Raw genomic sequence first — 113,078 nt, forward strand, 5'->3', positions numbered from 1 at the left:
CGCCGCGCAGGCCGAGCAGGCCGGGATCCAGGCGGCCACCGCGGCCGCCGCGCACGAAGCGGCCTTCGCCGCGACCGTGCCGCCGCCGCTGATCGCCGCCAACCGCGCCATGCTGATGACGCTGGTCGCGACCAACTTCCTGGGCATCAACACCCCGGCGATCGCCGCCGCCGAGGCGCAATACGCCGAGATGTGGGCCCAGGACGCCGCGGCGATGTACGCCTACGCCGCGTCGTCGACGACGGCGTCCGCACTGACCCCGATGGCCACGGCACCGGTCACCACCAACCTGGCGGGCTTGGCCGGCGGCGCGATCGGAGCGGCCGTCACCAATCTGGAGGGCGCCGCGCAGGGCCTGGCCGCCCAGGCGGTCATGGGGTTGTCGGCGATCCCATCGGAGCTCAATGCCGCCGGACCGTCGCTGATAAGTGGCTTCCAGTCCGGCATAGGCGAATTCGCGCAACTGATCAGCGCGCCCTTCGGCCAGGGAGCCGGCGCGCCGGGCGCGACGACGAACCCGGGAGTGATGGCGCCGATGGTCGCGCCGGACCCGGCCGTGCGGCCGGCGTTCATGCCGGCGACGCCCACCGTGCCGACGATGCGCGTGATGCCGGAGATGCAGGTGCCCGCCCGCCTGGCGCCGTCGGCGGCGATGGGTCAGGCCACCTCGGTCGGCGGGCTCTCGGTGCCCTCGGGTTGGACGCCGGCGCCGGTTCCCGCCGCTGAGGCGCCGGCCGTCTCACCAATGTCGGCCGCCCCCATACGACGTCGCGTGACCGCCGTAGCTGAATCGCGCGTAGGGATCCACGCGACCTCCGCCGTAGTTGCCGCCGGCGTAACCGCCGCCGTGCGTCGCCGGGCGAGCGGCGCCGTAGCCGCCGCCGTATGGCGCCCGACTTGTGGATGCGGCGGGCGCCATCCGGGCGGGCGCCGCCGGACGGGCGGCCGGCGCCGTCGGGGCCATCCGGGGAGGCGCGACGCGCGACACGTGGGCGCCCCCGGCCTGCGCCGCGTTCGCCGCCTCGGTGGCCGCATACGAGTTGGCGCCGAGCCCCAGGGCCTTCACGAACTCGTCGTGGATCAGGGCCGCCTCGGCGCTGATCGCCTGGTAGGCCTGGCCGTAGCCGGAAAAGGCAGCCGCCGTCGCCGCCGAGACTTCGTCGGCCGCGGCCGGGATGACTCCGGTGGTCGGAAATGCGGCGGTCACGTTGGCCGCGCTGACGGCGGAGCCGATAACGTGCAGCCGGCCGGCCGCCGCTTCAAGCAGCTCCGGCACGGTGACGACAAACGACATGTGGTGTTCCTCCTGATGCGAACCGCGGTGCCGAAGTCCGGCACTGGCTGACGTTGTGAGGAGACTATGTCATAAATTAGGAATCAATGTCTAGTTATCTTCTGCTAATTCTCTGATTTGATCTTCAAATCGCTGTTCAGGACGCTTTGACCGTGTTTTGGCATCCGGTTACTCTGGGAGGCATGCCAAGAACCAATGCGGCCGGCTGGGGGCTGAAGCGCCTGCTCGAGGCCACGCTGAACCGCGATATCACCATTGAGCAGCTGCGTGACGCCTGCGGCGTCACCAAGGGCCGGTGGTACGGCGGCGTTGGGCGGGCGAACGCCGACGACTTCCCGGACGCGGAGGAAGCCCGGCGCGCGGCTCACGCCTTCGGGCTCAGCGCCACGTGGCTGCAGGTCGAGCTCGGCCTCATCACGCTCGACGACGTGCGCGAGGCCTTGGACGAGTCGCGGGCCCTAGACCCCTTCAAGGTCACCACCCGCCAGCGAGTGCTGCAGATCCCGAACCCGCCGGAGCAGCCGCGCGGCTAGGTCGCCGCCGGGCACGGGCAAACCGCGCCGCCAAAGCGGTAGCGTCAGTGTTACTGGCTGGGCTGTCGACGTGCCGCGATGGGAGAGAAACCATGAAGCACTGGATCATCGGCGGACTGGCCGCAGTGCTGATGGCCGGCGGCCTGATCGCGTCTGCGCCCCCGGCCAGCGCCGGTTGCCTGTACGGCGGACCTTTTCTCAGCAAGTGCGACGGACCCGTCCAGCCCGACGGCACCTGGCAACGTTGCGTCGCATTCACCCGCCTGATACCCAGCGGCGCCAGCTCCTTCCTGGTGCCCGAAAAGCGCTGCGACTTGATGGGCCCCGGCCAGAATCCCGGGGATTTCGCCTTCACCGACCCACCGACGCACCTCGACGACTGAGCCGTTCGCCTCATCCCCCCGCTGGCGGCTGGGTCACCACCGTCGGCTTGAATCCGTAACGCGGAGCGGCGAAGTGCGCGACGCCGCGGCCGCCCCCACTACCCATCAGCGGCACGCCACCAAGGGCATTGGTGGCGGGTTCGGCGGCCGCGCCGGTCGCGAGGCCGTTGAGCGTCACGACGGCGGGGCTTGCCGGCGGGGCCACGCCCGCCCACGACGCCGGGACCGACAGCCCCCCAACCGAAGTCGCCCTCCCGATGGTTCCGGCGGCGCCGCTCGCGGCGCCCGAAACGGCGTGCGGCACCGCCTCGACGGCCTTGGCGGCGCCCTCGGCGGCCTTGGCGGCCTGCGGCATCATCGCCTGCGCCAGGCCCTGAATATCCTTGAAGGCGGTGGTGAAAAGACGTGTGGGAGAGATCAATCGGATGAAGGCGTCGAAGCCCGAGCTGGCGTCGACGGTCGCCGACCCGGTCAGTCCCTCAACCAGGTCCCCAAGCGCTCCGGCCACGATGATGCCGTCGCCGTTGGCGTTCCAGGCGTGCCCGGTCAGGCCGAGGGCGGCGGCGGGGTTGACGAGCCAGGGCGGTGAATTCGTCAGACCGGCCAGGCCGAACAGCACGTTGGGAATCCCGTAGAGCCCCTGTCCGCCGGTGGCGGCTCCGGCCGCCTGGGCGACCGCCGCGGCCTGCGCGCCCAGGCCGGCCGGATCCGTGGCGGGTGCCGCGGGGCCGAACGGCGTCAGCGCCGAGGCCGCCGCCGATGAACCCGCATAGCCGTACATTGCGGCCGCATCCTGCGCCCACATTTCCGCGTACTGTGCCTCGGTGGCCGCGATCGCCGCGGTGTTCTGCCCCAGGAAATTCGTCGCCAACAGGGTCATCAACAGCGCCCGGTTGGCCGCGATCACCGGCGGTGGCACCGTCGCGGCAAACGCCGCCTCGTAGGCACCCGCCGCCGCCGCGGCCTGGGTTGCGGCCTCCCCGGCCTGCCCGGCGGTGCCGCTCAGCCACCCGACCTGGGATCCCGCCGCGGCGGCCATGGCCGCCGCCGCCGGACCCTGCCATGGCCCGTCGGTCAGGCCGGCGATCAGCGATCGGTAGGACGACGCCGTGTCCTGCAGCTCGGTCGCCAGCGCGTCCCAGGCGGCCGCGGCAGTCAGCATGGGTACCGACCCGGGACCCGAATACATCAGCGCGGAGTTGATCTCCGGCGGTAACTGCGCGAAATCCAGCATGGCTACTCTCGCCTAACCGACCGCGTTGGTGTTGGCCGCTTCGGTGGCCTCATACGAGCCGGCGCTGACGCCGAGCGTCGTCGCCAACAGGTCCCGCATAGCCGCAGCCTGGGCGCTGACCTCCTGGTAAAGCCTTGCGTGCGAAGCGAAGTGCGCCGCGGTCAGCATCGACACCAGATCCGCGGCCGCCGGGACCACCCCCGTCGTCGGGGCGGCCGCGGCGGCATTTCCCGCCGCCACCAACGCATTCAGGGCCTGCATTTCGGCGGCGGCCCCGGCAAGGATCTCTGGCTGTGTGATCACGATCGACATGTGTCCTCCCAAAAATGTATGCGATCAACGGATTTCGGCGCGACGGCGTCACCGAAGCAGCTCAGAGGTTAGGCCTGCCACCGCCGGGCATCGCAACCCTTCGTCCGCCGTGTTCATTGGCGGGCCGAAAACTGTTCATGTAGCTGCACCAATGTGCTGCACCTTTTGCGTACGGCATGAAAGATGTTGCAAACCAATATGATTAGAGTTCGACATGAATTCCGGAGCGGTTGCCGCGACACGCACTAGGCTTTGCCGACGCTAAAAGCGCGCCCGGGCGGGCTATCGTCCACACATGGTCCGCAAATCGATCGCATTGGCCGCCGCCGGATTGACCGTCGCCGCGTTGTCGGCGTGCGACAAGCACAACGCCGCGCCGGCCCCGGGGGCGAATCCGCGTCAGGTGACCGTCGTCGGCTCGGGGCAGGTCCAGGGCGTCCCGGACACCCTGACCGCCGACGCCGGCATCGAATTCACCGCACCCGACGTCACCGCCGCGATGAACCAGACCAACGATCGCCAGCAGGCGGTGATCAACGCGCTCGTCGGCGCGGGCCTGGACCGCAAGGACATCAGCACCACCACGGTCACCCTGGAGCCCCAGTACGGCAGCGGCACAACGACGATCACCGGCTACCGCGCGACCAACGCGATCCGGGTCAAGATCCACCCAGCCGACGCCGCGTCGCGGATGCTGGCCCTCATCGTGACCACCGGCGGCGACGCCACCCGGATCAGCTCGGTCAGCTACTCCATCGCCGACGACTCGCAGCTGGTCAAGGACGCCCGCGCGCGGGCATTCAACGACGCCAGGGCCCGCGCCGACCAGTACGCCCAGTTGTCCGGCCTGCGGTTGGGCCGGGTGCTTTCCATCTCGGAGGTCTCGGGCGGCCAGCCCGCGCCCGGCGGGCCGCCGGCGCCGCGCAGCACGGCGGCGGTTCCGTTGGAACCCGGCCAGCAGACCGTGAGTTTCTCTGTGACCGCGGTGTGGGAGTTGGACTAGCGGGCTGGCTACTGCTCGTAGACCCGGGGATCCAAGGTGCCGATGTACGACAGGTCGCGGTAGCGCTCGTCGTAATCCAGGCCGTAGCCCACCACGAAATCGTTCGGAATGTCGAAGCCCACGTAGGCGATCTCGACCTTGGAGCGCATCGCGTCGGGCTTGCGCAGCAGCGTGCACACCCGCAACGAACGCGGATGCCGGCTCTTGAGATTGCGCAGCAACCACGACAGGGTCAGCCCGGAGTCGACGACGTCCTCGACGATCAGCACGTCGCGATCGTGGATGTCACGGTCCAGGTCCTTCATGATCCGCACCACGCCCGACGAGGACGTCGAGGACCCGTAGGAGCTCACGGCCATGAATTCGAACTGGGTGGGCACCGGGATCGCGCGAGCCAGGTCAGTGACAAAAATCACCGCGCCCTTGAGCACGGTGATCAGCAACAGATCCTCGCCGGACTGGGCGGCAAGCTCGCGGTAGTGGGTGCCGATCTCCTCGCCGAGTTCGGCGATGCGGGCCTGAATCTGCTCCTCGGTGAGCAGCACCGACTTGATATCCCCCGGATACAGCTCCACGGGCTGCGCGGGGGTGACAGCCGGGGAGATCTGGGCCACGCCCACAGAGTGCCACGCCAGCGGCCGAATAACCAACGACTGCCCCCGTTTACACAGGCTCGCGCCACATCGTCAGCACGCCGTCGCGCCGCCCGGCGAACAATCGCTCGCCGCGCAGCGCGGATCCCACCGCGACGCCACCCTGCCCGCGCCACGCCGTGACGAGCGTGTCCACGCCGCGAATCTGCTTGTCGGTCAACCCCGTCGCGCCCCCGGCCAGCAGCCAGCCGCGGATCACCGTGCGCCGAACCGGGTCCGGCAGCGCGGCCAGCGAGCTGGGCAAGAGCCCCGCCTCCGTCCGCACCCCGGGCAGCGCCTGCGCGGCGAGCGCGTCGATCATCTCGGTGTCCTCGCGCAGCGCGGTCGCCGTGCGCGCCAACGCCTCGGCCACCCCGCCGCCGAGCACGTCCTCCAGCAGGGGCAGCACCTCGAGGCGCAGCCGCGCGCGGGTGAAGCGGCGGTCGGTGTTGTGCGGATCCTGCCAGCCGGTCAGCCCCAGCTCGGCGCACGCGGCGTGCGTCACGGACCGGCGCACCCCCAACAGCGGCCGGCACCATGGGGGATCGTGCGGCCGCATCCCGGCGATCGAGCGTCCCCCGGAGCCGCGGCCCAGCCCCAACAGCACGGTCTCCGCCTGATCGTCGAGCGTGTGCGCCAACAACACCGGGCCGTCGCCGCTGGCGCTCAAAGCCGCATAGCGGGCCGTGCGCGCCGCCGCCTCCGGGCCACCGTCCTCGCCCACCTGGACGCAAAGCACTTGCGCGTCAACACATCCCAGGGCGAGCGCCTGCTTGCGGGCGGTCTCGGCGACGGTCGCCGAGCCGGGCTGCAGGCCGTGGTCGACGATCACGGCGGTGGTGGGACGGAGCGGGGCGGCGACCGCGGTGAGCGCCAGGGAGTCGGGGCCGCCGGATAGCGCCACGCGCCACCGCTTTCCGGTGGCGAGGTAGGTATTGGCGAAAGCCTCGACAGCCGCGCGCAGCTGCCCTACAGCACCCTGTCGATCCATCGCTGGGGGTCTTCGATTTCGGCGGGCAGCGGCAGCGTTTCGGGGCCCGACCAGATGGTGTTGAACCGCTGCATTCCGACCTTGCCCACGACGTGGTCGACGAACGCCTTGCCGCGGGTGTACTGGCTGAGCTTGGCGTCGAGGCCGAGCAGTGCGCGCAGCAGCCGCTGCAGGGGCGGCTGCTTGCGATGGCGGCGCTCGTCGAAGCGGCGGCGGATGGTGGCCACCGACGGCACCACGACCGGCCCGACGGCGTCCATCACGTGATCGGCGTGGCCCTCCAGCAGCGTCCCGAGCACCAGCAGCTGATCCAGCGCCTCGCGTTGCGGCTCGGACTGCACGGCGCGCACCAGGCCGAGAATCCCGGCCGCATTGGCGTCCGTGGACCCGTTCCCGCGGCTGCGGACGAATTCGGCGAGCCGGATCGCCACCTCCCGGATGTCCTCCCCCGCGTCCTGCGTCAGCAGCCCCAGCGCCTGGGACATGTAGCCGGACAGCCACGGGTTGGCGGTGAACTGGACCCGATGGGTCACCTCGTGCAGGCACACCCAGAGCCGAAAGTCGGAGGGGTCGACCCGAAGCTGGCGCTCGACGGCGATGACGTTCGGATACACCAACAGCAGACAGCCTTCTTTCGCGGCGGCGAACGGGTCGTACTGGCCGAGAATGCCCGACGACACGAACGCCAGCACGGCGCCCGTCTGCGCGCCGGTGATGCGGCCGGTGAGAAACCCCCGCGGCTTGTCGCTGCCGTTGGTCATCACCCGCATCGACTCGGCCGCAGCGCCGATCCACTGCAGGCGGTCGACGATGCGGGCGGCCGGAATCACACCATCGGTGGTCAGGCCCGTGACGTCGCGCACCGGCGGCTCGGCCTTGGCGGCCGCGCTCGTCAGCTCCTCGACCACCTGGCGGCGGGTGTAGTCGCTGGCCGCCGGGCCGGGCCGGGCCAGGCGCTGCCCGACGGTCGCCGCGAACCGCCAGTCGACGGCGGTCCCGAGGGTCAGGCTGGACGAGGCGGTCATGCGCACCCGCAGAACCACAGCTTGGTGGCCAGGGCGTCCATCGCGTTGCGGCCGTTCGGGCCCGCGTCGTTGGACAGGAACGCGAACGTGAGCACCCGCCCGCTGCGGTCGGTGAGCACCCCGACCAACGAGTTGACCGCGGTCAACGAGCCGGTCTTGGCCCGCAGCCAGCCGGCGGGGCCGCGATCGGTGGCCGCGTCGAGGAACCGGTCACCCAGCGTTCCGCTGCCGCCGGCGATCGGCAGCAGGTCCAGCAGCGCCCGCAGCGCCGGCTGGTCGGGTCCGGCGGCGGCCTGCACCACGCCGTCCAGCGTCTTGGCCGTCAGCCGATCGTCGACGGAAAGCCCGCTGGAATCCACCAGCCTGGCCCCGGCGGTGTCGACGTGCGCGGTGCTCAACCGGTTGGTCACGGCGTCGACCGCCCCGGCGAAGCTCTGCGGCCGGTTGATCGCGGCGGCGACCTCCCGGGCGATGCACTCGGCCAGCACGTTGTCGGAGTGGTCCATCATCTCGGACAGCCGCTGGACCAGCGGCGCGGACTGCACAACGGCCAATTGCCGGGCGCCGGACGGCGCCGTGGCGATCGTCACCGCGCCCGGGTCCAGGCCGAGCGCCTTGGCCAGCTCCCGGCCGGCGTCCAGCGCCGGCGTCTTGGACCGCCGGGAGTTGACCGTGGTGGGCTGGATGCGGCCGGCGTCGATCATCACCGACTCGATCGGCGCGATGTCGCCGTTGTCGACGTCGGCCGGGTCCCAGCCGGGCGCCATCGTCGGTCCGCTGAACGCCGAGGTGTCCACCTGCACCGCGGTCGGGGTCACCCCGCTGCGGCGCACCTGCTCGGCCAGGTCGCTGATGCGCGCCGCGCCGCGGTACCAGGTGTCCACTCCGGGCGGCGCCGCCGAAAGCACCGGATCCCCGGCGCCCACCAGCACGACGGGCCCCTGGGCGTTCTGGCTGCCCGCGACCACCCGGGTGCTGATCCGGGCCTGACGGTCGAGCGTGAGCAGCGCGGCCGCCGCGGTCAGGACCTTGTTGGTCGACGCCGGCACCAGTGGCAGGTCGTCGGCCACCCGCCACAGTTCCTTGCCGGTGATGGCGTCGGTGATCCGGCCACCCAGCCGGCCCAGGTTGGGATCGGCGGCCGCCGGTGCCAGCGCGGCGGCCACCCCGGCCGGGCTGGGCGTTTCGGCGGTGTCGGCGACCGGGACCACGCCCGGCTTGACCGTCGGCGGGCGCGGCGGCGGCACCGGCACGTGCGAGGCGCCGACGCCGTGGCCTCCCGTGGTGAAAAACGTTGCCGCAGCCACCACCGCGGCGACGAACGCCAGCACGGCCAACCCGATGAACACCTGGGTGGATTTCCGCCAGCGAGTAGGACCCATCACTCTCCTGACTGTTTGGACCCATTCTGCCGAATCGGCCGCGATGCGCTCGACTAGGGTGATGCCCGACCCAACCGACCGACCCCGGTCCACCCCTCGTGAAGGAGCCCGTGCGGTGCAATTCGACGTCACCATCGAAATTCCGAAAGGTCAACGCAACAAGTACGAGGTCGATCACGAGACGGGCCGGGTGCGGCTGGACCGCTACCTCTACACCTCGATGGCTTACCCCACCGACTACGGCTTCATCGAGGACACCCTCGGTGAGGACGGCGACCCACTGGACGCGCTGGTGCTGCTGCCGCAGTCGGTGTTCCCCGGTGTGATCGTGGAGGCGCGCCCGGTGGGCATGTTCCGGATGGTCGACGAGGCGGGCGGCGACGACAAGGTGTTGTGCGTGCCGGCCGGCGACCATCGCTGGGACCACATCCAGGACATCGGCGACGTGCCGGAGTTCGAACTGGATGTCATCAAGCACTTTTTCTCGCAGTACAAGGCGTTGGAGCCGGGCAAGTTCGTCAAGGCGGCGGACTGGGTCGACCGGGCCGAAGCCGAGGCCGAGGTGCAGCGTTCGGTGGAGCGGTTCAAGGCGTCCGGGCACTAACGCTCTGGGCGAAACCGCGTGCCGCGACGCGGTGGCATCCTGGCGATGTGACCCCGTTGTGGCATTTCGCCTCCAATTTCTGGTGGCTGATTTTCCCGCTGGGCGGCTCGATCGGCGCGGGCATTCGGGCCGTCGTCGCCGCCAACGAACGTCGGGCCGACCGGCGGCTGGAACGCTACCGGCTGAAGCAGCAGGCCAAGATCGCCGCTGCGGAGGCGGCGGGGCGCAGCCGCGACAACAGGGAAAGCTCGCGCCGGGAGCTCGCCAAAATCATTGCGTCGCATGACCGTACCGATGCGCGGTGGTTCGACTACGAACTCGACCTCGCCAAGTTGCTGGACTTCCCGATGATGACGGACATGCGCGACCCGCTGACCATCGCCTTTCACAAGGCGAAGCGGCGCGCGGACCTGCTGCGCCCGGACCGGGCCGAGGACGTGGAGGCCCTCGCCGGCGATCGCGGTGCGCAGGTGGGATACCGCGACGCCGTCCACGAGTACATCAGCGCCTTCGAAATCGCCGAGGCCGAGGCGATTCGCCGTCGCCGCAGCGACTTCTCGGAGTACGACCAGCAACGGCTGGCGCGCGCGCAGCACCTGCTGCACCTGGCCCAGGACGAGGCGGCCACGCGCGAGGAACGGCAGAGCGCCTACCTGCGGGCCGCCAAGGAACTCGACGGGCTGATCGTGCTGCCCGCGCCGGCGCGGGCCGCCATCGAGCTGCGGATCGCCGGCCAGATCGAGGCCTAACGCGTCGCCGCGGCGGCCTGGCGCCGATTGCGCAACACGCTCCAGCCCAGGGCCGCCCCGATGAAGACGACGCCCACCGAGGCGGTGAGCGCTTCGGGCACCTGGAACCCCGGCTCGATGGACGCCAGCATGATCACCGACAGCGCGCCGATCGCCCAGTGCGCGCCGTGTTCGAGGTACACGTAGCGATCCAGCGCGTCCTGCTGGACCAGGTAGATGGTGATCGACCGGACGAACATCGAGCCGACCAGCCCCAGGCCCAGCGCGATCACGATCGGGTCGGAGGTGATCGCGAAGGCGCCCGTGACGCCGTCGAAGGAGAAGGCGGCGTCGAGCACCTCGAGGTAGACGAACAGCGTCAGCCCGGCCTTGCCCACCGCGCTGCCGGCCGGCTTGCCGTCCGCCACCGCGTCGAGGTCCTGGGGTCGAAACGCCCGGCTCAAGCCGTTGACGATCAGATAGGAGATCAGACCCAGGACCCCGGCGGTCAGCACCGTCGCACGCTCGTCGCCGGAGTGCGTCAGCTCCGTCGCCGCCAGGACCAGCGCGACCCCGGCCGCCACCACCGACACCTGACCGAGCCGTCCGATGCGGGCAAATGGGACCTCAATCCACTTGAGCCACTTGATGTCTCGGTCGTGAAACACGAAATCCAAAAACAACATCAACAGGAAGATCCCGCCGAACGCCGCGATCTGGGGGTGGGCGGCGGCGATCAGCTTTTCATAGCTGGGCGAGCCGTCCGGGAACTCCATCGCGCCGTGCGGCGGCGGATTCAGCGCCAACTCGAACGCGCGGACCGGTCCGAGGCCCGCGGTGGCCCAGACGATGAGCAACGGGAAGAACAACCGCATGCCGAAGACGGCGATCAGGATCCCCAGCGTCAGGAACATCTGCCGCCAAAACGGGCTCATCTGCTTCAGGATCGCCGCGTTGATGATGGCGTTGTCGAACGACAGCGACACCTCGAGGACGGCCAGCACCAGCAGCAAAAAGAGGGCGTTCAGGCCGCCGTGGAGGTATCCGATCGCGAGGGCCGCGACGGTGACGAACAGCGAGATCCCGAAGATGCGGAACGCGGCCATGGATCCTTCCCCAACAGCCGCCCACGATAGCGACCGCCTCGCCGGCGCGGGCCGCCGACGCCGGCGCACTTACTATTTTCAAATTGTGGCGATGCCCGAAGCCGGCGGTACCCAAGCCTCCACCGGGGCCGGCCCGGTCGCGCGCGGCAGCGTGGCCCGGGTCGCCACCGCCACCGCGCTGACCGCGCTGTGCGGGTATGCGGTGATCTATCTGGCCGCTCGCGACCTGGCGCCGCGCGGCTTTTCGATATTCGGGGTGTTCTGGGGGGCGTTCGGTCTGGTCACCGGGGCCGCCTTCGGCCTGCTGCAGGAAACCACCCGCGAGGTGCGGTCGGAGAGCTACCTCAGCGACATCGGGGCGGCGCCCGTCAGCCGGACCCATCCCCTGCGCGTCGCCGCGATGATCGGCGTGGCCGCGGCGGTCGTGATCGCCGCCAGCTCGCCGCTGTGGAGCGGACGGGTGTTCGTGGCGGACCGCTGGTTGTCGGTCGGGCTGCTTTCCGTCGGGCTGGCCGGCTTCTGCCTGCACGCCACCCTGTTGGGCATGCTGGCCGGCACCAATCACTGGACCGCGTACGGGGCGCTGATGGTGACCGACGCGGTGATCCGGGTGACGGTCGCCGCGGCCACGTTCGTGATCGGATGGGGCCTGACTGGTTTCCTGTGGGCGACGGTGGCGGGCGCGACGGCCTGGCTGATCGTCCTGGCGGCCTCGCCGACGGCCCGCGCGGCGGCCCGGCTGCTGACGCCGGGTAGCACGTCGACCTTCCTGCGCGGCGCCGCGCACTCCATCACCGCGGCCGGCGCCAGCGCGATTCTGGTGATGGGGTTTCCGGTGCTGCTGAAGCTGACCAGTAGCGAGTTGGGCGCACAGGGCGGCGTCATCATCCTGGCCGTGACGTTGACCCGCGCGCCGCTGCTGGTGCCGCTGACCGCCATGCAGGGCAATCTCATCGCGCACTTCGTCGACGAGCGCAGCGACCGGCTTCGGGCGCTGATCGCGCCGGCGGCGATCATCGGCGGCGTCGGCGCGGTCGGGGTGCTGGCGGCGGGCGTCATCGGCCCCTGGCTGCTCCGGGTCGCCTTCGGGCCGCAATACCAGGCCAGCAGCGCGCTGTTGGCGTGGCTGACCGCGGCCGCGGTGGCGATCGCGATCCTGACGCTGACCGGCGCGGCCACGGTCGCGGCGGCGCTGCACCGCGCCTACGCGCTGGGGTGGGTCGGCGCGACGGTGGCGTCGGGGCTGTTGCTGTTGTTGCCGCTGCCGCTGCAGACGCGCACCGTGGTCGGCCTGTTGTGCGGACCGATGGTCGGAATCGGCGTGCATCTGGTGGCGCTCGCGCGCTCCGGACGCTTAACCGGCTGATCCTGGCTAACCTGGTGGGCATAAATGGGCACTGAACCGCGCTACCCGGACGTCTGGATCGTCATTCCCGCCTTCAACGAAGCCGCCGTGATCGGCGAGGTGATAGCCGACGTGCGCTCGGTCTTCGACCACGTCGTCTGCGTCGACGACGGCAGCACCGACGGCACCGGTGAGATCGCGCTGCGGGCCGGGGCGCACCTGGTGCGCCATCCGGTCAACCTGGGCCAGGGCGCGGCCATCCAGACCGGCGTCGAGTACGCCCGCCGCCGGCCCGGGGCGCAGGTCTTCGTCACGTTCGACGCCGACGGCCAGCACCGCGTCAAAGACGTCGCCGCGATGATCGACCGGCTGGGTGTGGGCGACGTCGACATCGTCATCGGGACCCGGTTCGGTTCGCCCGGGGGCAGCCGCCCACCGCTTTTCAAGCGGATCGTGCTGCGGACCGCCGCGCGGTTGAGCCGGCGCGGACGCCGACTCGGCTTGACCGACACCAACAATGGGCTGCGGGTGTTCAACAAGAAGGTCGCCGACGGGCTGGACATCACCATGAGCGGCATGAGCCACGCCAACGAGTTCGTCATGCTGATCGCCGAAAACCGTTGGCGCGTGGCCGAACAACCGGTCGAGGTGCTCTACACCGAATACTCGAAGTCGAAGGGCCAGCCCCTGCTCAACGGCGTCAACATCATCTTCGACGGGTTTCTGCGAGGGAGGATTCCGAGATGAACTGGATCCAGGTGCTGCTGATCGGGGCGATCGTCGCGCTGCTGGTCTATCTGTTGCGGTCCCGCCGGAGCTCGCGGTCCAAGGCGTGGGTCAAGGTCGGCTACGTCCTGTTCGTGTTCGGCGGCATCTACGCCGTGCTGCGGCCCGACGACACGACGGTGGTCGCGCACTGGTTCGGCGTGCGCCGCGGCACGGACCTGATGCTTTACGCGCTGATCATCGCGTTCAGCTTCACCACCCTGAGCACCTACATGCGGTTCAAGGACTTGGAGTTGCGCTACGCGCGACTGGCCCGGGCGGTGGCGCTGGAGGGGGCGCAGGTGCCCGAGGCGCAGGCGCCGAACGTGTGATCAGGGCGAGAAATCGGCCAGAATTCCGCCCTGAGTTCACGCTCGGCGCGAGGTCACACGGCGTGGCCCGCGCGGAAGTACTCCACGGTGCGGCGCACGCCCTCGTCGAGCTGAACCTGCGGGCGCCAGCCCAAAACCCTTTCCGCCAAACCGATGTCGAGGCATGACCGCTTCAGGTCGCCCAGGCGGTCGGGATGGAACTCCGGGTCGTCAGGTCCGCCGACGGCCGCGGCCACCGCCGAATGCAGTTGGCGGTCCGAGGTTTCGATCCCGGTGCCGACGTTGAACCGCTGCCCGCCGCCCGCGTCCCCGGCCGCCTTGACGAACGCGTCGACCACGTCGTCGACGTAGACGTAGTCGCGGGTCTTGCCCCCGTCACCGAAGACCTTGGTGGGCTTGCCCGCCAGCAACGCCTGGGCGAAGATCGCCACCACCCCCGCCTCGCCGTGCGGGTCCTGGCGGGGGCCGTACACGTTGGCGGGCGCGATGTGCGAGCAATCCAGGCCGTACAGGTTGCGGAAGGTGTTCAGGTAGATTTCGCCGGCCACCTTTCCGGCGGCATATGGCGAAGAAGGATCAGTCGGGACGTCCTCACTGGTCGGGTACACCGGCGGGGTCCCGTAGATGGACCCTCCCGACGAGGTGTGCACGATCTTGCGCACGCCGGTCTGGCGCGCCGCCTCGGCCAGGCGGATGGTGCCGATGACGTTGACCGACGCGTCGAACTGGGGGTTGGCCACCGAGTGCCGCACGTCGATCTGCGCGGCCAGGTGAAACACCACCTCCGGCCGGTGCTCGTCGAGGATCGCGTGCAGGTCCGCCGTCACGATGTCCGCCTCGACGAAGACGTGCGCCGGGTTGTCGGCCAGGTGCTCGAGGTTGGTCGCGCGACCCGTGGCGAAATTGTCCAGCCCCACCACCGTGTGACCGTCGGCCAGTAGACGGTCGACTAGCGTCGACCCGATGAATCCGGCTCCCCCGGTGACCAGTGCGCGCACCGGCCCACCATACAAGCGGGGGGTCATCGCGGTAGCCGCCGCACTCGTCGTCGCGCAGCTGGGGGTCCGCGCGGTGCTGGCCTTCGGGGGCTACTTCTACTGGGACGACCTGATCCTCGTCGGCAAGGCCGGAACCCAGGGCCTACTGTCGCCGTCCTATCTGTTCGACGACCACGACGGCCACGTGATGCCGGCCGCGTTCCTGGTCGCCGGCGCGATCATTCGGCTGGCGCCGCTGGACTGGACCGGCCCGGCGATCAGCCTGCTGGTGCTGCAGCTGTTGGCCTCGCTGGCGCTGTTGCGGGCGCTGTACGTCATCCTCGGCTGGCGGTGGGTGCTGCTGCTGCCGTTGACGTTCGCGTTGTTCAGCCCGCTGGGGGTGCCGGGGTTCGCCTGGTGGGCGGCGGCGCTGAACTCGCTGCCCCTGCTGGCCGCGCTGGCGTGGGTGTGCGCCGACGCGATCCTGCTGGTCCGCACCGGCAACCGGCGCTACGCGCTGACCGGCGTGCTGGCCTACCTCGGCGGGCTGCTGTTCTTCGAGAAGGCCGCCGTCATCCCGTTCGTCGCCTTCGCGGTGACCGCGCTGTTGTGGCACGTGCGGGGCGATGGGTCCGCGGTGCGGACGGTGTGGCGCGCCGGACTGCGGCTGTGGGTCGCGTCGCTGGCGCTGACCACCGCGTGGGTGGCGCTGTACCTGGCTGTGGTCAACCAGAAACGGTGGAGCTCCGACCTGGCGATGACGGGGGACCTGCTGTGGCGGTCGATCACCCACGGCATCGCGCCGGGGCTGGCCGGCGGGCCGTGGCACTGGGACCGGTGGGCCCCGGCGTCGCCGTGGGCCACTCCCCCGCCGTCGGCGATGGCGCTGGGCTGGCTGGTGCTGGCCGGGCTGGTCGCGCTGTCGCTGCTGCGCAAGCAGCGCATCGGGGCGGTGTGGCTGACCGCGGCCGGCTATGCCGTCGCGTGCCAAGTGCCGATCTATCTGATGCGGTCGTCGCGGTTCACCGCGCTGGAGCTGGCCCAGACCATGCGGTATTTCCCGGATCTCGTCGTGGTGCTGGCGCTGCTGGCCGCCGTCGCGCTGTGCGCGCCCAACCGCCCGGCCGCGGCGCGGTGGCTGGACGCGTCGCGCAAACGCGTCGTGGTGACAGCCGTTTTGGCGGCGGCGTTCGTGGCCAGCAGCCTGTATTCGACCGCGACGTTCCTGACCAGCTGGCGCGACAACCCCGCCCAGCCCTACCTGCGGAACGCGCGCGCCAGTTTGGCTGCGGCGCACGCTGTTTCGGACGCGCCGCTGCTGGACCAGGAGGTCGATCCGCTGGTGCTGCAGCGAGTGGCCGCGCCGGAGAACCTGGCCAGCCACATGTTCGCCCTGCTGCGCGACCGGCCCGAATTCGCCTCGGCGACAACGCAACTGCGAGTGCTCGACAGTTCCGGCCGGCTGATCAACGCGCGGGTCACCTGGGTCCGCACCATAGTGCCGGGCCCCATGCCGCAGTGCGGGTACTTCGCCCAGCCGGACCGGCCGGCTCGGCTGACGCTCGACGGGCCGCTGCTGCCCGCGGATTGGACCGTCGAACTCAATTACCTTGCCAACAGCGAGGGTTCGATGACGGTGTCGCTGTCCGAGGGACCCGACGTCAAGGCGCCGGTGCATCCGGGGCTCAACCGCGTGTTCGTCCGGCTGCCGGGCGCCGGGAACGCGATCACCGTGCGGGCCAACACCGCCGCGCTGTCGCTGTGCCTCGCGTCGGGGCCGGTGGGCTTCGTCGCGCCGGCCTAGCGGCCCGCCGAGCGTGCGGCCAGCCGCACGCTCGCGCCCGAATGTGCGGCTGGCCGCACGCTCGGCGGAAATTTGGAGCCACCTAGGAGAATCGAACTCCTGACCTGCTCATTACGAGTGAGCCGCTCTGCCGACTGAGCTAAGGTGGCGTGCCCTGCGGGCGGCACGAGTCTACGGCAGCCGGGCTGGCCCGCCCAAGTTCAGTCGCGCAGTTCCTGGCCGAAGCTGGCCACCATGGCGTCCACGGCGAACTTGGGTTTGACGTTGACCGCCAGCGCCTCGCGGCACTCGAGCACCGCCTCGATGCAGCGCAGCAGCTTCTCGGGCGAGGCGTGGGCCGCCAGGGCCGCCACCCGCTCGGCCATGTCCGGATGGTTCGCCTGGACGCCGCCGGCGCGGGCCGACACCACCAGCGCGTCGCGGAAGTACGTCGCGAGGTCGATCAGCGCCCGGTCCAGGGCATCGCGCGACGCCCGCGTCTGCCGGGACTTCTGCCGTCGCTCGAGGTCCTTGATCGCCCCCGTGGCGCCGCGCATCGCGCCCGCGGTGCCCTTGCCCGTGCCACCGGCGCCGAGCGCCGTGCGCAGCTCCTCCGTCTCGGCCTCGGCGCGGTCCGCGGTCAGCACGACGGCCTCGGCCTCGGCGGCGGCCACCAGCTCCTCGGCGGCGGCGTACGCCCGCGACGGGGTCGCGGCGTCGCGCACCAGGCCCAGCGCCCGCTCCCGTCGTTGCCGCGCCTCGGAATCGGTGGCGAGCCGGCGCGCCCGCCCCACGTGGCCGCCGCTGACCGACGCGGCCCAGTTGGCCGTGTCGGCGTCCAGGCCGTCGCTGTCGACCAGCACCCGCGCGATCGCCTCGGTCGGCGGGGTCACCAGCGCGACGTGCCGGCACCGGGACCGCAGCGTGACCGCGATGTCCTCGGGATCCACCGACGGCGCGCACAGCAGGAACACCGTCGACGGCGGCGGTTCCTCGACCACCTTCAGCAGCGCGTTCGCGGCGCCTTCGGTCAACCGGTCGGCGTCCTCGATGACCACGATCTGCCGGTGCCCGGTCGTCGGGCGCCGCGACGCGATCTGCACGATGGCGCGCATCTCGTCCACGCCGATGGACAGACCCTCGGGAATGACCCGGCGCACGTCGGCATGGGTGCCGGCCATGGTCGTCGTGCACGCGCGGCACTGCCCGCAGCCCGGCTGCCCATCCGAAGTGCACTGCAGCGCGGCCGCGAAGCACAGCGCGGCCACCGAGCGGCCGGAGCCCGGCGGGCCGGTGATAAGCCACGCATGTGTCATAGTCCCGTCAGCCGGATCGCTGTGAGCGGTATCACCGCGGGCCGCGCGGGCGGCGGCGAGCAGCGAGGCCACCACGGCCTCTTGGCCTACCAGCCGCGTAAACACCCCGGACATCACCGGCAACAGTAGTGACACCGGCCGACAGATACCGATCGGCCACCGTATCGCGACGAACCCGTTACATTTCCGGGCGTTTCGGCAGGTGCCGGCGACTTGCCGAGATGCTTATTGTTTTCCGCCAAGTCGGCCCTGCCCGATACGGTGGATTGGTGGCAACCGAGGCAGCACTGCCCGGGCGGATCAGCGCGTTCGTCCGGTGGGTGGTGCGCACCCCGTGGCCGCTGTTCACGCTGAGCATGCTGCAGGCCGACATCATCGGCGGCCTGTTCGTGCTGGGCTTCCTGCGCTACGGCCTGCCGCCCCAGGACCGCATCCAGCTGCAGGACCTGCCCCCGATCAACCTGGCGGTCTTCGTCAGCGTCGTGATCTCCCTGTTCCTGGCCACGACCGTGATCAACCTCAGGCTGATGCTGCCGGTGTTCCGGTGGCAGCGCCGCGACAACCTGCTCGCCGAGGCCGATCCAGCCGCCACCGAGGTGGCCCGCAGCCGCGCGTTGCGCATGCCCTACTACCGCACCATCACCAGCATGGCGATGTGGTGCATCGGCGGCGTGGTGTTCATCGTCGCCAGCTGGTCGGTGGCCAAGTACGCCGCGCCCGTCGTCGCGGTCGCCACGGCGCTGGGCGCGGCCGCGACGGCGATCATCGGCTACCTGCAGTCCGAACGGGTGCTGCGGCCGGTGGCCGTCGCCGCCCTGCGCAGCGGCGTGCCCGAGAACGTCAAGGCGCCCGGCGTGATCCTGCGCCAGATGCTGAGCTGGATGCTGTCCACCGCGGTGCCGCTGCTGGCGATCGTGCTGGCCGTGGTGGCCGACAAGACTTCCCTGCTGCACGCCACGCCCGAGAAGCTGTTCAACCCGATCCTGTTGCTGGCGCTGGCGGCGCTGGGCATCGGTCTGGTCAGCACGCTGCTGGTGGCCATGTCGATCGCCGACCCGCTGCGCCAGCTGCGCTGGGCGCTGTCGGAGGTGCAGCGCGGAAACTACAACGCGCACATGCAGATCTACGACGCCAGCGAGCTGGGCCTGCTGCAGGCCGGCTTCAACGACATGGTGCGCGACCTGTCCGAGCGGCAGCGCCTGCGCGACCTGTTCGGCCGCTACGTCGGCGAGGACGTGGCCCGCCGCGCGCTGGAGCGCGGCACCGAACTGGGCGGCCAGGAGCGCGACGTCGCGGTGTTGTTCGTGGACCTGGTCGGCTCCACCCAGCTGGCCGCGACCCGGCCGCCCGCCGAGGTCGTCCACCTGCTCAACGAGTTCTTCCGGGTGGTGGTCGACACCGTCGGCAGGCACGGCGGGTTCGTCAACAAGTTCCAGGGCGACGCGGCGCTGGCCATCTTCGGGGCGCCGATCGAACACCCCGACTCCTCCGGCGGCGCGCTCGCGGCCGCCCGCGAGCTGCACGACGAACTCCTCCCGGTGATCGGCTACGCGGAGTTCGGGATCGGGGTCTCGGCCGGCCGGGCCATCGCCGGCCACATCGGCGCGCAGGCCCGGTTCGAGTACACGGTGATCGGCGACCCGGTCAACGAGGCCGCGCGGCTCACCGAGCTGGCCAAGCTGGAGGCCGGGCACGTGCTCGCGTCGGCGATCGCGGTCAGCGGCGCGCTGGACGCCGAAGCGCTGTGCTGGGACGTCGGCGAGGTCGTCGAGTTGCGCGGGCGCGCGGCGCCGACCCAGCTGGCCCGGCCCGTGAAGCTGGCCACGCCGGAAGACGTTGTGGAAGAGGAGATCCCGAGCGACGTCCGCGGCTAGCGCTTGGTCGCCCGCCGCGCCGGCGCCTTGCGGGTGGATTTCTTCGCGGGCCGCTTGACCGGGCCGCGGGCCCGCCGGTCGGCCAGCAGCTCGGAGGCGCGCTCGTCGGTGATCGACAGCACGTCGTCGCCCTTGCGCAGGCTGGCGTTGGTCTCGCCGTCGGTGACGTACGGCCCGAATCGGCCGTCCTTGATGACCATCGGCTTGCCCGACGTGGGGTCGGTGCCCAACTCGCGCAGCGGCGGCGCCGAAGCGCTCTGCCGGCCACGGCGTTTGGGCTCGGCGTAGATCTTCAGCGCCTCTTCGAGCGTGATGTCGAAAATCTGGTCCTCGGTCGCCAGCGAACGAGAATCGGTGCCCCGCTTGAGGTATGGGCCGTAGCGCCCGTTCTGCGCGGTGATCGGCTCACCGGATTCGGGGTCGGTGCCGACGACCCTCGGCAACGACAGCAGCTTCAGCGCGTCCTCGAGGGTGACCGTCTGCAGGTCCATGCTGCGCAGCAGGGAGCCGGTGCGGGGTTTGGGGCCGGTGGGCTTCTTGCCCTTCTTCGCGGGCGCTCCGCCTTGGGCGTCACCCGGGCCCTCTTCGGGCTGCGGGGGCAGGACCTCGGTCACGTACGGCCCGTACCGGCCGTCCTTGGCGACCACCTCGTGACCGGTTTCCGGATCGATCCCCAGCACGCGGCCCTCTTGCGGCGTGGCGAAAAGCTCCTCGGCCACCTCCAGCGTCAGCTCGTCGGGGGTCAGCGAGTCGTTGAGGTTGGCCCGCTGCGGGGTGGGCTCGCCCTCGTCGCTGGTCACGATGCGTTCGAGGTAGGGCCCGTTCTTGCCCACCCGCACGTAGACGGGCCGGCCCTCGGCATCGTCAAACACCTTGATGGAGTTGACTTCTCGCGCATCGATGCCCTCGAGGTTGACGCCGACGAGCTTCTTCAGGCCGCCGGAGCGGGCCACCGAGTCCGGCACCCCGTGGTCGCCGCCGAAGTAGAAATTGTTCAGCCAGTTGGTACGGTGCTCCTGGCCGGAGGCGATCGCGTCGAGCTCGTCTTCCATCGCCGCGGTGAAGCCGTAGTCGACCAGCCGGCCGAAATGCTGTTCCAGCAGACCGGTGACCGCGAACGCGACCCACGAGGGCACCAGGGCGCTGCCCTTCTTGTACACGTAGCCGCGGTCCTGAATGGTCTTGATGATCGACGAATACGTCGACGGCCGGCCGATGCCCAACTCCTCGAGCGCCTTGACCAGCGAGGCCTCGGTGTAGCGCGCCGGCGGGTTGGTGGCGTGACCGTCGGGGGTGAGCTCGAGGGCCTCCAGCCGCTGTCCCTCTGTCAGATGGGGAAGCCGGCGCTCGGCGTCGTCGGCCTCGCCGCCGGCCAGCTCGTCCACCGTTTCCACGTAGGCCTTGAGGAAGCCGGCGAAGGTGATGGTGCGACCCGTGGCGGAGAACGTCACTTGCCTTTCTCCGGCGGGACCACCCGCCGTGCCGCCGATCCGCAGGCTCAGCGTCGTGCCGCGCGCGTCGGACATCTGCGAGGCCACCGTGCGCTGCCAGATCAGCTCGTAGAGCCGGAACTCGTCGCCGTCGAGCTCGCGCCGCACTGCGTCGGGCGTCGCGAACGTCTCACCGGCGGGCCGGATCGCCTCGTGCGCCTCCTGGGCGTTCTTCACCTTGCGGGTGTACTGGCGCGGCGACGGCGAGACGTACTCCTCGCCATAGAGCTGACGCGCCTGGTTGCGCGCCGCGCTGATCGCCGACTGCGACAGGGTCGTCGAGTCGGTGCGCATATAAGTGATGTAGCCGTTCTCGTAGAGGCGCTGCGCGATGCTCATCGTGCGCTCGGAGGAGAACCGCAGCTTGCGGCCGGCCTCCTGCTGCAGCGTCGACGTCATGAACGGCGCGTACGGGCGGCGGGTGTATGGCTTCTCCTCGACCGACGCCACCGCCAGCTGCGCGCCGCGCAAGCCGGAGGCCAGCTCCGACGCGGCGGCCTCGTCCAGGATGACGACCTCGTCGGCCTTGCGCAGCTGACCCAGCGAGTCGAAATCGCGGCCGGTGGCGACGCGCAGGCCGTCCACGTTGGTCAGCCGCGCGGTGAAGGTGGGCGGCTGGGCCTGCGGGTCGGAGATGCTGGCGTCCAGCTGGGCGACGATGTCCCAGTACGACGCGCTGCGGAACGCCATACGGTCGCGCTCGCGCTGCACGATGATGCGGGTGGCCACCGACTGCACGCGGCCGGCCGACAGTTTGGGCGCGACCTTCTTCCACAGCACCGGGCTGACCTCGTAGCCGTACAACCGGTCCAGGATGCGGCGCGTCTCCTGCGCGTCGACCAGATCGATGTCCAGGTCGCGGGGATTTTCGGCGGCCTCCAGGATCGCCGGCTCGGTGATCTCGTGGAACACCATCCGCTTGACCGGGATGTTCGGCTTGAGGGTTTCCAGCAGGTGCCACGCGATGGCTTCGCCCTCGCGGTCACCATCCGTGGCCAGGTAAAGCTCGTCGACGTCCTTGAGCAGGCCCTTCAGCTCGCTGACGGTGCTCTTCTTCTCCGGGCTGATGATGTAGAGCGGCTCGAAGTCGGCATCGACGTTGACTCCGAGCCTGGCCCACGGCTCGGACTTGAACTTGGCGGGCACGTCGGCCGCCGCGCGGGGCAGGTCGCGGATGTGGCCTCGGGAGGACTCGACGATGTAGCTGGAACCCAGGTATCCGGCCAGTTTGCGCGCCTTGGTCGGCGACTCGACGATGACGAGACGCCTACGAATGCCATTTCCGCCGCTGACGCGGTCCTTTAGCTTCGGGTCAGCCAACTGCGCTTACGCTCCATCCCTTATCTCGGCCCCCTTGCGAGACCGCCCTGCAGGAAGAATGACAGGCGAACGTCCGAAATTCCGGTGAAAACAGGTACGCGAGCGTTCCTTCGCTTCAGGGCACCTGACAATTTCGCACCCTCGGGCGGGCCCGCGCAAACCGGCTTCCCCAAATACGGGTCCGAGATCCCGGCTAGACCCGGGGCCACAGCGACAACGCCTCGGCGCCGTCCGGCGGTTCCCCCACGTTCTCTACCAGGCGCGACAGCCTGCGACGGCCGCTGATACGAAGCGCCGGACGCCCGCCGCGCGTGCCGATCAGGGTGGGCGCGATCCCGACGCGCATCAGCGCCGACGCCAGCGGCGAATGGGTGTCGGGCGCGTGCGGATCCAGGCCCAGCAGATAGTGGTCGCCCTCCGGGTTGCCGGCCGCAAGGGTCCACGCCCGCAGCTCCCGCGGCCCGGGCAGCCACCGCGGTGGCACCGTCTTGACCGCGCCCCGGGTCCATTCGGCGGCGAGCGTGATCAACGCGGGGGTCACGGCCGTCCGCACCAAGGGGGTGTCCTCGTCGGTGCGGCCGATCTCGGACGCCAGACCCGCCTCGCGGATCATGTCGGCCAGCGCGGCCGCCCGCCACGGCTGGTCCACGACCACCGAAAGGCGCGCACCCTGGCTTTCGGACGAGGCGCCGACCACCACGATCTGGCCGGAGGACGCCAGCACCCCCGAGAGATCGGCGACCGCGGGCGGCACCGACTCCGCTGTGAAGAAGGAAAGCTGGCTCACGCCAACGACAGTAGGCCAGGTCGACCGTCCACGCCTTCAGGCGCTCTAAACGGAAAGCGAAAACCCCCCGGCGAGTTCCGCAGAGCGGAGTTGCGCGGGGGGTTTCGTGGAGAAGCTGCTCGTCTCAGACGGAGCGGACTCCGGTGGCCTGGGGGCCCTTAGGGCTGTGGCCGATCTCGAACTCGACCTTCTGGTTTTCTTCGAGGGTGCGGAAGCCCGAACCCTGGATCTCCGTGTAGTGGACAAAAACATCTGCGGAACCGTCCTCGGGCGCAATGAACCCGAAGCCCTTCTCCGCGTTGAACCACTTCACAGTTCCCTGTGGCATCTCTCGATCTTTCCTTTTCTTATGGGTGCGGGGCACCGCCTTTCGATGCCCCGGGCCAGCTGCGACCGCCATACCTCGCGTAGTCGCCGGAACTTCACCCGACCGATAACCTCGCAGGAACCGCGGTCGCAACGTTGTTCCTGCGAAAGTTTTACACGAACACAGAAGCTGCGACCGCAATCAGTCAACCATGTTCATCGCGTCCGCGACAGACTTGTGTGCTGGACGGATTCTCAGCCGGATGCTTGGAGGGTGTCACGTGGCGAGTTTTGGCGCCGACCTGCTGACGGTCGCGCTCGCCGGGACCGCGGCGGGCGAGCGCCCGCTGCGCCACGTCGCCGAGCTGCCCGCGCGCACCGGCCGGCCGCACGGCTGGCCGGAGTGGGCCGAGCCCGACGTGGTTCGCGCGTTCGCCGAGCGCGGCGCCGAGGCGCCGTGGTCACACCAGTTTCAGGCCGCGGAACTGGCCCACGCCGGCCGCCACGTGGTGATCAGCACCGGCACCGCGTCGGGCAAGTCGCTGGCCTATCAGCTTCCCGTCCTCAACGCGCTGGCGACCGATCCGCGGGCCCGGGTGCTTTACCTGTCGCCGACCAAGGCGCTGGGCCACGACCAATTGCGCACCGCGCACGCGCTGACCGCGGCCGTTCCCCGGCTGCGCGAGCCCGGTTTCGGGGTCGCGCCCACCGCCTACGACGGCGACAGTCCGGCCGAGGTGCGACGCTTCGCGCGCGAACGCTCGCGCTGGCTGTTTTCCAACCCCGACATGATCCATCTGTCGATCCTGCGTAACCATGCCCGCTGGGCCGTCCTGCTGCGCGGCCTTCGCTTCGTCATCGTCGACGAATGCCATTACTACCGTGGGGTTTTCGGCTCGAACGTGGCGATGGTCCTGCGCCGGCTGTTGCGGCTGTGCGAGCGCTATTCGTCTTCGCCCACGGTTGTTTTCGCCAGCGCGACGACCGATTCACCCGGCGCGACGGCCGCCGAGCTCATCGGCCGTCCGGTCGCCGAGGTCACCGAGGACGGCTCGCCGCAGGGGGCGCGGACCGTGGCGTTGTGGGAGCCGGCGTTGCGGACCGACCTCACCGGCGAGCACGGCGCGCCGGTGCGCCGATCCGCCGGCGCCGAGGCGGCGCGGGTGATGGCCGACCTGATCGCCCAGGGCGCGCAAACGCTGACCTTCGTCCGGTCGCGCCGCGCCGCCGAATTGACCGCGCTGGGTGCACGCGCGCGGCTCGAGGACGTCGCGCCGGAACTCTCGTCGAAGGTGGCGTCGTACCGCGCCGGCTATCTCGCCGAGGACCGCACCGCGCTGGAGCGCGCCCTGGCCGAGGGGCGACTGCGCGGCCTGGCCACCACCAACGCGCTGGAGCTCGGCGTCGACATCGCCGGACTGGACGCGGTGGTGCTCGCCGGGTTCCCGGGGACGGTCGCCTCGTTCTGGCAGCAGGCCGGCCGTTCGGGGCGACGGGGCCAGGGCGCGCTGGTCGTCCTGATCGCCCGCGACGACCCCCTGGACACGTATCTGGTTCACCACCCGGCCGCGCTGCTGGACAAGCCGGTCGAGCGGGTCGTCATCGATCCCGCCAACCCCTACATTCTCGGGCCCCAACTGCTTTGTGCCGCAACCGAAATGCCGCTGGACGAAACCGAGATCCGGGAGTTCGGCGCCATCGAGGTGGCCCAAGGCCTGGTCGACGACGGGTTGCTGCGGCGGCGCAACGACAAGTACTTCCCCGCGGCCGGCATACAACCGCACGGCGCGGTGGACATCCGCGGCTCGGCGGGCGGCCAGATCGTCATCGTCGAGGCGGACACCGGGCGACTGCTGGGCAGCACCGGGGTCGATCGGGCCCCGGCCACGGTGCACCCCGGCGCGGTGTATCTGCATCAGGGCGAGACCTACGTCGTCGACTCCCTGGACACCGAGGACGGCATCGCGTTCGTGCATGCCGAGGATCCGGGGTATGCGACGTTCGCGCGCGAGCTCACCGACATCGTCGTCACCGGCACCGGCGAACGGTCGACCTTCGGGCCCGTCACCCTGGGCTTGGTGCCCGTCCGGGTCACCCACCGGGTGGTGGGCTACCTGCGTCGCCGGATGTCCGGGGAGGTGATCGACTTCATCGAGCTGGACATGCCCGAGCACGTGCTGCCCACCATGGCCGCCATGTACACCGTCGCTCCGGATACCTTGCTGCGCAACGGCATTGAGGCGCCACGCGTTCCCGGCTCCCTGCACGCCGCCGAGCACGCGGCCATCGGCCTGCTACCGCTGGTTGCCAGCTGCGACCGCGGTGACATCGGCGGCCTGTCCACCGCGATCGGTCCCGACGGCCTGCCCACGGTCTTCGTCTACGACGGCTACCCGGGCGGGGCGGGATTCGCCGAGCGCGGATTCCGCCGGGCCCGCACCTGGTTGGGCGCGACGGCCGCGGCGATCGAGGCCTGCGAATGCCCGAACGGATGCCCGTCGTGCGTGCAGTCCCCCAAATGCGGCAATGGCAACGACCCGCTGGACAAGGCGGGGGCCGTGGCGGTGCTGCGGCTGGTGCTCAAGGAATTGGGCGACGCCCTCGGTTGACGCCAACGATGTATTCATCATCGGCCCGATCGGCACGCCGCGGATCTGCGCGCCCGTGCCATAGTTGGGCGGCGATTTACGCCAAGCAATGCCGGGACGGCGACCGACCCCTCAACGGTCGACCTCCACGAACGTGCGTCGTGACGGGCGCCATTCCTCACTGCTGAAGAAACTTCAACGTACCACCGCGCCGCGCCACCGACGGGCGAAAACACGATCCATTCGCGATCCACAGGGCGCTGGTCCGGCACCGGCATGACCGGCCGCCGCGCCACCGTAAAATGCGCCTATGGCCCACGACTGGTTGCTCGTGGAGACGTTGGGGGGCGAGCCCGCCGTCGTGGCGCAGGGTCGCCAACTCAAGAACCTGATCCCGATCACGACGTTCCTGCGCCGCAGCCCGCACCTCGCGGCCGTGCGGACCGCGATCGCCGAGTCGGTGCAAACCGGCCAGAGCCTGACCAGCATCACCACCAAGCGCGACCGCGTCATCCGCACCGAGCCAGTGGTGATGTCCGACGGTCAGCTCCACGGCGTGCACGTGTGGACCGGACCGGCCGACGCCGACCCGTCCGAGCGGCCGATCCCCGGCCCGCTGAAGTGGGACCTCACCCTCGGCGTGGCCACCGACACCAGGCAGTCGCTGACCAACAGCGGCAAGAATCCCGACGTCGAGGTGACCTTCGGCAGGGCCTTCGCGGAGGACCTGCCCTCGCGAGAGCTCAACCCGAACGAAAGCAAGGTGCTCGCCATGGCGGTTCGGGCCATGCCCGACCAAACCATCTGCAGCACTTGGGATCTCACCGACTGGCAGGGAAATCCCATTCGGATCGGCTTTGTCGCGCGCACCACGCTGGAACCCGGGCCGGACGGCCGCGACCACCTGATCGCCCGGGCGATGAACTGGCGATCGGAAATCAAGGGACCGGTGGTATCCACCGACGATCTCGCCCAGCGAATCCTCAACGGACTGGCCCAGGCCGGGGTCCACCGGGCCCTCGTCGACCTGCGGAACTGGACCCTGCTGAGGTGGCTCGACGAGCCCTGCCCGTTCTACGACTGGCGCGGCGCCAAGACGGACAGGCCGAAGGTCCATCCCGACGACGAGCACCTGAAGTCCTCGATGACGGCGGAATTCGTCGACGGCCCGGCGAGCCGGGTGCTGCGCATGCGGGGCCACGACGACGAGTGGGTGCCCGTGCACGTCACGGTCAACAAGGTGGAAATCGAACCCGACACCTTCGCCGGACTGGTCTCGCTGCGATTGCCGACCGACGACGAAGTCTCCGCCGCGGGGCTGGAATCGCACTAGGCCGGCCCCGCCCGCGCGGCGGCCCGCGCCGTGCCGGCAACGGCGACACGCACCTCGACGGTCACCACGACGTCGAGATCGTCCACCGCGCACCGCGCATCGTCGACCCGCATCTCGCGCGCCACGACCGTCGCGCGGGCGCACGCCGCCGCGGCGCCGGAGGGTAGCCGGGCCGCGGCGGCCAGCGCGGCCAGGTCCGCCGCGGCCTGCGCCCGATGACGTGCCACCACCACCGAACCGAGATAGGCGCCCGCCCCGGTGACCAGCAGCAGCACCGCCACCATCGCGGCGGCCAGCACCGTCGCCGATCCCCGATCATCGGCCGGGCTCGGCCGCCGAGACCGCCTTGGCCGCAATGTCCAACGAAGGAAACAGTTTCGAGTGCGCGACGACGGTGGCGACGAGGAAATCGCCGTCCCGGCGCACCTGAACGCGCGACCCGACGGGCGCGATCCGGCGCGCGACGTCAAGCGCCGCACGTTCGTCGCCGCGCGCCGCCAGCCGGGCCGCCTCGCGGGCGGCGTCGACGCAGCGCACCTGCATCGACACCGCGGTGACGCCCGCCAGGCACAGCGCCAGCACCACGACCAGCGTGGCGATCGCCAGCGCCGCCTCGACGGTGCTCGCGCCGGCACAGGCCGCTAGACCTTGGTGTTGAGCGCGCGACCGATGATGTTGGTCAGCGCCGAGACGATCGAGTCGCCGGTGACCACGGTGTAGAGGATCGCGCCGAAGGCGGCCGCGGCGATCGTCCCGATGGCGTACTCGACCGTCGACATGCCCGACTCGTCGGTCGCCAGCACGGCCACCCGCGCCAGCAGCGAGCGAAACCTGTTGATCATCAATGCCTTCCCTTCCTTTCACAGCAGGCCCGATTGCAAGACGTCACCGGCCAGGCCCGCGACCACCGGGACGATGCCCAGGCACACAAACGCCGGCAGAAAACACAGACCGAGCGGCCCGGCGATCAGCACCCCGGCCCGTTCGGCGGCCGCGGTCGCCGCGTGCGCGGCTTCGTGACGGGACTCGTCGGCCAATTCGGCGACGCCGCGGGCCAGCGCCGCTCCCGAAGACGCCGAACGCCGCGCCAGCCGGAGCAGCGCATCGATTTGCGCATCGACCGACCGGGTTGGCTCCGGCGAAACCGCCCATGCCACGGCGGGATCCGCACCCAACGCCAACAGGTCCGCGGCGCGGCGCAGCACCCCGGCCAGGCTCGGCGGCGCGGACGGGGCGGTCGCGGCCGCGGCCGTCGACACCGCCATGCCGGCTTCCAGGCACACGGCCAGGACGTCGAGGCTGGAGGCCACCGCCAGCGGGTCCGCACCACGCCGCGGCCGCGGCGCCTTCCGCCGGTAGGGGCCGGCCCGGATTCCGACACGCGCCCGGACCACCGATGGGCCGGGGCCGATCCACAGCGCCACGGCCAGCAGCACCGCTGTGGCAGTCATGCGCCGAGCCCATCGGTGATGCGGTCCGCCCACAGCAGCCCGCCGCAGGCCAGTACCGAGCCGACCAGCAGCAGCCAGCCCCCGGCATGCCCACCCAGCAAGAAATTCAGCGGTCGCGCCCCGATCAGCTGGCCCAGCAGCACACCGAACACCGGCAGGCCCGCCAGGATCGTCGCCGCGGCGCGCGCCCCGGCCATGCTGGATGACACTCGAGCCGAAAAGCGTTGCCGCTCGGCGATATCGCGCTGCGCGGCACGCATCAGGGTGGCTATCGCCAGCCCCTGGTCGCTGGCCAGCTGCCAGCACACCGCGAGCCGATCCCACTGCGCGGGCAGCGCCGACGATCGCGCCGCGGCGCGCAGGCCGGCCGTGACGTCGGCGCCCAGTCGGGCCCGCGCCGAAACCGCCCGCAGCGACGCGCCGACCGCCCCCACGGTTTCCTCGGCGGCGACGCGGAACGCGCGCACCGGGTGCGAGCCCACCCGCAACTCGCCGACCAGCACGTCGAGGGCGGTCTCCAGGGTGCGGCCCTCGTCGAGGGCCCGCCGGATCCGGCGGCGGCGACGGTAACGCAGGCTCACCGTCGCGCCCGCCACGCCCATGGCGAGGACCGCCGTCCACGGCAGCAGGACGGCGGCAGCGGCGAGGCCGCAGGCGACGCACGCAACCGCGCCCCGGCCGGCCAGGGGACGGGTGACCCGCGCGGGCGCTCGCAGCCTGCCCCGCGGCGACGACGGAAACACCAGCAGCGCAAGCGATAACAGCAGCGCGGCAAACGCGATGCCGTTCATGCCGACATCCGGCCGCGCACCAGGCGGTGCAGATCGCCCGCGTCGTCGCTCATGCCCCGATCCGCGTGCCACACGGTGACCGCCCGAACCCGCCCGCCGACCTGGCGCAGCACGGCTATCTCGCCGAGCCGGCGACGACCGGCCCGGTCCCGCGCGACGTGCAGCAGCACCTGCACCGCCGCGGCGAGCTGGCTGTGCAGCGCCGCCCGGCCCAGACCGCCGACGGCGCCCAGCGCCTCCAGCCGGGCGGGAACCTCGCCCGGATTGTTGGCGTGCACCGTGCCCGCCCCGCCGTCGTGCCCGGTGTTCAGCGCCGCCAGCAAATCGACCACTTCGGCGCCCCGGACCTCGCCGACCACGATGCGGTCGGGCCGCATCCGCAACGCCTGCCGGACGAGTTCACGCACCGGGACCTCGCCGACGCCTTCGACGTTGGGGCAGCGCGCGACCAGCTTGACCAAATGCGGATGCGGGGGCGCCAACTCGGCGGCATCCTCGACGCACACGATCCGTTCCGTGGCCGGCACGGCGCCCAGCATCGCGGCGAGCAGGGTCGTCTTCCCCGCGCCTGTCCCCCCGCTCACCAGAAAGGCCAACCGGGCGGCGATGATCTCGCCGATCAGCGCGCCGGCCCGGGGATCGATCGCGCCGGCCGCGGTGAGGGCCGCCAAATCCTGAGTGGCCGGGCGCAATACGCGCAGCGACAAGCAGGTACCGCCGGCCGCGACGGGCGGCAGCACGGCATGCAACCGCACCGCGAACCCTCCGGCGCCGATGCCGGTCAGCTGGCCGTCCACCCAGGGCTGCGCGTCGTCCAGGCGCCGTCCGGTGGCCGACGCCAGCCGCTGGGCCAGGCGCCGCACCGCCGCCTCGTCGGCGAAACGAACATCGCTGCGCCGCAGACCGTTTCCGTCGTCGACCCAGACGGCGTCGGGCGCGGTCACCAGGACGTCCGTGGTCCCGTCCGCGCACAGCAGCGGTTCCAAGATGCCGGCCCCGGTCAGCTCGGTTTCCAGCACCCGCAGGTTGGCCAGGACCTCGGTGTCGCCGAGCATCCCGCCGGACTCGGCCCGGATCGCGGCGGCCACCACGCTGGGTCGCAGCGGGACCGATTCGGATGCCAGCCGCTCGCGCACCCGCTCGATCAGCGACCCGCTCACGCCGCCCGGCCCTTCCGCCCCGCGGGCAGCGCCGCGAGCACCCGGCGCGCGGCCGCCGTGAGCGGACCGCGCCGTCCCAACCGCAGGCCGCCGCGCTCGAGCTGCCGGACCAGTTGCGGCTCGGCCCTGATCGACGCGAGCAGCGGCAGGCCGGTGACCTCGGCCACCTCGGCCGCCCGCAATCCACCCGGCGACGGACCCCGCACGACCAACCCGAGATTGGGATTGATCGCGGCGAGCACCGGGCCCAAGGCCGCGGTCGCCGCGCACGCCCGCACGTCGCAGCGGGCGACCACGACGACGAGGTCGGCGGCGTCCAGCGCGGCGTGCGTCGCGTCGGTCAGGCGGCGGGGCAGATCGCAGACGACGGTGACGCCGCCGCGGCGCCCGGCATCGACGACGGCGTCCACCGCCGCGCCGCCCAGCTCGTACCCGCGGCGAGTGCCGGACAGCACGCTGATTCCGCCGTGTCGCGGCAGCGCCTCGCGCACGGCCGGCCAGTTGAGCCGCCCGCCCTGCAGCGCCAGATCGGGCCAGCGCACACCGGGCGTGCCCTCGCCGCCCACGAGCAAGTCGATGCCGCCGCCCCACGGGTCGAGGTCCACCAGCAGGGCGTCGCCGGCGGCTTGCGCCACGGCGACCGCGAGCACCGACGCGCCGGCCCCGCCGCAACCGCCGATGACGGCGACGACCTCACCGCCCGGGCCGTCATCGCGCGCGGCTTCGCCGGCCTCGGCGAGCTCGCGGATCAATTCACGCTCGTTGTCGGGCAGCTTCAGCACGTGATCGGCGCCGATCGCGACGGCCGCCGACCACGTCGACGTCGCGGGTTCGGCGATCGTCACGACGCTCACGTGGGCGCGCCGCGGCAGCGCCGCCCGGCCGCACCGATCCGCCGCGGCCTCGTCGAGCACCACCGCCGCGGCCGCCGACCATGCCTTGCGGCCCACCGCGGAGCCGCCGGCGTGGACCACCCGAACCCCGACCGCGGCGGCCACCCGATCGAGTTCGTCGCGCAATTCCGGACCCGCCAACACCGCCAGCACGCCCGAGGAGCCGGCCGCTTTCGGGACGGTGGTGCTAGTCATCAACCCACCCTGCGGGGCCGTGACCTTGGCACACCAGTGCCAAAGCCGGATTTGTGGATAGAGACGCGAGTGTGTACAAACGCGTCGCCCTGGAACTCAGCCGGGGCGCGAGGGACACCTTCCCGCAACGCCCGGCGGCCGGTCCATCGATGCCCGACGGCGGCGGGAAAACTTACCCCAGAAAAGGGACGACCCCCGCCAGGGGGGGAGGAGGCGAGGGTCGTCGTGTATCAGCCCCGGGGGGTCGGGCTGATGCACCCTCGGCTCAGGCCGAGTAATGCTTACTATACACATGACAGTCCGCACTAACGCAAGTAGTTGTTCTTACGAAACGTGCGTTGAGCCGCAAAAATACCGACGGTATGTTCTTGGGCCCGCCATGAGCGGCCGTTTTGGGCCTAACTCCCCGGCGCCGCCGGATCGCCGACCTATGCTGGATCGGTGACCGTCTCCGACTCGGCCGCGCGGCAGCAAACCTCACCGGAAACACCTGCAACCGCCGCTCCTCGCGCCCGCACTGCCGCCTTTTTCGACCTGGACAAAACCATCATCGCCAAGTCCAGCACGCTGGCTTTCAGCAAACCCTTCTTCAACCAGGGGCTGCTCAACCGCCGCGCCGTGCTCAAGTCCAGCTACGCCCAGTTCATCTATCTGCTCTCCGGTGCTGATCATGACCAGATGGACCGGATGCGCATCCACATGACGAACATGGTCGCCGGTTGGGACGTGGAACAGGTCAAGTCGATCGTCAACGAGACGCTGCACGACATCGTGACCCCGCTGGTCTTCGCGGAAGCGGCCGACCTCATCGCGGCCCACAAACTGTGCGGCCGCGACGTCGTCGTGGTGTCGGCGTCCGGCGAAGAGATCGTGGCGCCCATCGCCCGGGCGCTCGGTGCCACGCACGCGATGGCGACGCGGATGGTCGTCGCCGACGGCAAGTACACCGGCGAGATCGCGTTCTACTGCTACGGCGAAGGCAAGGTGCAGGCGATCCGCGAGCTGGCCGCGCGCGAGGGCTACCCGCTGGAACACTGCTACGCCTACTCCGACTCGATCACCGACCTGCCAATGCTCGAGGCCGTCGGCCACCCCAGCGTGGTCAACCCCGACCGCGGCTTGCGCAAAGAAGCGACCGAGCGCGGTTGGCCGGTGCTGATGTTTTCCCGGCCGGTGTCGCTGCGCGACCGGATCCCGGCCCCGTCGGGCGCCGCCATCGCGACCACCGCCGCGGTGGGCGTCACGGCGCTCGCCGCCGGCGCGGTCACCTACTCTTTGCTGCGCCGCTTTGCCTTTTAGCGGGACAGCAAACATGCAATTCGTGCAATAGATTTTTGCTTCGCAATTAGGCCTTGCTGTGCCTGGGGTCTAGTAGTACAAAGGAACCACGGAAGCTCGGTGAGGCCTAGGTCGATCCGGAAGAGAAGGATCGTTCTCCCGAACCGGGCGCCCAGCGCGGAACCCGGCACCCACGCGGAGTCATAGCCGCGATAATGGCAGAAGTGTTGCGGGCCTGCGTAATTGCGAAAAGTGGAAAGCCCCGACGGCCCTTTGGGTGGGGTCGCAGCCGGAAACATCGCAAGATCGCCGAGGCCAACCCACGCAGCCCAGAAATGCACGCTTGGTAACCGAGTTCCGTGCTAGCGGGCGGCGGACCGAATAATTCGGGACGTCGCCCGCTTTACATTTGTGAAACAAATTCGGCGACGCCGATTTTGGCGCCGTCGGCTACCGATTCGGGAGCGATTCGGCGATCGACAAGGCCTCCTGCGCGCCGGCCTGCAGCGCCCGGCAACACAGCACCAGCCAGGCGCCGACGCCGTCCGGCGTGCCGGCCGCGAATCCGCGTGCGGCGTCGCGATAATCGGCCGGCTGCCGCATCCAACTCACCTCGGGCACGCCCAACCCGTGCGGGTCCAGCCCGCTGGCGATCGTCACCAGCCGCGACACCGCCCGGGCCACCACGCCGTCGGCGCTGCCAAACGGCCTGAGCGTCAGCAGCTCTCCGTGCGCGACCGCGGCCACCACCGGCGCCGGCGCGGCCGTGCGGCCGGTCACCAACTCCCCCAGCAACTCCAGCCGCGGCCCAACGTCGGCGTCGGCCCGCGGGCGCCCGAGCCGATCCTCGTCGACCTGGTCGGCCGCCGCGAGCACGTGCAGACGGGCCAGCGCCTGCAACGGCGCCCGTTGCCATATCCCGACCAGCGGCCCTCCCCCGCCCTCCAGCGCCTGGGCCACCCGCAGCGCTCCGCCGAAGACCGGCTCGCTCACCTGCGCCGCGTCCGCCAGATCGTCCAGCCGCACGGGACCGCCGTCGAGGACCGAAGAGGCGCGCGCCGCCCGCAACGCCGCTTCGGCGGCGGTCACCGGCCAGCGCCGCAGATTGGCCGGGTGGCGGTGGGCGCGGCCCAGCGCGTCGCGGGCCCGATCGCTGGCCTCGGCGACGCCGGGGAGTTCCAGCAGCGGGGACAGGGGGTCGGCCGTCACAGCTTGTCAACCTATCGGGGCGGCGCGGTTGGACGGGGGATGGCCTCCAGCAACCGGCGGGTGTACTCGTGGCCGGGCCGCGTGAACAGCTCCTCGGTGGGCGCCTGCTCCACCACCCGGCCGGCTTGCATCACCAGCACGTCATCGGCGATCTGCCGGATCACCGCCAGGTCATGGCTGATGAACAGGTAGGTCAGGCCCATTTCGGCCTGCAGCTGGGCCAGCAGGTCGAGTATCTGCGCCTGCACGAGCACGTCGAGCGCCGAGACGGCCTCGTCGCACACCAGCACCTCGGGCCGCAGCGCAAGCGCCCGGGCGATCGCCACCCGCTGCCGTTGGCCGCCGGATAGTTCGCGGGGCAGCCGCCGCAACACCGACGACGGCAGCGCGACGTGGTCGACGAGCTCACGCACCGCCCGCTCGCGCTGCCTGCGGTCACCGACCCGGTGGATCCGCAGCGGCTCCTCGATGGCGCGAAACACCGAATACATGGGATCCAAACTGCTGTAAGGATTTTGGAACACCGGTTGCACGCGCCGGCGAAACGCCAGCGTCTTGTCCCGGTCCAACGCGTCGTCGATCCGGGTGCCGTCGAAAACCACGGTGCCCGACGTGGGTCGCAGCAGACCCAACACCATCCGCGCCAGCGTCGACTTTCCCGACCCGGACTCGCCCGCGATCGCCAGGGTGCTCGCGCGGCGCAACCGAAACGACACGGCGTCGACGGCGCGAAACTCCGCGTGCCGCTTTCCCAGCCACCGAGGCGCCCCCCGCGACTCTCGGTAGACCTTGGTCAGTTCCGAGACGACGAGGATGTCCCCGGCGGGCTCTGGGGCGCGCACGCGGGTTCGGGAGGGCCCCAGTGCCGGGGCGGCGGCCACCAGCCGTCGGGTGTATTCGTGTCGCGGATCCGACAGGATGGCTTGCGCTGCACCGGATTCCACCACCGCGCCGCGGTGCACGACGATCACCGACTCGGCCCGTTCGGCGGCGAGGGCCAGGTCGTGGGTGATCAGCAGCAGCGCGGTGCCGAGCTGCTCGGTGAGCCCCTGCAAATGGTCGAGCACCTGCCGTTGGACGGTGACGTCGAGCGCGGACGTCGGTTCGTCCGCGATGAGCAGCTTCGGGCGTCCCGCCAACCCGATCGCGATCAGCGCGCGCTGGCACATGCCGCCGGATAGCTGATGGGGATACCGGCCGGCCTGTTTGGCCGGCTCCGGCATGCCCGCCTCGGCCAGCAGCTCGACGGCGCGGCGTCGGGACTCGCGGGTATCGGTGTTCGCGCGCAACGCTTCCCGGATCTGGAACCCCACCTTCCAGACCGGGTTGAGGTTGGTCATCGGGTCTTGGGGCACGTAGCCGATGGCGCGGCCCCTGATCGACCGCAGCGCGCGGCGGTCGGCGCCGGTGACGTCGCGGCCGTCGAACACGATGCGGCCGGCCGAGATTCGGCCGCCGGGCGGAAGCAGCCCGAGGATCGCGGCGGCCGTGGTTGATTTCCCGGATCCCGATTCGCCGACCACCGCGACGGTCTGGCCGCGCAGCACGGTCAGGTCCACGCCGCACACCGCGGGGGCATTCGCGCCGAACCTGACCTCCAGGCCCTCGACCGACAGCAGCGGCACGGCTTGCGTGTTCACGCGCGGAACGCCCGCGACGCCGGGTCCAGGGCGTCGCGCAGGGCGTCGCCCATCATCATGAACGCGAGCACCGTGATCGCCAGCGCGCCGGCCGGATAGAACAAAATGGGCGAGCCGGCACGCAGCCGGGTCTGCGCGACGTTGATGTCGCCACCCCAGGACACCACCGTCGTCGGCAGCCCGACCCCCAGGTAGGACAGCGTCGCCTCCGTGACGATGAAGATGCCCAGGGCGATGGTCGCCACCGCGATCACCGGGCCCAGCGCGTTGGGCACCGCGTGGCGCAGCAGGATCTGAAACCTGCTCAAGCCCAACGCCTTCGCGGCCAACACGTAATCGCTGGCGCGAACCTCGAGCACCGCACCGCGGGCGATCCTGGCCACCTGAGGCCAGCCGAACAGGGCCAGGATGGCGATCACCGTCCACACCGTGCGGTGGTGCAGGACCTGCATCAGCACGATGGCGGCCAACAACAGCGGCAGCCCGAAAAACACGTCGGTGACACGGGAAACCGCCGCGTCGACCCAGCCACCGTAGAAGCCGGCCAGCGCGCCCAGCGCCCCGCCGACGACGAATACCACCAGGGTGGCGCCCAGCCCGACGCTGACCGATGCGCGCGCGCCGTACACCGTTCGCGCGTAAATGTCGTGGCCCTGCAGATCGGTGCCGAACCAGTGCGCCGCCGACGGCGCCAGCATGCTCTGGCCGGGATCGGCATAGCTGGGATCGGCCGCGGTGAACAGCCCCGGAAACGCGGCCACCACGACGATGAACACGATAAGCGCGCCGGCGGCGAAGAACTTCGGCCGCCGGCGCAGCTTGCGCCATGCCTCGCCCCAGAACCCGGAGTGCTCAGCCATAGCGGATCCGGGGGTCCAGGGCCGCGTAGAGCAGGTCCACCAACAGATTGGTGATCAGATAGATCAGGATCAGCACCGTCACGATCGACACCACCGTCGGCGCCTCCTGCCGGGTGACCGCCTGATACAGCACCCCGCCGACGCCGTGGATGTTGAAGATGCCTTCGGTCACAATGGCTCCGCCCATCAACGCGCCCAGATCCGCGCCCAGGAAGGTCACCACCGGGATGAGCGAGTTCCGCAGGATGTGCACCGTCACCACCCGGGGCCGCGACAACCCCTTGGCGGTGGCGGTGCGGACGTAGTCCGCGTGCGCATTTGCCGCCACCGAGGAGCGGGTCAACCGCACCACGTAGGCGAATGACACCGCGCCCAACACGATCCCGGGCAACAGCAGCCGCCCGAAGGTCGCCCGCTCGCCCACCGTGACGGGAGCGATCCCCAGCCGCACCCCGAAAACGAATTGCGCCAGGAAGCCCAGCACGAAAATCGGGATCGCGATGATGATCAGCCCCGTGATGAGCACCGTGGCGTCGAAGAGGCCGCCTTGACGCAGGCCGGCGATCACACCGAACCCGATGCCCAGCACCGCCTCCACCACCAGGGCGATCAGCGCCAGCCGGACGGTCACCGGAAAGGCGTGTGCGAGAACGGAACTGACCGGTAGGCCCGAATAGGCGCGCCCGAGGTCGCCGCGGAAGATGCCGCCCAGGTAGCGCAGGTACTGGATCAGGAAGGGATCGTCGAGGTGGTAACGGGTGCGCAGCGCGGCGGCCACCGCCGGGGTCAGCGGCCGATCCCCGGCGATCGCGGCCACCGGGTCACCGGGTAGCAGGAAGACCATGCCGTAGATCAGCAGGGTGGCGCCGAGGAAAACGGGCACCATGACGGCGATCCGGCGCGCTATGTACCAACCCATTTCAGGCCTTGACGATGTTCTCGTAGTCGGGCAGCCCGTTCCATGTCACCGTGACGCCCCGCACCGCCGACGACCATCCCACCACGGCGATGTAGTACCACAGCGGCACGGCGGGCATGTCGTGCAGCAGGATTCGCTGTGCGGCGTTGGCCAGCACGTCCGCCTCCTGCAGGCTGGGCGCGGCCTCGGCGCGGGCCAGCGCGGCATCGAACTCGCGGCTGGAGTATCCGACGTCGTTGGATCCCGCGCCGGTGGCGTACAGCGGGGCGAGGAACTCGATCATCGACGGATAGTCCCCGATCCAGCCCGCACGGAACGCGGTGTCGATCTTGCGGCTGGTGATCAGGGTGCGGTATCCCGCGAAGGTGGGGTGCGGCGCGCCCGCGGCGTCGATGCCCAGCACGTTCTTGATGCTGTTGGCCACCGCGTCCACCCACTCCTGATGGCCGCTGTCGGCGTTGTAGGCGATCAGGTAGCGGCCGCTCCACGGTGAGATCGCGTCGGCCCGCGCCCAGAGCTGCCGGGCCCGTTCGGGGTTGAAATCCAACGCGTCGTTGCCGGGGATGTTCGGGTCGAACCCCGGCAGGGATCGGGCGGTGAAATCGCGCGCCGGGCTGCGGGTCCCGTTGAATATCTGCTGACAGATCTGCGGACGGTTGACGGCCGCCGACAACGCTAGCCGGCGCAGCCGGCCCTCCTCACCGCCGAAGTGCGGCAGCCGCAGCGGCGTGTCGAGCGACTGGCTGACGGCGACGGGCCCGCTGGCGGCGTTGCCGCCCAGGTCGCGCTTGTAGATCGTCAGCGCGCTCGTCGGAATCGTGTCCAGGACATCGAGATTTCCTGACAGCAGGTCGGCGTAGGCGGTGTCCAGGTTGCCGTAGAACTCGAACCTCAGGCCTTTGTTGTGCGGCATCCGGTTGCCGCGATATCCGGGGTTGGGCTTCAGGTCGATCTTGACGTTGTGTTCCCAGGCCGGCCCGTCGGGGCTGTCGGCCAGCTGGTAGGGGCCGTCGCCCACCGGGCTGCGACCGAACGCCGCCATGTCACGAAATGCCATGTCCGGCAACGGATAGAACGCGCTATGGCCCAGCCGCAACATGAAGTCGACGGTGGGCGCCTTGAGCCGCACGGTGAATTCCAGATCGTTGACCACCCGCAGGCCGGACATGGTGGTGCGTTTCGGATCGCCGCCGGCAACCTCATCGAACCCGTCGATCGGGCTGAAAAAGTCCTGCTGTAGTTGGGCATTGGTGCTCAGGGCCCCATAATTCCACGCGTCGACGAACGAGTGGGCCGTGACCGGTGAGCCGTCGGTGAACTTCCAGCCGGGTTTGAGAATGATCCGGTAGTTGACGTTGTCGGTGGTCTCGATCGACTGCGCCACCTCCGGCGACGGTTTGCCGGCGGCATCGTAGGAAACCAGGCCGGCGAACAACCGATCCAGGATCCGCCCGCCCAGGCTGTCGTTGGTGCCGGTTGGAATCAGCGGGTTCGGCGGCTCACCGCCGTTGACCACCACGACATCGGGGCTGAGCATGCCGCCACCACAGCCGACGGCCAGCATTCCGGCGGCAAGGACGGCCAGCGCGGCAAGCATCCGACGCATGCCAGCGACCTTAAGGCCTGCGGCGTCGCTGGCCGAACGGGACGCGCGCCGCGACTAGGATGGCGCCGTGACCGCGCGCGAAGTCGGCCTTCAGGTTGGATATCTGGCGGCGCTGGTCGGGGTTCCGGCGATCGGGCTGATCTGCCTGATACTCGGATTGCGATCGCGCAACCGCGCGCGCCCGGTCACCCTCGGGTCTCCGCATCCGCCGCCGCAGCCCCGCGCCGGAAAGTCGGGCACCGCGCTCATCGTCGTCGGCTCCGTGTTGCTGACCTTAGGCGCGCTGGGGATCGCCGGAAACCTCGTGCGACTGAACAAGAGGAGCCTGTTCGACACCGACAAGTCCATGTCGGTGGGCCAGTGCATCGACCAAAACGCTTTTCTCGCACGGTCTTTCAGTTCAAGCCCGGCCAACGACTGTGCCAACCCGGCGAATACCTATCAACTAGCCTTCAAGGGCGTCCCCTCGGCGAACTGCCCGGACGGCAAGCGCGATTCCTCCGTCTACAGCCGCTACACCGACGACGCCGCCATCCTGTGCTTCGCGCTGAACCTGCAGCAGGGCCGCTGCTACCAGCTGACCAACGGATCCGAAAACCTGACGCTGCGGCCGGACGACTGCGGCGAGCCCCAGCCGACGCTGGACAGGGTCGTCCAGCGCATCGACGGCAGCACGGACGCCGCCCGATGCCCGCCCGGCGACAAGGCCATCGCTTATCCGGCCCCGCCGCGCGTCTACTGCCTGGCACGCGCCGGCACCTAAACGCAATCAGCCCGCGGTGACGGGATGGACCTCCAGCCGGCACGCTTCGAGGGCGGCCGGCACGGTGAACACCTGCATGATCGCCGGCGGGCTGACGACCAGGTCGGTGTAGCCGGGGCAGGGGTTGCCGTCGGCGTCGACGGCCATGCCCTCCACGACCGCCTGCCCCTGGCTCGACAGCGACAGCGTGACGGTCGGCGGGACCTCGACGCCGGAGGGCAGCCCACCCAGGTACCCGCGCGGCGTCGGCTGGGCGTGGATGAGCGGTCCGCCGGCGCCCGAGTCGACGCCCGGGTAGCCGCTGAGCGTGCACGGATCCGCGCCGCCGGCGAGGGCGAACAGCAGGGTCACCCCGCGGTGGCCGACCGCGGCCTGCGTCGGTGAAGCGCTGACGGCGACCTGTTCCGACCAGCACGGCGTCGGCTGGTCGATGGCGTCGGACGGCTCGGCCCATGCAGACGGCATCAGCATCCCCGTCGCCGCGTAAGCCGTTGCGGCCGCGGCTAAGCTGAGCGCCACGCGGCGCGCCTGCGATCCCCGCACACCGGTGATTATGCGGCACGCGAGCGGGTTTGACCCCGGATCGGGCAGCGGGTTTTCACTTCGAAGGTCTAGGCTCACTGACGGTTGACGAGGCCTCGACGCTAGGAGGAAACCAGTGACCGCCACCCACACCGAGGGCCCGACGTCGTATCCGCCGTCGGCGCAGTTCGCCGAGCAGGCCAACGCGGGTGAGGAGCTGTACCGCGAGGCCGAGCAGGACCGGCTGGCGTTTTGGGCCAAGCAGGCCGAGCGGCTGTCCTGGTCGACGCCGTTCACCGAAGTCTTGGACTGGTCGGAGGCGCCCTTCGCCAAATGGTTCGCCGACGGCAAGCTCAACGTCGCCTACAACTGCGTGGACCGCCATGTGGAGGCCGGCCTCGGGGATCGCGTCGCCATCCACTGGGAGGGCGAACCGGGCGACAGCCGCAGCCTGACCTACGCCGACCTGCAGACCGAGGTGTGCAAGGCGGCCAACGCGCTGACCGATCTCGGTCTGGTCGCCGGCGACCGGGTCGCCATCTACATGCCGTTGATTCCCGAGGCCGTCATCGCCATGCTCGCCTGCGCGCGCCTGGGTGTCATGCACAGCGTCGTGTTCGCCGGGTTCACCGCCAAGGCGCTGCGCGCCCGCATCGCCGACGCCCAGGCCAAGCTGCTGATCACCAGCGACGGGCAGTTCCGCCGCGGCAAGCCGGCGCCACTCAAGGAGGCGGCCGACGAGGCCGTCTCGGATTCCGATAGCCCCGTCGAGCACGTTCTTGTGGTGCGGCGCACCGGAATTGACGTGTCCTGGAACGACGACCGCGACCTGTGGTGGCACGACGTGGTCGACTCGGCCTCGCCCGAGCACACCCCGCAACCGTTCGACGCCGAGCAGCCGCTGTTCCTGCTGTACACGTCGGGAACCACCGGCAAGCCCAAGGGCATCGTCCACACCAGCGGCGGCTATCTGACGCAGTGCTCCTACACGCACTACTACATCTTCGACATCAAGCCCGAAAGCGACGTCTTTTGGTGCACCGCCGACATCGGCTGGGTCACCGGGCACACCTACGGTGTCTACGGCCCGCTGTCCAACGGGGTCACCGAGGTTCTCTACGAGGGCACGCCCGACTCGCCGACCCAGCACCGGCATTTCGAGATCATCGAAAAGTTCGGCGTGACAATCTATTACACCGCACCCACGCTCATCCGCACCTTCATGAAGTGGGGGCGCGAGATTCCCGACGCGCACGATCTGTCCAGCCTTCGACTGCTGGGGACGGTCGGTGAACCGATCAACCCGGAGGCGTGGCGCTGGTACCGCAAGGTGATCGGCGCCGACAGCCTGCCCATCGTCGACACCTGGTGGCAGACGGAGACGGGTTCGGGGATGATCACCCCGCTGCCCGGGGTGGCCGCGGCCAAACCGGGTTCGGCGATGCGACCGCTGCCGGGCATCTCGGCCAGAATCGTCGACGACCACGGCGATCAGGTCCCGCCCGCCAATGCCAAGGGCGAGCACGCCAGCGGCTACCTGGTCCTGGACCAGCCGTGGCCGTCCATGCTGCGCGGCATCTGGGGCGATCCCGAACGCTACGTCGAGACCTACTGGTCCAGGTTCGCCGAGCAGGGCTGGTACTTCGCCGGCGACAGCGCCTACTACGACGCCGACGGCGCCATCTGGGTGGTGGGCCGCATCGACGACGTGATGAACGTGTCGGGGCATCGGCTTTCGACCGCCGAGGTGGAATCGGCTCTGGTCGGCCACGTCGCGGTGGCCGAGGCCGCCGTGGTCGGCATGACGGACGAAACCACCGGGCAGGCCATCTGCGCGTTCGTCGTCTTGTGCGCCGACTTCGAGGTGCACGACGGGATCGTCGACGAGCTGCGCGTGGAGGTGGCCCGGGAGATTTCGCCCATCGCCAAGCCCCGCGAGGTCCACGTGGTTCCCGAGCTGCCCAAGACCCGCAGCGGCAAGATCATGCGCAGGCTGCTGCGCGACGTCGCCGAAAACCGCGAGTTGGGTGACACGTCGACGCTGCTGGATCCCGGCGTGTTCGACGCGATCAGGAGCGCGAAGTAGGCAAGCCCGCTCAGCCCGCCAGCGGCACGAATCCCGCGCCGGCGCGGTGCTTGGCGTTGATGTCGGCGAGGTCGGCGTTGATCGACATCACCACCGCCGGGGTGTGCAGCGGGATGAATTTGATGATGCACGTCGGCAGGTTGTCGCTGAACGCCCCGTGAATCATGCCGACCAACAGGTTGTTGACGGTCACCGGCGCCCCGGAGTCACCGGGCTGGCCGCACACCTGCATCACGATGGTGCCGGGGTCCTGGCCCGGCCCCCAGGTGACCCCGCAGGAATTGCCGGTCGTGCGGCCCTGCTTGCAGGCGACCTGCCCGAACGTGGGATCCGGGCCGATGCCGCTGATCACGAAGCCGTTGTAGTTGGAAACGGGCGCCACCTTTGCGGGGTCGAACTTGATCACCGCGTAGTCCAAATTGTCGTTGCCCGCGACCATCACGCCCAGCGGGCCGCGGTCCTGGGCGGCCTCGGCCGCGACCTGCGCGCCCGGACCGCCGCAGTGCGCCGAGGTGAACCCGATCAGCTCGCCGGCGGCGTCGGTGCCGATCGTCGTCAGGGTGCACATGGTGTCCCCGTTGATGACGATGCCGGCGCCGCCGCCCATCGGGACCCGGTCGTCGGCGCCCGCCCGGGCGGGGACGCTCATCAGCGCCACGAGCACGGCCACCATCGCCGCCTGATAGCAACGGTAGGCCGTCTGCAAAGCAACACCCCCAAAGAGCGGTCCGAGATCCCGAGCGGCCTGGTCAGTCTAGTCGGACGGGGTGGCGAATTCGCCAGCGAAGATGGCGCGATCATGCGCCCCGCCATATTCCTTTCCAGCTCAAGGGGATCGACCACCCCGCGGCCGCGGCCGCCGCTTCGCTGTGCCGGTGCCGAACTCCGCGGTCCCACGGCGCCTTCAGCTGGCCTCGTCTGGCACCGCACCGCATGGCAACATGAACCGCGACGAGAGAACCGAGAGGACGGTCCGTGAGCAAAGACGATCGCAACAACGGCGTGCCCAGCACGCTGACCACGATTCCGTTGGCCGACCCGCACGCCAAGCCGGCCGAGCCGTCGATCGGTGACCTGATCAAAGACGCCACGGCCCAGATGTCCACGCTGGTCCGCGCCGAGGTCGAACTCGCCCGTTCGGAGATCACCCGGGACGTCAAGAAGGGCCTGACCGGCAGCGTATATTTCATCGCCGCGCTGGTGGTGCTGTTCTACTCCACGTTCTTCTTCTTTTTCTTCCTCGCTGAGCTGCTCGACCAATGGTTGTGGCGCTGGGTGGCGTTCCTGATCGTGTTCGGGATCATGGTCGTCGTCGGCGCGTTCCTGGGCCTGCTGGGCTTCCTGAAGGTCCGCCGCATCCGCGGCCCGCGGCAGACCATCGAATCGGTCAAGGAGACGCGCACCGCGCTCACTCCCGGCCACGACAAGGCCGCCGCCGGGGCGAAGGAACTCACCGGCTCCGGCAGGCTTGAAAAACCCGCGGATCCCTCGGGTTGGTAGATGCCGGCACCAGATCCGTCGGTCACCCGCATCGACGGGCCGTGGCGCCACCTCGACGTGCACGCCAACGGCATCCGATTCCACGTCGTCGAGGCGCTGCCCGGCGGGCAAGGTGACGGCGTTCCGCCCGCCCAGCCGGCCACCGCGCGGCCGCTGGTGATGCTGCTGCACGGTTTCGGATCGTTCTGGTGGTCCTGGCGGCATCAGCTGCGCGGGCTGACCGGGGCGCGCGTGGTCGCGGTCGACCTACGCGGCTACGGCGGCAGCGACAAACCGCCCCGCGGCTACGACGGCTGGACGCTCGCCGGTGACACCGCCGGGCTCATTCGCGCGCTCGGACACTCGTCGGCGACGCTGGTCGGCCACGCCGACGGCGGCCTCGCGTGCTGGGCCACCGCGCTACTGCACTCACGGCTGGTGCGCGCCATCGCGCTGATCAGCTCGCCGCACCCGGCGGCGCTGCGGCGATCGACGTTGACGCGGCGAGACCAGGGGTATGCGCTGCTGCCGACGTTGCTGGCCTACCAGCTGCCCATCTGGCCGGAGCGGCTGTTGACCCGGCACAACGCCGCGGAGATCGAGCGCCTCGTCCGGAGCCGGAGCTGCCCCAAATGGGTTGCCTCCGAGGACTTTTCACAGACCATCCGGCACCTGCGGACCGCCATTCGGATCCCGGCGGCCGCGCACTCCGCGCTGGAATACCAGCGCTGGGCGGTGCGCAGCCAGCTGCGCGGCGAGGGCCGGCGGTTCATGAAATCGATGTCCCAGCAGCTCGGCATACCGCTACTCCACCTGCGGGGTGACGCCGATCCCTACGTGCTCGCCGACCCGGTCGACCGGACCCAGCGCTACGCGGCCCATGGTCGCTACGTATCCATCACCGGCGCAGGGCATTTCAGCCATGAAGAGGCGCCCGAGGAAATCAACCGGCACCTGATGAAGTTCTTCGAGCAGGTGTACGGGACGCCCGTCAGCTGACGCAGGACCCGGTGGCGACCTGCTGGGTGTCGCCGATCTTGGAGAGCTGACTGGACACCTCGTCGGCGGTCAGCACGAACCCGGTGTCGGGGTCGTCGACGGCGGCGCCGAACACGACTCCGAGCACGTGACCGTTGAGGTCGATCAACGGACCACCCGAATTGCCTTGCTCCACACTGGCTCTGATGGTGTACACGTCGCGGGTGACCGGCGCCGGATCCCGGTAGATGTCGGGACCGCTGAGCCTGATGGCCTCTCGGATCCTGGCCGGGGTCGCGGTGAAGTTGCCGCCGCCCGGATAGCCCAGCACCACAACGCTTTCGCCGCTTTTCGCCTCGCCCTGGGCGAAGGACAACGGCGCGGGCGGCAGGTTCGGGACGGCGAGGATCGCGATGTCGACCGACGGGTCGTAGGACACCACGGTGGCATCCAGGGGGTTGCCGCTGGCGTAGATCTGGACGCTGTTGGACCCGGCCACCACGTGCGCGTTGGTCATCACCCGATCGGGCGCGATCACGAATCCGCTGCCCTCCAACACCTTTTGGCAGCTCGGCGCGAGGCTGCGGACCTTGACCACGCTCGGCGCGGCGTTGGTCACCACCGGGTTGGTGGCCAGGGCGGGGTCGGGTGAGGCGACCGGGATCACCGGGGTGCGGCTGAACGGCTCGAGCACCGCGGGCAGCCCGGAGGTGTTCAACAGCGCCGAGAGGCGTTTGGGCACCGTCTTCAGCCAGGGCGGCGCCACCTCGTTGACCTGCGCGAGCACCCGCGAACCCCGGACGGCGGCGGCCAGTTCCGGCTGGTCCTTGGACTGGGTCAGCGGGGTGGCCAGCAGCCACGCCGCGGTCAACACCACCACCAGCTGGACGCCCACGCCGATGACCGAGTCGATGGATCGGATTGTGCGGCTGTGGATCGCGCCGCGGACGGCCCGCCCCAGCACGACGCCGGCGACCTCGCCGACGACGACCAGCGCGAGGATCAAGAACAGCGCGGTGAACAGCTTGGCGCGGGGCGCGGCGATGTGGCTGACGATGTGGGGCGCCAGCAGCACGCCCGCGATGGCCCCGAGCAACACGCCGACGAACGACAGCAGCGAGCCCAGCGCCCCCGAACGCCACCCGGAGATGGCCGCGATGAAAGCGACCGCGAGCACGGCGATGTCCAGCCACTGCGACGGCGTCATCGAATTCATGTTCATCGGGGGCCGCCCTCGTCGCCGACCAGCACCATCGCCTCGTCCAGCTCCAGGATGTTGGTGGTGTCCCAGGGCCGGGCCCAGCCGGCGACATCCAGCACCGCGGAGATCACCTGGCCGGTGAATCCCCACACCAGCATCTGGTTCAGCAGGAACGCCGGCCCGGCCCAGCGGCGGCCGAGGCTGCCGCGGTACACCATCAGCCGGTTGTCCGGATTGATGAAGGCGCGCACCGGAACCCGCGACACGATCGCCGTTTCGGTCTCGTCGACGACGGCCACCGGCCCGGGGTCCGGCGAGTACGCCAACACGGGCACGACGTGGAACCGCGACGGCGCGATGAACGTCCGTTCCATCGTGGCCAGTGGATGCAGCCGACTGACGTCGATCCCGGTTTCCTCCTGCGCCTCGCGCAGCGCGGTGGCCACCGGACCGTCGTCGCCGGGATCGGAGGCGCCGCCGGGAAAGGCCGCCTGGCCGGCGTGGTGGCGCAGTGTCGAGGCCCGCACGGTCAGCAACAGGTCGGCGTCGTCGGGCACACCGCCGTCGGCCGGGCCGGACTCGGGACCCGAGAACAACACCAGCACGGCCGCCTCGCGGTCGTCTCCGAGTAATGACGCCATCGACGCGGCGGCCTTGGACGCGGTCACCATCGCCAATACGCCGGCGGGCAGCCGATGCCGGTACGCCTCGGGGATCTGACCCACGTTGTCGACCAGCGGACGCAACCAGGGCGGCGACAGGTCGGGTAGCAGCGGAATGGTCCCCCGCGAGCGGGGAAGGCTCCCAGAACCCACGGGCGCCTCCCTCGGTCCAGTCAATCTGCCTATCCCGCGTCGTTCCCGACCGCAGCTGCGATCTCGTCGGCACTGGCGAAAGGCCGCGGCAGCATCTGCGCAACGCTACCGTCCGGCCGGAGGACGACCGTCGCAGGCATCACATTTACCACACGCAGCGCGGCAGCGACCCGACGACGGCCGTCCTGCAGGGTCGGCAGCCGAACGCCTAACTCCGCCAACCGCAGTAACGCGGCCGTCTCGTTCTCGTCCTGGTGGACGGTCACCACCATCACGTCCGGGCCGACCCGACGCTGATACTCGGCCATCGCGGGAAGTTCGGCCGCGCACGGCGCGCACCAGTACGCCCAGAGATTGAGGACCACCCGGCGTCCGGCCAGCGCGCGGGCGACGTCGACGGCCGACCCGTCGGCGGCGCACTCCACCGTGATGCCGCGCAGCGCCGCCGGGCCGGGGCCCCCGCCGGCGGCGGGGCACGGCGGCAGGTTGGCGCGCTCGCGCGGACCGGCGAGCGCGGCGGGCGTGTCGGCGTCGCGGTGCTCCCGGGGGGCGGGCGGTTGGGTCGTCGCGGTCGGTGCCGAGTTGTCGTGCAGCTGGGCCACCAGCGCCGCGACCAACGCCGCCACCACGGCCAGGATCGCGATGGTCCACCGGGTTGTCCGGGTCAACGTCGCGCGCCCCGGTATTACAGCCCCACCAGGGCCAGCAGGTGCTCGGTTTCCGGGCCCTGGACGAGCGGCGCGGCGAGCAGCGGTTCGGTGGGGCCCAGCCCGAAGGAGGGGCAGTCCTTGGCGAGGATGCAGGCGCCGCACGCCGGTTTGCGCGCGTGGCACACCCGGCGGCCGTGGAAGATGACGCGGTGGCTGAGCATGGTCCACTCGCGGCGTTCGATCAGCTCGCCGACCGCGTGCTCGATCTTGACCGGATCCTTCTCGACGGTCCAGCGCCACCTGTGCACCAACCGCGAGAAATGGGTGTCGACGGTGATTCCCGGGATGTCGAAGGCGTTGCCCAGGATGACGTTGGCGGTCTTGCGGCCCACCCCGGGCAGGGTCACCAGCTCGGCCATGGTCGACGGCACCTCGCCGTCGAACCGTTCGACGAGCGCCTGCCCCAGCCCGATCAGCGACGACGCCTTGTTGCGGAAGAAACCGGTGGGACGGATGAGGTTTTCCAGCTCGGCGCGGTCGGCCTGCGCATAGTCGAGCGCGGAGCGATATCGCGTGAACAACGCCGGCGTGGTCAGGTTGACCCGCTTGTCGGTGCTCTGCGCCGAGAGGATGGTGGCCACCGTCAGCTCTAGCGGCGTCGTGAAGTCCAGCTCGCAGTGGGCCTCTGGAAACGCTTGCGCCAGTGCGCGATTCATTCGCCGCGCCCGTCGCACCAGCCCGACTCGCGTTTCTTTGGACCACCGATCGGCGACGACACCGTCTGAAGCGGAAGGCGTTGACTTCGAGCGCCCGGATGCCTTTGCCGCTGTCACCTACGACAGAGTACTGATTTCGTGATCTGGCTGAGACCTAAGCCATGTTTACTCTCCTTGTGTCATGGTTGCTGGTGGCGTGCGTTCCCGGGCTGTTGATGCTCGTGACGTTCGGTCTGGGGCGGCTGGAATCCGACCTCGCCCACGACAGTGTCTCGGCGACCGACGTCGACGAATTCCTCGAGTATGCGGAGGCCGTCGACGTGCACACGCTGGCCCGCGAAGGCATGCCCGAGGCGCTGGAATACCTGCATCGGCGCCAGGCACTGCGGCCGGTGGATTCACCGCCGGCGCGCCCGGCGATCGGTCCGCGCCACGCCAAGCCGGTGTTTGCCATCGCCATCGGTGACCGCGACGAGGCCGGTCTGCCGACGCGGACGCGGGCCCATTCGCATGTCAATCCGCAATTTAGGGGGACTGGACACATCAATCGTGTGTAGCGTGGCACGTTGGACACAATTGGCCTACCTCTAGACTTACGTCACACGAGCAGGGTTGGCCTGCCCGTATCACAACTGGAAGCTGAAGAGGCAACGGTGGACGAGATCCTGGCAAGGGCAGGAATCTTCCAAGGGGTTGAGCCCGGCGCGGTCACCGCGCTGACCAAGCAATTGCAACCCGTCGACTTTCCGCGCGGGCACACGGTTTTCGCCGAGGGGGAACCGGGCGACCGGCTGTACATCATCGTTTCGGGGAAGGTCAAAATCGGCCGGCGTTCGCCGGACGGCCGCGAGAATCTGCTGACGATCATGGGCCCGTCGGACATGTTCGGCGAGTTGTCGATCTTCGACCCGGGTCCGCGGACTTCCAGCGCGACCACCATCACCGAAGTTCGGGCGGTCTCGATGGACCGCGACGCGCTGCGGGCGTGGATCGCCGACCGCCCGGAAATCGCCGAGCAGCTGCTGCGGGTCCTGGCCCGACGGCTGCGGCGCACCAACAACAACCTCGCCGACCTCATCTTCACCGACGTGCCCGGCCGGGTGGCCAAGCAGCTGCTGCAGCTGGCCCAGCGTTTCGGCACCCAGGAGGGTGGCGCCATGCGGGTCACCCACGACCTCACCCAAGAGGAGATCGCCCAACTGGTGGGCGCGTCGCGGGAAACGGTCAACAAGGCCCTGGCCGATTTCGCCCACCGCGGCTGGATCCGCCTGGAAGGCAAGAGCGTGCTGATCTCGGACTCCGAGAGGCTGGCCAGGCGCGCCCGCTAAGCCCGGTTGCTCGTCGAGCCTGTAATTTCGCAGGCCCCTACTCGCACTTCTGCTGCGAGATTTCAGTCTCGACGCAGGTAGTCCAGTTGCGCCTGGACCGACCATTCGGCCGCGTCCCAGAGCTTCTCGTCGACGTCGACGTAGACGTATTCGACGATCTCGCGCGTGGTGGCCTCGTTGCCCAGATCCCAGAGCGCCGCGCGCACCTGCTCAAGACGTTCGTGCCGGTGCGTCAGGTAGCCCGACGCGACGGATTCGAGGTCGGCCAGCTGCGGCCCGTGCCCGGGCAGCACCGTGCGCCGGCCCAAACCGCGTAGCCGCCGCAGCGATTCGAGGTAGTCGGCCAGGCTGCCGTCCTCCTTGTCGATGACGGTGGTGCCGCGGCCCAGCACGGTGTCCGCGGTCAGCACGGCGTCGTCGAGCAGGAACGACAGCGAGTCGGCGGTATGGCCGGGCGTCGCCATGACTTTGATCTTGAGCCCGGCCGCGTCGATGACCTCGCCGTCGGTGAGGTGCCCGCCGAGGCCGCGCAGGAATCCACTCCCGGCGGACCGGACCGTCGCCCCGGTCAGCTCGACCAGCTTGTCGATGCCGTCGGTGTGGTCGGGGTGCCGGTGGCTGATCAGCACCAGGGCGATGCGGCCCAGCGTGGCGATCCGGGTGATGTGCTCGTCGTCGTCGGGGCCTGGGTCCACGATGACCAGCTCGTCGCTGCGCGGTCCGCGCAGCACCCAGGTGTTGGTGCCCTCCAGCGTCATCAGGCCGGGGTTGTCGGCCAACAGGACCGACGCAGTGTCGGTGACCGCCCGCAACCGGCCGTATGCGGGATGGGTCAACGACTCAGCGGTCTCGGTCACGGCCGTCAGCCGACCTCCACGATCAGCTCCACTTCCACCGGCGCGTCCAGTGGCAGCTCGGATACCCCGACCGCCGAACGCGCGTGCGCGCCTTGGTCACCGAACACCTCGCCCAGCAGCTCGGACGCCCCGTTGATGACGCTGGGCTGGCCGTTGAAACCCGGAGCGGACGCGACGAACCCGACGACTTTGACCACCCGCGCGACGGCATCGATGCCCACCAGCGAATGCACCGCGGCCAGCGCATTGAGCGCGCAGATCCGCGCCAGCGACTTGGCGTCCTCGGGGCTGACCCCGGCGCCGACCTTGCCGGTCCGCGGAAGCTTCCCGCCCTCCATCGGCAGCTGGCCCGAGGTGTAGACCAGGTTGCCGGTCCGCACCGCGGGAACGTACGAGGCCAGCGGCGCCACCACCTCGGGAAGCGTGAGGCCGAGCTGCCCGAGCCGGGCGGATGCGCTCATCTCTACTTGGGGCGCTTCAAATACGCGACGTGCTGCTCGCCGGTGGGCCCGGGCAATACGGACACCAACTCCCAGCCGTCGGCGCCCCACTGGTCGAGGATCTGTTTGGTGGCGTGGGTCAGCAACGGGACCGTGACGTATTCCCATGCGATGGGTTGGCTCATGACGCGAGCTTATCGGTCGGCCGTCAACGGCTCTGGCCAGCCCAAGGGCGGTGCCGCGCTCGGGCTAGCATGCGAAGGTGGCATCCACTGAAAGCGGCGGTAGTTCCGTCGGTTGGCCCGCGCGCCTGTCGAAGGCGCGCTTACATTTCGTAACCGGCAAAGGCGGGACGGGTAAGTCGACGGTCGCGGCCGCGCTAGCCCTGACGCTGGCGGCGGGCGGCCGCAAGGTCCTCCTCGTCGAAGTCGAAGGCCGCCAAGGGATTGCGCAACTTTTCGACGTCCCGCCGTTGCCCTATGAGGAGCTCAAGATCGCCACCGCCGAGCGCGGCGGACAGGTCAACGCGCTGGCGATCGACATCGAGGCCGCGTTCCTGGAATATCTGGACATGTTCTACAACCTGGGCATCGCGGGCCGCGCGATGCGCCGCATCGGCGCCATCGAGTTCGCGACGACGATCGCGCCCGGCCTGCGCGACGTGCTGCTCACCGGCAAGATCAAGGAGTCGGTGGTGCGCCTCGACAAGGGGGCCAAAAACCCGGTCTACGACGCGGTGGTGGTCGACGCGCCGCCGACGGGCCGCATCGCGCGCTTCCTCGACGTCACCAAGGCGGTGTCCGACCTGGCCAAGGGCGGCCCGGTGCACTCGCAATCCGAGGGTGTGGTGAAGCTGCTGCACTCCGATCAGACCGCCATCCATCTGGTCACGCTGCTGGAGGCGCTGCCGGTGCAGGAAACGCTCGAGGCCATCGAGGAGCTTGCCGAGATGGAACTGCCGATCGGTAGCGTGATCGTGAACCGCAACATCCCATCGTTCCTCGAGCCGCGCGATCTGGCGAAGGCCGCCGAGGGAGACATGGACGCGGACTCCGTGCGGGCCGGCTTACAGATGGCCGGAATCAAGCTCAGCGACAGCGACTTCGCGGGCCTGCTGACCGAAACGATTCAGCATGCGACCCGGATCACCGCGCGCGCCGAGACGGCGCAGCAACTCGACGCGCTGAAGGTTCCGCGCCTGGAGCTACCGGCGATTTCCGACGGCGTCGACCTCGGCAGTCTCTATGAGCTGTCGGAAACCCTTGCGCAGCAGGGGGTTCGATGAGCGTCACGGCGAAAACCCTTGACATGGCCGCAATCCTGGCCGACCGATCCAACCGGGTGGTCGTGTGCTGCGGCGCCGGCGGGGTGGGCAAGACAACCACCGCGGCCGCGATGGCAATGCGCGCGGCCGAATATGGCCGCACCGTATGCGTTTTGACGATCGATCCGGCCAAGCGGCTGGCGCAGGCGCTCGGCGTCAACGACCTCGGCAACACCCCGCAGCGGGTGCCCTTGGCGCCCGAGGTCCCCGGCGAACTGCACGCGATGATGCTCGACATGCGCCGCACCTTCGACGAGATGGTGATGCAGTACTCCGGCCCCGAGCGGGCAGAGGCGTTGCTGAACAACCAGTTCTACCAGACGGTCGCCACGTCGCTTGCCGGCACGCAGGAGTACATGGCGATGGAGAAGCTCGGCCAATTGCTGAGCCAGGACCGCTGGGACCTCATCGTGGTGGACACCCCGCCGTCGCGCAACGCGCTGGACTTCCTCGATGCGCCGAAACGGTTGGGCAGCTTCATGGATAGCCGGCTTTGGCGGCTGCTGCTCGCACCCGGCCGCGGCATCGGCCGATTGGTCACCGGCGCAATGGGTTTGGCGATGAAGGGCATGTCCACGATCATGGGCTCGCAATTGCTCAGCGACATCGGTTCATTCGTGCAGTCACTGGAATCGACCTTCGGCGGTTGGCGGGAAAAGGCCGACCGCACCTACTCGCTGCTGAAGAGGCGCGGCACGCAGTTCGTCGTGGTCTCCGCGGCCGAGCCCGACGCGCTGCGCGAGGCGGCATTCTTCGTCGACCGCCTGTCGCAGGAGGGCATGCCGCTCGCGGGGCTGGTCCTGAACCGCACCCACCCGACGCTGTGCTCCCTGCCGGTCGAGCGGGCCATCGACGGGAGCGAGACGCTGGACGAATCGGATTCCGACGCCGCCGCGTTGGCTTCCGCGGTGCTGAAGATCCACGCCGACCGGGCGCAAACCGCGAAGCGGGAAATCAGGCTGCTCTCGCGCTTCACCGGAGCCCACCCGCACGTGCCGGTCATCGGGGTTCCGTCGCTGCCGTTCGATGTCTCGGACCTGGACGCGCTGCGGGCGCTCGCGGATCAGATCACCGCCGTCGGCGACGAAGCGGCCCGCGCTGGGGGCACCTCCCGCTAGCGGGGGACGGGGCGCTGAGAAGATCACCCGCCGGTTAGACGCTCGCAGAAGCTATTAGACATGAGCCAGCAGTGGTCGGTGCCGGCCGATTCGTTGCTGTCGAATTACTATTGGGCACAAGCCAGCTAGCATTCCACACCAGCCAGTTGTATATTGAACAAAGGTCAGTAAGGTGCCCACTCAGGGCTGTAACAGTTTCGTAATCACGAAAACAGTTATTTTCAGAACCGTTAGTTCGCTTGCGCCCGGAATTGCCTGACGCGCTCGTAAAATACCGCCGGTCAGCCGACGCTGCGGCCGCGGCGCTTCTCGAAGAAGTCCTGCCAGGAGATGACCTCGGGATGCTGCTTCAGCAGGGCCCGGCGCTGGCGCTCGGTCATCCCGCCCCACACCCCGAACTCGACCTTGTTGTCCAACGCATCCGCCCCGCACTCCTGCATCACCGGGCAGTGGCGGCAGATCACCGCCGCCTTGCGCTGGGCGGCCCCCCGAACAAACAGTTCATCGGGGTCAGTGGTCCGACATAGCGCCTTCGAAACCCACGCGATCCGTTCCTCGGCGTCGACACTGCGTAATACGCCCTGAGCAGCCGCAATGTTCGTTCGACGCGCGGCCGGCCGTGAACCTGACACGAGCTGTTCCCTTCCTTCCGACCGCTTGCGCGGCCGCCCTCCTCGGGTGCAGACCCTGCTGCGATCTACGCCACACCATGCAAATCGGTGTTATCTGAATCTCACCGTGTGTCTAAGTTAGGTGGTCAGGTGGCAATTGCGCAACAGTCTGATAACGCTTTTTTTGGGACGGGCGTGCAGTCTTGGGGAAAAGCTTAAACCCGAGCGGGGCACCGCGCACTTCACCCGGGTGGCTGACCAGTGACGGCGGCGATAATTTTTTGCCAAGCCCCATCGTAAGTTCGCTGGTCACGGTATGACGGGGGTTTGGCCAACTCGTGGCGTGGCCACCTGACCGGGGGCGGCTACCCTAGAACGCATGTCAGACCGCCCCCCGGCCGTTCTCACGGTTCTCAAGCTCGCGGGGTGCTGTTTGTTGGCCAGCGTCGTCGCCACGGCCCTGATGTTTCCGCTCGCCGGCGGAATCGGGCTGATGTCCAATCGGGCCTCCGAGGTGGTCGCCAACGGGTCCGCCCAGTTGACGCAGGGCGAGGTGCCCGCCGTGTCGACGATGGTCGACAAGAAGGGCAACGTCATCGCGTGGCTGTACTCTCAGCGCCGCTTCGAGGTGCCCACCGACAAGATCGCCAACACCATGAAGCTGGCGATCGTCTCGATCGAGGACAAGCGCTTCGCCGACCACAACGGGGTGGACTGGAAGGGCACGCTGACGGGGCTGGCCGGCTACGCGTCCGGCGACGTGGATACCCGCGGCGGCTCGACCATCGAACAGCAGTACATCAAGAACTACCAACTGCTGGTGACCGCCCAGACCGACGCCGAGAAGCGCGCGGCGGTGGAAACCACCCCGGCACGCAAGCTGCGCGAGATCCGGATGGCGCTCACGCTGGACAAGACCTTCACCAAACCGGAGATCCTGACGCGCTACCTGAACCTGGTGTCGTTCGGCAACGGTTCGTTCGGCGTGCAGGACGCGGCCCAAACGTACTTCGGTATCAACGCCTCGGACCTGAACTGGCAGCAGGCGGCCCTGCTCGCGGGCATGGTGCAGTCGACCAGCGCGCTCAACCCGTACACCAACCCCGACGGCGCCCTGGCCCGGCGGAACCTGGTCCTCGACACCATGATCGAGAACCTGCCCCAGGAGGCCGACGCCCTTCGCGCCGCCAAGGCCACGCCGCTGGGCGTGCTGCCCCAGCCCAACGAGCTGCCCCGCGGCTGTATCGCGGCCGGCGACCGCGCCTTCTTCTGCGACTACGTCCAGGAGTACCTGTCCCGCGCCGGGATCAGTAAGGAACAGGTGGCCAGGGGCGGCTACCTGATCCGCACCACGTTGGACCCGGATGTGCAGGTCCCGGTCAAGGCGGCCATCGACAAGTACGCCAGCCCGACCCTGCCGGGCATCTCGAGCGTCATGAGCGTGATCCAGCCGGGCAAGACCTCCCACCACGTCATGGCGATGGCCAGCAACCGCACCTACGGCCTGAACCTCGACGCCGGCGAGACCATGCGACCGCAACCGTTCTCCCTCGTCGGCGACGGCGCGGGGTCGGTATTCAAGATCTTCACCACCGCCGCCGCGCTGGACATGGGCATGGGGATCAACGCCACGCTCGAGGTTCCGGGCCGGTTCCAGGCCAAGGGCATGGGAAGCGGCGGTGCCAAGGGCTGCCCGAAGGACACCTGGTGCGTCGTCAACGCGGGTAACTACCGGGGCTCGATGAACGTGACCGACGCGTTGGCCACCTCGCCCAACACCGCGTTCGCCAAGCTGATCCAGCAGGTGGGCGTCAGCCGGACGGTGGACATGGCCATCAAGCTGGGGCTGCGGTCCTATGCCGATCCGGGCACCGCGCGCGACTACAACCGCGACAGCAACGAGAGCCTGGCCGACTTCGTCAAACGGCAGAACATCGGCTCGTTCACCCTGGGCCCGATCGAGGTGAACGCGCTGGAGTTGTCCAACGTGGCGGCCACCCTGGCCTCCGGCGGGGTGTGGTGCCCGCCGAACCCCATCGACAAGCTGATCGACCGCAACGGCAACGAGGTCTCCGTGACGACCGAGACCTGCGATCAGGTGGTGCCCGAGGGCCTGGCCAACACGATGGCCAACGCGATGAGCAAGGACGCCGTGGGCAGCGGCACGGCGGCGGGCTCGGCCGGCGCGGCGGGCTGGGACCTGCCGGTGTCGGGTAAGACCGGAACCACGGAGGCCCACCGTTCGTCCGGCTTCGTGGGATTCACCAGCCACTACGCGGCCGCCAACTATATCTACGACGATTCGCCCAACCCGACGGATTTGTGCTCCGCCCCGCTGCGTCACTGCGGCGAGGGGGACCTCTACGGCGGCAACGAGCCGGCGCGCACCTGGTTCACCGCGATGAAACCGATCGCGACCAGCTTCGGCGAGGTCAAGCTGCCGCCGACCGACCCCCGCTATGTCGAGGGCTCCCCGGCTTCGCGGGTGCCGGCCGTCACCGGCCTCGACGTCGACGCGGCCCGGCAGCGCATCAAGGAGGCGGGCTTCCCGGTCGCCGACCAGACCAACTCGGTGAACAGCACCGCCAAGCTGGGCGAGGTGGTCGGAACGTCGCCGTCCGGCCAAACGATTCCGGGGTCGATCATCACGATCCAGGTCAGCAACGGCATCCCGCCGGCGCCGCCCCCGCCGCCTGAGGGTGCGCCGCCCGTGGTGGGCTCGCAGGTGGTCGAGATTCCGGGCCTGCCGCCGATCACGATTCCGCTGCTGGCGCCACCGCCGCCGCCCGGGGCGCCCCCTCCATAAGCGGCCGGCATATCCGAGTTGTGGCGCAAGCTATACGCGCCGAGACCGCAACCGGCAGTAGGCTTCCTGCATGGCTGACGTTCTGCCCGTCCTGATGCGCACCGGCGCCGTGGCGCTCGGCTCGACCCTGGCCGGCATCGGTTATGCCTCGCTCGTCGAGCGCAACGCGTTCGTCCTGCGCGAGATAACCATGCCCGTCCTGACGCCGGGGTCCACGCCGCTGCGGGTGCTGCACATCAGCGATCTGCACATGCTGCCCAACCAGCGCCGCAAACAGGCCTGGCTGCGCGAGCTGGCGGCCTGGGAGCCCGACCTGGTCGTCAACACCGGCGACAACCTGGCGCACCCCAAGGCGGTGCCCGCGGTGGTGCAGACCCTGGGCGACCTGCTGTCGCGGCCCGGCGTCTTCGTCTTCGGCAGCAACGACTACTTCGGGCCCCGCCTGAAGAACCCGCTGAACTACCTGACCAACCCGTCCCACCGGGTCCGCGGCGAGCCGCTGCCCTGGCAGGACCTGCGGGCCGCGTTCACCGAGCGCGGCTGGCTCGACCTGACGCACACCCGCCGCGAGTTCGAGGTGGCCGGCCTGCACATCGCCGCGGCGGGCGTGGACGACCCGCACATCGACCGGGACCGCTACGACGCGATCGCGGGCCCGGCCAGCCCCGCCGCGAACCTCAGGCTCGGTTTGACGCACTCCCCCGAGCCCCGGGTGCTGGACCGCTTCGCCGCCGACGGCTACCAGCTGGTGATGGCCGGACACACCCACGGTGGGCAGCTGTGCCTGCCGTTCTACGGCGCCCTGGTGACCAACTGCGGCCTGGACCGCTCGCGGGCCAAGGGGCCGTCGCGCTGGGGCGCCAACATGGCGTTGCACGTCTCCGCCGGGATAGGCACCTCGCCGTTCGCGCCCGTGCGATTCTGCTGCAGGCCCGAGGCGACCCTGCTGACGCTGATCGCCAGCCCGATGGGCGACCGCGATTCCACCAGCGACCTGAGCCGTTCGCAGCCGACCGCCTCGGTGCGTTGAGCGACCGGACCCGGATCGCGGTCCGTACCCTGCCACGAAGCTGGACGGACGACGCGATCCGGCTGATCCAGGCCGACGCGCGGCGCAGCGCCGACACCCACCTGCTGCGCTATCCCCTGCCGTCGGCGTGGGGCGGTGACGCAGAGGTCGCGCTATACCTCAAGGACGAGAGCACGCACATCACCGGCAGCCTCAAGCACCGGCTGGCGCGCTCGTTGTTCCTGTACGCGCTGTGCAACGGGTGGATCGGCGAGGGCACCACGGTCGTCGAGGCGTCGTCGGGTTCGACGGCGGTGTCCGAGGCCTACTTCGCGGCCCTGCTGGGGCTGCCGTTCGTCGCGGTGATGCCGGCATCGACCAGCGCCTCCAAGGTTGCGCTGATCGAATCACAAGGCGGCCGTTGCCATTTCGTGACAGACTCGAGCCAGGTGTACGCCGAGGCGGAGCGCGTCGCCAAGGACACCGGTGGGCACTACCTCGACCAGTTCACCAACGCCGAGCGCGCCACCGACTGGCGCGGCAACAACAACATCGCGGAGTCGATCTACGAGCAGATGCGCGAGGAGCGACACCCCGTCCCGGAGTGGATCGTGGTCGGCGCGGGCACCGGCGGCACCAGCGCGACCATCGGACGCTACATCCGCTATCGGCGGCACGCGACCCGGCTGTGCGTCGTCGACCCGGAGAACTCCGCGTTCTTTCCCGCCTACGCCGAGGAGCGCTGCGACGTCGTGATGCCCGCCTCGTCGCGGATCGAGGGCATCGGGCGCCCGCGGGTCGAGCCATCATTTCTGCCCGGCGTCGTCGACCGCATGGTCGCGGTGCCCGACGCCGCGTCGATCGCCGCCGCCCGCCACGTCAGCGCCGTCCTGGGGCGCCGGGTGGGGCCGTCTACCGGCACCAACCTGTGGGGCGCCTTCGGCCTGCTCGCCGAGATGGTTTCCGAGGGCCGCAGCGGCTCGGTGGTCACCCTGCTGGCCGACAGCGGCGACCGCTACGCCGACACCTATTTCAGCGACGAGTGGGTCAGCGCGCAGGGCCTCGATCCGGCCGGCCATGCCGAGGCGCTGGTCGAATTCGAGCGCAGCTGCGCGTGGTCGAGCCCATAGCCAGCGGTTTGGTCAGCCGGCGGGCCGGTGCGATACGCTGTCGTGGCTTCAAGCGGGGTGTGGCGCAGCTTGGTAGCGCGCTTCGTTCGGGACGAAGAGGCCGTGGGTTCAAATCCCGCCACCCCGACTCACTGTCTTGCCTCAAGACTCGCTGCGGCACTTGCCCAGAGGCGCGCGCACCGGGTTAGCAGTTGGTTAACTATTTCTGCGGACAGCGCCCGCCAGGTTTCAGGACAGCTGCAGCGGTCATTAACTATGTTGGATGTTCGACTAGTTGACGGTCTGTGGGGTAAGCCTGATGTCATTTGTCAGCGTGGTGCCGGACAGTGTTGCGGTGGCGGCCCAGGATCTGGACCAGATTGGTTCCGCGCTGAGTGCGGCGCGAACGGGCGCGGGTTCCACGACCGCCATAGCGGCTGCGGCCCAGGACGAGGTGTCGACCGCGGTCGCGCGGCTGTTCGAAAATTTCGGCCAGGATTTTCGGGTTCTCAGCGCCGAGGCGCAGGCATTCCATGACGAGTTCGTGCGCACGTTGAACGCCGGGGCGGCTCAGTACGTCAGCGCCGAGGCCGCCAACGTCCAGCAGACCTTGCAGAACGCGCTGAATGGTCCGAGCGAGGCGTTGCTGGGGCAGTCGTTGGTCGGGACCGGAGCCGGCCTTCCGGGCGCCGCGGCCAGCGTGATTAACACGCCGTTCAGCATGGTCGTCTACAACCAACCCACCCCATTCGGTCCCATCGTGCTCACGATGAATGGGTACGGATCGCTGCTCCCGCCCGGCGGGGTCACCGTGACGTCGGGGTCACTCGAGGTGCCGACGCCGCTTGTGCTTGCCGTCGACGCCATAGGGCCGGAGGCCAACGTTGCGATTGCGCTCGCCAATAGCGGTAGTGCATTCGTCAACGCGGTGCAGACCGGGAACCCGGTGGCGGCCGCCGCAGCACTGGTCAACGCCCCGGGCGGTGCCGTCAACGGCTTCTTCTTCGGCCAACAATCCATGTCGATGTCCTACCCGGTGCCTTCGGACACCGGCTACACGACGGCACAGGTCTCCGTTCCCCTTGGCGGGCTGTTCGCTCCCCAACAGCCCGTGACAATGACGCTGACCTCGACCGACGGGACGCAGACTTCCATTCCGTTGAGCGGTACGGAGTTCGGGGGCCTCATTCCCGCCCTGATGGCCGAAGTGCCCAGCGTCTAATCGTCGCTGCCAAATCCCGTCACCCCGACCCTATTAGTCGTTCGGCGTCATAGATGACGCGCCGCGATTCGCGAACCCGATATCGCGTTTGAAGGTCGGCAATCACTCGGGCGCGGCGAGGGCGGTGCTAGCGTGCGCCCATGGGAATCCCCGTCTGGGTTTGGGCTCTCACCGTCGTCGTCTTGCTCGCCTCTATGGGCTTCTCCATCTCTGTGTTGCTGTTCATGCGCAGGGTGCAGGGTCCGAAATTCAGCGGTCCGGCGCTGACGGGAACTGGGCGCGTTTCGGCGATTCCATCGCTGGGCCTCCTGAGCGGTGGCGGCGCCGTCGTGGGAAACATCCAGTTGTTCCTTCACGACATGGGGCAAAGCGGCAGCCGGCTGTGCGGCATCGGACTGCGAGTCGAGATTCCCGGCCGCGAACCGTACGACGCGACGGTCTGGCAGGTTATCGACCGCACCCAAGTCGCCGCGATGGAGAGCGGAGCGGCTTTTCCGGTGGAGGTCGATTCCGCCGATCCGCGAAACGTTCGGATCGACTTCGGCCGGCCGGTGCAACATAGCGCTCCGCCGGCAACGGAGAATCCGGCAATCGGCGGTGTGATGTCGAATCCGGCGACAAACACGCTGGCCATCGCGTCCGTGGTAATGGCGTTTGTCTTCCCGGTGATAGCGATACCAATGAGCCTCAGCGCCCGTTCCCAAATCCGCAAGACCGGGGAACGGGGCGCGGGAATCGCCTTGGCCGCCTTGCTGATTGGCTGCCTCTACCTGGTCGGAATCGTGGTCATGGTGGCTGTCATCCCTCAGCTGACAAAGCATTAAAAGGGTCCGCCGCACGAATCACAGCGGCCTGCACTCACTGCCCCGCGAATCCGAGTAGGCGGCTACTCTATCGGCCGCGCATATTTGGGTGAAGTATTGGCGCTGTCGGCAGCCATTTGAGCGGAAGGCCTGGCGTCATGGGTTTGGATGAGCATTGCCGGAACACGAAGTCCATATGGAGCGTGATCGCCGCAGCCCCAGCCGACGCGGCTTTTGCGGGTCTGCTGACGGGATTCATGATCTCCGCCATCGCCTTCTTGCTGGGCCGAGAACGGCAAGAGGACAAAATCCTTCACGCCGTTGCGCTATTTGCGCCCGGCTTGCTGGTTTTGGCGCTCGCGTGTAATCAGTTTGTCGGCATCACGGCGATAGCCCCGAATATGGGGCAAGACGCTGCCCCACAAACCAAGCCAGAAGTTGTGTGCAGCGTCGCCTGGACCCAAGGAATGACGGCTCAGGGCATGCTGGGTGTGGGCTTCGTAGTCGCGGTCGCCGGGCTGGTCTGGATGATGGCTCACGCCGTGGACGGAAACATCGACCGCGACGCCCCGGAAGGCGGCGGTCAGGACCGCAGAACCCTGATACATCTGGGCAACTTCCTCGTGTTCGTCGCCATTGCCACGGTCTCGCTGCTGTTGACGAACGGCTCGCTCAGTTACTACGACATGATGGGCACCGTCGGCGTCCATCCACCGAATCCCATGAAGGCCGTAATTTGGTGGACATTCGGGATAATGATGGCTGTTGACGCCGCGATAATCTCCGTGCGGACCGCCGGATATTATCTTGTTCGGCACAAGAGGATTCATGGCAAGTGGGATGAGCGCGGCGAACCTCGTGCGGCGCGGTATTTGCGACGAGGTTTCGTCGTTTGCGTGGTGGTGTTGACGGCAGGAATGGCCCTGATGGCGCCTCTGCACGCCGGGCTAGTTTCTCAAGGCAATTCTGCACCTGGCAACGTAGCGGCATTCTTTGCGGTGGCCCTGGGCATGTTCTATCCGTTCGCGATTTTCTTGTTCATTTCCGCTTCGGTGCCGGGACCGGACTTCTGGTATTGGGACATCATCTTCGACACCAAGGGGCGGCGCGAAGCCACCGCCAAGAAACCAGGAAGTCGGCCGCCGGCTTCGGCGGCCACGAGTCGTCACGCGGTTGATCCGACGCAAGCTTCAGGCGAGCATCTCGGCGACGACGGCGTCGGTCTCGGTCGGTCGCGCGAAGGTGGCGCCCAGGAACTGGGTCGACCACTCGTGTGACGCCTGCACGAACGTCGCGCACGCGTCGGTCGCCAGCATCACGTCATAGCCGCTGTCGGCGAGTTCGCGCACCATCCCCGTGACGCACATGTCGGTCATCACCCCGGTCACCACGACGGGATCGGCCTTCAGATCGGCCAAATGGGTGTGAATGGCGGTGCCGGCGAGTGGGCCGCTGGTCGACTTGGTGAACACCTCCTCGCCCGCGACGGGTTGCAGGTCATCGATCACCCGGGCGGCCGGATCGGCCAGCGGCAGAAAACACCGCTCGCCCACCGCGGCGACGGCCAGCTCGTTCATCCTGCGCGCCCACGGCGGCAGGTCGCCGCCGTCGGGAGTGCGGCTGCCGAACTCGGTGAAGACGACGCGCAGCCCACGCGCGCGGAATTCCGCAAGCAGCCGGCCGATGTTCGGCACGACGACGCGACGCAGCAGGTCGAAGTACCAGCTGCCGCCGTCGGCCAGGCCCCGGCTCACGAAGCGGGCCAGCGCCGAATCCGGCTCGCAGAAATAGCGTTGCATGTCGACGACCACGAGCACGGGCCTCGGCATCAACGGCTCCGCAACGCGTCGAGCGTCTCGGCGACCCCGTCGTCGGCGTCGACGCCGAGCTGCACCCGGTCCGCCGCCCCGCCGAAGCGTTCGAGCGCGGTGGCGGCCATCTCCTTGGGGCCGCCGATCGCCGCGAAGGTGTGCAGCACGGTGTCGTCGATCAGCATGCCCATCGTCGTCCACTCACCGCGTTTGGACAGCGCGTGCAACTCGTCGCCCAGGGCGCCCCAGCCGTGGTGTTCCAGCACCGGCCGGTAGGCCGGGGTTGACCCATAGAAGGCGAGTGTCGTTCGCATCGCGTCGATTTTGGCGTCGCGCTCGTCCTCGACGATCGCCAGCATCAGCGGCACGGTCACCTCGACGTCGGCGCGGGCGCGGCCCGCGCGTCGCAGGCCGACGTCCAGGCGTGGCAGGGTCACCTCGCGAAAATAGCTTGCGGTGGTGAAGCCGTGGGCGATCAGCCCGTCGGCGACCTCGCCGACCAGCGCCGTCATCACCGGGCCGACGGCGGCGACGTGAATCGCCGGCCATCCGCACGGGCTGGGACCGTGATCGAACATCGGCGTCATCAGGGTGTGCTGGTAGTACTCGCCGCGAAAGTCCAAGGGGCTCTGTTGTTCCCAGGCGGCCCAGATCGCGCGCACCGCCAGGATGAACTCTCGCATCCGCGCCGCCGGCAGGCCCCAGGGCATCGAGAATCGCCGGGTGATGTGCGGCCTGATCTGGGTGCCGAGCCCGAGGACGAACCGCCCGCCGGAGAACCGGTGCAGGTCGGAGGAGGTGACCGCGACGGTCATCGGGTTTCGCGCGAACGCGACCGCGATGCCGGTCGCCAGCCGGATCGAATCGCTGGCCGCCGCGGCAAGGGCCACCGCCGGAAACGGGTCGTGGGCGACCTCGGGCAGCATCAGGCCGTCGAATCCGCCTTGTTCGGCGCGCACCGCGGCTTGCTGCACTTCGCCCAGTCCGGCCGCGGCGATTGCGTCGACTTTCATTGGGCGGCTTCGCATATCGCGCCCGAGCTGTGCAGGGCCGCGATCGCCTCGGCGTCGTATCCGAATTCGGCCAGGACGGAACGGTTGTCGGCGCCCATGCCGGGCACCCCGGCGCCCTCGGTCACCCCGATGTCGGCGCCGTCGGCTCGCCACGGCGCGGCGGGGACCGGCAACCCCGGTGACACCTGCGCGGTGAGCCCGCGCTGCGCCGCCCATTCGGTGCCGTCCAGCTCGGCGACCGACCGCACCTGCGCGGCCAACATGTACGGGTTCAGTGCGGCGTCCAGGGCCTCGAAGTTCGGGAATTTCCGTGTCAGGCAGTCGATCACCGTGACCAGCTGCTCCAGATGCCCGGCGCGCGACTCCTCCGTCGCGAACCGCGGGTCGGCCAGCAGCTCCTCGCCGGCGCCCAGCGCCGGCGCCCACAGCGGCCAGAACGTCACCGGACTGCCGGCCAGCACCACGTAGCTCCCGTCGCCGAGGGGATGGCTGAAATGGTTCCAGCTGTCGAAGCCGCCGAAGTCGCCCACCGGATCCTGCAGCGCCACCGCCGCCCATTCGTTGACGTACACCGCCACCTGGCCCATCGCGATGTCGAGGCGCTGGCCCTCGTCGGTCCTTTCCCGGTGCAGCAGCGCGGACAGCACCGCCGAGGCCGCGATCAGCGCCGAATACACGTCGGCGTGCTGATTGACCTCGTGTTCGGGTCGGCGGGCGCGGTGTCGGGCGGCCCACTCCAGCGTGCCGGTGTCGGCGTGCACCAGCGGCGCGTAGGCCCGACGGTCGGCCCACGGGCCGTCCTGGCCCCAGCCGGTCACCGAGCAGTAGACCAACCGCGGGTTCGCCGCGCAAAGGGTCGCCGCATCGAGGCCGAACCGCGCCAGCACGCCGGGCCGGAAGTTCTCCAGCAGCACGTCCGCCCGAGCCGCCAGGCGACCCACCAGTTCCGCGCCGCCGTCGGCCTTGAGGTCGACGCAGATGTTGCGCTTGCCCGCGTTCATCTGTGCGTAGTACGGCGAGATCCCGCCGACGTGCGGCGGCACCGTGCGGGTGCGGTCGCCCTCGGGCGGCTCGATCTTGATGACATCGGCGCCGAGGTCGGCGAGCATGCGCCCGCACAAGGGACCGGACACCATCCGCGAAAGGTCGAGCACCCGAACGCCCGCCAACGGGCCACCGACCACCTCCGCACCTCCGCGTCTCTATACCCGTTATAGGTCTACACACGTTATAGTGCGGGCGTGGTTGAGCGTCAAGACACCATCTCCCGGTTGCCGGTCGGGCTCGACGCCGAGGCCATCGTGGCGGCGGCGGTCGACCTGCTCGACGAGCGCGGGCTGGACGGCTTCACGATCCGGGCGTTGAGCACCCGCCTGGGCGTCAGCGCCCCCACGATCTACTGGCACGTCGGTTCCAAGGACGCGCTTTTGCAGGGGGTGGTCGAGCGCGTGGTGGCCGACAGCGTGGCGCCGCCGCGGTCGCGGATGGGGTGGGAGAAACGGCTCCGGCGCCTCTTTGACCTGATGCGGCAAAGCCTCCTGGCCCATCCGGGCGTGATGGCGCTGATCCGCTCGGTGCACGTGGGCGCCTTCGAGCACTGGATGGCCGAGGCGCTGACGATCATGCGCAGCGCGGGATTTACCGAGTCGCAGGCGGCCGTCTACGCCCGCGTCGCGCTGGTGCACAGCCTGGGCTCGACGCAGGCCGAGGCCAACGTGCTCGCCGCCGGATACATGGAACCGGTGCCGAATAGCAGCGGCGCCAAGCGGTTTCGGGTCAAGCCCGGGCTACTGCGGCAGAACCTGCCGGCCGACCTGGCGGCGGCCACCCTCTACGATCCCGACCAGCAGCACAAGATTCTCACCGACATCTTCATCGACGGCCTGCGGGCACAGATCACGGCGCGCGGCGGCTAGCCTTCCAGTTCGGGTTGGACCCGCCGACGATCGGCGCGTGCCCAGATTTGCACCTGCTCGCGCCCGACCAGGCGGCAACGGTGGGTCGCCGCCAGCTGGCGAGCGGCCTTGGTGAACCCCTGATTGGTCACCACGACCGTCTGGTTGCACCGGTGCTGCAGGGCGCCGGCCACCACCTGCTGGACGGCGGCCACCCCGACGGCCTTCGCCTGCCTCTTGCATTGGACCGCCATGCACGCGCCGTCGCGCTTCGCGATCAGGTCGACACCGTAATCACCCGTGCTGGCGGTGTGCGCGACGCTCCATCCCACGGTCCGAAGCTGCGCCGCAACGAATTCCTCGAACTCGACGCCGGACATTTGATCGATGTCCGCCAGGTCCGACGCCGCGTAGCGCATGTCCCGCCTTCGCTGCCGCCCGACGCCGTAGCGGTCGCGTCGAACGCTGAGCCACAACAGGGCGGCGACGGTCAGGGCGAGGCCGCCCAGACCGGCCGTAAATCCCGCCGGGACGCTGCCGATGGCCTGCTGGGTGAAATACCAAGGCACAGCGAACCCCAGCAGGAGGAACGACCCGGCGATTATCGGCATGACTCCCCACGGTGGCGACGCGGACTCGTGCGATCAACGTAGCGGGCGGCTACGACAATTCAGCGGAGGCGGAACCGAACCCTGGTGCCGTATCGCGGCGCGAGCATGATGGAGCGCCGCACGATCCTCTCCGGGTTCTGGTCGACGGCGCTGAACTCCCCCTCGCGCAGCAGCGTGTGCAGCACGGTGATCAGCTCGCGCATCGAGAACGCGGCGCCCAGACAGCGTTTGACGCCGCCCCCGAACGGCACCCACGCGTAGGTCTCGGGCCGGGTGCCGAGGAACCGCTCCGGGCGGAACTCGTTGGGGCGCTCGTAGGTGTGGGGGTTGCGGTTGATCGCGATGATGTGGACGACGATCCGCGTGCCCGGCTCGACGAGATAGCCGCCGATCGAAAACGGCTGCGCCGCAACGCGGGCCGTGAACGGCGCCGGCGGCCGGACCCGCAGCGTCTCGTGGATCACCGCGGTCGTGAAGGCTTCCTGCCCGCTCAACGCTTCGTCGCGCACCCGTCGTAGCGCATCGGGGTGATGCAGCAGCAGGTCGAAGACCCAGGCCAGCGTCGTCGCGGTGGTCTCGTGACCCGCCAGCATCAGGGTGATCAGGTCGTCGCGAATCTCGCTGTCGGACAGTCGTTCCCCGTCGTCGCCGCGGGCGCACATCAGCAAGGACAGGATGTCGAGCTGCTCGCCCAGCCGGGGGTCTTCCCGCCGGCGCGCGATGAGCGGCATGACGACGTCGTCGATCTCGTTGTTGGCCCGCGCCCGCTGCGGCCACACCCGCAACGCGCCCAGCCGACGCAGCGCGTACCGGACGGTCAATTGCTCTGAGACGCCGAGCTTTAGCAGGCGCTCGAAGGGAAGGCCCAGCCGGCGGACCTCCTCGGGATCGTCGACCCCGAAGGTGACCCGGACGATCACGTCCAGCGTCAGCGCCCGGGCCGCCTTGAGCATTTCGAACGGGCGGTCAACGGGCCAGCTGTGCATCGCCGCCCGAGCGGAGTTCTGCATGATCGGCACGTAACTGGCCAGCGCCGCGCCGTGCAGCGGGGGCGTCAAGAGTTTGCGCCGCCGCAGATGCTCCGGTTCCTCCTGCACGAACATCGACCCAGAACCGTAGATGGCCGCCGCCGGTCCCACGCCCTCGCCGCCGAGCAGCACGCCCGGCGGCGCGGTGAAGACCTGCTTGACCAGTTCGGGGTCGGACACGATCGCCACGTTGCCCAGACTGAGCACGGGCATCGTCATGATCGGCCCGTATCGGCGGATCAACCGCAGCATCCGCCGCTCGCCGCCCACGAGATAGGCGATCGCATACGCCGTGGCGAACACCGGCCGAAGCATGCGCGGAGCCGGCAGGCCGGGCGGACGGCTCAAGGGCACGCTGACGACAGAAACACGGCGGGCTTAGTTGGTCAAGGCCGCCCGCGCCGGCGTTACGCGCAGTCGGCGCAGACCGGAAGACCGGAGTTCGACGCGCGCAACCGGCTGCGGTGCTGCACTAAAAAGCAGCTCGAACAAGTGAACTCATCGGAGCGCTGGGGTATCACCGTCACCGACAGCTCTTCGCCGGATAGATCCGCGCCGGGCAACTCGAAGAAGACCACATCGTTGGGGTCCTCGTCGACAACCGCGGTCGATGATCCGGTGGTCGCGAGTTCGCGGAGGGCGGATGCATCCGGGGTCTCGACGTCGGATGCGCGGCGTGCGTCGTAATCGCTTGCGGTCGTCATGGCTGTTCCTTCCTGCTGAACGACGGGCTGACGCACTTGCCTGTACTCACCCGTGGCTCAGTCGGTACCCCGATCGGGCGCGGATCACACCTGATCGGCCAAAAATTGCGCGGACGACAATTGGGCGCCTCCAGCCGTCGATGGGACTCAGCAGGCGATTGGCGCCTTGGCGTGCGCCGCGGAGCCGTCGGCTCTCGGGCCGTGCAGAAACAAGGCGACGTTGAAGGCGCGGCGCTGACTCCGTGACACCCAAACCAGGCCGAGCCATGGCGCCACGACCGCGAGCAGCAGCGCTACGACCGCCGGCCCCGCATGCCCGGTGATCAGCGCGAGAACGCCGACCGCCAGGCCGACGGCCCAGGTGGCGGCAGCCACGAGGCCCGGAATGCTGGGACGCACCGGGCCGGACCTGTCGAGCATGGGCCCCTTTTACCCGGTCAGGCCGAAAATTAAACATTTCGGTTTCGGCCCGACGGGGCGCGGGCCGCTCGGAATTCGTTGCCTGCCAGGGCCGTTCGGATGGCGAACGACGCCGTGGTGTCAGCCGGCCCCGGCGCGGGTATGCGGCGCCAATGCAAAGAGCGCCCGCCGTCCTCTTCGACGTGGACGGGACCCTTGTCGATTCCAACTATCTGCACGTCTACGCCTGGCAGCGCGCCTTCGACGCCGAAGGCATGCCGGTCGCGGCGTGGCAGATCCACCGCTGTATCGGCATGGACGGCGACAAGTTGGTGCGCACGCTGTCCAAGGACGCGCCCGAAGACGTGCAGGACCGGCTCAGCGACGGGCACAGCCGCTACTACCGGGAGGCCATCCCGCTGCTGGCACCATTGCCCGGCGCCCGCGCGCTGCTGCACCGCGTCGCCGACCTCGGACTGCAAGTGGTGCTGGCCAGTTCGGCACCCGGCGACGAACTCGACGCCCTGCTCGAGGCTCTCGACTGCGACGACGTCATCGCCGAGAAGACGTCGTCGCGCGACGTCGACACCGCCAAACCCGAGCCCGGCATCGTGCGGGTGGCGCTGGACCGAGCCGGTGTGGACGCCGACCGCGCGGTGTTCGTCGGCGACGCCGTGTGGGACGCCCACGCCGCCGCGGCCGCGGGACTGCCGTGCATCGGGCTGCTGAGCGGCGGCATCTCGCGCGCCGAGTTGGAGTCGGCCGGTGCGTCACCGATTTTCACCGATCCCCAGGATCTCCTCGAGCACCTGGAATCCACCCGGATCGGCGCGCTACATGCCGCGGGTGCGCAGCAGCAGCGGTAGGACCCACCAGAAGAACCCGAACAGGCCCAGTGCGCAGGCTCCCGCGATGAGCCCGGCGCTGGGTCCGGCGACCGAGTCGAAAACGATGACCGTCACCCCGGTCAGGGCCGTGCCGAGCAGCGCCAGCCCGGCGTACGCGCACCGGTGCGCGGCCGACACCAAGACCTGGAGGCGATGGCGCCGGAACAGCAGCCGGTGAATGCCAACCGGCGCGACGAGCAGCACCGTCGCGCCCACCGAGCAACCGACCGTCACCAGGTACACGACCCGCATCGGCTCCGTGAGAACGCCGAAGCGCTGCTGGAACGGCAGCGTCAGCAGGAATCCGGTGAGCAGCTGGACGCCCGTCTGCACCACGCGCAGCTCCTGCAGCAGGCTGTTCCAATTGCGGTCGAGCCGTTCGATTTCGGTTTCGCCGCGCTGATTGCGATCCCACTGCTGGTCATCTTCCGGACGATCGACGTCGTCACCCATAGTCCCGATCATCCCACCGAACGGGAATTGGGGTTCTGGCGATACTTCGCGCTGATGCGATAGGGCGCGTCAGCGGTTGATGTTGCCGTCGCGGACGGCGGTCAACGCGTCGTCCAGCGTCGGGTACAGCGGGAAGGTCTTGTCCAGGCCGGTGAGGTGGATCGGTCGCCTGGTCGCCGGCCCGCGCGCGACGACACCGAACTCGGTGGACTTCCCGAGTTTTTCGTACGTCGCGGCCAGGATCTTCAACCCGACCGAGCCGAGGAACTCCACCGCGGAAAGGTCGATGACCAGTGCGGTCGGAGCGTCCGCCACCACGGCGCTGATGGCCTGCTCGAGCGCCGGAGCGGTGACCAGATCGATTTCGCCGCTGACGCTGACCACGGACACACCGTCGTGGTCGGTAACCAGCGTGGTAATCGAATCGGGAGCTGACAATGGCGATCCTTTGTCCGGGCCTTGAAGTGTGGTGCAAGCCTAGCCTGCCATGCGAACTGCGAGAAGAATATGCCCTCGACACCTGCTACGCGATTGCCCAGGCTAGTCTCCCCATAGGCATACTGCGGAGCGCGACGCGGCACATGGGAGGCCAGATGTCAGATTCGCCGTTGGATCTCGGAACCACCAGCATCGCCGCGCAGACGGTCAGCGAGGGCCTGTTGCCCCAGCTGGTCCAGCACCTGCGGCAGAACCGCACGGTGTTGCGCGAGGAGTGGGCCCGCAGGATCACCGAGGCCGAACTCCTCACGGCGATGACGCCGGAGGAGATCTTCTCCGAGGCGACGACGGTGTACGACAGCTACGTCGAGGTGCTCGAGACCGGTAGCGTCGAGGCGCTGCAGGATTACGCCCGCGACCTGTCGGAACGCATCATCCCGCGAGGCGTGGAAACCGACGAGGTCGTCGGCATCGTGCTGCTGCTGCGCGACGTGCTGGCGCGGTCGCTGTTCGAGAAGTATCAGACCGACTTCGAGATGCTCAACCGCGTTCTCGACGCCTACGAACCGGCGGCCAACCGGATCGCCAACACCGTGGCCGTGTCCTTCGTGCAGGAGCGCGAGCGCATCATCCGCCAGCAGCAGGAGGCCATCCGCGAGCTGTCCACGCCGGTGCTGCAGGTGCGCGAGCAGCTGCTGATTCTGCCGATCATCGGTGTGCTCGACAGCCAGCGGGCCCGCCAGGTCACCGAACAGCTGCTGCGGGCGATCCGCGCGAACCGCGCGAAGGTGGTGGTCATCGACATCACCGGTGTGCCGACCATCGACTCCACCGTGGCGAACCACCTGGTGCAGACGGTCGACGCGTCGGGCCTGATGGGCGCCAGCGTCATCATCACCGGCCTGTCCTCGGAAATCGCGCTGACCCTGGTCACCATCGGGCTTGACCTGTCGAAGATGAACGCCGTCGGCGACCTGCAGGGCGGCATCGAAGAGGCCGAACGCCTGCTCGGTTACGAAGTCACGCGCACCGGCGAACAGACCGGATAGCCACCATTAGCAAGAACACCCCATGCCAGTACCGATTCTGAAACAGGGCGCGATTCTGATCGCTTCGGTGCAGTCGGCGCTCACCGACTCCGACGCCGAACGTCTTCGCTTCGACCTGATGGAGCGGGTCAGCAGGTTCCGCGCCCAGGGCATCATCGTCGACGTCACCGCCATCGACGTGATGGACTCGTTCGCCGCCCGCTCGCTGCGAACCATCGCCCACATGACCCGGCTGCGCGGCGCGGACACCGTGATCGTCGGCCTGCAACCGGAGGTGGCGTTCGCGATGGTGCAACTGGGCTTGGCATTCGACGACATGAACACCGCACTGGATCTCGAAGAGGGCCTCGCCCTGCTGAATCGCCAAGGCGGAGTGGGGAAGTCGACGATCGGGCGCGACGGTGGCGGGTGACATCGTCGTCGACATCCACAACTCCGACGACATCGTCGCCGCCCGCAAGGCCGGACACCAGCTCGCACTCGATCTCGGATTCTCGCTGACCGACGTCACCATGGTCGCCACGGCAATCTCCGAAATCGCCCGAAACATCACCAGCTACGCGGGGCGCGGCGCCGTCCGGATCACGGTGGCCGACCGGGAGGGGCGCAAGGCCCTGGTGGTACGCGCCGAGGACGACGGACCCGGCATCGTCGACATCGAGCGCGCGATGGAGGACGGGTACTCGACCGGGCGCGGGCTGGGGATGGGCCTGCCCGGCGCCCGCCGGCTGATGGACCGGCTGGTGGTGGACTCGAAACTCGGGCGCGGCACGGTCATCGAGATGTGGAAGTGGGTTCCCTCCCGTGCATGAGCATGGCCGGTTCGGGCCGATCGAGTGGGCAAGGGCGGGTCGCCCTATGCCCAGCGAGTTCACCTCCGGCGACCGGGGTATCGCGGTCGACCTCGACGGTCGCGCCGCGCTGTTCGGCGTGGTGGACGGCCTCGGGCACGGGCCGGACGCCGCGGCTGCCGCGCTGAGTGCGGTCGACACGGTCAAGCGCGCGGGTGCCGAGCGGCTGGAGGTTTTGGTCCAGCTCTGCCACCGCGTGCTGGACGGGACCAGGGGCGTCGCGATGACCCTGGCGCGGGTGGATTTTGCCGAGAGCACGCTGACGTGGACGGGCGTCGGCAACGTCACCGCCGAGCTGGTGGCCAAGGCGCCGACCGGGATCCACATCCGATCCACCGCGCGCCTCACCGGGGGCATCGTCGGTTACCGCATTCCCGACATCAGGCCCGCCCAGGTGGTTCCGATCCGCCCCGGCGACCTGCTCGTGATGAGCACCGACGGCATCGCCGAGGACTACCTGGACCACATCGACTTCGCGGCTTCCGCCGTCGACATCGCCGAGGGCCTCCTGGGCAAGCACGCCAAGGAAACCGACGACGCCATGGTGCTGGCCGCTCGTCACCGGGGAGCCTCGAAATGAGCGGCAACCACGACTTCCACGCCCAGTACACCGCCGCCCTGCACGGCTACCTGGACGCCCGCGGCGAGGACGCCCTGGCCGTCGGCCACGAGCTCGGACGCCGCGCCCTGCAGGAAGACATCAGCGTGCTCGAAATCATCGAGCACCACTTCCGATTGGTCCAGGCGCTCGCCGAGAACTCGTCGGTCGATCGGCCCGCCGCGCTCGAATTCCTGCTGCAGACGCTGGCCCCGCTGGACGTCGCGACTCGCGGATTCCTCGACGGCACCAGGCGTTTCGCGAAGGAGCGGGCGCGCGCGGAGGGGCTGGCCGATCGCGACAAATTCCGCACGGCGCTGGTGAATTCGCTGCAGGAGGGCTTTTTCGTCGCCGACCACGAGGGCTCGGTCGTCGAGGTGAACAACGCCTTCATCGAGATCCTCGGCTACCCGGTCGACGGGCTGCCATACCGGTGGCCGCACCCGTGGCTGGTCGACAGGAAGACCGCACGCGAGCAACAGGCCCTGGTACGCAGCAACGGCAGCGCCGAGTACGAAACCCCGATCCGGCATCGAGACGGGCACCTCGCATGGGTCATGGTCAGCATCAACGCGGTCAGGGAGGCCGGCAGCGACCGGGACATGTACGTGGGCACGATCCGGGACATCACGGCGGAGCGGGCGTTCGCCGCCCGCGAGAGCGCGGTGCTGCGGCTCGCGACGGCCGTGGCCGTGGCCAAGAGCGTCGACGAGCTGCTGGCGATCACCCTGGACGAATGCCGGGCGGCGATCGACGTCCAACGGGTGATCGCCGTCTCGTGGCCCGGCGGCGGGGGCGAACCGACCGTCCAGGTGGCGGGCGAACCTTCCGAATCCTCCTGGCGCGAACTGGATCCCTGGCTGCGCAGTACCTTTCAGGACGCGCGCCACCAGCTGCCGCTCACCGCAAAGACGGTCGACAGGCCCGAGAATCCCGGCAAGGCACAGGGATTGGTGGCGGTGCTGTCCAACACCGGGGACCTCGCGCTGTGGCTGGAGCTGCGCACCCCCCGTTGGGTCAGCGCCGAGGATCGGCTGCTGGTCACGGTGCTCATCGGCCACCTCAGCCTGGCCATGCAGCACGTGCGCCAGTTCGAGAGCGCCCGCGAAACCTCGCTGACCCTGCAGCGCGCCATGCTGCCCACCGTGCAGCCGCCCGCCGGCTTCGCCGTGTGCTACGAGCCGGCCGTGCCGCCCTTGGAAATCGGGGGCGACTGGTATGACGTGTTGCCGATCGGCCACAACCGCATCGGGATCGTCGTCGGCGACTGCGTCGGGCGCGGCCTGCCGGCGGCCGCGGTCATGGGCCAGCTGCGCAGCTCGGCGCGCGCGCTGTTGATCAACGGCGCCCAACCGGCGCTGCTGCTCGAACAACTCGACCTGGCCGCGTCGCTCATCCCGAATGCCTACTGCACCACCGTGTTTCTCGCGATCCTGGACACCGAAACCGGTGTCCTGGAATACAGCAACGCCGGCCACATGCCCGCGATGGTCGCCGGCCCGCGGCCAGCGACCACGACCGTGGTGACCGACGCCGCGTCGGTGCCGCTCGCGGTGCGCCGAGAGCACCCGCGGCCGCAAGCCTCGCGGGTGCTGCCGGCGGGATCGACGCTGATGCTGTACACGGACGGCCTGGTGGAGCGGAAGCACGAGTCGATCGACATCGGAATCGCCCGCGCCGCAGACATTTTGCTCGATACGACGAAGCTGCCCCTGGAAGCCGTCCCGCAGACGGTGGTCCGCGCGCTGGCCCCCGCGTCGGGCTATGACGACGACGTCGCGATGGTGATATACCGGCACCGGCCGACGCGGCTCCGAATCGAGAGCGAGGCGCTCGCAGAGCAATTGGTCGACGTTCGGCACCGGCTGGCCACCTGGCTGCGCGCCGCCGAGGTCCCGGAGGCGCTCGCGGCCGACATTGTGCTGGTCGTCAACGAAGCGTGCACCAACTGCGTCGAGCACGCCTACCGCGGGCACCGGGTCGGCACGATGCTGCTCGAAGCGGAAGTGAGCGACGGCCGAATCGGGACGCGGGTCAGCGACGCCGGTTCGTGGAAGACGCCGGCCGCCGAGCCGGGCAACAGCGGACGCGGCCTGGTGTTGATGCGGGCGCTCAGCGACGCGATGGAAGTGCACAACACCCCGGAGGGCACGACCGTCGGCAACACCTTCCGGATTCCCGAGCGCGTGAGCTGACGGGCCACCGTTTGCCCGGCCCCATTCTCGGGTAGTCATCGGCGTGACTCGCGCATCAATAACGGTCGAGCCCGCCCTGCCGGCGGCGCATGGGCCGCTGTCGACGGCCGTCCACCGCGCGCTGGCCGGACCACCCGCACACGACAACCTCACGCGCATCGGCGCGTCGGTGCGGGACTCAGATCCCTTCGGCCTGGATCTCCAGCTCGCGCTGTGCGCGTGCTACGAGCTGCACTACCGGGGTTTTGCGGGCGTCGATCCCGCCTGGGAGTGGAATCCCGCGCTGCTGCGGTTGCGCGCGGAACTGGAACGCGTGTTCCTGGCGGGGGTGCGACGCGACGTCGGTCCCATCGACCCCGGCCAGACGGCGCAAGCCGAAATGGAGGCGATTTCCATCGAGCCCGCCGACGGTGACGGGCCGTCGTATTTCCTGCGCGACACGGGAAGCTGGCAGCAGATGCGCGAGTACTTCGTGCACCGGTCGCTGTATCACCTGAAAGAGGGCGACCCGCACGCGTGGGCGATCCCGCGGCTGATGGGCACCGCGAAGGCGGCGTTCGTGGCCGTCGAATTCGACGAGTACGGTGCCGGCCGGGGCCCGCGCCTGCACCAGCAACTCTTCGCGGACCTGTTGACGGCGGCCGGTCTGGACGCGACGTATCTCGGTTACCTCGACGCCGTCCCCGCCGAGGCGTTGGCAGTCGTGAATCTCATGTCGCTGTTCGGGCTGCACCGTCGGTTGCGTGGCGCAGCGATCGGGCATTTCGCCTCGACGGAGATCACCTCGCCGCCGGGGTCGCGGCGAATGGTGCAAGCCTTGGAGAGGATGGCGGCGCCGGCCGCCTGCATCGGCTTCTACAGCGAGCACGTCGAGGCCGACGCGGTGCACGAACAGGTGGTGCGCATTGACGTCGTCGGCGACCTCGTCGCCCGGGAACCGCACCTCGACCCCGATGTCGTGTTCGGGATACGCGCGCACGCCGCGGTGGAAAACCGCTTGGCGGACAAGCTCATCCAGGCGTGGAAGCAGGGCCAGAGCTCGCTGCGCCGACCGGTGGACTAGCCATCGGCCTTCTTGACGCCCCGGCATCGGCGATGGCTGGTGTCGCACAACGGATAATCTCCGCTGCGCCGGCAGGTGCAGATCGCCACCATGAACCGATCGGACTCGACGACGTCGCCGCCGGGGGTTTCCACGCGCACCGGCCCGGAAACCAGCACCGGCCCGCCGGCCACCACCTGCACCCGCGTGGTGGTCATGGCTTGTCCGCCCGGATCACCACGAGTTCCTCTTCCCGACGCCCTCGCGGGATCCGCCCGGTTTCCTCCAGCCAATTCGCCCGCGCCGACATGACGGGACCGAACGGAATCCATTTGGACGCTATGACTTCGGCCCTCAACCCGGCCCATTTCAGGCGGTCCAGGGATTGCTGGACGCCGGCGATCGCCGAATGCACGAGCAACAGGGAACCGCCGTCGCACAACAACTTCGGCGCCGATTCGCACAGCGGATCCAGGACCATGCGGCCGTCGTGGCCCGCGTCCCAGGCCCACGAGGGTCCACCGCTCGGGCCGGCCGGCTCGCCGTCGGGCGGGGCAGGGACATAGGGCGGATTGGCCACCACCACGTCGAACGGCGCCCAGTCGACGGCCTCGGTCCAAGATCCGTGACGAACGTCCACCTCCACCCCGGCCCCGACGGCGTTGTCGCGCGAACATCGCACCGCGTGCCGACACGTATCGCAGGCTGTCACGCTGGCACAACCCATTTCGGCCGCGGCGATCGCGACGAACCCGCTACCCGTGCACAGGTCGAGGATCCGTCGCCCCGGAATGAGGGCCGTGTGGTGCATGGCGTCGACCAGCAACCGGGAATCCTCTTGCGGCCGATACACGTTATGCGCGACCGAGATCGCGGGCTCGGGATAGGTCGTTGTCAACGTTGGCCTTTCGGTCAGCCTGGCAGAGATCGCCGTGGCGATCACGGCCTGAACTGTGTAATGCCCGCAAACTTGCGGGTTAAAACGGTCCGGGGGTGGGTCGGCGCTGGCTATCCCGCTGCGCCGTGGGCGAATTGCTTGACGATGGTCTCGCAGAACGCCGGCAGGTCCGACGGTGAGCGGCTGGTGATCAAGTTGCCGTCGACCACCACCTCCTCGTCCACCACATGCGCGCCCGCGTTGCGCAGGTCCGTGCGGATGCTGGGATACGAGGTCAGCGTGCGGCCCACGACCACGCCGGCTTCCACCAGCGTCCAGGGCCCGTGACAGATCGCGGCGACCGGCTTGCCGGAGACAACGAAGTCGCGGACGAATTTCACCGCGCCACCGTCCAGACGCAGCTTGTCCGGGTTCACGGTGCCCCCGGGGAGCACCAGGCCGCCGAAATCGCCGACCGACGCGTCCGACACCGCGCGGTCGACGGGGAAACTGCCCGCGGGCTCGAGATCGTGCTCGCGAGCCTGGATTTCGCCGGGCTTCAGCGACAGCACCTCGACCCGGGCGCCGGCTTTCTCTAAGGCGGCGCGGGGCTGTTCGAGTTCCACCTTCTCCACGCCGTCGGCCGCAAGGATGGCAATCTTTGTGCCTTGCAACTCATTTGACATCGCGCTACCTCCTTCACCGTCGACTCCCTTGCCTGCCGAGCGCACGCAGGCACAAAACGGCTGCTGCACAGCGGGTTTGCCGGCCCCCGCCCACCCGTGCTGGTACGTCAAACTCCCGGTGGTTGCCCGATGCCCACACTGGCACTCGGATACCCCGGCAGAAACGGCCCAAACTTGTCATCAACCGGAGGCGTCGCGCAGCGCATCAAGCAAAGGCTGGGCGGCCTCCTTGAGGAAGCGCTCCTGGGTCTCGCCGCCGATCTGCACGAGCGCGATATCGGTGAACCCCGCTTCCCAGTACGGGCGGACGGCCTCGACGATCGCGTCCAGGTCGGGGCCACACGGGATGGAATCGGCGACATCTTCGGGCCGCACGAATTGCGTCGCGCCGGCGAAACCGGCCGGAGTGGGCAGGTCGGCGTTGACCTTCCACCCCCCACCGAACCAGCGGAACTGGTCATGCGCGCGCTGGATGGCGGCATCCCGGTCGGGATCCCAGGACACCGGGATCTGGCCGACCACCCGCCCGCCCCCGGCGAGATTCGCGGCCTGGCGCGCGGCGTGCCACTCGCGGACGAGTTCCCCGTCGGGCTCCACGGCGATCAGGTGTTCGGCCAGCTTGGCGAACCTGTCGACGCCCTTCGCGCCGGACATCGCCACCCCGATGGCGACCGGTACGTCCGGCACGTCCCACAGCCGCGCCGAGTCCACCTGGAAGTACTCGCCGCGCCAGTTCACCAACTCGCCGCCGAACAGCTCGCGGATGATCTTGATGGCTTCGCGCAGCATGTCCTGCCGGCGCTCGACGGTCGGCCAGCCCCGGCCGACGACGTGTTCGTTGAGGTTCTCGCCGCTGCCCAGGCCGAGGGTGAACCGGCCGTCGGACAGGATCTGCACGGTGGCGGCCTGCTGCGCGACGATCGCGGGGTGATACCGCATCGTCGGGCAGGTCACGTAGGTGTACAGGTCCACCCGTTCGGTGGCGTGCGCCACCGCACCCAGCACCGCCCAGGCGTTCGGCGCGTGGCCCTGCGACGTCAGCCAGGGCGAGAAATGGTCACTGCACACCTCGAAGTCGAACCCGCGATCTTCGGCCGAAATTGCATGCCGCACAAGGTCTTTGGGTCCACTCTGCTCGGTCATCAAAGTGTAGCCAAAATTCGTCATACCGAGGTGAATACCCGGCGCGTCGCGGGCGTAACGCCATGGCGAAAATCCGGCCGAAAATCGCGGTTTCGTCTAGGCGCTGGAACGTTGAGTGTGAATCGTCGGCGTCGTGTGTGAACCCTGGGCGGACAAATCGCCGGCATCCAGCCCTGAGCACACACTGAAAACCGCCACCGCACACTCAAAGCCCTGAATGCACACCCGCAAGCCGCTATTCCGCGGTGGTGATCGAGTCTCCCGTGACGCCGGCCGCCCGGCGGGCCGCCAGCCTGCGCTTCTGCGGCTCGATCGTGTAGCGGGGATCACCGGTCGACTCCAGCCCCGCCTCGAAGAAACCGAACCGGAGCATGGCCGACGCGGCCAGCAGCGCCAGGCCGGACAGGGCGGCGACGCCGCGGTGTCGCCCACCGAGCAAGGCGCCCAAACCACCTGCCGCGGCGAGCCGTTCGCTCCACGCCAGCAACCGGCCGGGCCTGCCGTGGTGCAGGGGTTCCCTGGTCACCGGGTCCATCCGGTATTCCGTAAACCGGGCGGAGACCAGGTCGCTCACCGCACCGATGACGGCCAGCGTGCGGGCGGGCCCGGCCTCGGCGACCGGGGTGGTGATCATCGCCAGTCCCGATGCGGCCAGGCTCGCCGAGCTGGCGAACACGAACGGCAGGTCTCGATAGGCGGCGTTCCACGTCGGGGTGGCGGTGTCGCTGAGCAGCACCGCGGTGTAGACGGCGAGGGGCGGCGCGAGGACGGCGGCTTCCAATCCGGCCGGTCCCTCGACGGCGCGCAGAACGGGGCGCAACGGGCCCAGCGGGATTCGCGCGCCGGTCATCCGGTCGATCTCGGAGACCGCGGCGAGCCCGATCCCGGCGCTGAAGAAGCTCAGAATCCACGATCCGACGCTCATCGGTGAGGTGAGCTTGATCGTCCGCAGCATGTTGACGAAACGCTCGGGCCGGCCGAGGTCCTTCACCAGCGCGACCGCGCCCAGGATCACCGCGATCAGGGCGGACAGCCTGGTGTTGCGGCGCAACTTGTCGCGGCCGGTGAGCTGGGCACCGGCCGCCAGCAGGCCCGACCCACCTGCGACGCCACCCAGGAACAGGTAGGCCGCCACTTCGTGGCCCCAGGGCGCGGGCTTGACCACCGGACGTCCGTAGTAGGAGCCGAACTCCGCTTCCGGGACCATCGGCATCTCACGCGAACCGTCGGCACCGCCCTTGCGCCCCTTACCCTTTCCGTTGCGGCGCCGGCCGCCCGTCGGCTCGGGCGGCCGCACGCTGTCGAATTCCGAGGTGGTCACCTGTTCCTCCAGAACGCCAGCACCGCCGCGCCGAACATCCCGGCCGCGGCCAGGCCGGCCCGCTTGAACATCTCGGGCAGGTCGGCCGTGCACACCCGCGGGTCGGGTGGCAGGCCGTAGACCTCCGGCTCGTCGAGCAGCAGGAAGATCGAGCCGGTGCCGCCCACCCCGTCGTGCTCGTTGGCGCCGTAGAGGCGGGCCTCCGTCAGACCCTGGGCGTGCAGCGCGGCGACCCGCTCCCGCGCCTTGACCACCAGGTCGTCGTGGTCGCCGAACTTGATCGACGTGGTCGGGCAGGTCTGGGCGCACGCCGGTGTCTGGTCCTCGACGAGGCGGTCGTAGCAGAGGGTGCACTTCTGGGCCACCCCGGTGACGGGCTTCTCGCCCGGGGAACCCGGTCGCCGCGCGGGCGTCGCGTAGGTGCCGTCGCTGCGACGCTCGACCACGCCGAACGGGCACCCCGCGACGCACGTGCCGCATCCGTTGCAGACGTCGTCCTGCACGACGACGGTGCCGAATTCGGTGCGGAACAACGCGCCGGTCGGGCAGACGTCGAGGCATCCGGCGTGCGTGCAGTGCTTGCACACGTCCGATGACATCAGCCACCGGAACTCCGGCGTGTCCGGCGGGGCGGTGTCCGGCCGGCCGGGGGCGGTGGGCATGCCCAAATCGATTAGGGCGCGGCCGGATTCGCGCGCCTCCTCGATGCGGTCACGGCCCTGTTCGATGAACGCCACGTGCCGCCACGTGCTGGCACCCAGCGCGCCGGTGTTGTCGTAGGACGAGCCCAACAGCTCCAGCTCGCCGTCCTGCGGGTTGCGGTTCCATTCCTTGCACGCGACCTCGCAGGCCTTGCATCCGATGCAGATCGAGGTGTCGGTGAAGAATCCCTTGCGCGGCTTGCGATCTGCCCAGCCCGCGTCGCCGGCCGGGTCAGTCGGTCCGCTCAGCTGGCCCATCGGCTTCCCCTTCCCAGACGGCGTCGCTCACCCGCACATTGCCGGTCTCGGCGGTGGCGCCGGAGCGAGACTGGTACTCGGCGACCAGGCGCAGTAGTTCCTCGCCCCGCGGCCGGCGGCCGGGCCGGATGTCACACGACCCGGCCTTCGATTCCTGGATCTGCACGTTGGGATCCAGTGTCACACCCAGCAGGTCGTTCGCCGCGTCCCCGCTCACTACGGCGTCGCTGCCGACGCCCCAGTGGTACGGCAGGCCGATCTGGTGCACCGTGTGTCCGCCGATGACGAGCGGGGCAAGGCGCTCGGTGACCAGCACCCGGGCCTCGATCGCCGCGCGCGGCGAGACGATCGTGGCCCAACCGTAGGGCTCGAGTCCGCGTTCGGCGGCCAGCTCCGGGGACACCTCGCAGAACATCTCCGGCTGCAGCTCCGAGAGGTAGGGCAGCCACCGGCTCATGCCGCCCGCGGTGTGGTGTTCGGTGAGCCGGTAGGTGGTGAACACGTACGGATACACGTCGGCCCCGGGCTCGTCGGCGCTCGGTGCGCTCAGATTGTCCTTGCGCGGGAACGTGATTCGCGACGGGTTGCGCTGCTGGGGATACAGCGCGTTGGCCACCGGCGACTCCTGCGGTTCGTAGTGGGTGGGCAGCGGCCCATCGACCACACCCTTCGGCGCGAACAGCCAGCCCTTGCCGTCGGCCTGCATGATGAACGGATCATCCCCGGCCAGCGCGTCGGGGCCGCCGGCGTCGGGGTCGGGCCGGGCGCCCGGTTCCCGGTCGGCCACGAAGTCGGGCACGTCGTGGCCGACCCACCGCTGCTTATCGGGGTCCCACCAGACGTATCGCTTGCGCTCGCTCCACGGCCTGCCGTCCGGGTCGGCCGACGCGCGGTTGTAGAGGATCCGCCGGTCCGCGGGCCACGCCCAGCCCCATTCCGACTGGCTGGGCGACTCACCGCCGTGCGGCACGCGGCGCGCGGCCTGGTTGGTGCCGTTCGCGTACACCCCGGTGTAGATCCAGCAACCGGCCGCGGTCGACCCGTCGGCGCGCAGCTCGGTGTACGACGACAGGGGATCGCCGCCGTCGACCCGATACCCGTTGATCTCGGCCAGCACCGCCTCGCCGTGGGGGTCGCCGTGCTCGTCGGTCGGATAGTCCCACGTCAGGTCCAGCAGCGGGCGGTCGCGCTCGTCGGGCGAGCCGGCCAGCCGCTGCCTGATGCGCTTGCCCAGCTCGTAGAAGAAGGCCAATTCGCTTTGGCAGTCGCCGGGCGGCTCGACCGCCTTGTGCCGCCACTGCAGCAGTCGCTGGGTCTGGGTGAACGATCCCGCCTTTTCCACGTGCGTCGCCGCGGGCAGGAAGAACACCTCGGTCTCTATGTCCTCGGTTTTCAGTTCGCCGGAGGCGATCTCGGGCCCGTCCTTCCACCAGGTGGCCGACTCGATGAGGTTGAGGTCGCGCACGACGAGCCACTTGAGGTGGGACATGCCGAGGCGCTGCATCCGGCCGTGCGCCGAACCGACCGCCGGATTCTGCCCCAGCAGGAAGTAGCCCTCAACCTCGTCGGCCAGCATCCCGGTGACGGTCTGATAGGTGCCGTGCGGGCCGGTCAGGCGCGGCAGGTAGTCGTAGGCCCAGTCGTTGTCCTCGCGGGCCGCGTCGCCCCACCACGCCTTGAGCAGGCTGATCGTGTAGGTGTCGGCGTTCGCCCAAAAGCCTTTCTGTCGTTTGGATCCCACCGCGTCGAGGTAGGCCCGCAGGGTGTCGTGCGTCCCCGCCTTGGGCATCGGCAGGTATCCGGGCAGCAGGTTGAACAGCGTCGGGATGTCGGTGGAGCCCTGGATGCTGGCGTGGCCCCGCAGCGCCATGATGCCGCTCCCGGGCCGTCCCACGTTGCCCATCAGCAGCTGCAAAATGGTTGCGGTGCGGATGAATTGGGCTCCGAGGGTGTGCTGCGTCCACCCGACGGCGTAGGCGAAGCAGGTGGTGCGCTCGCGCCCGGAGTTCTCGACGATGGAGCGCGCGAGGTACTCGAAATCCTCGGCGCCGATGCCGCAGACGTCCCTGACCATCTCCGGGGTGTAGCGGGCGTAGTGCCGCTTGAGGATCTGGAACACCGTCCGCGGGTCCTGCAAGGTGTCGTCGCGCCGCACGCGGCCGTGCGCCAGCGGCGGACCTCCGCTGCCGTGCTGGTCACCCGCGGCGCGCGCGGACGCGTCCGCGCCGTGCTCCTGGCCGCCGTTGGCGCCCTCGTCGGGTTCGGCGTACGCCCACGTCGACATGTCGTACTGCCCGGTCTCGGGATCGAACCCGGAGAACAGGCCGCCGAGATCCTCGGTGTCCCGGAAGTTTTCGTTGATCAGGGTGGCCGCGTTGGTGTATGCCAGGACGTACTCCTTGAACCACAGGTCGTTGGCGAGCACGTGGTTGATCAGCGCGCCGAGCAGGACGACGTCCGAGCCGGCCCGGATCGGGACGTGCCGGTCCGACACCGCCGAGGTTCGCGTGAAGCGCGGGTCGACGTGGATTATCCGGGCGCCCCGCGCCCTGGCCTCCTCCACCCACTGGAACCCGACCGGGTGGCACTCGGCCATGTTGGAGCCCTGGATGATGATGCAATCGGCGTTGGCCATGTCTTGCAGTGATTGGGTGGCGCCGCCGCGCCCGAAGGAGGTTCCCAGACCGGGAACCGTTGAGCTGTGTCAAATGCGAGCTTGGTTCTCGATCTGGATCGCGCCGGCGGCGGTGAAGAGTTTCTTGATGAGGTAGTTCTCTTCGTTGTCCAGCGTCGCGCCGCCCAACGAGGCGATGCCCATGGTGCGGCGCAGCAGCTGCCCCTTCTTGTCGATGTCCTGCCAGGTGTGGCGGCGGGACTCCAGGAAGCGGTCGGCGATCATGTCGATCGCGGTGTTCAGTTCGAGTGGTTGCCATTCGGTGGCCCGCGGCGCGCGGTACAGCACCCTCAGTTGGCGGCCGGGCGAATTGACGAGTTGCTCGCTGGCGGATCCCTTCGGGCACAGCCGCCCCCGCGAGATCGGCGAGTCGGGGTCGCCCTCGATCTGGACCACCCGCTCGTCCTTGACGTACACCCGCTGCCCGCAGCCGACGGCGCAGTACGGGCACACGCTCTGCACCACCCGGTCGGCGGTGGCCGTGCGCGGCGCGATGGCGCGGGTGTGCTTGGAGGTCACCGCCGAGCCGCGGCCGAGCTTGTCCCCCGAACGCAACTGACGCAGCACGGGCCATTCCAGGAAAAGCTTGCGCATAGCCATGGCCTCTACCCTAGTGCGCGCGACCGAAACCCCGCCCGGTCAGCGCACCACGATCGTGCGCTCACCGCGGGGAACCAGCTCGCCGATGACGGGCACGCCGGGTATCTCGCCGGCGATCAGCAAACCGCCGGAGGTTTGCGCGTCGGCGAGCAGCAGGGCCTCCTCCTCGCCCACCGCGGACAGGTCGACGTGCGGCGCCACCCAGTCGAGGTTTCGCCGGGTGCCCCCGCTGACGTACCCGGCCGCCAGCGCCTCCCGCGCGCCATCCAGATAGGGCACCGCCGCCGCGTCGATCACCGCCGTGACGCCGCTGGCCCGCGCCATCTTGTGCAGGTGTCCCAGCAGACCGAAACCCGTTACGTCCGTTGCGCATTCGACGCCCGCCGCCAGCGCCGCGGCGGCCACGCCGGCGTTGAGCGTCGTCATCGCCTCGATCGCCTGCTCGAACCGCTCCCCGGTGGCCTTGTGCCTACTGTTCAGCACGCCGACGCCCAGCGGCTTGGTCAGCGACAGCGGCGTGCCGGGCTTGCCGGAGTCGTTGCGCAGCAACCGGTTCGGGTCGGCGATCCCGGTGACGGCCAGCCCGTACTTGGGTTCCGGGTCGTCGACGCTGTGCCCGCCGGCGAGATGGCAGCCGGCCAGGCCGCACACGTCCAGCCCGCCGCGCAGCGTCTCGGCCGCCAGCTCGAACGGCAGCGCGTCGCGCGGCCAGCCCAGCAGGTTCACCGCGACCACCGGCCGCCCACCCATCGCGTACACGTCGGACAGCGCGTTGGTGGCCGCGATGCGGCCCCAGTCGTAGGCGTCGTCGACCACCGGGGTGAAGAAGTCCGTCGTGGCGATCAGCGCAGTGCCGTTTTCGATGCGCACCACCGCGGCGTCGTCGCCGTGGTCCAGCCCGACCAGCAATTCGCCGAGCGGGTCGCGCGGTGCCGCCTTGCGTAGCCCGGCGACCACGTCCTCGAGTTCGCCGGGCGGGATCTTGCACGCGCAGCCGCCGCCGTGGGCGTACTGGGTCAGTCGATAAGTCACGAAGACCATAATTGTCCGCATGGTCCGAGGAGGCGTGTCCGGTCTGGTGACCGGCGCGGTCTTCAAAACCGTCGAACGGCAGACGCTGCCGCTGGCGGGTTCGATTCCCGTCCGCCTCCGCCATACTCCCTCGAGCATCACATGACCGACCCGCGCCGACGGGTCCCCGGGACCGACGTCCTGCTCGCCGACCCGCGCCTGGTCGAGGCGCAGCGCATGCTGGGCCGTGCCCTGGTGAAGTCGGTGATCGTTGAGGCCCAGCGGCGGGCCCGCGCCGGGGAGATCGAGCCCGAGCGCGTCGCCGAGCACGCCGTCGCCGCGCTTCCCGCCACCGCCTCGAGCCTGCGGCCCGTCGTCAACGCCACCGGCGTCGTCGTGCACACCAACCTGGGCCGGGCGCCGCTGTCGCGGGCGGCGGTGGACGCGGTGGTCGCCGCGGCGGGAACGACGGACGTCGAGTTCGACCTGGCGACGGGCCGGCGCGCGCGCCGCGGCCGGGGCGCGCTGGCCGCGCTGGCCCGGGCGGTGCCCACCGCGGGCGGCGTGCACGTGGTCAACAACAACGCCGCGGCGCTGCTGCTGACCGCCCTGACGCTGGCGCCGGGCAAGGAGATCGTGCTCAGCCGCGGTGAGTTGGTCGAAATCGGCGACGGGTTCCGCATCCCCGAGCTGCTGGCGTCCACCGGTTCGCGGCTGCGCGAGGTCGGCACCACCAACCGCACCAGCCTGCGCGACTACGCCGACGCGATCGGGCCCGACACCGGTTTCGTGCTGAAGGTGCACCCGTCCAACTTCCACGTCACCGGGTTCACGTCGGCCGTCGACGTCACACAGCTGAAGGACCTGGGAGCGCCGCTGGTGGTCGACATCGGATCCGGGTTGCTGGCGCCGCACCCGCTGCTGCCCGACGAACCCGACGCGACGTCGGTGCTGCGCGACGGTGCGAGCCTGGTCACCGCGAGCGGCGACAAGCTGCTGGGCGGTCCGCAGGCCGGCCTGCTGCTCGGTGACGGCGAGCTCGTCGAGCGGCTGCGCCGCCATCCCGCGGCGCGCGCCCTGCGCGTGGACAAGCTCACCCTCGCCGCGCTGGAGGCGACGCTGACGGGCCCGCCGCCGCCGGTGGCACAGGCGCTGGACGCCGACGTGGCGCGGCTGCGGGCCCGCGCCGAAACGCTCGCCGCCCAGCTACCCCGGGCGGTCGCGGTGGACTGCATCGCCGCTGTCGGAGGCGGCGGTGCCCCGGGGGTCGAGTTGCCCAGCGCGGCGGTGAGCCTGCCGGAGTCGTACGCCGCCGCGCTGCGCGCCGGCAGCCCGCCCGTCGTCGGCCGCCTGGAATCCGGCCGCTGCCTGCTTGACCTGCGCACGGTGGCGCCGGAGGACGACGAGCTGCTGGCGGCGGCGGTGTGGGCGTGTACGTCGTAGCCACCGCCGGGCACGTCGACCACGGCAAGTCGACCCTGCTGCACCGGCTCACCGGCATGTGGCCCGACCGGCTGGCCGAGGAACGGCGGCGGGGCCTGACCATCGACCTCGGCTTCGCCTGGACCGAGATCGCCGGCCGTCAGGTCGCGTTCGTCGACGTGCCCGGCCACGAACGGTTCGTCGCGAACATGCTCGCGGGCGTCGGACCGGTGCCGGCCGTTCTGTTTGTCGTCGCCGCCACCGAGGGCTGGATGCCGCAGTCCGAGGAACACCTGTCGGCGCTCGACGCCCTGGGGGTGCGGCACGGGCTGCTGGTCATCAGCAAGGCCGACCTCGCCGATCCCGGTCCGGCCATCGAGCGGGCGCGGGAACGGTTCGCCGCCACCTCGCTCGGCGACGTACCTGTCGCGATCGGCACCAACCTCGACGGGGTGGGCGCGGGGCTGGCCGCGCTGATCGACCGGCTGCCGCCGCCGGACCGCGACGCCGACGTGCGGCTGTGGGTCGACCGGTCGTTCACCGTCCGCGGCGCCGGCACGGTGGTGACCGGGACGCTGGCGGCCGGCACGATCCGGGTGGGCGACGAGCTGGAACACGCCGGGCGACGGGTCACGGTTCGGGGGCTGCAATCGCTGGGCCGCGACGAGACCGCGGTCGGCGCGGTGGCCCGCGTCGCGCTGAACCTGCGGGGCGTGGACCGCCACGACATCGGCCGCGGGGACACCGTTCGCGCGCCGGGCGTGTGGCTGGACACCGCGGAGATCGACGTCGGCCTGCGGTCGGCCGGCGCACTGCACCGCCAGCTGGTGCTGCACGTCGGGTCGGCGGCCGTGCCGGTCCAGGTGCGCCAGTTGGGGACCGCCGCGGCGCGGCTGCGCCTGGCGAGGCCGCTGCCGCTGCGGGTCGGGGACGTCGGGCTGCTGCGCGATCCCGGGGAGCACCGGATCGCGGCGGGCATCGAGGTGCTCGACGTGCGGCCGCCCGGGCTGCGCCGCCGGGGCGCGGCGCGGGACCGTGCCACCGAGCTGGCGACCGGGCGGGTCCGTGCTCCCGACTGCGCGCGGGCGAGCGAGTTGCGCGCCATGGGCCTGCCGGCGCAAGGACAGCGGGTGGGCGACTGGGTGGTGGACCCGCAGTGGTGGGCGGCGCGGCGCGACCGCGCGGCCGCGGCGGTGCGCCAGTGGGCGAGCGACCACGACGTCGCGGCGGGCATGCCGCTCGAGACGCTGCGGCAGCGCGCCGGGCTGCCCGCCGCCGAACTGCTGCCGCCGCTGCTCGCCGGCACCGGCCTGGAGGTGTCCGACGGGTTGGTCCGTCCGCCCGGTGCGGGCCTGCCGGCCCGCGTCGACAAGGCGGTGCGCGCGATCGAGGAATGGCTGGCCGCCGACCCCTTTCGCGCACCCGAGGCCGACGAACTGGCCGACCTCAACCTCGGCCCCCGCGAGCTGGCCGCCGCGGTGCGGGCCGGGCGGCTGACTCGGATCGCCGACGGTGTGGTGCTGGGTCCCGACGCGTTCGACCGGGCGGCCGGCGTCCTCGCCGCGCTGCCGCAGCCGTTCACCGTCAGCGAGGCCCGCCGCGCGCTGGGCACCACCCGTCGGGTCGCCGTGCCCTTGCTCGAGGGGCTCGACGACCGGCGCGTCACCCGGCGGGGCGGCGACGGCACCCGCACGATGGCCTGATCGATACGCCCTACAGGCGCTCCTTCACCGCGGCCGACAGCCGCGCGCCGTCGGCCTTGCCCGCCGCGATCGCGGTGGCCGCCTTCATCACCATCCCCATCTGCTTCATGCCCGGCCGCTCGCCGATCTCCTCGGCGACCTGTGCGATCGCGGTATCGGCGACGTCGGCCAGCTCGGCCTCGGTGAGCGGCGTGGGCAGGTACTCGTCGATGATCCGGGCCTCGGCGGGCCGGTTGGCGGCGAGCTCGCCACGACCGTTCTGGGTGTAGATTTCGGCCGCCTCGCCGCGCTTGCGCGATTCCCTGGCCAGCACCTTGATGACGTCGTCGTCGGTGAGCTCACGCGCCTGCTTCCCGGAGACCTCCTCGGTCTGGATCGCGGCCAGCAGCATGCGCAGGGTCGCGGTTCGCAACTTGTCCTGGGCCTTCATCGCCTGGGTGAGGTCGGTCCGCAGCCGGGATTTCAGTTCCGCCATGGCTGTGACGCTACGCGCCGCGGCGCCGGTCAAGATTGAGAAATGCCCGGACCGCCGACAGGATGGAGCCCATGACGAACGACGGGCCCGGCCGCGAACCCGGTCATGCAGGCCGAAAAGGCGCCAGCACCCGGTGAACGCGCTGCCGCCGCCCGGCTACCCGCCGTTCCCCCCGCCCGGCCAATACGCACCGGCCGGCTATCCGCCGGTCTCGTATGGCCCGCCACCGGGCTACGGCCCCCCACCGGGATACGGCCCGCCGCAGTTGGTGCCCGGGGCGCTCAAACCCGGCATCATCCCGCTGCGGCCCCTGACGCTGAGCGACATCTTCAACGGCGCGGTCGGGTTCATCCGCGCCAACCCCAGGGCGACGCTGGGACTGACCGCGCTGGTGGTGGTGGTCATGCAGCTGATCTCCATGCTCGCGACGTTCGGCCCGCTGGCCGCCTACGGCAGGATCACGGTCGCGCGCTCCAGCGAGCTGAGCGGCGGCATCGTCGGCGCGTGGCTGGGCTCGATGGCCGCGGGCATGGTGGTCACCTGGCTCGGCGGCATGCTGCTGTCCGGCATGCTCACCGTCATCGTCGGGCGGGCGGTGTTCGGAGCGCCGATCACGATCGGTGAAACCTGGGTCAAGATTCGGGGGCGGCTGCTCTCGCTGCTCGGGCTGGCGCTGCTGGAAGGCGTCGCCGTGGCGGCCCTGTTCGGGCTGGTGGCGGTGACCATCGCGCTGTTGGCCGTCGCCGGCGCCCCGGCGCTGGCGGTCCTCTTCGGTCTCCCGCTGGTGCTCGCGGCGTTCGTGGCGCTGGTCTACCTCTACACCATGGTGTTGTTCGCGCCGGTGCTGATCGTGCTGGAGCGGCTACCCGTCATGGAGGCGATCACCCGGTCGTTCAGGCTGGTCCGACACGGCTTCTGGCGGGTGTTGGGCATCCGGGCGCTGACGTTCGTGGTCGCGTCCTTCATCGGCAACGCCGTCGCGCTGCCGTTCAGCATCGTCGGCCAAATTTTGATCGTCAGCGGCGGAGCCCCGTCCACCGGCGGGCTGCTGCTGAGCAGCGCGATCGCATCGGTCGGCTCGGCCATCGGCCAAATCATCATCGCGCCGTTCAACGCCGGGGTCATCACGCTGCTCTACACCGACCGCCGCATGCGGGCCGAGGCGTTCGACCTGGTGCTGCAGACCGGCGCCGCCGGCGGCCCCTACGCGGCCGCGTCCACCGACAACCTCTGGCTGACCCGGCCGGTTTAGGACGAGCGGACAGTGCCTTCCATCGACATCGACCGCGATGCCGCCCATCAGGCCGCACAGATCGAGCTGGGCAAGCCGATCTATTCGAAAGGTTCGGCCGCCCAACAATTCGCCGAGTGGGTCAACGAACTGATCTACCGGCTGCTGGACAAGACCGCCTCGATACCGGGCGGCTGGTTCACCACCAGCGTGCTGCTCATCCTGCTGGTGATCGCGGTCGTGGTCGCCGTCCGTATCGCGCGCCGCACCATGCGCACCAACCGGGGCGGCGACTACCAGTTGTTCGAGGCCGCCCAGCTCACCGCCGCGCAGCATCGAGCAACCGCGGAAAGCTATGCCGCGCAAGGCGATTGGTCGGCTGCGATTCGGCATCGGCTGCGGGCTGTCGCGCGTCAGCTCGAGGAAACCGGTGTGCTGGAACCGGCTCCCGGCCGCACCGCCAACGAGCTGGCCCGCGACGCCGGCGCGGCGCTGCCGCATCTGGGAAGCGAATTATCCGAGGCCGCAACGGCATTCAACGACGTGACCTACGGCGAGCGGCCCGGAACCGAGGCCGCCTACCGAATGGTCGCCGCCCTCGACGACCATCTGCGCTCACGCCCGCCCGCCGCGGCGCCGGCGCCGGGCCGGGCCGAGGCCACCGACTCCTGGGCGCAGGTCCGATGACGGCGACGCGTCCGGCGCCGGCAACGCCGGTGCGGCGGTGGCGAACGGGGGCCTGGGTGGTCCTCACCGTCGTCGCGCTGGCCGTCATCGCCGGCATCGGCGCCTACCTGACCGCACCCCGGCCGGGCGCCCGGATGGATCCGAAATCGACCGAGCCGGACGGGGCGCGCGCGCTCGTCACGCTGCTGCGCGACGGCGGCGTCGAGGTGGTGGTGGCCGACACCGTCGCCGACGTCGAACGCGCGGCGCGGCCGGGCACGCAGATCCTGGTGGCGCAGAGCCAATACCTCACCGACACCACGCTGCTGGACCGGCTGGCCAACGCCCCCGGCGATCTGCTGCTCGTGGAACCGACGGTGCGCGCCCGGGAGGCCCTGATGCCGGGGGTCCGCATGTCGACCGGCAGCACGGCATTCGACAAGAGCCCGAATTGCTCGCTGCGAGAGGCGAATCGCGCCGGAACGGTGCGGTTCGGGCCCAGCGACACCTATCGGGCGACCGACGGCCGGGACATGACCAGCTGTTACGACGGGATACTCGTCCGGTACCGGGACGACGGGCGAGTCGTCACGGTGGTCGGCAGCACCGACTTCATGACCAACGGGAGCCTGCTGCAGGCGGGTAACGCCGCGCTGGCGATGAACCTGGCGGGCGCGAGGCCCCGGCTCATCTGGTACGCGCCCCACCGCGTCGAGGGCGAAACGTCGTCCCCCTCATCGATTTCCGATTTGATCCCGGAAAACGTGACATGGATCGTCTGGCAACTGTGCCTGGTCGTGTTTCTCGTCGCCGTGTGGAAGGGCCGACGGCCGGGCCCACTGGTGGCCGAGGACTTGCCCGTCGTGGTGCGCGCGTCGGAGACCGTCGAGGGCCGCGGCCGGCTCTACCGGTCCCGGCGGGCCCGCGACCGCGCCGCCGCGGCGTTGCGCACCGCCACCGTGCAGCGGCTACTGCCCCGGCTGGGCCTGGGCCCGGGAGCGCCGGCGCCCGCCGTGGTGGCAACCGTGGCCAGACGAAGCGGCGCCGACCCGGGATTCGTTTCCTACCACCTGTTCGGGCCGCCGCCGGCCACCGACCACGACCTGTTACAACTTGCCCGTGCGCTCGACGACATCGAAAGGCAGGTCACACGAACGTGACTCAAACATCTCCCGTAGAGACCCCCTCCGCTGAGTCGGCGCGCGAGGCGCTGCTGGCGCTGCGGGCCGAGCTTGCCAAGGCCGTCGTCGGGCAGGAGGGCGTCGTCAGCGGGCTGGTGATCGCGCTGTTGTGCCGCGGCCACGTGCTGCTGGAAGGTGTTCCCGGAGTGGCGAAGACGCTGCTGGTGCGGGCCCTGTCGGCCGCGCTGCAGCTGGAATTCAAGCGGGTGCAGTTCACCCCGGACCTGATGCCCGGCGACGTCACCGGCTCGCTGGTGTACGACGCGCGCACCGCCGCGTTCGTGTTCCGGCCCGGTCCGGTGTTCACCAACCTGCTGCTGGCCGACGAGATCAACCGCACCCCACCGAAAACGCAGGCCGCGCTGCTCGAGGCGATGGAAGAGCGTCAGGTCAGCGTCGAGGGCGAGGCCAAGGCGCTGCCCGACCCGTTCATCGTCGCCGCGACGCAAAACCCGATCGAGTACGAGGGCACCTACCAACTGCCCGAGGCCCAGCTCGATCGGTTCCTGCTCAAGCTCAACGTGACGCTGCCGTCGCGCGACGCCGAGATCGCCATCCTCGGCCGGCACGCGCACGGCTTCGATCCCCGCGACCTGTCGGACATCAACCCGGTCGCCGGACCGGACGAGCTCGCGGCCGGGCGCAAGGCGGTGCAACAAGTCCTCGTCGCCGACGAGGTGCTGGGCTACATCGTCGACATCGTCGGGGCCACCCGCTCCTCACCCGCCCTGCAGCTGGGTGTGTCGCCGCGCGGGGCCACGGCGCTGCTGGGCACCGCGCGGTCGTGGGCGTGGCTGTCGGGCCGCAACTACGTCACCCCCGACGACGTGAAGGCCATGGCCCGCCCGACCCTGCGGCACCGGGTGATGCTGCGCCCCGAGGCCGAGCTCGAAGGAGCGACGCCCGACGGCGTACTCGACGGAATCCTGGCGTCGGTGCCGGTGCCCCGCTAGTGATTCTGACCGGACGCACCGGGTTGCTGGCGCTGATCGGCGTCCTGCCCATCGCGGTATCACCTTGGCCCACCAGGGCTTTCGTGGTGCTGCTGGTGTTGCTGGTGGCTCTGGTGGTCGTCGACGCCGCGCTGGCGGCCAGCACCCGCGCGCTGCGCTATACCCGTTCACCGGACTGCTCGGCCCGGCTCGCGCAGCAGGTGAAGGTGGACCTGCAGGTGCACAACGACGGCCGCCGGCGATTCCGCGGGCAGATCCGCGACGCCTGGCCTCCCAGCGCGTGCGCCGAGCCGCGCATTCACTCCGTCAGCATCGCCGCCGGGCAGGCGCAGCCGCTCGAGACCCGGCTGCGCCCGGTTCGCCGCGGCGATCAGCGCGCGGCCGCGGTCACGGCGCGATCGATCGGGCCGCTGGGGCTGGCCGGACGGCAGGGCTCGCGGTCGGTGCCGGGGCAGGTCCGGGTGCTGCCGCCGTTCCTGTCGCGCAAACACTTGCCGTCGCGGCTCGCCAAGCTGCGTGAGATCGACGGCCTCTTGCCGACGCTGATCCGCGGGCAGGGAACCGAATTCGATTCGCTGCGTGAGTATGTCGTCGGCGACGACGTGCGCTCGATCGACTGGCGCGCGTCCGCTCGGCGTGCCGACGTGGTGGTCCGCACCTGGCGACCCGAACGCGACCGGCGCGTGGTGATCGCGCTCGACACCGGCCGCACGGCGGCGGGCCGCGTCGGCGTCGACCCGACCGCCTCCGACCCGGCGGGGTGGCCCCGCCTGGACTGGGCGATGGACGCCGCGCTGCTGCTGGCCGCGCTCGCGTCGCGGGCCGGCGATCACGTCGACTTCCTCGCCCACGACCGCGTGAGCCGGGCCGGCGTCTTCGGCGCGTCGCGCACCGAGCTGCTCGCCCAACTGGTCGACGCGATGGCCCCGCTGCAGCCAGCGCTCGTCGAATCCGATTGGCGCGCAATGGTCGCAACCATCCTGCGGCGCACGCGGCGGCGATCGCTGGTGGTGCTGCTGACCGACCTCAACGCGACCGCCTTAGACGAGGGCCTGCTGCCGGTGCTGCCGCAGCTGTCGGCCAAACACCACGTGATGATCGCCGCCGTCGGCGACCCGCGCGTCGACCAGATGGCCGGCGGGCGCTATGACGCGGCCGCCGTCTACGACGCGGCGGCCGCCGAGCGGTCGCGTAATGACCGGGGCGCGATCGCGACGCGGCTGCGCCGCGGCGGGGTGGAGGTCGTCGACGCCCCGCCTACCGAGATCGCGCCCGCCCTTGCCGACCGCTATCTGGCGATGAAAGCCACCGGGCGCCTGTAGTTTTGTTCCGCGAGCGTGCAACTACCGACGCTCCCACTCGGAAAATGCGTCGCCAGTTGCACTTTCGCGGCTCTCACTTATGCTCAACCGGTGGGCACCACGTCGGGAGCGTCTTCGGTATCGCCGGTCTCGCCGGCCTTCACCGCGCGGCGGCCGAAATACACGATGTAGGACAGGAACGCAGCCTCGGCGATGATCCCGATGCCCACCCGGACGAAGGTCGGCAACGGTGACGGCGTCACCAGCGCTTCGATCAGCCCGGAGACCAGCAGCACGCCGACCAGCCCGACGGCGACCGATACGACGCCGCGGCCCTGTTCGGCGAGGACCTGTCCGCGGGGGCGATCGCCCGGCGAAATCACCGACCAGCCCAGCCGCATCCCCGTTGCGCCCGCGAGGAATACGGCCGTCAGCTCCAGCAGCCCATGGGGAATGAGCAGGCCCAGCAGGATGCCGCCCTTGCCGGCCTGAAACATCAGCCCGGCGATCAGCCCGAGGTTGGCGGCGTTGTTGAACAGGATGATCGGGATCGGCAGTCCCAACACGACCGACATGGCGATGCACTGCGCGGAGACCCAGGAGTTGTTGACCCAGACCTGCAGGGCGAACGCGGCGGCGGGGTGTTCGCTGTAGTACGACGCGACATCGTGGTTGACCAATTCGTCGATGTCACTTGGCGTTCCGAGGGCGGACTGCACCTCCGGATTGCCGGCCACCCACATCGCGATGATCACCACGACGGCGAAGAACGCCACCGCCGTGCCCAACCACCACCGCCAGCCGCGATACGCGACCACCGGGAACGACACCGTCCAGAAGCGAACGAACGAGCTGCTCAGCGGCGCATGGGCGCCGGTGACCACGGAGCGGGCCCGCGCGACCAGGCTCGACAGCCGACCGATCAGCAGCGAATCCGTGGACGCCGACCGCAGCATCGACAGATGGGTGGAGACCCGCTGGTAAAGCTCGACGAGCTCGTCGACCTCCGTGCCGGTCAGCGACCGTCGCCGCTTGACCAACTGGTCGAGCCGGTCCCACGTACCGCGATGGGTCAGCACGAATGCGTCGACGTCCACCCTGCGCAGCCTAATCGGCCTGTACCGTTCGGTGTTATGTCGGAGGTGGTGACCGGGGACGCCGTGGTGCTCGACGTGCAGATCGCCCAGTTGCCGGTGCGGGCGGCCGGCGCGCTTATCGACATCACGGTGATCTTCATCTGCTATGTGCTCGGCCTGATGTTGTGGGCGGCCACCCTGACCCAGTTCGACTCCGCGCTGAGCACCGCCGTCCTGCTCATCTTCACGGTGCTGGTGATCGTCGGCTACCCGTTGGCTTTCGAAACGGCTACGCGGGGACGGTCGGTGGGCAAGATGGCGATGGGCCTGCGGGTGGTGTCCGAGGACGGCGGCCCAGAACGCTTCCGGCAGGCGCTGTTTCGGGCGCTGGCGTCCGTGGTGGAGATCTGGATGCTCGCCGGGAGCCCCGCGGTCATCTGCAGCCTCTTCTCCCCGAAGGGCAAGCGCATCGGTGACGTCTTCGCCGGCACGGTCGTGGTCAGCGAGCGCGGCCCCCGGTTGAGCCCGCCACCGGTGATGCCCCCGTCGCTGGCGTGGTGGGCGTCGTCGCTGCAGCTGTCGGGATTGGGCGCCGGCCAGGCCGAGGTGGCGCGGCAATTCCTTTCCCGCGCATCGCAACTCGACGGTCAGCTGCGCCTACAGATGGCCTACCGGATCGCCGGCGACATCGTGTCGAGCATCGCACCACCCCCACCGGCCGGCGCCCCGCCGGAGCTGGTGCTGGCGGCCGTCCTCGCCGAGCGGCACCGCCGCGAACTGGCCCGGCTGCGTCCCCAGCTGCCCACCATGCCTCCCGCGGGCCCCTGGCCGCCGCCGGCCCCACCGGCCGCGCCCTGGCCGCAACCACCCCCGCAGCAGCCGTGGCCGCAGACCGATCCCGGCGGCTTCGCGCCGCCCGGTTAGCCGGAGACCGCCGCCGCCATCAGCAGAACGTCGGCGATCAGCAGCGCCCAACCGACCAGCGGCACCGCGATGCCGCCGCGGCGCTTTGCGGTGAAGAACGAGACGAGAAGGACGACAAACGCCACCACCGGTGCGCCGTAGAACGCGACGCCGAAATCGATGCCGCCGCGGCCCAGATTGGGACAACTCCGGTCGGTGCACCCAGCGGTGCTCATCACCCCGCCGAGCGCGAAGAGCATCACGATGGCCGCGGCGGGCACCGTGGCCAGCGCCAACCCCCAGTTCACCCACGGCCGCGCGCTGCGGCCCCGGACGTCGTCGCCCCGAGTGGGCTCGGCGGCGCTTTGAGTCCCGCCGCCGACCGTCAGGTTGTTGTTAGCGTTCATCCCTCAGTTCCTACCCGCCGCCCGCGAGATGCAAACCGCGCGACGGTGACGCTCCCAAATTGGCTTTCCGCAGGTCAGCGCGATTTCGCCGCGCCGCGAGCCCCCGTTCACGGAATATCCCGTTGCATCGCGTTAGTTTACGATATATCGTGATATTCCGTAGCGCCCGGACGGGGCGTTACCCACAAATCATTGAGAGGAACTACCAACCATGAGCAACCCATTCACTCCCCCCGAGGGACCCTTCGCGGGCCGGCCCGGCCTGGGATTCGGTTTCGGCCCCGGCCCGGTGGACCGGCGCGCCCTGCACGACGCCAGGCGACAGGCCCGTCGGGAATTCCGCGAACACCTCCGCGACCACGCCGGCGACCACTTCGGCCCCGGTTTCGGGCCGGGATTCGGCCCCGGGTTCGGCCCGGGCTTCGGCTTCGGCCCGGGCGGCCGGCGCGGCGGACGCCGCCGTGGCGGCGCGGGCCGCGGACGCCGCGGTGATGTGCGCGCGGCAATCCTGGCCCTGCTGGCCGAGCGCCCGATGCACGGCTACGAGATGATCCAGCAGATCGCCGAGCGCAGCAACGGGATCTGGCGGCCCAGCCCCGGGTCGGTGTACCCCACGCTGCAGCTGCTGGACGACGAGGGCCTGATCAGCGCGAGCGAAACCGACGGCAGCAAAAAACTTTTCGAGCTGACCGACGAGGGACGCGCGGCGGCGGAGAAGATCGAGGCCAAGCCGTGGGACGAGATCGCCGAAGGCGCCGACCCCGGCGCCGTCAACCTGCGTGCGGCCATGGGCCAGTTGTTCGGCGCGGTCGCGCAATCCGCGCACGCCGCCACCGACGAGCAGCAGCAGCGCATCGTCGAGATCATCAACAACGCCCGCCGTGAGGTCTACGGCATCCTCGGCGAGGACTGAGGCACGGCCGCGGCGGACCCTGGGTCAGGGCACGGTCACGTTACCGACACCCAGTCCAGGGTCCGCTGCACCGCCTTGCGCCAACCCGCGTATCCCGCGTCGCGCTGCTCGTCGTCCCACGTCGGCGTCCAGCGCTTGTCCTCCTGCCAGTTCGCCCGCAGGTCCGACGGATCGGCCCAGAACCCGACGGCCAGGCCCGCCGCGTAGGCGGCGCCGAGCGCGGTCGTCTCGGCGACCACCGGCCGCACCACGTCCACGCCCAGCACGTCGGCCTGGATCTGCATGCACAGCTCGTTGCCGGTGATGCCGCCGTCGACCTTCAGTACCTCAAGGCGCACACCGGAATCCGCCTTCATCGCGTCCACCACGTCGCGACTCTGGTAGCAGATCGCCTCCAGCGTCGCGCGCGCCAGGTGCGCATTGGTGTTGAACCGCGACAGCCCCACGATCGCGCCGCGGGCGTCGGATCGCCAGTACGGGGCGAACAACCCGGAAAACGCCGGGACGAAGTACACCCCGCCGTTGTCGGGGACCTGACGGGCCAGCGACTCGCTCTGCGCGGCGCCGCTGATGATGCCGAGCTGGTCGCGCAACCACTGCACCGCCGAGCCCGTTACCGCGATCGAACCCTCAAGCGCGTACACGGGTTTGGCGTCGCCGAACTGATAGCAGACCGTGGTCAGCAGGCCGTTGTTGGACCGCACGATCGCCTCGCCGGTGTTGAGCAACAGGAAATTGCCGGTGCCGTAGGTGTTTTTTGCCTCGCCCTCGGCCAGGCACACCTGACCGACCATCGCCGCGTGCTGGTCGCCGAGGACGCCCGTGATCGGCACCTCGCCGCCGAGCGGCCCGGTTTCCAGCGTCACACCGTAGGGCTGCAGGGGCGAGGACGCCGCGATCGCCGGCAGCATCGCGCGGGGGATCGCGAAGAACGACAACAGCTCGTCGTCCCAGTCGAGGGTTTCGAGGTTCATCAGCATGGTCCGGCTGGCGTTGGTCACGTCGGTGACGTGCGCGCCGCCCCGTGGGCCCCCGGTGAGGTTCCACAACACCCAGGTGTCGGCGGTGCCGAAAAGGGCGTCCCCGCGTTCGGCGGCCTCGCGCACCCCGTCGACGTTTTCCAGGATCCATTGCAGCTTGCCGCCGGCGAAGTAGGTCGCCGGCGGCAGGCCCGCCTTGCGGCGAATCACGTCGCCCCGGCCGTCTCGCTCCAGCGCGGACGCGATCCGGTCGGTCCGGGTGTCCTGCCAGACGATCGCGTTGTAGTACGGCCGGCCGGTCCGCTTGTCCCATACCAGCGTGGTTTCGCGCTGGTTGGTAATCCCCAGCGCCGCAAGGTTTTTCGGCGACAGATTGGCCCGGTTCAACACCGACGTCAGCACCGACGACGTGCGCTCCCAGATCTCCACCGGGTCGTGCTCGACCCAGCCGGCGCGGGGCAGGATCTGCTCGTGCTCGAGCTGATGGCGGGCCACTTCGGCACCGTCGTGATCGAAAACCATGCAGCGGGTGCTGGTGGTGCCCTGATCGATTGCGGCTACGAATTCAGCGGACTCGGCCAACTAGCTCTCCTCCACCCGTGATTGGGAACCTGTACGTCCATGATGGTCTACCCAACCACCGGCGTCCGCACTGGTCAGCCTGTCGCCCTTGCGTAGCCGCCGGTAAACCTGTTGCATCGGCGTTGTGGGCGAAGAGGTCAAGCGCACCACCTATGACCGCGCACAACGCTCGGAATACCGGCGCAAGGTGCGGTTGTGCCTGAACGTGTTCGAGACGATGCTCGCCCAGTCGCGCTTCGATGCCGACCGGCCGCTGACCGGCATGGAGATCGAGTGCAACCTCGTCGACGCCGACTACCAGCCGGCCATGTCGAACCGATCCGTGCTGGAGGCCATCGCCGACCCGGCTTTCCAGACCGAATTGGGCGCCTACAACATCGAATTCAACGTCCCACCCCGCCCGCTGCCGGGGCACACCGGGCTGGACCTGGAGGCCGAGGTGCGGGCCAGCCTGAACGACGCCGAGGCCAAGGCCAACTTGGGCGGGGCGCACATCGTGATGATCGGCATCCTGCCGACGCTGATGCCCGAGCACCTCGACGACGGCTGGATGAGCGAGTCGACGCGCTACGCCGCCCTCAACGACTCGATCTTTTCCGCCCGCGGCGAGGACATCCCGATCGACATCTCCGGCCCGGAGCCGCTGAGCTGGAACGCCGCCACCATCGCGCCCGAATCCGCTTGCACCAGCATGCAATTGCACCTGCAGCTCGCCCCCGCGGAGTTCGCCGCCAACTGGAACGCGGCCCAGATCCTCGCGGGCCCGCAGCTGGCGCTGGGCGCCAACTCCCCGTACTTCTTCGGCCACCAGCTGTGGTCGGAGACCCGGATCGAGGTGTTCACGCAGTCCACCGACACGCGTCCCGAGGAGCTCAAGGCCCAGGGCGTGCGGCCGCGGGTGTGGTTCGGCGAACGATGGATCACCTCCGTGCTGGACCTGTTCGGAGAGAACATCCAATATTTCCCGTCCCTGCTGCCCGAGGTGTCCGACGAAGACCCGGTCGCCGAGCTGGCCGCGGGACGCACCCCGCACCTCCCCGAACTGCGCCTGCACAACGGCACCGTGTACCGGTGGAACCGGCCCGTGTACGACGTGGTCGACGGGCGCGCGCATCTGCGGCTGGAGAACCGGTTGTTGCCGGCCGGGCCGACCGTCATCGACATGCTGGCGAACTCCGCCTTTTTCTACGGCGTGCTGCGCGGCCTGTCCGAAGACGAGGATCCGCTCTGGAACAGGATGGGTTTCCTTGTGGCACGGGAGAATTTCCTCGCGGCGGCGCGATACGGCATGGACGCCCGGCTGCTCTGGCCCGGTGCGGGCGAGGTGACCGCGCGGGAGCTGGTGCTCGACACCTTGCTGCCGATCGCCGACGAGGGACTGCGCCGCTGGGGCGTCGACGCCGAGGTGCGCGACCGGTTCCTGGGGGTCATCGAGGGTCGCGCCCGGGCCGGGCGCAACGGGGCCAGCTGGCAGGTGTCCACCGTGCGTAGGCTGGAGGACGGCGGCATGAGCCGGCCCGCCGCGCTCGCCGAGATGCTGCGGCGGTACTGCGAACACATGCATAGCAACGAGCCGGTGCACACCTGGGATCGATAGGGGAACCATGTCTTCGGAAATCATGGACTGGGACGGCGCCTACCGCGAGGAGGGCGAATTCCAGGGGCCCCCGCCGTGGAACATCGGCGAGCCGCAGCCGGAATTGGCGGCGCTGATCGCGGCCGGAAAGTTTCGCAGCGACGTGCTGGACGCCGGGTGCGGGTTCGCCGAGCTGTCGCTGGCGCTGGCCGCGCAGGGCTACACCGTGGTCGGCATCGACCTCACGCCGACCGCCGTCGCCGCCGCCACCAAGGCGGCCGGCGAACGCGGCCTGACCACGGCCAGCTTCGTGCAGGCCGACATCACGTCCTTCACCGGCTACGACGGACGCTTCGCCACGATCGCGGACTCAACGTTGTTCCATTCGCTGCCCGTCGAGGGCCGCGACGGCTACCTGAGATCGGTGCACCGCGCGGCCGCGCCGGGCGCGAGCTATTTCGTGCTGGTATTCGCCAAGGGCGCCTTCCCCGCCGAGATGGAACCCAAGCCGAACGAGGTCGACGAGGACGAGTTGCGCGCCGCGGTGAGCAAGTACTGGGAGATCGACGAGATCCGGCCCGCCTTCATCCACGCGAACATCCCGCCATTCGACGGGGCGCCGTTCGAATTTCCGCCGCACGACCGCGACGAGAAGGGCCGGATGAAGATGCCGGCCTTCCTGCTGTCGGCGCACAAGGTCGGCTGAGACTTACTGCGTCACGCAGCCGTTAGGGGCCGGTGCCCAGCAGGCTCGCCGCGATGTCGTTCACGAGCGAAATGAAGTTGTTCGCGTCGACGGTCAGTCCGTTCGGCCAGGTGGGGATGGGCGGGATCGTGAACTGGTATTGCTGAACGGGCGCCAGGGTGATGTTGGGGACGTTGACCTCGGGCAGGTTGAAGCCGCCGACGCCGACGGGCGGGATGGTCAGCGGCGCCGAGTCGAAGCCCGGCCAGCTGACCTGCGGCAGCGTGAAACCGCCGACACCGATCGGCGGGATGGTCAGCGGTGCCGTGGCGAAGGCCGGCCAGCTGAGCTGGGGCAGCGTGAAACCGCCGACGGCGATGGGCGGAACGGTGACCGACGGGATGGTGAAGCCGGACAAGCTGACGGCCGGGAGCGTGTAGGCGCCGCCGCTCGGGTTGCTGATCATCAGGGTCGGCAGGGTGAACGCGCCGACCTGGATACTGGGGAGCCCGAATTGGGTGATGAAGCCCGGAGTGTTGAAGCCGAGCGATGGCGCGAAATCGAACGATTCAAGGTTGATGTCATAGTCCGGGAAGAGGACGTTGCCGGTATGCAAGTGAACCACCGTCTGGTCGCCACCGGGAACGTTGATATCCGGGATCTGTATCTTCGGAAGATTGATCTGGGGAACGGTTATCGAAGGCAGGCTAAAGCCCGTCACCTGGATTAGCGGCGTCTGGAACGCCTCAATCGTCACCGCGGGCAGGTTGATCGGCGGCACTGTTATGGCGGGCGTCGTTATCTGCGGCAGGTTGAACGCACCCACGGTGATGTTGGCGGGCGTCGTCCCGGCCGGGATGTTGATCGACGGTATGGACAGCTGCGGCAGGTTGAACGGACTCACCGTGAGATTCGCGAGCGTGGACCCGGCCGGAAAGGTGATCGGCGGAATAGCGAGCTGGGGCAGATTGAAGGGGGCGAGGCTGATCGGGGGGACGTGCACCGCCGGCAGGATGACCCCGGGCGTACTGATGGTGAATTGAATGCCACCGGTCCCGATATTGATGTCGAGGAGCCCGTTGAAAAGGTTGTAGGTTCGGTAGGTCGCGGCGGGCACGGCCGCGGCGACGGCTGCGGGTGCCGCTTGCCCCGCGTTAGCCGCCTCGGCGCTGACATATGCCGCCGCGCCGGCGTTCAACAGGCTTTCGAACTCCGCATGAAACGCCTGCGCTTGAGCGTTGAGAGCCTGAAATTGCTCGCCCGCGCTGCCGAAGAGCAGAGCGATCGCGCTCGATACCTCGTCTGCGGCGGCGGTCGCGATCCCGGTGGTGGGGCCCGCGGTCGCGGCGGCCTGGGTCAGCGAGGCACGAATGCCTGCGAGTTCCTGGGCCGCGCCCTGCACCGCATCCGGCACGGCGATCACATACGACATCTCCCTCTCCTCTCACGCACGCCGCAAACGAGCGACCGAGCCGAATGATGCTGCGGCCGAAGCCAATTCACCGGCCACCCCGTCCCAGGGCGAGTTGATCCGAAAAGGCGACCTGGAGAAATTCATCCCGCACCCCTTCCCGCCGGCTGCATCGTCGACGGCGAGCCGTTCCAGGTCCCGATCCCTGATTCGCCGCGCGCTACCGAAACCAAAAGCTACCCCACACATGCCTAATAAGAACAGGCCTTTTCATACTTTCGGTCAAACTTCGGGGTGAAATTGACGAGTCCGGTATTTTCAGCCGGTCGCCGAGGTCGCCGCGATCAGCGCCTCGGCGAAGGTCTCCAGGTCGTCGGCGGTGGTGTCCGCATGGGGCGAGATCCGCAACACCGGGGCGGACAGTTCCTGCGGCGCGCGCGCCACCCCGGCGTACGTGGTCACGATGCGTCGCTCGGCGAGCAGCCACGCCCGCACCGCTTCGGGGTCGGCTCCGTCGACGGGGGCCAACGTGGTGATGGCGCTGGGTTCCTCGGCCTCCTCGACCACCAGCCAGCCGTCGACGTCGGCCAGTAGCGTCCGGGCGATCTCGCCCAGCTCGGCCAGCCTGGCCCGGACCGACTCCGGTCCCGATGCCAGATGCTCGCCCAGGGCGACCGAAAAGCCCACCCGCGCGGCGACATTGGCTTCGCCGAAGCCGAGTTGCTGCGCCACCGACAGCTGCGCCGCCCAGTGCGGTGCGGGCAGCCGCGGCACCAGCCGACCCATCAGCTCGGGCCGCACGGCCACGACACCGACGCCGCGCGGCCCGGCGATCCACTTGCGCGACGACGAATACGTGGCGTCGGCGCCGACCGCGCAGTCGATGTGGCCCAACGCCTGTGCGGCGTCGACCACCAGCGGCAGGCTCAGCTGGCGGCAGAGCTTGGCCACCATGGCAAGCGGCTGCACCACGCCCCGGTGGCTGGCCAGCGGGGTGAGATGCACCAAATCCGGTGGGTCGCTTTCGAGTTCGAACGCCGCCTCGTCAAGCGCCAGCCTGCCGTCGTCGAGGGCCGGCAGGGTCCGCACCGCGAACCCGTGGGCGGCCATCACGGCCAGGTTGGGGCCGTACTCGCCGGGCAGGCAGGCCAGCGTGCGCCGATCGGCCGGCCAACTGCCCAGCAGCAGATCCAGCGCGTGCAGGGAGCCGGTGGTAAACACCACCTCGGCGTCGGGCGCGCCGCACAGCGTCGCGACCGCGGCGCGCCCGGCCTCGAGAACCGGCGCGGCCGCCTCGGCCGCGACGTACCCGCCGACCTCGGCCTCGTGCAGCGCATGCTTGGCGGCGGCGTCGAGGGCCGCGAAACTCTGGCGCGAGCAGGCGGCGCTGTCCAGGTGTAGCCCGGCCACGGGCGGGCGGGCCGCCCGCCATCGGTCGGCCAGCGAGTCCGCCGTCACTTAACCGCCAGCGACAGCCCGAAGTCGCCCGCGGCGTCGGTCCACCATCGAGTGCGGCGCAGCCCGGCGCCGGCCAGCTCGGCGCTCACCCCGTCCGGCCGGAACTTGCACGACACCTCGGTGAGCATTTCCTCGCCGTCCGCGAAGTCGACGGTCAATTCGAGCGCACCCACCCGCACCCGCTGGGGCCCGCCGGCCCGCAGCCACATTTCGATGCGCTCCTCGTCGGCGTTCCACCGCGCCACGTGCTGGTAGGCCTCGACGTCGAAGTCGGCGTCGAGTTCCCTGTTGACCACCGCGAGCACGTTGCGGTTGAACCGCGCCGTCACCCCGGCGGCGTCGTCGTAGGCGCGCACCAGCCGGTCGGCGTCCTTCACCAGGTCGGTGCCCAACAGCAGGCCGTCCCCCGGCCGCATCACCCCGGCCAGCGTGGCGAGGAACTGCGCACGCGGCTCGGGCGTGAGGTTGCCGATCGTCGAGCCCAGGAACACGAACAGTCGTCGCCCGCCGTCGGGTATCTCGGTCAGGTGTTCCTCGAAATCCCCGCAGACCGCACTGATTTCGATGCCGGGGTACTCGCGCTGGATCGCCGTCGCGGTCGCCGCCAGCACGCCGGCGTCGACGTCGAACGGCACGAATCCGCGCAGCGAGCCCCGGTCGCGCAGCGCGTCCAGCAGCCGCCGCGTCTTCTCCGACGTCCCGGCGCCCAATTCGACCAGGGTGTCGGCCTCGCTGGCGGCCGCGACCTCGGCCGACCGGGCGCGCAGGATCTCGGCCTCCGCGCGGGTCGGGTAGTACTCGGGCAGCCGGGTGATCTGGTCGAACAGGTCGCTGCCCACCGAATCGTAGAACCACTTGGGCGGCAACGACTTCGGTGTCTGCTGCAGGCCGTCGAGCACGTCACGGCGCAGCGCGTGGTACGCGGAGTCGGCGGCGAGGTGGTTGGACAGCGTCAGCGTCATGAACTGCCTTTCGAATTGAGGGGCGTCAGCGCGACCCCCTGCTCGGTGACCTCGACCAGGTGCCGGTCCGGCACGTCCTCCCAGCCGGGCGCGTCGTCGTACGGTTCGCTCGCGAGCACCACCCCGTCGTCGCGGCGCAGGACGAACAGGCTGTCGCCCCAGGCGGTCGCCAGCAGCCGAGAGCCGTTGGCGACCAACACGTTCAGCCGCGCCACCGGGTCGGCCGCCCCGATTTCGGCGATGGTGTCGGCCAGCGCGTCCAGCCCGCGCTCGAAGATGGTGGCCGCGAGTATGGCGCTGTCACAGACCGATTCGGCCGACGAGGTGAGCGGCAGCACCGCGCGGTCGACGATGCCGTTGTGCGACAACAACCAGCGGCCGTCGGTGAACGGCGCCGTCGCGCTGGCCTCGATCGGCATGCCGACGGTCGCCGAGCGCACCGCGGCCACCACGCAGTGGCTGTGCAGCGCCGGCGCGACCGAGGCGAACGACGCGTCGCCCCACAGCGGCGCCGGGCTGCGCCAGCGCCGGGGCACCTCGCGATCGAAAAACCCGACGCCCCAGCCGTCGGCGTTCATCAGGCCGTGCTTCTGGCGCCGCGGGGCATACGACTGCACCCGCAGCCCGCACGGCGGGTCCAGCACCAGCGAGGAGACGGTCACGTCGGCGCCGAGCCAGCCCAGGTGACGACACATCAGTCGGTCACATCCCAGGCCAGCCGGACACCGGAGAAGATCTGCCGCCGGATCGGGTGGTCCCAATTGCGGAAGCTGGGCCGCACGATCCCCGGCTCCACGGCCCAGGAGCCGCCGCGCAGCACCCGGTAGTCGCCGTCGAAGAACGGCTGCGAGTAGCGCTCGTAGATCATCGGGACGAACCCGGGCCACGGCCGCAGCGGCGACGCGGTCCACTCCCAGACGTCGCCGAGCATCTGCTCGACCCCGTAAGCCGAAGCGCCGGCCGGATACGCGCCGACGGGCGCGGGCCGTAGCGCGGCGCCACCCAGGTTGGCCAGGTCGTCCGAGGGCTCCCGCTCCCCCCAGGGGTAGCGGCGCCGGGCCTCGGTCGCCGGGTCCCACGCGCAGGCCTTCTCCCACTCGATCTCGGTGGGCAGCCGGGCGCCGGCCCAGGCCGCGTAGGCCTCGGCCTCGAAGTAGGTGACGTGTTGCACCGGCTCGTCGGCGGGGATGTCCTCGATGTAGCCGAACCGGGCGCGGGTTCGGCCGTCGGCTCCCCAAAACTGCGGCGCGGTCAGACCCGCGGTCTGCCGGTGCTGCCAGCCGCGCTCCGACCACCACCGCGGCTGGTCGTAGCCGCCGTCGTCGACGAACTGTCGCCACTCGCCGTTGGTGACCGGAACCCGGCCGATCCGGAAGGCGGGCACGTCCACGATGTGGGCGGGGCGCTCGTTGTCGAGCGAGTACGGTTCGCTCGCGGCGTCCACCCCCAGCACGAACGGGCCGCCGGGAACCAGCACCGACGTTCCCGCCAGGTCCGGCCGGCCCGCGGGCAGCGCCGATCCGTCGCGCAGCAGCGGCGCGCCGGTGCGCAGGTTGAGCGCCTGCAGCATGGTTTCGTCGTGCTGATTTTCGTGGCTGACCACCATCCCGAAGGCGAACGCCGCCTCCGCTCCGGCGGGGTCGTCGGGCAGGGCGTCCAGGGCGTCCAGCGCGGCGGACCGCACGGTCCGGCAATAGGACCGCGCCCGCTCGGGGGACAGCAGCGGCAGCTCGACGCGACTGGCCCGGGAGTGTTCGAAAGCGTCGTAGAGGCCCTCGACGGCCGGCGGCAGGATCCCCGGGCGGGACGGATCCCCGCCGCGCAGCAACCAAAACTCCTCCTGCTGGCCGATGTGCGCGAGGTCCCACACCAGCGGGCTCATCAACGGGTGGAACTGCCGCCACAGCTCGGCGTCGTCGAAGTCGACCAGCCGCAGCGTCCGCGCCCGCGCCCGCGCCAAATCGTCGGCGAGCCTTTCCCGAGAAGTCACGGGCCCCCTTGCGGCCAGCGCGCGGCCCTTGAGACCGTCGCCTCGATGCCGTGCTCGATCACCTGGTCGGAGAAGTCGTCGCCGGGACATCGGCCCCGTTCGACTCCGCTGATCAACAGCTGCATCGCGTCGGCCAGCTCCGCCGGCGCCCGCTCGGCGGCCACGGCCACGCACTTGTTGGCCGCGTCGTGCAGCCGGCGGTCGCGCAGGCCCACCCGGGCCGCGGTGTCCCAGGCGGTGGCGACGGGTTCGACGGCCTCGGCCGCGATGTCGGCGGCGACCGGGTCGTCGAGCAGCGCCACCAACGTGAAGACCACGGCGGGCCAGAGGGCGTCCGGCACGCTGTCGAGGTAGCGGATCTCCAACCACTGCCTCGGCCGGACCGGCGGGAACAGCGTGGTCAGGTGGTATTCCAGGTCGGCGATCGTCGGGCGCCGGTCGCCGAGCAATACCCGGCCGTCCACCCAGTCGGCGAAGGGCACCCACCGCGTGACCGCCGTGGCGTCGGGGTCGTGCACCAGCATGACCGGGGCCTTGAGCGCGTAGCGCGCCCAGTCGGTGCCCGGGTCGTCGCCGCTGGCGCCCAGGATGGGTCCGCAGCGCGCCGAGTCCATGTCCCCCCATACCCGCTGGCGGCTGGAGACCCAGCCGGTGAACTCGCCGCCCAGCATCGGGGAGTTGGCGGCGATCGCGATCATCGTGGGGCCCAGGGCGTGCGCCAGCCGGACCCGCGCCGCCCAGCCGTCCCGCGGCCCCGCGTCGACGTTGACCTGGATCGACGCGGTGGACGTCATCATCGCCGCGCCCGCCTCACCGGAGCGGCTGGTGCGGAAGAACTCTTCCATGGCGCGGTAGCGGGCACCCGGGTTGATGCGCTTCGGGGGCCGCAGCGGGTCCGCCCCGAGGAAGACCAGACCCAGCCCGGCGTCGGCGAAGGCCGAGCGCAGCACGGCCTGGTCCCGGTTCATCGCATCGATGGAGGCCAGCACACCGTCCGCGGGCGGGCCGGACAGTTCGACGGCTCCGCCGGGTTCCACCGTCACGGCGCTGCCGCCCGGCAGGGTGGGGAGGCGCCGGAGCACGTCCGCGATTTCGTCCCAGCCGGGCCTGCGATGCGGGTCGGCCGGGTCGTGGCAATGCCCCTCCAGCTCGAGGCCGATCCGCCGCAGCGGTGCATCGTTCAGGCAGGTCTCGGCGATGTATTTGGCGGCGCCCGAAGCGTCGGCCATCTCGGCCTGAGCGGCGCTGACCGGAGCGAACGTCATATCACGATCCCTCCAGGACGCGCCGCTTGTTGCGTAGCCAACGGAATTTTCAACGCCACTACTTCATCTTGCAGATCGCACCGACATATTCCCGTCTCGTCGGACTTTCCCGCGACGAACCACCCGAGTGTCCGGAACCACGCTACTGGCCCAGCGCGTTCTGCATGGCCCCGGCCAACACGTTGACCGCGGGTCCCGCGTTGCCAGATTGGCAGACCTTGGCCTGCAACAACACGTTTTCACGCAGCCTGGTTTGATCGAAGCACCGACGGTCGGTGCCCGCCTCCTGCTTCGTCCAGTTCGCGTCCGCGCCCGTCGCCGGGCCGCCGTCGAACGACCAAACCTGCGTGATTCCGTTGTCCAGGTGCATCGCGGTGGTCTGGCCCGAGCAGCCGACGGTCCGGTCCACCACGCGATGAAAGGCACGGGCCGCGGCGTCGTCGTTGGCGAACACCCCGACAGCCTGCTTCACGAAGTGGGTCTGATCGCTGGCCGACGTCTGGGTGGTCGCCCCGCTGAACGACGCCAGATCCGGGTCGTCGAAGACCTCGGGCAGCCCGATGTCCGCCCAGTTGTTGCACACCGGAACGTCGACCGAATAGCCCTGGAACGGCTGCGTGAAGACCGACTCCCAGCCCATCGGTCCGCCGACGATGTTGCCGACCGACCCCTTCGGCATAACCGCGTAGTTCACCACCCCGGGCTCCGACGGATGAGCGACCGCCGCGGGGACACCCCACGCTCCCCCGACCGCCACCCCGATAGTCATCACCGCAGCGCGGATGCGCATGGTCATGGGTTTCGATCATGCCAGGGCGGCCGCCGGCCTCCAACGTCGAGTTGTAGGGCGAAATAGTGCCAAAACCGCCCGACAACTCGACGTTGGGCCAGACCATTCAGCTATCAGCGCAACAACTTTCGCTGCGGCGGCTACGGGCGCGGATTGCCCGGGGCGTTCGGCGCCGGCGCCGGGGCGCTGGGCGTCGGCGTCTGGCTGGGGCCTGCGGGACCGCCCGGACCGAAGCCCGGCGGCGGCCCCCACGGGCCGACGACCATGCCCGGCCCCCCCGGCCCGCCGTACTGCCACGGTCCGCCGCCGGGTCCGCCGGGTCCGCCGGGGCCGTACATCATGCCGTGATGATGCTTGTAGCAGTGCCAGTGATGGCCGATTCCCACGACCATGGCGCCGGCAAAGAACACGGTCGAGAGGATGAAAACGATCCCGGCGACGATCACCACCCACGCGGCGGCCACATACAGCCGGGGCGGCTTGACCGGCGCGTACGCAGGAGGGGCCGCGGCGACGGACGTCGGTTGCGTTGACGGTTCGGGTGTTTGGGTCATGCCTTGAATACTGCCCCCGTCGCCAACCGCGATAACAGGTTCGAGACACAAATGTTGCTGTGAATCGAGGGGCCCGGCGCTCGTGTGAGCGCCGGGCCATCGGATGTGGGTTTAGCGATCCGCGGGACTACGGGGTCCGGGACGGGGCGACGGACGACGGGATCTGGCTGGGTCCGGGGGCGCCGGGGGTCGCCGAAGCGGGGCCGCCGCCCTGGACCGCCGCGGGGCCTCCGGCCGGGCCACCGGGTCCGCCCGGGCCACCCGGGCCGAAGCGGTGCGGATGCATGAACGCCGCGTGGTGCTTGTGGTGGTGGTGCATGCCGCCGTGGCCGTGCCCAAGCGCCATTCCGGTGAAGAAGATCACCGAGATGATGAACACGACTCCGGCGACGATGGCCACCCATGCCGCGGCCAGGAAGACCCGGGGGGTCCGGTAGAGCGCCGGCGCTGCCGCCGGCGCGGGTTCGGTTGCGGTAGCGGTCCGCACAGTGGGGGTTTCAGATGTTTCACTCATGAGACAAATGATGCGTGCGTTAAGAGTAGTTGTGGCTATGCGCTAGTTAAGTAGCAGCTATGAGCTGAAACCCCGCCTCACCTGCCAAAATCGCCCCGCCGCTTCGCCATGTGTGCGCACACGATGCTTGACCGCTCTCGGAGCTGGTGACGTGGCCGAGCCGTCGGCAAAACCGCAGATCGGGCCGTCGCTGAGTTACGGTGAGCCGGTCCTGATCACCCTCCATCGGCTCGTGCAGCGAGCGAAGGTGCGGGACGTTCCTTGTCTGTCGCGAATTAGTGAGAGGTGCGGGATGTCGTTTGTGATCGCAGTACCGGAAATGATGGCGTCGACGGCTTCGGAAGTGGCCGATATCGGGTCGACGATCGGCGCGGCCAATGCGGCGGCGGCGGCTCCGACCACCGGGGTGCTGGCGGCGGCCGGTGACGAGGTGTCGGCGGCGATCGCGTCCCTGTTTTCCAGCCATGCGCAGGAGTTTCAGGCGGTCAGCGATCAAGCGGCGGCGTTTCACAACCAGTTCGTGGAGGCGCTGGCCGGCGCGGGCGGGTTGTATGCCAGCGCGGAGGCGGCCAACGCCTCGCCATTGGAGATCGTGCTGGGCGCGATCAATACGCCCTTCCTGACGTTCTTGGGACGCCCGCTGATCGGCAACGGCGCCAACGGCGCCGCCGGGACCGGGGCCCCGGGCGGGGCCGGCGGGATCTTGTTCGGCAGCGGCGGCAACGGCGGGTCCGGCTCTCCGGGTCAGTTCGTCGCTAGCGGAAGCCGCGGCGTCGGCGGGCCGGCCCCACCACCGGGATAGCGACGGCCGCTCAGGACGAGGTATCGGTCGCGATCGCATCGATGTTCGGCAACTTCGGCCAGGAATTTCAGGCCGTGACCGCCCAGGCGCATGCCTTCCATGAACAGTTCGTCAATTTGATGGACGCGGGCGCGGGTGCCTACGCCAGCGCGGAGGCCGCCAACGCCGCGCAGACCGCCCTCGGCGGCGAGCTTCAGGCTGGCGCGCAAGCGATTTCGAACGCGATCGCCGGCTCGCCAATTGGTTTGGGTTCGCTCCCGACAGGCGGCGCGTCCGCGGCGATCGGCGGGCTCAACTCGTTCGGTGCCGCCGTGGCCGCGCCGTACCAGGCGCTGGTCTCGAACACGGTCACCAACCTGCAGGCGATCGGGGGGACCTTCACCGCCAACCCGTTCCCGTTCCTGCACCAGCTGGCCAACAACCAGATCGGCTACGCGCAAACGATCGGTTCGTCGATCGTGACCGGCGTCCAAAACCTGCCCGCCGAGCTGGCCAATGCGCCGGCGACCGTCCAGGCCGGCCTCCAGAGCCTATCGACGCTCAACCCGGGTGCGGCGCTGCAGCAGTTGGTCACCACCCAGATCGGCTACGCGCAGACCGTCGTCACCGGGCTGCAGAACGCCGGCACCGACCTCGTCACGGGAGTTCAATCCCTTCCGGGAGGCTTCGTGACAGCGGCCCAAGACCTCTTGGCGGGCAACAACGTTGGCGCGTACGGCGCCATCAACTCCAGCCTCATCAATGCGTTCCTCCCGGGATTCCAGGACATCACTATCGAATTGGGCGGCACGACGCCCGTTCCCGTTGTTCCGGTCGGTCCACTGGGAGACCTCGCACCGATCCTTGCCATCCCGGGACAGATGGCGCAGAACTTCGCCAACCTGTTGCCCGCGGGCTCCATCCCGGCGCAGATGGCGCAGCACGTCACCAACGTGGTCCAGACGCTCACGAACTTCGGGACGACGATCACGGGATCCCTCGTGATCAACTTCGGGTTGCCTTTGCAGCTGGTTTTCGACTCGATAGGTGCGCCGATCAATGCCCTGAGCGCGCTCAACTCGAGCTCGCTGGCTTTCGTCGGCGCCGTGCAAGCTGGAAACGCGTCGGCGGCTGCCGCTGCCCTCCTCGACGCGCCGGCTTATGTCGCCAATGGCTTCCTCAACGGGCAGACGTTGGTGGCTCTGCCGGACCTGACAACGCACATCACGTTTCTGGGCACCCCCTTCGGCGACCTCACCACGTCAGCGGAACTCCCGGTGGGCGGGCTTCTGACACCGCTAAGCCCCGTCATTCTCAATCCTGGGGGCGCCATTTCGGGCACGCAAATCGGTGGCCTCATCCCGGGCCTGATGAGCTTCGGGTCGCAACTCGCGGCGGCGATCACCCCCTGACGTCGCCGCCGGGTGCCGGCTTCGGCGGCAGTGCTCAAAACTCCCCCAATTCGCGGTGCCGCCGGCGGCACGCCGATTACCGGCCTGTTGATCTACGCGCCCGAGCAACTCGCGCTGGCAAACACCCCCGCCGGGTAGGCGTGGCCGCCGCCGCGACCCGGGTTTTGATGGTGCGCTAGGCCCGCATGCTGCGCTTTCGTAGCCAAATCGTGACGCCACAGATGCCACGAAAATGCGCAATTTCCCCCACTCGCACACTGGTCCCTTTAACCTCATGTTCATCTCGGTCACCACCATCGGGTGATCCTCCTGCTGAGCGATGGGAGACGGGCGATGTCGTTTGTCATTGCGCAGCCGGAA

113 protein-coding genes, 3 tRNA genes and 3 pseudogenes (1 of these 119 running past the window's edge) are annotated in these 113,078 nt (G+C 69.7%); 52 read left to right on the top strand and 67 right to left on the bottom strand.

The window, feature by feature from the left end:
• Positions 1-272, top strand: a pseudogene (locus A5655_RS29400) (PPE domain-containing protein); the annotation flags it as partial.
• Here the strand turns inward: A5655_RS29400 and A5655_RS16175 are convergent.
• Together A5655_RS16175 and A5655_RS29405 are read right to left on the bottom strand one after the other, a co-directional pair.
• Complete coding sequence (locus tag A5655_RS16175) at positions 223-588, bottom strand: hypothetical protein (protein WP_067011538.1); 366 nt, start codon at positions 586-588, stop codon at positions 223-225. The pseudogene A5655_RS29400 and the gene A5655_RS16175 overlap by 50 nt on opposite strands.
• Before the next feature lie 409 nt (positions 589-997).
• Positions 998-1,294: pseudogene (locus A5655_RS29405) on the bottom strand (PE family protein); the annotation flags it as partial.
• Positions 1,295-1,476: 182 nt separating this feature from the next.
• Here A5655_RS29405 and A5655_RS16185 point away from each other — a divergent pair.
• Positions 1,477-1,827 (top strand): hypothetical protein, encoded by a 351-nt coding sequence (locus A5655_RS16185; RefSeq protein WP_067011543.1) that lies wholly within the window; start codon positions 1,477-1,479, stop codon positions 1,825-1,827.
• 92 nt (positions 1,828-1,919) lie between these two features.
• Complete coding sequence (locus tag A5655_RS16190; RefSeq protein WP_067011545.1) at positions 1,920-2,210, top strand: hypothetical protein; 291 nt, start codon at positions 1,920-1,922, stop codon at positions 2,208-2,210.
• Between the two features lie 10 nt (positions 2,211-2,220).
• On the opposite strand, the gene A5655_RS16195 is transcribed toward A5655_RS16190, so the two are convergent.
• Positions 2,221-3,444, bottom strand: a complete 1,224-nt coding sequence (locus A5655_RS16195) for a PPE family protein (protein ID WP_067011547.1) — start codon at positions 3,442-3,444, stop codon at positions 2,221-2,223.
• Between the two features lie 12 nt (positions 3,445-3,456).
• Complete coding sequence (locus A5655_RS16200; protein WP_067011549.1) at positions 3,457-3,756, bottom strand: PE family protein; 300 nt, start codon at positions 3,754-3,756, stop codon at positions 3,457-3,459.
• 295 nt (positions 3,757-4,051) lie between these two features.
• Here A5655_RS16200 and A5655_RS16205 point away from each other — a divergent pair, with 295 nt between their 5' ends.
• A complete protein-coding gene (locus tag A5655_RS16205) occupies positions 4,052-4,759 on the top strand; it encodes an SIMPL domain-containing protein (protein WP_067011551.1) in 708 nt (235 codons plus the stop codon).
• Between the two features lie 8 nt (positions 4,760-4,767).
• Here A5655_RS16205 and hpt read toward each other — a convergent pair whose 3' ends face one another.
• The 4 genes from hpt to dacB are packed head-to-tail and all read right to left on the bottom strand — an operon-like array spanning position 4,768 to position 8,789.
• Complete coding sequence (hpt, locus tag A5655_RS16210) at positions 4,768-5,379, bottom strand: hypoxanthine phosphoribosyltransferase (RefSeq protein ID WP_067011553.1); 612 nt, start codon at positions 5,377-5,379, stop codon at positions 4,768-4,770.
• 43 nt (positions 5,380-5,422) lie between these two features.
• Positions 5,423-6,382 (bottom strand): tRNA lysidine(34) synthetase TilS, encoded by a 960-nt coding sequence (gene tilS, locus A5655_RS16215; protein ID WP_067011555.1) that lies wholly within the window; start codon positions 6,380-6,382, stop codon positions 5,423-5,425.
• A complete protein-coding gene (locus A5655_RS16220) occupies positions 6,361-7,407 on the bottom strand; it encodes a zinc-dependent metalloprotease (protein WP_067011748.1) in 1,047 nt (348 codons plus the stop codon). The genes tilS and A5655_RS16220 overlap by 22 nt, the downstream gene beginning before the upstream one ends.
• Positions 7,404-8,789: a D-alanyl-D-alanine carboxypeptidase/D-alanyl-D-alanine-endopeptidase gene (gene dacB, locus A5655_RS16225; protein WP_156764877.1), complete on the bottom strand. Its 1,386-nt coding sequence runs from the start codon at positions 8,787-8,789 to the stop codon at positions 7,404-7,406. Before dacB ends, A5655_RS16220 begins: the two co-directional genes overlap by 4 nt.
• A 115-nt stretch (positions 8,790-8,904) precedes the next feature.
• Between dacB and A5655_RS16230 the strand changes: the two genes are divergently transcribed.
• Together A5655_RS16230 and A5655_RS16235 are read left to right on the top strand one after the other, a co-directional pair.
• Positions 8,905-9,393: an inorganic diphosphatase gene (locus A5655_RS16230; RefSeq protein ID WP_067011559.1), complete on the top strand. Its 489-nt coding sequence runs from the start codon at positions 8,905-8,907 to the stop codon at positions 9,391-9,393.
• Positions 9,394-9,440: 47 nt separating this feature from the next.
• A complete protein-coding gene (locus tag A5655_RS16235; protein ID WP_067011561.1) occupies positions 9,441-10,142 on the top strand; it encodes a hypothetical protein in 702 nt (233 codons plus the stop codon).
• On the opposite strand, the gene A5655_RS16240 is transcribed toward A5655_RS16235, so the two are convergent.
• Positions 10,139-11,227, bottom strand: coding sequence for a DUF475 domain-containing protein (locus tag A5655_RS16240; protein WP_067011563.1), 1,089 nt, complete (start codon positions 11,225-11,227; stop codon positions 10,139-10,141). The genes A5655_RS16235 and A5655_RS16240 overlap by 4 nt on opposite strands.
• A 91-nt stretch (positions 11,228-11,318) precedes the next feature.
• Between A5655_RS16240 and A5655_RS16245 the strand changes: the two genes are divergently transcribed.
• Genes A5655_RS16245 through A5655_RS16255 form a run of 3 tightly spaced genes read left to right on the top strand, consistent with a single transcriptional unit; the run spans position 11,319 to position 13,669 of the window.
• Positions 11,319-12,593: a hypothetical protein gene (locus tag A5655_RS16245; protein WP_067011565.1), complete on the top strand. Its 1,275-nt coding sequence runs from the start codon at positions 11,319-11,321 to the stop codon at positions 12,591-12,593.
• A 24-nt stretch (positions 12,594-12,617) separates the two neighbouring features.
• Positions 12,618-13,319 (top strand): glycosyltransferase family 2 protein, encoded by a 702-nt coding sequence (locus tag A5655_RS16250; protein WP_067011567.1) that lies wholly within the window; start codon positions 12,618-12,620, stop codon positions 13,317-13,319.
• Positions 13,316-13,669, top strand: a complete 354-nt coding sequence (locus tag A5655_RS16255) for a DUF2304 domain-containing protein (protein ID WP_067011569.1) — start codon at positions 13,316-13,318, stop codon at positions 13,667-13,669. The genes A5655_RS16250 and A5655_RS16255 overlap by 4 nt, the downstream gene beginning before the upstream one ends.
• Before the next feature lie 53 nt (positions 13,670-13,722).
• Here the strand turns inward: A5655_RS16255 and A5655_RS16260 are convergent, their stop codons facing one another.
• On the bottom strand, positions 13,723-14,667 hold the full coding sequence (locus tag A5655_RS16260) for an NAD-dependent epimerase/dehydratase family protein (RefSeq protein WP_067011571.1): 945 nt from the start codon (positions 14,665-14,667) through the stop codon (positions 13,723-13,725).
• On the opposite strand from A5655_RS16260, the gene A5655_RS16265 reads away from it, so the two are divergent.
• The gene (locus A5655_RS16265; protein WP_231999177.1) at positions 14,633-16,450 is read left to right on the top strand and encodes a hypothetical protein; all 1,818 of its coding nucleotides are present in this window, start codon (positions 14,633-14,635) and stop codon (positions 16,448-16,450) included. The two genes, A5655_RS16260 and A5655_RS16265, sit on opposite strands and share 35 nt — an antisense overlap.
• A gap of 73 nt (positions 16,451-16,523) precedes the next feature.
• On the opposite strand, the gene A5655_RS16270 is transcribed toward A5655_RS16265, so the two are convergent.
• Together A5655_RS16270 and A5655_RS16275 are read right to left on the bottom strand one after the other, a co-directional pair.
• Positions 16,524-16,599 (bottom strand) — tRNA-Thr (locus tag A5655_RS16270).
• A gap of 51 nt (positions 16,600-16,650) precedes the next feature.
• Positions 16,651-17,859: a DNA polymerase III subunit delta' gene (locus A5655_RS16275; protein WP_067011573.1), complete on the bottom strand. Its 1,209-nt coding sequence runs from the start codon at positions 17,857-17,859 to the stop codon at positions 16,651-16,653.
• A 107-nt stretch (positions 17,860-17,966) separates the two neighbouring features.
• Between A5655_RS16275 and A5655_RS16280 the strand changes: the two genes are divergently transcribed.
• On the top strand, positions 17,967-19,619 hold the full coding sequence (locus tag A5655_RS16280; RefSeq protein ID WP_156764878.1) for an adenylate/guanylate cyclase domain-containing protein: 1,653 nt from the start codon (positions 17,967-17,969) through the stop codon (positions 19,617-19,619).
• Here the strand turns inward: A5655_RS16280 and topA are convergent.
• The 3 genes from topA to cspA form a co-directional block, all read right to left on the bottom strand.
• The gene (topA, locus tag A5655_RS16285; RefSeq protein WP_067011575.1) at positions 19,616-22,429 is read right to left on the bottom strand and encodes a type I DNA topoisomerase; all 2,814 of its coding nucleotides are present in this window, start codon (positions 22,427-22,429) and stop codon (positions 19,616-19,618) included. The genes A5655_RS16280 and topA overlap by 4 nt on opposite strands.
• Positions 22,430-22,622: 193 nt before the next feature.
• On the bottom strand, positions 22,623-23,216 hold the full coding sequence (locus A5655_RS16290) for a hypothetical protein (protein WP_067011577.1): 594 nt from the start codon (positions 23,214-23,216) through the stop codon (positions 22,623-22,625).
• A 124-nt stretch (positions 23,217-23,340) separates the two neighbouring features.
• Positions 23,341-23,544 carry a cold shock protein CspA gene (gene cspA / locus A5655_RS16295; protein ID WP_007166602.1) on the bottom strand — a complete coding sequence of 68 codons (204 nt, stop codon included), beginning with the start codon at positions 23,542-23,544 and terminating at the stop codon, positions 23,341-23,343.
• A 259-nt stretch (positions 23,545-23,803) separates the two neighbouring features.
• On the opposite strand from cspA, the gene A5655_RS16300 reads away from it, so the two are divergent.
• Both A5655_RS16300 and A5655_RS16305 read left to right on the top strand, forming a co-directional pair.
• The gene (locus A5655_RS16300) at positions 23,804-26,131 is read left to right on the top strand and encodes a DEAD/DEAH box helicase (RefSeq protein ID WP_067011579.1); all 2,328 of its coding nucleotides are present in this window, start codon (positions 23,804-23,806) and stop codon (positions 26,129-26,131) included.
• Between the two features lie 289 nt (positions 26,132-26,420).
• Positions 26,421-27,443, top strand: a complete 1,023-nt coding sequence (locus A5655_RS16305) for a PAS domain-containing protein (protein WP_067011582.1) — start codon at positions 26,421-26,423, stop codon at positions 27,441-27,443.
• Here the strand turns inward: A5655_RS16305 and A5655_RS16310 are convergent.
• The 7 genes from A5655_RS16310 to ssd are packed head-to-tail and all read right to left on the bottom strand — an operon-like array spanning position 27,440 to position 31,882.
• Positions 27,440-27,742 (bottom strand): Rv3654c family TadE-like protein, encoded by a 303-nt coding sequence (locus A5655_RS16310; protein ID WP_067011584.1) that lies wholly within the window; start codon positions 27,740-27,742, stop codon positions 27,440-27,442. The genes A5655_RS16305 and A5655_RS16310 overlap by 4 nt on opposite strands.
• Positions 27,743-27,758: 16 nt before the next feature.
• On the bottom strand, positions 27,759-28,034 hold the full coding sequence (locus A5655_RS16315; RefSeq protein WP_231999179.1) for a TadE family type IV pilus minor pilin: 276 nt from the start codon (positions 28,032-28,034) through the stop codon (positions 27,759-27,761).
• A 50-nt stretch (positions 28,035-28,084) separates the two neighbouring features.
• Positions 28,085-28,285: a DUF4244 domain-containing protein gene (locus A5655_RS16320; protein ID WP_067011588.1), complete on the bottom strand. Its 201-nt coding sequence runs from the start codon at positions 28,283-28,285 to the stop codon at positions 28,085-28,087.
• An 18-nt stretch (positions 28,286-28,303) separates the two neighbouring features.
• Entirely contained in the window at positions 28,304-28,894 is a 591-nt protein-coding gene (locus tag A5655_RS16325; RefSeq protein ID WP_197508718.1) for a type II secretion system F family protein, read from the bottom strand.
• Positions 28,891-29,685, bottom strand: a complete 795-nt coding sequence (locus tag A5655_RS16330; RefSeq protein WP_067011592.1) for a type II secretion system F family protein — start codon at positions 29,683-29,685, stop codon at positions 28,891-28,893. The genes A5655_RS16325 and A5655_RS16330 overlap by 4 nt, the downstream gene beginning before the upstream one ends.
• Positions 29,682-30,845, bottom strand: coding sequence for a TadA family conjugal transfer-associated ATPase (locus tag A5655_RS16335; RefSeq protein ID WP_067011595.1), 1,164 nt, complete (start codon positions 30,843-30,845; stop codon positions 29,682-29,684). Before A5655_RS16335 ends, A5655_RS16330 begins: the two co-directional genes overlap by 4 nt.
• Positions 30,842-31,882, bottom strand: a complete 1,041-nt coding sequence (gene ssd, locus A5655_RS16340) for a septum site-determining protein Ssd (RefSeq protein WP_156764890.1) — start codon at positions 31,880-31,882, stop codon at positions 30,842-30,844. Before ssd ends, A5655_RS16335 begins: the two co-directional genes overlap by 4 nt.
• Before the next feature lie 492 nt (positions 31,883-32,374).
• Between ssd and A5655_RS16345 the strand changes: the two genes are divergently transcribed.
• Positions 32,375-33,232: an HAD-IB family hydrolase gene (locus A5655_RS16345; protein ID WP_067011599.1), complete on the top strand. Its 858-nt coding sequence runs from the start codon at positions 32,375-32,377 to the stop codon at positions 33,230-33,232.
• Positions 33,233-33,661: 429 nt separating this feature from the next.
• On the opposite strand, the gene A5655_RS16350 is transcribed toward A5655_RS16345, so the two are convergent.
• The 5 genes from A5655_RS16350 to A5655_RS16370 are packed head-to-tail and all read right to left on the bottom strand — an operon-like array spanning position 33,662 to position 39,445.
• A complete protein-coding gene (locus tag A5655_RS16350; RefSeq protein ID WP_067011601.1) occupies positions 33,662-34,420 on the bottom strand; it encodes an oxidoreductase in 759 nt (252 codons plus the stop codon).
• A gap of 11 nt (positions 34,421-34,431) precedes the next feature.
• Positions 34,432-36,060, bottom strand: coding sequence for an ABC transporter ATP-binding protein (locus A5655_RS16355; protein WP_067011603.1), 1,629 nt, complete (start codon positions 36,058-36,060; stop codon positions 34,432-34,434).
• Entirely contained in the window at positions 36,057-36,920 is an 864-nt protein-coding gene (locus A5655_RS16360; protein ID WP_067011605.1) for an ABC transporter permease, read from the bottom strand. Before A5655_RS16360 ends, A5655_RS16355 begins: the two co-directional genes overlap by 4 nt.
• Positions 36,913-37,839 carry an ABC transporter permease gene (locus tag A5655_RS16365; RefSeq protein ID WP_067011607.1) on the bottom strand — a complete coding sequence of 309 codons (927 nt, stop codon included), beginning with the start codon at positions 37,837-37,839 and terminating at the stop codon, positions 36,913-36,915. The genes A5655_RS16360 and A5655_RS16365 overlap by 8 nt, the downstream gene beginning before the upstream one ends.
• 1 nt (position 37,840) lies before the next feature.
• Positions 37,841-39,445, bottom strand: coding sequence for an ABC transporter substrate-binding protein (locus A5655_RS16370; protein WP_067011609.1), 1,605 nt, complete (start codon positions 39,443-39,445; stop codon positions 37,841-37,843).
• A 67-nt stretch (positions 39,446-39,512) separates the two neighbouring features.
• Here A5655_RS16370 and A5655_RS16375 point away from each other — a divergent pair, with 67 nt between their 5' ends.
• A complete protein-coding gene (locus tag A5655_RS16375; protein ID WP_067011611.1) occupies positions 39,513-40,208 on the top strand; it encodes a hypothetical protein in 696 nt (231 codons plus the stop codon).
• Between the two features lie 6 nt (positions 40,209-40,214).
• Here the strand turns inward: A5655_RS16375 and A5655_RS16380 are convergent, their stop codons facing one another.
• Positions 40,215-40,679: a DUF4232 domain-containing protein gene (locus A5655_RS16380; protein WP_067011612.1), complete on the bottom strand. Its 465-nt coding sequence runs from the start codon at positions 40,677-40,679 to the stop codon at positions 40,215-40,217.
• A gap of 187 nt (positions 40,680-40,866) precedes the next feature.
• Between A5655_RS16380 and acs the strand changes: the two genes are divergently transcribed.
• On the top strand, positions 40,867-42,816 hold the full coding sequence (gene acs, locus A5655_RS16385) for an acetate--CoA ligase (RefSeq protein ID WP_067011614.1): 1,950 nt from the start codon (positions 40,867-40,869) through the stop codon (positions 42,814-42,816).
• A 10-nt stretch (positions 42,817-42,826) separates the two neighbouring features.
• Here acs and A5655_RS16390 read toward each other — a convergent pair whose 3' ends face one another.
• Complete coding sequence (locus A5655_RS16390) at positions 42,827-43,522, bottom strand: S1 family peptidase (RefSeq protein WP_156764879.1); 696 nt, start codon at positions 43,520-43,522, stop codon at positions 42,827-42,829.
• A 269-nt stretch (positions 43,523-43,791) separates the two neighbouring features.
• On the opposite strand from A5655_RS16390, the gene A5655_RS16395 reads away from it, so the two are divergent.
• Positions 43,792-44,316: a phage holin family protein gene (locus A5655_RS16395; protein ID WP_067011616.1), complete on the top strand. Its 525-nt coding sequence runs from the start codon at positions 43,792-43,794 to the stop codon at positions 44,314-44,316.
• Positions 44,317-45,294 carry an alpha/beta fold hydrolase gene (locus tag A5655_RS16400; protein ID WP_067011617.1) on the top strand — a complete coding sequence of 326 codons (978 nt, stop codon included), beginning with the start codon at positions 44,317-44,319 and terminating at the stop codon, positions 45,292-45,294.
• On the opposite strand, the gene marP is transcribed toward A5655_RS16400, so the two are convergent.
• Genes marP through nth form a run of 4 tightly spaced genes read right to left on the bottom strand, consistent with a single transcriptional unit; the run spans position 45,287 to position 48,655 of the window.
• Positions 45,287-46,480 (bottom strand): acid resistance serine protease MarP, encoded by a 1,194-nt coding sequence (gene marP / locus A5655_RS16405; RefSeq protein ID WP_156764880.1) that lies wholly within the window; start codon positions 46,478-46,480, stop codon positions 45,287-45,289. The genes A5655_RS16400 and marP overlap by 8 nt on opposite strands.
• A gap of 11 nt (positions 46,481-46,491) precedes the next feature.
• Positions 46,492-47,289 (bottom strand): CoA pyrophosphatase, encoded by a 798-nt coding sequence (locus tag A5655_RS16410; RefSeq protein ID WP_369807225.1) that lies wholly within the window; start codon positions 47,287-47,289, stop codon positions 46,492-46,494.
• A 29-nt stretch (positions 47,290-47,318) separates the two neighbouring features.
• Positions 47,319-47,957: a TlpA disulfide reductase family protein gene (locus A5655_RS16415; RefSeq protein WP_067011623.1), complete on the bottom strand. Its 639-nt coding sequence runs from the start codon at positions 47,955-47,957 to the stop codon at positions 47,319-47,321.
• Positions 47,958-47,974: 17 nt separating this feature from the next.
• Positions 47,975-48,655 (bottom strand): endonuclease III, encoded by a 681-nt coding sequence (nth, locus tag A5655_RS16420; RefSeq protein ID WP_067011625.1) that lies wholly within the window; start codon positions 48,653-48,655, stop codon positions 47,975-47,977.
• 161 nt (positions 48,656-48,816) lie between these two features.
• On the opposite strand from nth, the gene A5655_RS16425 reads away from it, so the two are divergent.
• Together A5655_RS16425 and crp are read left to right on the top strand one after the other, a co-directional pair.
• Positions 48,817-49,212: a hypothetical protein gene (locus A5655_RS16425; RefSeq protein WP_067011627.1), complete on the top strand. Its 396-nt coding sequence runs from the start codon at positions 48,817-48,819 to the stop codon at positions 49,210-49,212.
• 96 nt (positions 49,213-49,308) lie between these two features.
• Entirely contained in the window at positions 49,309-49,983 is a 675-nt protein-coding gene (gene crp / locus A5655_RS16430) for a cAMP-activated global transcriptional regulator CRP (protein WP_036465140.1), read from the top strand.
• A gap of 62 nt (positions 49,984-50,045) precedes the next feature.
• Here crp and A5655_RS16435 read toward each other — a convergent pair whose 3' ends face one another.
• The 3 genes from A5655_RS16435 to A5655_RS27920 are packed head-to-tail and all read right to left on the bottom strand — an operon-like array spanning position 50,046 to position 51,465.
• Complete coding sequence (locus tag A5655_RS16435) at positions 50,046-50,840, bottom strand: MBL fold metallo-hydrolase (RefSeq protein WP_067011629.1); 795 nt, start codon at positions 50,838-50,840, stop codon at positions 50,046-50,048.
• Positions 50,841-50,845: 5 nt separating this feature from the next.
• A complete protein-coding gene (locus tag A5655_RS16440; protein WP_067011631.1) occupies positions 50,846-51,301 on the bottom strand; it encodes a RidA family protein in 456 nt (151 codons plus the stop codon).
• A 2-nt stretch (positions 51,302-51,303) separates the two neighbouring features.
• Positions 51,304-51,465 carry a DUF4177 domain-containing protein gene (locus tag A5655_RS27920; RefSeq protein ID WP_073871548.1) on the bottom strand — a complete coding sequence of 54 codons (162 nt, stop codon included), beginning with the start codon at positions 51,463-51,465 and terminating at the stop codon, positions 51,304-51,306.
• 77 nt (positions 51,466-51,542) lie between these two features.
• Here A5655_RS27920 and A5655_RS16445 point away from each other — a divergent pair, with 77 nt between their 5' ends.
• Together A5655_RS16445 and A5655_RS16450 are read left to right on the top strand one after the other, a co-directional pair.
• The gene (locus A5655_RS16445) at positions 51,543-52,565 is read left to right on the top strand and encodes an ArsA family ATPase (RefSeq protein ID WP_067011634.1); all 1,023 of its coding nucleotides are present in this window, start codon (positions 51,543-51,545) and stop codon (positions 52,563-52,565) included.
• Positions 52,562-53,722 (top strand): ArsA family ATPase, encoded by a 1,161-nt coding sequence (locus A5655_RS16450; protein WP_067011636.1) that lies wholly within the window; start codon positions 52,562-52,564, stop codon positions 53,720-53,722. Before A5655_RS16445 ends, A5655_RS16450 begins: the two co-directional genes overlap by 4 nt.
• 281 nt (positions 53,723-54,003) lie before the next feature.
• On the opposite strand, the gene A5655_RS16455 is transcribed toward A5655_RS16450, so the two are convergent.
• Positions 54,004-54,354 carry a WhiB family transcriptional regulator gene (locus A5655_RS16455; protein WP_067011638.1) on the bottom strand — a complete coding sequence of 117 codons (351 nt, stop codon included), beginning with the start codon at positions 54,352-54,354 and terminating at the stop codon, positions 54,004-54,006.
• Positions 54,355-54,712: 358 nt separating this feature from the next.
• Here A5655_RS16455 and ponA2 point away from each other — a divergent pair, with 358 nt between their 5' ends.
• The 7 genes from ponA2 (at position 54,713) to A5655_RS27220 (ending at position 62,559) form a co-directional block, all read left to right on the top strand.
• On the top strand, positions 54,713-57,139 hold the full coding sequence (gene ponA2 / locus A5655_RS16460) for a transglycosylase/D,D-transpeptidase PonA2 (protein WP_067011641.1): 2,427 nt from the start codon (positions 54,713-54,715) through the stop codon (positions 57,137-57,139).
• 70 nt (positions 57,140-57,209) lie between these two features.
• The gene (locus A5655_RS16465) at positions 57,210-58,169 is read left to right on the top strand and encodes a metallophosphoesterase (RefSeq protein WP_067011643.1); all 960 of its coding nucleotides are present in this window, start codon (positions 57,210-57,212) and stop codon (positions 58,167-58,169) included.
• A complete protein-coding gene (locus A5655_RS16470) occupies positions 58,166-59,278 on the top strand; it encodes a PLP-dependent cysteine synthase family protein (protein ID WP_067011645.1) in 1,113 nt (370 codons plus the stop codon). The genes A5655_RS16465 and A5655_RS16470 overlap by 4 nt, the downstream gene beginning before the upstream one ends.
• Positions 59,279-59,331: 53 nt before the next feature.
• Positions 59,332-59,405 (top strand) — tRNA-Pro (locus tag A5655_RS16475).
• A 171-nt stretch (positions 59,406-59,576) separates the two neighbouring features.
• Positions 59,577-60,479: a PE family protein gene (locus A5655_RS16480; protein ID WP_067011647.1), complete on the top strand. Its 903-nt coding sequence runs from the start codon at positions 59,577-59,579 to the stop codon at positions 60,477-60,479.
• A gap of 140 nt (positions 60,480-60,619) precedes the next feature.
• Positions 60,620-61,303 carry a DUF4190 domain-containing protein gene (locus tag A5655_RS16485; RefSeq protein ID WP_156764882.1) on the top strand — a complete coding sequence of 228 codons (684 nt, stop codon included), beginning with the start codon at positions 60,620-60,622 and terminating at the stop codon, positions 61,301-61,303.
• Between the two features lie 137 nt (positions 61,304-61,440).
• Positions 61,441-62,559, top strand: a complete 1,119-nt coding sequence (locus A5655_RS27220) for a hypothetical protein (protein WP_082978689.1) — start codon at positions 61,441-61,443, stop codon at positions 62,557-62,559.
• Here A5655_RS27220 and A5655_RS16490 read toward each other — a convergent pair.
• The 3 genes from A5655_RS16490 to A5655_RS16500 are packed head-to-tail and all read right to left on the bottom strand — an operon-like array spanning position 62,473 to position 65,290.
• Positions 62,473-63,111 (bottom strand): cysteine hydrolase family protein, encoded by a 639-nt coding sequence (locus tag A5655_RS16490; RefSeq protein ID WP_082978690.1) that lies wholly within the window; start codon positions 63,109-63,111, stop codon positions 62,473-62,475. The two genes, A5655_RS27220 and A5655_RS16490, sit on opposite strands and share 87 nt — an antisense overlap.
• Positions 63,111-64,106 carry a TIGR03617 family F420-dependent LLM class oxidoreductase gene (locus A5655_RS16495; protein ID WP_067011653.1) on the bottom strand — a complete coding sequence of 332 codons (996 nt, stop codon included), beginning with the start codon at positions 64,104-64,106 and terminating at the stop codon, positions 63,111-63,113. Before A5655_RS16495 ends, A5655_RS16490 begins: the two co-directional genes overlap by 1 nt.
• Entirely contained in the window at positions 64,103-65,290 is a 1,188-nt protein-coding gene (locus A5655_RS16500; RefSeq protein WP_156764883.1) for a CaiB/BaiF CoA-transferase family protein, read from the bottom strand. The genes A5655_RS16495 and A5655_RS16500 overlap by 4 nt, the downstream gene beginning before the upstream one ends.
• A gap of 57 nt (positions 65,291-65,347) precedes the next feature.
• Here A5655_RS16500 and A5655_RS16505 point away from each other — a divergent pair, with 57 nt between their 5' ends.
• On the top strand, positions 65,348-66,022 hold the full coding sequence (locus tag A5655_RS16505; RefSeq protein WP_082978692.1) for a TetR family transcriptional regulator: 675 nt from the start codon (positions 65,348-65,350) through the stop codon (positions 66,020-66,022).
• Here A5655_RS16505 and A5655_RS16510 read toward each other — a convergent pair.
• The 4 genes from A5655_RS16510 to A5655_RS16525 form a co-directional block, all read right to left on the bottom strand.
• Complete coding sequence (locus A5655_RS16510) at positions 66,019-66,612, bottom strand: restriction endonuclease (RefSeq protein WP_067011657.1); 594 nt, start codon at positions 66,610-66,612, stop codon at positions 66,019-66,021. The genes A5655_RS16505 and A5655_RS16510 overlap by 4 nt on opposite strands.
• Before the next feature lie 59 nt (positions 66,613-66,671).
• Positions 66,672-67,955 (bottom strand): cytochrome P450, encoded by a 1,284-nt coding sequence (locus A5655_RS16515; RefSeq protein ID WP_197508719.1) that lies wholly within the window; start codon positions 67,953-67,955, stop codon positions 66,672-66,674.
• A 92-nt stretch (positions 67,956-68,047) separates the two neighbouring features.
• Complete coding sequence (locus A5655_RS16520) at positions 68,048-68,344, bottom strand: DUF4193 domain-containing protein (protein WP_067011660.1); 297 nt, start codon at positions 68,342-68,344, stop codon at positions 68,048-68,050.
• A 147-nt stretch (positions 68,345-68,491) separates the two neighbouring features.
• Positions 68,492-68,764 (bottom strand): hypothetical protein, encoded by a 273-nt coding sequence (locus A5655_RS16525; protein WP_067011662.1) that lies wholly within the window; start codon positions 68,762-68,764, stop codon positions 68,492-68,494.
• A gap of 152 nt (positions 68,765-68,916) precedes the next feature.
• Between A5655_RS16525 and A5655_RS16530 the strand changes: the two genes are divergently transcribed.
• A complete protein-coding gene (locus A5655_RS16530; RefSeq protein ID WP_067011664.1) occupies positions 68,917-69,609 on the top strand; it encodes an HAD family hydrolase in 693 nt (230 codons plus the stop codon).
• Here A5655_RS16530 and A5655_RS16535 read toward each other — a convergent pair.
• On the bottom strand, positions 69,577-70,083 hold the full coding sequence (locus A5655_RS16535) for a DUF6328 family protein (RefSeq protein WP_067011666.1): 507 nt from the start codon (positions 70,081-70,083) through the stop codon (positions 69,577-69,579). The two genes, A5655_RS16530 and A5655_RS16535, sit on opposite strands and share 33 nt — an antisense overlap.
• A 69-nt stretch (positions 70,084-70,152) precedes the next feature.
• On the bottom strand, positions 70,153-70,521 hold the full coding sequence (locus A5655_RS16540; protein WP_156764884.1) for an STAS domain-containing protein: 369 nt from the start codon (positions 70,519-70,521) through the stop codon (positions 70,153-70,155).
• A 155-nt stretch (positions 70,522-70,676) separates the two neighbouring features.
• Between A5655_RS16540 and A5655_RS16545 the strand changes: the two genes are divergently transcribed.
• Genes A5655_RS16545 through A5655_RS16570 form a run of 6 tightly spaced genes read left to right on the top strand, consistent with a single transcriptional unit; the run spans position 70,677 to position 76,277 of the window.
• The gene (locus A5655_RS16545; protein WP_067011668.1) at positions 70,677-71,570 is read left to right on the top strand and encodes an STAS domain-containing protein; all 894 of its coding nucleotides are present in this window, start codon (positions 70,677-70,679) and stop codon (positions 71,568-71,570) included.
• 22 nt (positions 71,571-71,592) lie between these two features.
• On the top strand, positions 71,593-71,982 hold the full coding sequence (locus A5655_RS16550) for an STAS domain-containing protein (RefSeq protein ID WP_066938003.1): 390 nt from the start codon (positions 71,593-71,595) through the stop codon (positions 71,980-71,982).
• Positions 71,972-72,382 carry an anti-sigma regulatory factor gene (locus tag A5655_RS16555; protein WP_067011670.1) on the top strand — a complete coding sequence of 137 codons (411 nt, stop codon included), beginning with the start codon at positions 71,972-71,974 and terminating at the stop codon, positions 72,380-72,382. The genes A5655_RS16550 and A5655_RS16555 overlap by 11 nt, the downstream gene beginning before the upstream one ends.
• Before the next feature lie 46 nt (positions 72,383-72,428).
• Positions 72,429-73,001 carry a SpoIIE family protein phosphatase gene (locus A5655_RS16560; RefSeq protein WP_082978693.1) on the top strand — a complete coding sequence of 191 codons (573 nt, stop codon included), beginning with the start codon at positions 72,429-72,431 and terminating at the stop codon, positions 72,999-73,001.
• Positions 72,998-75,214: a SpoIIE family protein phosphatase gene (locus tag A5655_RS16565; RefSeq protein WP_067011674.1), complete on the top strand. Its 2,217-nt coding sequence runs from the start codon at positions 72,998-73,000 to the stop codon at positions 75,212-75,214. Before A5655_RS16560 ends, A5655_RS16565 begins: the two co-directional genes overlap by 4 nt.
• Before the next feature lie 43 nt (positions 75,215-75,257).
• The gene (locus A5655_RS16570) at positions 75,258-76,277 is read left to right on the top strand and encodes an iron-containing redox enzyme family protein (protein ID WP_067011676.1); all 1,020 of its coding nucleotides are present in this window, start codon (positions 75,258-75,260) and stop codon (positions 76,275-76,277) included.
• Here A5655_RS16570 and A5655_RS16575 read toward each other — a convergent pair.
• From A5655_RS16575 to selD, 8 genes are all read right to left on the bottom strand, one after another.
• Positions 76,274-76,474 (bottom strand): CDGSH iron-sulfur domain-containing protein, encoded by a 201-nt coding sequence (locus A5655_RS16575; protein WP_067011678.1) that lies wholly within the window; start codon positions 76,472-76,474, stop codon positions 76,274-76,276. The genes A5655_RS16570 and A5655_RS16575 overlap by 4 nt on opposite strands.
• Positions 76,471-77,154 carry a HemK2/MTQ2 family protein methyltransferase gene (locus A5655_RS16580; protein ID WP_067011762.1) on the bottom strand — a complete coding sequence of 228 codons (684 nt, stop codon included), beginning with the start codon at positions 77,152-77,154 and terminating at the stop codon, positions 76,471-76,473. Before A5655_RS16580 ends, A5655_RS16575 begins: the two co-directional genes overlap by 4 nt.
• A gap of 110 nt (positions 77,155-77,264) precedes the next feature.
• Positions 77,265-77,819 carry a type 1 glutamine amidotransferase domain-containing protein gene (locus A5655_RS16585; protein ID WP_067011680.1) on the bottom strand — a complete coding sequence of 185 codons (555 nt, stop codon included), beginning with the start codon at positions 77,817-77,819 and terminating at the stop codon, positions 77,265-77,267.
• A 180-nt stretch (positions 77,820-77,999) separates the two neighbouring features.
• Positions 78,000-78,986: an LLM class F420-dependent oxidoreductase gene (locus A5655_RS16590; RefSeq protein ID WP_067011682.1), complete on the bottom strand. Its 987-nt coding sequence runs from the start codon at positions 78,984-78,986 to the stop codon at positions 78,000-78,002.
• A 211-nt stretch (positions 78,987-79,197) separates the two neighbouring features.
• A complete protein-coding gene (gene nrfD / locus A5655_RS16595) occupies positions 79,198-80,283 on the bottom strand; it encodes an NrfD/PsrC family molybdoenzyme membrane anchor subunit (protein ID WP_067011684.1) in 1,086 nt (361 codons plus the stop codon).
• Positions 80,280-81,242, bottom strand: a complete 963-nt coding sequence (locus tag A5655_RS16600) for a 4Fe-4S dicluster domain-containing protein (RefSeq protein WP_067011687.1) — start codon at positions 81,240-81,242, stop codon at positions 80,280-80,282. Before A5655_RS16600 ends, nrfD begins: the two co-directional genes overlap by 4 nt.
• The gene (gene fdh / locus A5655_RS16605; RefSeq protein WP_082978694.1) at positions 81,217-84,516 is read right to left on the bottom strand and encodes a formate dehydrogenase; all 3,300 of its coding nucleotides are present in this window, start codon (positions 84,514-84,516) and stop codon (positions 81,217-81,219) included. Before fdh ends, A5655_RS16600 begins: the two co-directional genes overlap by 26 nt.
• A gap of 39 nt (positions 84,517-84,555) precedes the next feature.
• Positions 84,556-85,557, bottom strand: coding sequence for a selenide, water dikinase SelD (gene selD, locus A5655_RS16615; RefSeq protein WP_369807226.1), 1,002 nt, complete (start codon positions 85,555-85,557; stop codon positions 84,556-84,558).
• Positions 85,558-85,576: 19 nt separating this feature from the next.
• Between selD and A5655_RS16620 the strand changes: the two genes are divergently transcribed.
• The 3 genes from A5655_RS16620 to A5655_RS16630 all read left to right on the top strand — a co-directional run bounded on the left by A5655_RS16620 (position 85,577) and on the right by A5655_RS16630 (position 88,652).
• Positions 85,577-85,671 (top strand) — tRNA-Sec (locus A5655_RS16620).
• An 18-nt stretch (positions 85,672-85,689) separates the two neighbouring features.
• On the top strand, positions 85,690-86,970 hold the full coding sequence (gene selA, locus A5655_RS16625; protein WP_067011693.1) for an L-seryl-tRNA(Sec) selenium transferase: 1,281 nt from the start codon (positions 85,690-85,692) through the stop codon (positions 86,968-86,970).
• Positions 86,958-88,652 (top strand): selenocysteine-specific translation elongation factor, encoded by a 1,695-nt coding sequence (locus tag A5655_RS16630; RefSeq protein ID WP_067011766.1) that lies wholly within the window; start codon positions 86,958-86,960, stop codon positions 88,650-88,652. The genes selA and A5655_RS16630 overlap by 13 nt, the downstream gene beginning before the upstream one ends.
• Positions 88,653-88,662: 10 nt before the next feature.
• Here the strand turns inward: A5655_RS16630 and A5655_RS16635 are convergent, their stop codons facing one another.
• On the bottom strand, positions 88,663-89,127 hold the full coding sequence (locus tag A5655_RS16635) for a GatB/YqeY domain-containing protein (RefSeq protein ID WP_067011695.1): 465 nt from the start codon (positions 89,125-89,127) through the stop codon (positions 88,663-88,665).
• On the opposite strand from A5655_RS16635, the gene A5655_RS16640 reads away from it, so the two are divergent.
• From A5655_RS16640 to A5655_RS16660, 5 genes are read left to right on the top strand one after another with little or no spacing between them, the layout of a single operon-like run.
• On the top strand, positions 89,126-90,379 hold the full coding sequence (locus tag A5655_RS16640; RefSeq protein ID WP_067011697.1) for a hypothetical protein: 1,254 nt from the start codon (positions 89,126-89,128) through the stop codon (positions 90,377-90,379). The genes A5655_RS16635 and A5655_RS16640 overlap by 2 nt on opposite strands.
• Before the next feature lie 12 nt (positions 90,380-90,391).
• Positions 90,392-91,045, top strand: coding sequence for a DUF4129 domain-containing protein (locus A5655_RS16645; protein ID WP_067011699.1), 654 nt, complete (start codon positions 90,392-90,394; stop codon positions 91,043-91,045).
• A complete protein-coding gene (locus tag A5655_RS16650) occupies positions 91,042-92,184 on the top strand; it encodes a DUF4350 domain-containing protein (protein WP_067011702.1) in 1,143 nt (380 codons plus the stop codon). The genes A5655_RS16645 and A5655_RS16650 overlap by 4 nt, the downstream gene beginning before the upstream one ends.
• Positions 92,181-93,158: a MoxR family ATPase gene (locus tag A5655_RS16655; protein WP_067011704.1), complete on the top strand. Its 978-nt coding sequence runs from the start codon at positions 92,181-92,183 to the stop codon at positions 93,156-93,158. The genes A5655_RS16650 and A5655_RS16655 overlap by 4 nt, the downstream gene beginning before the upstream one ends.
• Positions 93,158-94,480 carry a DUF58 domain-containing protein gene (locus A5655_RS16660; RefSeq protein ID WP_067011706.1) on the top strand — a complete coding sequence of 441 codons (1,323 nt, stop codon included), beginning with the start codon at positions 93,158-93,160 and terminating at the stop codon, positions 94,478-94,480. Before A5655_RS16655 ends, A5655_RS16660 begins: the two co-directional genes overlap by 1 nt.
• A gap of 83 nt (positions 94,481-94,563) precedes the next feature.
• Here the strand turns inward: A5655_RS16660 and A5655_RS16665 are convergent, their stop codons facing one another.
• Positions 94,564-95,556 carry a stage II sporulation protein M gene (locus A5655_RS16665; protein ID WP_067011708.1) on the bottom strand — a complete coding sequence of 331 codons (993 nt, stop codon included), beginning with the start codon at positions 95,554-95,556 and terminating at the stop codon, positions 94,564-94,566.
• 36 nt (positions 95,557-95,592) lie between these two features.
• Here A5655_RS16665 and A5655_RS16670 point away from each other — a divergent pair, with 36 nt between their 5' ends.
• Positions 95,593-96,459: an RDD family protein gene (locus A5655_RS16670; RefSeq protein ID WP_067011710.1), complete on the top strand. Its 867-nt coding sequence runs from the start codon at positions 95,593-95,595 to the stop codon at positions 96,457-96,459.
• Here the strand turns inward: A5655_RS16670 and A5655_RS16675 are convergent.
• Positions 96,456-96,845, bottom strand: coding sequence for a hypothetical protein (locus A5655_RS16675; protein WP_067011712.1), 390 nt, complete (start codon positions 96,843-96,845; stop codon positions 96,456-96,458). The two genes, A5655_RS16670 and A5655_RS16675, sit on opposite strands and share 4 nt — an antisense overlap.
• A gap of 211 nt (positions 96,846-97,056) precedes the next feature.
• Here A5655_RS16675 and A5655_RS16680 point away from each other — a divergent pair, with 211 nt between their 5' ends.
• Positions 97,057-97,758, top strand: a complete 702-nt coding sequence (locus A5655_RS16680) for a PadR family transcriptional regulator (RefSeq protein ID WP_067011714.1) — start codon at positions 97,057-97,059, stop codon at positions 97,756-97,758.
• A gap of 35 nt (positions 97,759-97,793) precedes the next feature.
• On the opposite strand, the gene glpK is transcribed toward A5655_RS16680, so the two are convergent.
• Positions 97,794-99,320, bottom strand: a complete 1,527-nt coding sequence (gene glpK, locus A5655_RS16685; RefSeq protein ID WP_067011716.1) for a glycerol kinase GlpK — start codon at positions 99,318-99,320, stop codon at positions 97,794-97,796.
• Between the two features lie 124 nt (positions 99,321-99,444).
• Here glpK and A5655_RS16690 point away from each other — a divergent pair, with 124 nt between their 5' ends.
• Positions 99,445-100,917, top strand: coding sequence for a glutamate--cysteine ligase (locus A5655_RS16690; RefSeq protein ID WP_067011718.1), 1,473 nt, complete (start codon positions 99,445-99,447; stop codon positions 100,915-100,917).
• A gap of 7 nt (positions 100,918-100,924) precedes the next feature.
• A complete protein-coding gene (locus tag A5655_RS16695) occupies positions 100,925-101,602 on the top strand; it encodes a class I SAM-dependent methyltransferase (RefSeq protein ID WP_067011720.1) in 678 nt (225 codons plus the stop codon).
• Positions 101,603-101,624: 22 nt separating this feature from the next.
• Here the strand turns inward: A5655_RS16695 and A5655_RS28760 are convergent, their stop codons facing one another.
• The 9 genes from A5655_RS28760 to A5655_RS16740 form a co-directional block, all read right to left on the bottom strand.
• The gene (locus tag A5655_RS28760) at positions 101,625-103,013 is read right to left on the bottom strand and encodes a PE family protein (protein WP_067011722.1); all 1,389 of its coding nucleotides are present in this window, start codon (positions 103,011-103,013) and stop codon (positions 101,625-101,627) included.
• 297 nt (positions 103,014-103,310) lie between these two features.
• A complete protein-coding gene (gene egtE / locus A5655_RS16705) occupies positions 103,311-104,450 on the bottom strand; it encodes an ergothioneine biosynthesis PLP-dependent enzyme EgtE (RefSeq protein WP_067011724.1) in 1,140 nt (379 codons plus the stop codon).
• Positions 104,447-105,412, bottom strand: coding sequence for an L-histidine N(alpha)-methyltransferase (egtD, locus tag A5655_RS16710; RefSeq protein WP_067011726.1), 966 nt, complete (start codon positions 105,410-105,412; stop codon positions 104,447-104,449). The genes egtE and egtD overlap by 4 nt, the downstream gene beginning before the upstream one ends.
• A complete protein-coding gene (gene egtC, locus A5655_RS16715) occupies positions 105,409-106,107 on the bottom strand; it encodes an ergothioneine biosynthesis protein EgtC (protein WP_067011728.1) in 699 nt (232 codons plus the stop codon). Before egtC ends, egtD begins: the two co-directional genes overlap by 4 nt.
• The gene (gene egtB, locus A5655_RS16720; RefSeq protein ID WP_067011730.1) at positions 106,107-107,402 is read right to left on the bottom strand and encodes an ergothioneine biosynthesis protein EgtB; all 1,296 of its coding nucleotides are present in this window, start codon (positions 107,400-107,402) and stop codon (positions 106,107-106,109) included. The genes egtC and egtB overlap by 1 nt, the downstream gene beginning before the upstream one ends.
• Entirely contained in the window at positions 107,399-108,667 is a 1,269-nt protein-coding gene (egtA, locus tag A5655_RS16725) for an ergothioneine biosynthesis glutamate--cysteine ligase EgtA (protein ID WP_067011732.1), read from the bottom strand. Before egtA ends, egtB begins: the two co-directional genes overlap by 4 nt.
• A 142-nt stretch (positions 108,668-108,809) precedes the next feature.
• Entirely contained in the window at positions 108,810-109,457 is a 648-nt protein-coding gene (locus tag A5655_RS16730) for a sensor domain-containing protein (RefSeq protein WP_156764893.1), read from the bottom strand.
• A gap of 140 nt (positions 109,458-109,597) precedes the next feature.
• Complete coding sequence (locus A5655_RS16735) at positions 109,598-110,011, bottom strand: hypothetical protein (protein WP_067011736.1); 414 nt, start codon at positions 110,009-110,011, stop codon at positions 109,598-109,600.
• Between the two features lie 127 nt (positions 110,012-110,138).
• Entirely contained in the window at positions 110,139-110,525 is a 387-nt protein-coding gene (locus A5655_RS16740; RefSeq protein WP_067011738.1) for a hypothetical protein, read from the bottom strand.
• A gap of 292 nt (positions 110,526-110,817) precedes the next feature.
• Between A5655_RS16740 and A5655_RS29240 the strand changes: the two are divergent.
• The 3 genes and pseudogenes from A5655_RS29240 to A5655_RS29245 form a co-directional block, all read left to right on the top strand.
• Positions 110,818-111,306 (top strand): annotated as a pseudogene (locus tag A5655_RS29240) (PE family protein); the annotation flags it as partial.
• A gap of 53 nt (positions 111,307-111,359) precedes the next feature.
• Positions 111,360-112,718 carry a PE family protein gene (locus tag A5655_RS16750; RefSeq protein ID WP_231999181.1) on the top strand — a complete coding sequence of 453 codons (1,359 nt, stop codon included), beginning with the start codon at positions 111,360-111,362 and terminating at the stop codon, positions 112,716-112,718.
• 333 nt (positions 112,719-113,051) lie between these two features.
• Positions 113,052-113,078: the start of a PE family protein gene (locus tag A5655_RS29245; RefSeq protein ID WP_067011744.1), read on the top strand. The gene runs 1,002 nt beyond the window's last position; 27 of the gene's 1,029 nt are visible here — the first part of the coding sequence; the start codon lies at positions 113,052-113,054; its stop codon lies off the right edge, out of view.

Origin of the sequence: Mycobacterium sp. 1081908.1 (assembly GCF_001673535.1) — a bacterium.
Lineage (GTDB): Bacteria > Actinomycetota > Actinomycetes > Mycobacteriales > Mycobacteriaceae > Mycobacterium.

Coding starts and splice junctions, on each gene's coding strand:
- A5655_RS16185 (WP_067011543.1), top strand. CDS start 1,477: ATGCCAAGAACCAATGCGGCCGGCTGGGGGCTGAAGCGCCTGCTCGAG.
- A5655_RS16190 (WP_067011545.1), top strand. CDS start 1,920: ATGAAGCACTGGATCATCGGCGGACTGGCCGCAGTGCTGATGGCCGGC.
- A5655_RS16195 (WP_067011547.1), bottom strand. CDS start 3,444: ATGCTGGATTTCGCGCAGTTACCGCCGGAGATCAACTCCGCGCTGATG.
- A5655_RS16200 (WP_067011549.1), bottom strand. CDS start 3,756: ATGTCGATCGTGATCACACAGCCAGAGATCCTTGCCGGGGCCGCCGCC.
- A5655_RS16205 (WP_067011551.1), top strand. CDS start 4,052: ATGGTCCGCAAATCGATCGCATTGGCCGCCGCCGGATTGACCGTCGCC.
- tilS (WP_067011555.1), bottom strand. CDS start 6,382: ATGGATCGACAGGGTGCTGTAGGGCAGCTGCGCGCGGCTGTCGAGGCT.
- A5655_RS16220 (WP_067011748.1), bottom strand. CDS start 7,407: ATGACCGCCTCGTCCAGCCTGACCCTCGGGACCGCCGTCGACTGGCGG.
- dacB (WP_156764877.1), bottom strand. CDS start 8,789: ATGGGTCCTACTCGCTGGCGGAAATCCACCCAGGTGTTCATCGGGTTG.
- A5655_RS16240 (WP_067011563.1), bottom strand. CDS start 11,227: ATGGCCGCGTTCCGCATCTTCGGGATCTCGCTGTTCGTCACCGTCGCG.
- A5655_RS16245 (WP_067011565.1), top strand. CDS start 11,319: ATGCCCGAAGCCGGCGGTACCCAAGCCTCCACCGGGGCCGGCCCGGTC.
- A5655_RS16250 (WP_067011567.1), top strand. CDS start 12,618: ATGGGCACTGAACCGCGCTACCCGGACGTCTGGATCGTCATTCCCGCC.
- A5655_RS16255 (WP_067011569.1), top strand. CDS start 13,316: ATGAACTGGATCCAGGTGCTGCTGATCGGGGCGATCGTCGCGCTGCTG.
- A5655_RS16265 (WP_231999177.1), top strand. CDS start 14,633: ATGAATCCGGCTCCCCCGGTGACCAGTGCGCGCACCGGCCCACCATAC.
- A5655_RS16275 (WP_067011573.1), bottom strand. CDS start 17,859: ATGTCCGGGGTGTTTACGCGGCTGGTAGGCCAAGAGGCCGTGGTGGCC.
- A5655_RS16280 (WP_156764878.1), top strand. CDS start 17,967: ATGCTTATTGTTTTCCGCCAAGTCGGCCCTGCCCGATACGGTGGATTG.
- cspA (WP_007166602.1), bottom strand. CDS start 23,544: ATGCCACAGGGAACTGTGAAGTGGTTCAACGCGGAGAAGGGCTTCGGG.
- A5655_RS16305 (WP_067011582.1), top strand. CDS start 26,421: ATGGCCCACGACTGGTTGCTCGTGGAGACGTTGGGGGGCGAGCCCGCC.
- A5655_RS16320 (WP_067011588.1), bottom strand. CDS start 28,285: ATGATCAACAGGTTTCGCTCGCTGCTGGCGCGGGTGGCCGTGCTGGCG.
- A5655_RS16325 (WP_197508718.1), bottom strand. CDS start 28,894: ATGACTGCCACAGCGGTGCTGCTGGCCGTGGCGCTGTGGATCGGCCCC.
- A5655_RS16330 (WP_067011592.1), bottom strand. CDS start 29,685: ATGAACGGCATCGCGTTTGCCGCGCTGCTGTTATCGCTTGCGCTGCTG.
- A5655_RS16360 (WP_067011605.1), bottom strand. CDS start 36,920: ATGGCTGAGCACTCCGGGTTCTGGGGCGAGGCATGGCGCAAGCTGCGC.
- A5655_RS16365 (WP_067011607.1), bottom strand. CDS start 37,839: ATGGGTTGGTACATAGCGCGCCGGATCGCCGTCATGGTGCCCGTTTTC.
- A5655_RS16370 (WP_067011609.1), bottom strand. CDS start 39,445: ATGCGTCGGATGCTTGCCGCGCTGGCCGTCCTTGCCGCCGGAATGCTG.
- A5655_RS16380 (WP_067011612.1), bottom strand. CDS start 40,679: ATGCTGATGCCGTCTGCATGGGCCGAGCCGTCCGACGCCATCGACCAG.
- A5655_RS16400 (WP_067011617.1), top strand. CDS start 44,317: ATGCCGGCACCAGATCCGTCGGTCACCCGCATCGACGGGCCGTGGCGC.
- marP (WP_156764880.1), bottom strand. CDS start 46,480: ATGACGCCGTCGCAGTGGCTGGACATCGCCGTGCTCGCGGTCGCTTTC.
- nth (WP_067011625.1), bottom strand. CDS start 48,655: ATGAATCGCGCACTGGCGCAAGCGTTTCCAGAGGCCCACTGCGAGCTG.
- A5655_RS16425 (WP_067011627.1), top strand. CDS start 48,817: ATGTTTACTCTCCTTGTGTCATGGTTGCTGGTGGCGTGCGTTCCCGGG.
- A5655_RS16440 (WP_067011631.1), bottom strand. CDS start 51,301: ATGAGCGCATCCGCCCGGCTCGGGCAGCTCGGCCTCACGCTTCCCGAG.
- A5655_RS27920 (WP_073871548.1), bottom strand. CDS start 51,465: ATGAGCCAACCCATCGCATGGGAATACGTCACGGTCCCGTTGCTGACC.
- A5655_RS16450 (WP_067011636.1), top strand. CDS start 52,562: ATGAGCGTCACGGCGAAAACCCTTGACATGGCCGCAATCCTGGCCGAC.
- ponA2 (WP_067011641.1), top strand. CDS start 54,713: ATGTCAGACCGCCCCCCGGCCGTTCTCACGGTTCTCAAGCTCGCGGGG.
- A5655_RS16465 (WP_067011643.1), top strand. CDS start 57,210: ATGGCTGACGTTCTGCCCGTCCTGATGCGCACCGGCGCCGTGGCGCTC.
- A5655_RS16480 (WP_067011647.1), top strand. CDS start 59,577: ATGTCATTTGTCAGCGTGGTGCCGGACAGTGTTGCGGTGGCGGCCCAG.
- A5655_RS16485 (WP_156764882.1), top strand. CDS start 60,620: ATGGGAATCCCCGTCTGGGTTTGGGCTCTCACCGTCGTCGTCTTGCTC.
- A5655_RS27220 (WP_082978689.1), top strand. CDS start 61,441: ATGGGTTTGGATGAGCATTGCCGGAACACGAAGTCCATATGGAGCGTG.
- A5655_RS16490 (WP_082978690.1), bottom strand. CDS start 63,111: ATGCCGAGGCCCGTGCTCGTGGTCGTCGACATGCAACGCTATTTCTGC.
- A5655_RS16495 (WP_067011653.1), bottom strand. CDS start 64,106: ATGAAAGTCGACGCAATCGCCGCGGCCGGACTGGGCGAAGTGCAGCAA.
- A5655_RS16510 (WP_067011657.1), bottom strand. CDS start 66,612: ATGCCGATAATCGCCGGGTCGTTCCTCCTGCTGGGGTTCGCTGTGCCT.
- A5655_RS16515 (WP_197508719.1), bottom strand. CDS start 67,955: ATGCTTCGGCCGGTGTTCGCCACGGCGTATGCGATCGCCTATCTCGTG.
- A5655_RS16520 (WP_067011660.1), bottom strand. CDS start 68,344: ATGACGACCGCAAGCGATTACGACGCACGCCGCGCATCCGACGTCGAG.
- A5655_RS16525 (WP_067011662.1), bottom strand. CDS start 68,764: ATGCTCGACAGGTCCGGCCCGGTGCGTCCCAGCATTCCGGGCCTCGTG.
- A5655_RS16530 (WP_067011664.1), top strand. CDS start 68,917: ATGCAAAGAGCGCCCGCCGTCCTCTTCGACGTGGACGGGACCCTTGTC.
- A5655_RS16535 (WP_067011666.1), bottom strand. CDS start 70,083: ATGGGTGACGACGTCGATCGTCCGGAAGATGACCAGCAGTGGGATCGC.
- A5655_RS16545 (WP_067011668.1), top strand. CDS start 70,677: ATGTCAGATTCGCCGTTGGATCTCGGAACCACCAGCATCGCCGCGCAG.
- A5655_RS16550 (WP_066938003.1), top strand. CDS start 71,593: ATGCCAGTACCGATTCTGAAACAGGGCGCGATTCTGATCGCTTCGGTG.
- A5655_RS16560 (WP_082978693.1), top strand. CDS start 72,429: ATGCCCAGCGAGTTCACCTCCGGCGACCGGGGTATCGCGGTCGACCTC.
- A5655_RS16565 (WP_067011674.1), top strand. CDS start 72,998: ATGAGCGGCAACCACGACTTCCACGCCCAGTACACCGCCGCCCTGCAC.
- A5655_RS16575 (WP_067011678.1), bottom strand. CDS start 76,474: ATGACCACCACGCGGGTGCAGGTGGTGGCCGGCGGGCCGGTGCTGGTT.
- A5655_RS16585 (WP_067011680.1), bottom strand. CDS start 77,819: ATGTCAAATGAGTTGCAAGGCACAAAGATTGCCATCCTTGCGGCCGAC.
- A5655_RS16590 (WP_067011682.1), bottom strand. CDS start 78,986: ATGACGAATTTTGGCTACACTTTGATGACCGAGCAGAGTGGACCCAAA.
- A5655_RS16600 (WP_067011687.1), bottom strand. CDS start 81,242: ATGGGCCAGCTGAGCGGACCGACTGACCCGGCCGGCGACGCGGGCTGG.
- selD (WP_369807226.1), bottom strand. CDS start 85,557: ATGGTCTTCGTGACTTATCGACTGACCCAGTACGCCCACGGCGGCGGC.
- selA (WP_067011693.1), top strand. CDS start 85,690: ATGACCGACCCGCGCCGACGGGTCCCCGGGACCGACGTCCTGCTCGCC.
- A5655_RS16640 (WP_067011697.1), top strand. CDS start 89,126: ATGGCTGTGACGCTACGCGCCGCGGCGCCGGTCAAGATTGAGAAATGC.
- A5655_RS16635 (WP_067011695.1), bottom strand. CDS start 89,127: ATGGCGGAACTGAAATCCCGGCTGCGGACCGACCTCACCCAGGCGATG.
- A5655_RS16650 (WP_067011702.1), top strand. CDS start 91,042: ATGACGGCGACGCGTCCGGCGCCGGCAACGCCGGTGCGGCGGTGGCGA.
- A5655_RS16670 (WP_067011710.1), top strand. CDS start 95,593: ATGTCGGAGGTGGTGACCGGGGACGCCGTGGTGCTCGACGTGCAGATC.
- A5655_RS16675 (WP_067011712.1), bottom strand. CDS start 96,845: ATGAACGCTAACAACAACCTGACGGTCGGCGGCGGGACTCAAAGCGCC.
- A5655_RS16680 (WP_067011714.1), top strand. CDS start 97,057: ATGAGCAACCCATTCACTCCCCCCGAGGGACCCTTCGCGGGCCGGCCC.
- A5655_RS16695 (WP_067011720.1), top strand. CDS start 100,925: ATGTCTTCGGAAATCATGGACTGGGACGGCGCCTACCGCGAGGAGGGC.
- A5655_RS28760 (WP_067011722.1), bottom strand. CDS start 103,013: ATGTCGTATGTGATCGCCGTGCCGGATGCGGTGCAGGGCGCGGCCCAG.
- egtD (WP_067011726.1), bottom strand. CDS start 105,412: ATGACGCTGACGCTGTCCAACCACCTCGCCGCCGACTCCGCGTACCAC.
- egtC (WP_067011728.1), bottom strand. CDS start 106,107: ATGTGTCGTCACCTGGGCTGGCTCGGCGCCGACGTGACCGTCTCCTCG.
- egtA (WP_067011732.1), bottom strand. CDS start 108,667: ATGACGTTCGCTCCGGTCAGCGCCGCTCAGGCCGAGATGGCCGACGCT.
- A5655_RS16730 (WP_156764893.1), bottom strand. CDS start 109,457: ATGCGCATCCGCGCTGCGGTGATGACTATCGGGGTGGCGGTCGGGGGA.
- A5655_RS16735 (WP_067011736.1), bottom strand. CDS start 110,011: ATGACCCAAACACCCGAACCGTCAACGCAACCGACGTCCGTCGCCGCG.
- A5655_RS16740 (WP_067011738.1), bottom strand. CDS start 110,525: ATGAGTGAAACATCTGAAACCCCCACTGTGCGGACCGCTACCGCAACC.